Consider the following 85273-nt stretch of genomic DNA (forward strand, 5'->3'; position numbering starts at 1 on the left):
GCGGCGGTTTCTTCCAGGTTGGCGGCTTGTTGTTCGGTACGGCGAGACAGATCGGTATTGCCGGAGGCGATTTCGCCGGCGGCGGTGTTGATGGACACCGACGCACCCTGGATGCGTCCAACAATGTCGGTCAGCTGCGCCACGGTGGCGTTGGCGTCATCGCGCATACGGGCGAACACGCCGTGGAAATCGCCATCCATGCGCGCTGTCAGGTCACCGCGGGCGATGGCCTGCAACAGGCCGGAGGTTTCGCTCAGGTTCTCGTCGGTGGTTTCCATCAGGCGGTTCAGGCCTTCGACCATCACGTGGAAATCGTACTGGTAGCGTTCGGCGTCGCCGCGCACGGAGAAGTCGCCCGCCACCGCCGCTTCGGTCAGCCGCTTGATCTCGGCGTTGATCGCCGACAGATTGCTCTTGGTGGCGTCCATCGCTTCCGTCAGTGCGGCTTTTTCGCCCGGCAGACGATCCATATCGACCGACAAATCGCCAATGGCGTAGCGCTGCATGATCTCAACCAGGCGCATTTTCACTGCGATATGGGAGGCGACCAGTGCGTTGGTGTCGCGTACCATGCGGCCGTAGTCGCCGGGGAACGCGGTTTCGTCCATGCGGTAGCTGATCTCGCCGGCATCATGGCGCGTAGCCATTTCCATCTGCGCGGCGGAGACCGCCTGCAGGCGCGATTGCATCTGCTGCATGCTTTCCAGCAGCTGGCCGGTTTCGTCGCGGCCACTATTTACGATTGTGTTATCCAACTTGCCGGTAGCGATGGCGCCAGCGACCCGGGTTGCCTGCAACAGCGGGCGCGAGATAGCGCGGGCAATGAACCAGCCTGCCAGCACGGCGATGGAAGTCAGCAGCACCAGGCTGACGATCATCCCAGTGACCGCGCGTTTATAGCTGTCGTTGGAAAGCTTCAGCTCCTTGTTCAACTGGTCTGCGTTGTACTGGGTCAATTCGATCAGTTTGGCGAACAGTTCACGGCGCGTGGGGCGCGATTCGTCATCGGAAATTTTCTGGGCAGTGGCGACATCGCCAGCGCGGATGGCGTCACCCATGCGGGTGTTGGCGTCGTAATAGCGCGCCAGGTGCTTCTTGACCTCGGCGTAGAACGCGGCTTCCCGGCCTGCGGCCGTGGAGCGTTCATAGATGGCCTGCGCTTGGGTGACTGCATCGCGCGATTTCTGCATGCGCTTGAAATAGTCCTCCACCGCCTCCGGCTCATCCGCACGCGCGATCTGCGCCAGCTCGAAGGTGCGCAATTCGCCCAACTGTGCGCGTATCTCACCGAGTTGTTCCACCGCGGGGAACCAGACCGTCTGGATTTCCACCGCCAGCTTGTTGGAGGCGCTCATCTGTGCCAACGCATACGTTCCCAGGCCGATGGTCATCAGCGAGGTGATGGTGAAAGCCACGGCCAGCTTTCTGGCGATGGAGATGTTTTGGAACCATTTCATCGGGAGATCTCCGGTAATGCAGTGAATTGCCGTGCGGACGGTGCACGGCCATGGCGGACGCTGCGGGCGCCGGCAGGAAGGAGGCTTTCCGGCTGGGCGGTAATGCGTTGTCTGCCAACGAAGTAACGGCGGCGCGCTAGCAAACTTGATATCTGGCTGTCAAAAAGTAATTGCATTTACCTGATGAGCGGTCGAGGGCTGCGTGGCAAGCGTTTGCGGCTGGACAGTGGCCGCTGTTTTATAGCGGGAGAGGAAGCTCAAAGCTCGCTTACGAACTCATCATCTGCGATGTCGTCATCCCGGCGAACGTCGGGACCCAGCGACTTTTCGCTATCTGGAGCCAGGCACTGGGTCCCGGCCTACGCCGGGATGACGAATCTGTTGGTTTAGAGTTTCCGCGCATAGCCGCCGTCACGTGCGGTCGGCCGCGCTGGGCCGATCTACAGCCGCAATCGAATCAAAAACTCAACTGCGCCCGCAACTCAAAAACGCGCGGCGAGGCGGAGAACGCGCCGCGTTCGGCGTCGACCCACACATGATTGGCCTGGAACTTGAAGTAGCGGTTGAGGTACCAGTTGGCGCCCAACGTCCAGTCCTGCTGGCGGCCGGCGGCGATGCCGTCGCTGTCCAGGTCGATGCGGCTGTAGCGCGCCAGCAGTTCGACCGCGCCGTATTTGCCGGCCGGTTTCGGATTGGCCACGTTGCCACCGCTGTAGACGCGCGATTCGCCGGTGACCAACCAGCTTCCGAAGATATAGCCGCCATCGGCCGAGTACGAAGGCAGGCCCAGCTCGCGTTCGGTCTTCTGCCGCAGGTATTCGCCTTGCACTGACCACGGACCGTCGATCCAGAGCACTTCCAGGCCGGTGCGGCGGATGTTGTCCACGCGGCTCAGGTTGCCAGAGTCGACCAATCGAACGCCGGTGAGCGCGGCTTCCGGCTTAGCGCGCCAGCGGACGCTGGGGAACACTTCCACGCCGCGCCCATTGATTTCGCTGTCCGGATTTTCCTGCGACGCGGAAACGCCCAGGTGCAGAACGCGCGTGGCTTCTTTCATCGGCGTCCATGCAGCCCGCGCGGCCACGGTGTCGCCTTTGTTGTTGCCTTGCAGATCCGATTCGAAGAAATAACCCACGTTGGTGATATAGGCGGGACGTTCGAACGCCCAATCGACGCCACCGCGCCGGCCTTGGTAGAACGCCTGCGTCGGTAGCGAGTTCTCCATGAAGCTGGCGTTGCGGGTCGCGGTATTGCCTTCGAAGCCGAGCGGGAGTTTCATCTGGCCGACACGCATTTTGCCCAGATCGCGGCCGAACAGCGCCTTGGTTTCCAAGCGTAACGCCACGTCCAGCCACGTCTTGGCCTGGAAGTCGAAGGTCGCACCAAAGTCGTAGTAGCCCTTGCGCTTGAGCGTGACGCCGACTTCCTGGCGACGCCACGCATCGTCGTCGTGCAATGCGGTGGACGCGCCGTAGCCGGCACCGGAAAAATCATTGGAATCGTAGGCAAGGTTGCCGGTGAGGGCCAATTCCGTGCCGTTGGCGGAGGTCAGTTTCGGCGGCCACAACGTGGCTTGGCTGGCGGCAGGTTTGTCTTGTGCCTGGGCCGGTGCATGCACGGCCAGCAGAGCGAGAGCGAGAAGGGACAGCGACTTCATGGTGAATTCCTACGGTACGGACGAGCACTTTCTGCGGGCGGCCTCCATGGCTGTTTTTTTCCTTCTCCCTCCGGGAGAAGGTGGCGCGCAGCGACGGATGAGGGAATGGAGTTTCCGCTTGTAGGAAAGCTGGCTAGTGAATCATTGCCATTCCCTCATCCGCCCCCGTATCAAGTACGGGGCAGGCTCTTCGGGCACCTTCTCCCGGAGGGAGAAGGGAAAAGCTTCCCAACTCCAATCAAGCCGCTTGCGGAACGCGCAGCGAGCGCACCAGGCCGCCGATGTCGACGATCAGTGCCACGCGTCCATCGCCCAAAATGGTGGCGCCGGATATGCCGTCGATGCGGCGGTAGTTGTTTTCGATGTTCTTGACGACAACCTGCTGTTGGCCGATGAGTTCGTCCACTTCCAATGCAAGTTTCTGGCCATCGCCTTCCACCACGACCACCAGCGAATCGGCTGTGCGTCGCTCGCCATAGGTGTAGTACTCGCTCAGCGACACCATCGGCAGATATTCCCCGCGTACGCGCAAAACGCGGCCTTCGCCGGCGAGCGTGCGGACGTCTTCAGCCTGCGGCTGCAATGCTTCCAGTACGTAGGACAGCGGGAGGATCAGGGTTTCCTCGCCAACCGATACCGCCATGCCATCGAGAATAGCCAGCGTCAGCGGCAAGCGGATCACCACGCGGGTGCCGGCGCCGGCGGCGCTTTCCAACTGCACTTCGCCGCCCAACGCCTGGATGTTACGGCGGACCACATCCATGCCGACACCGCGGCCGGAAAGATCGGTCACCGCTTCGGCGGTGGAGAATCCGGGCTGGAAGATCAGGTCCCAGATCTGTGCGTCGGTCGGGTTTTCGGGCACGTGCAGGCCGCGCTCCAATGCCTTGGCGAGGATGCGCTCGCGGTTCAGGCCGCGGCCGTCGTCGCTGACTTCGATCACGATGTGGCCGCCCTGGTGCGAGGCAGCCAGCGTGATCGTGCCGGTCTCGTCCTTGCCGGCTTCGCGGCGCGCTTCGGGCAGTTCCAGACCGTGGTCGATGGAGTTGCGTACCAGGTGAACCAGCGGATCGGCGATGCGTTCGATCAGGCCTTTGTCCAACTCGGTGCCTTCGCCGATCGTTCGCAGGCGCACTTGCTTGCCCAGGCGCGCGGAGAGATCGCGCACAAGCCGCGGGAAGCGACGGAATACGGCGTCAACCGGCAGCATGCGCACGCCGATCACTGCTTCCTGCAGGTCGCGGGTGTTGCGCTCCAGCAGATCCAAGCCGGCGAACAAGCGTTCGCACTGTGCCGGATCCAGTACGCCGGACACCTGTTTCAGCATGGCCTGGGTGATCACCAGTTCGCCGACCAGATTGATCAGGCCATCGATCTTGTCGACGCTGACGCGGATCGAGCTTTCGGCGGCGTCGTTGGCGGCCGGTGGTGCGGCATTGCTGGTGGCAACCGCTGGTGCGGCCGTGGCAGTGACGGGCGCGGCCACCGCAGCGGCAGCCTGGCGCTCAATCGGTTGAATCTCGAGTTCGCAATCATCCACCACCCAGGCGAACGCATCGTCGACGGCACTGCGCGGCACCTTGCCGATCAGTCCCAGATCCCAGGCCAGATAGGCTTCCAATGGATCCATCTGCGCGAAGCCGGGCAGGCGGTCCAGCCGGCAGGCGACTTCCAGTGGCGCCAGATGTTCCAGCTCACGCAGGATGCGCAATGGATCGTTGCCGCTCATGAATAGCGAAGGTGCCGGCGTGAAGCCGATGCGCCAGCCCTCCGGAAGATCGTCAGCCGGATTTTTATCCGTCTGCGCAACGGCGGTGGTGATTTCCTGTCCGGATAGCACCGCATTCAAACGCGCGCGCACGGCTTCCACCGCACCCGGATCGGCGGGCTGCCCGTGTTCGGCTTCGGCCAACAGGCTGCGCAATACGTCCACTGATGCCAGCATGGCATCGATGGCCGGCGCGCTGACTTCACGCTGGCCGGCACGCAGTTCGTCCAGCAGCGTTTCCAGCACGTGGGTCAGGCCGGCGATGGCTTCAAAGCCGAATGTCGCCGAGCCACCCTTGATGGAATGCGCCGCGCGGAAGATCGAATTGATCAGGTCGCTTTCACGGCTGCCTTGCTCCAGCGACAACAAACCCGCTTCCATCGCTTCCAGCCCTTCGCGGCTTTCCTCGAAGAAGGTGGCATGAAAACGCTGCATGTCGATGTTCATCGCTGCGGAACTCGTGTCGTGGCTGTCGGAGCGGGCGGAGAGGTGGAGCTCAGCCCAGGACTTTCTGGATGGTGGCGACCAGCTGTTCGGGATTGAACGGCTTCACCAGCCAACCGGTCGCGCCGGCGGCTTTGCCTTCGGACTTCTTGTCCGCGGCCGACTCGGTGGTCAGCATCAGCATGGGGGTGAACTTGTAGTCGGGCAGGGCACGCAGCGCACGGATCAGCGAGATGCCGTCCATGTTGGGCATGTTGACGTCGGTGACCACGGCATTGAACCGCTGGCCTTGCGCGCGTCCCAGTGCGACTTGTCCGTCTTCTGCTTCGTCCACCGAAAAACCGGCCGAAGTCAGGGCAAAGGCGACCATTTGGCGCATCGACGCCGAATCGTCCACCACCAGAATACGTGCACTCATGCGGCGTTCTCCACTTTGTGTTCTTTGTTGTTGTTAGTCGCGTCGTTGGACTGGGGCAGCCCCAGTTGCACGGTCAGCCCCAGCAGGCGGGCGGCATCGCGGAAGGCGTGGCTGATGTCGGCAAAACCAGTACTGTGCCCGGCCCGCTGGCGGTCGCGCACGAAGGTGCACAACACCTGCAGGCTGGCGGTATGCACCCGCTGCACCTTGCCCGCATCCAGCAGCAACGGCTGCGGCTGCGCCAAGTGCGGTGCCAGGTTCTGTTTGAGATCGGCGGCGGCCTCGATACCAAGGTCATCGCCCAAAGGCACTGCGCTCATCATGTCTCCGGAGGGGCGGCTCATTTGAGGTATCGGCCGGGGTGGGGCGGACTTGAGGGTGGCTGTTGGTGGTTGTGCAGAAGCGGGAACGGGGATTAGGAGCCGGGAACGGGGAACAGGGAACAGGGAACAGGGAACAGGGAATGAGAGATCCCGTTGCGGAAAGGCAACCCAGTCCCGGAGACGAGAATCATTCGTTCATCAACGATGTAACAGCGGAGAGGAAATGGGAGGCGTCCGCAGGTCCATCAACTCCCGGCGACCGGAAAAATTCATTCCCCGTTCCCTGTTCCCCGTTCCCGGCTCTCCTTCCCATTCCCCGCTTCACCTCAGCAACTGCGAAGCATCCAGCAAGATCACAGCGCGTCCATGCAGCCGCGCCACGCCGCGAAACAGATGATTCGCAATGCGGCCGACGCGGGCGTTGTCGGGGGGTTCGATCTGTTGTTCGGTGAGGTTGGTGACGTCTTCCACGGCCGATACGCGCAGGCCCAGGATTTCGCCTTGTTCTTCCAGTACCACGATGCGGGTGGACGCATCCGGTTCAATGGCGCAGCGGCCCAGGTACAGCCCCAGGTCGAGTACCGGTACCACTTGGCCCCGCAGGTTCATCACGCCCAGCATGTGCCTGGCGGCGCCCCGCAGTGGCAGCAGTGCGCCGGGCAGCACCACTTCCTGCACCTTCAGCAGCTCGAGGGCGTAGTGCTGTTCGTCGCAGCGCATACGTAGCCAGCGTGTCGTCGGCTCGGCTGCACGGCGGCGCGCGCCGCTGTCGATGGGTGTTTGCAGGAAGGGTTTGGAAGGTAGCGGTGGTAGAGCTCTGGGCGTGGCAATAGGCGAAAGCAGGGTCATGGCGGGAGACCCGGAAGGAGGAAGACGGGGTGCGGAAGTCGGCTGCAGGACAGGCGCGGGCATTGGCGAGGGGGGCGCAATGGAAGCAGCGACATGGATATTGGCGACCGGTTCGGCTATCGGTTCCGGTTCCGGCACTTTCACTGGCACCGGCACTGTCATCGCTTCCGGAGGCAGAGCGAATTCTCTTTCCATTTCTTCAATGATTGAAGCCACGGTAGCTGCATCAACGACGCTAGCTTCGACGTTTCCAGCCACGGGAGCATCAAGGACGAGAACGGCCTCATCGGAATGCACTGGCAACGCGAGAACAGCCTCCGGTGCCGGACGCAGTGGCGTAGTAACGACGCCCACGTCGCCCAGCAACTCCATCAGATAGTCGTCCAGCGCCGGCCCGGAATTCATGCGGCCTGCTCCATCAGGCGGCTTTCGGTGTCCAGCAGCCAGTCCAGTGCGCGACGGTATGCCGACAACGCCCGGCCGGGATACTGGCCGACCGGTGCTGTTTCGGTCAGTGCTTCGACCGTGCAGATGCGGGTGTCGTTGGGAATGGCATCGTTCCACACTCGTGCGCCATGCTGGTTTTGCATGGTCTTCAACGTGTCGGTGCCGGTGCGGGTACGACGGTCATGCAAGGTTGGCAGGACGGATACGGGCAACGGGCGGCGGCGCGAACGCTCGATCATGTCGGCGGTGCGGCACATGCCGTTGAGCCCGTGCAACGCCAGCGGTTCGGTCTGGGTGGGAATGATGAGGTGGTCGGCCGCGGCCAGCGCATTGACCATCAACAGTCCCAGTGTGGGTGGACAGTCGAACAAGACGTAGTCGTACGCCGTACCGCTACGCGATATCGCATTGGAAAGCGCCAGGCCCAGTCCGGGCTGGGTGGCGCTGCGGCGTTCCAGCGTGGCCAGTGCGGTCTGCGCGGCCACGAAGCTCAGATGTTCTATTTCGCTGGGCCGGACAACGCGCGCAAGTTCGGTGGAAGGGTCGTCGAACAGATTCAGTACGCCGGACGGCGGGGGTTCGCTGGCAACACCGAACGCGCGGGTCAGCGATGCATGCGGATCCAGGTCGATCAGCAGCACGCGCGAGCCGCGCATGGCCAAGCCGCGCCCCAATGCCAGCGTGGTGGTGGTTTTGCCTACGCCGCCTTTTTGGTTGGCGATCGCCCAGACACGCATCAATTCACTCCTTCAGGGACGTCGGGGGCCGGCGCCGTGCCGGATGCAATGGCGGATGCAATCGTGGATATGGGCTGCGGCATCGCCGGTAAATTGATCACCGTGGGCTCCGGTGTTGGGGGTTCATCCTGAGCCTGCAATTCCTGCGCCATTGCGCTCTTGTCGTGGCTGGCGAGGATGATCAACAGCACGCGGCGGTTGGCGTTGCGGCCTTCCAGCGTGGCGTTGTCGGCGATGGGCCGGAACTCGCCGTAGCCGATCATCGCCAACCGCTCCGGCGGAATGCCGTCGCCCACGAACAGGTGCACAACGCTGGCGGCACGCGCCGCCGACAGCTCCCAGTTGGAAGGGAACTGATAGGTATTGATTGGCCGGTCGTCGGTATAGCCTTCCACGCGCACGGCGTTGGGAACTTCAGCCAGCACTTCGGCCAGTTTGGACACCGTGTCGCGCGCGTCGGGCTCCAGCGTGGCCGAGCCGGTGGGGTAAAGGATGTCGCTGTTGATCTGCACTTCCAGCCATAGCTCCGCACGCTTTATGGTCACCAGCTTTTTGTCGATCAGCGGTTCAAGCGCGCGCTCCAGATCGGCGGCAATGGTTTCCAGCTGCCTCTGCGCATTCTGCAGACCCTTGCTGTCCATGCTCATGTTCATCTGCGACGCCATGGCGGCCAGCAAGGTGACATTGGGTGCGGGCGAGGGCGCCGATGGCCCCGTCTTGGCGCCGGATTTGATGGGTGACGGGCGGTCGAAGTCCGCGCCTTGCAGCTGATTGTTGCCGATCTGCACTGGATTGATGGTGCGCGGCGCGCCGCCGAACGCGGCGGTCAGTGCATCGGCCATCACCCGGTACTTGCCTTCATTGACGGTGGAGATGGCATACATCACCACGAAGAACGCCAATAGCAGCGTCATCAGATCGGCGTAGGGAATGGCCCATGCCTCGTGATTGGCGTGCTCTTCATGGTGTTTCTTGCGTGCCATAGCCTAGACCACGCGCGCGTCAGTGCAGGAAACCAGCAAGCTTGGCTTCGATGTTGCGCGGGTTTTCGCCCTGCGCAATGGCGATCAGGCCCTCGATGATCATTTCGCGTTCGCGGGTGCGGCCGCCGATGACGCTCTTCAACTTGTTGGCCATGGGCAGGAAGAACAAGTTGGCCGAGGCGATGCCGTAGATGGTGGCGGTGAAAGCCGCGGCAATGCCGTGCCCCAGCTTGCTGGGGTCGGCCAGGTTCTTCATCACGGCGATCAGTCCGAAGACGGCGCCGATGATGCCCAGGGTGGGCGCGTAGATGCCCATCGCCTCGAAGACTTTTGCTGCCGCCAAGTCTTGATGTTCCTGGCCGCTCAGATCGATCTCCAGCATGTGGCGGATCGCTTCCGGTTCCAGGCCATCGACCAGCATCTGCAGGCCTTTCTTCAGGAAGGCGTCGTTCTGTTCGTTGACCAGAGGCTCCAGACCCAACAGCCCTTGCTTGCGCGCGATGTTGCTCCACTCGACGATCTGGCTGATCAACGATGCGCGATCGCTGTTTGGCGGGCGGAATACCCACATCGCGATGGACGCGGCGCGTTTGAACACCGCCGGCGGCGTGTGAACCATGATCGCGGCCACGGTGCCCAGGATCACGATGACGAAGGCCGCCGATGACCACAGCGACGAAACGCCGGCACCCTTCAAGATGCTGCCACCCACCAGCGCCAGCAGCGCCAGGATGATTCCGATGATGCTGAAGATATCCATGTACGTAGGTATCGGCGGTTGTGGTTCAGTCTTGAGCGATGGGATGGTCGGATCACACCGAACAGTGATGGATCGCCAACAACCGACGTAGGAGCGGCGGGACGCCGGTAGGAGCGGCGTCCCGCCGCGAGCTTTTTGCCGCTATCGCGATCTGACGGGAAGAGCTCGCGGCGGGACGCCGCTCCTACGTCGAACGTTGCGGCTAGGCGGCCGTTTCCCGCAAACCATCCACGTCCAGGATCAGCGCCATGCGGCCGTCGCCGATCAACGTGGCGCCGGCGTAGCCGCGCAGGCCGCGCACGGCGCGTGGCAGGGGCTTGATCACCACTTCTTCGCGGCCGCGCACTTGGTCGACGATCAGGCCGAACCGCTGGTCGCCCATTTGCAGCACCACGACCGTCAGCAGCGGCGTGATGGCCGGATCCACACCCATCCAGCGACGCAGATCGACCAAAGGCAGCGTCGTGTTGTGGCGGTCCAGCACGGCTTGTCCGTCGAACCAGCGCAAGCTGGCGGCCGGTGCGTGCAATACCTCCAGCACGCGCGCCAGCGGCAACGCGTAGACGGGATCGCCAGCCTGCACCAGCAGCGTGGGCAGGATGGCCAGGGTGAGCGGTACGCGGATGACGAAACGGCTGCCGCGGCCCAGCACCGAATGGATCTGGATCTGGCCACTGAGTTCGCGGATGCGCGACTGCACCACATCCATGCCGACACCGCGGCCAGAAATGTCGGTGACTTCTGCCTTGGTGGAGAAGCCGGCCAGGAAAACCAATTGCAGGCATTCGTCGTGCGACAGGCGCGCTGCTGCTTCGGGATCGATCAGGCCTTTTTCCAGCGCTTTGGCACGTAGGCGCTCGGGATCGATGCCGGCCCCGTCGTCGCGAATCTCGATGGTGACGAAATCGCCTTCCTGTTGCGCCGACAAACGCACGTGGCCCTGTCGCGGCTTGCCCGCGTTCTCGCGCAGGTCAGGGAGTTCAATGCCGTGGTCGATCGCGTTGCGCACCAGGTGCACCAGCGGATCGGCCAGCGCCTCCACCAGGTTGCGGTCGAGTTCGGTCTCGGCGCCCACCAATTCCAGATCGACTTCTTTATGCAGCGTACGCGCCACGTCGCGCGCCACCTTGGGAAAGCGCGAGAACACTTTGCCCACCGGCTGCATGCGGGTACGCATCACCGCCGATTGCAGGCGGGCGGTGGCGATATCCAAACTGCTGACGGCGCGGTCCAGTTCCTCATCGCGCAGACGCGCGCGCAGGGTTTTCAGACGGTTCCGCGACAGCACCAGTTCGCCGACCATATTGACGATGGCATCGAGGCGCTTGGTGTCGACGCGGATGGTTTGTTCGGCTTCGGCAGTGGGGCGGGCGGCCGGCTTGGCCGCGGTACTCGGCGTAGCCGGTGCCGCTGGCCTGGGCGGGGGCGGTGTGACCGCTGTCTGCGCACCGGGTGCGGCGCCGCCATGCAGTTGGTCCAACAGCGCTTCGAATTCGTCGTCGTCGATCAGATCGCCGGAGGGGGAGCGCGTCGCCGCGATCGGTGCCGCGGGCTTGCCGCTGTTGCCCTGCAGCTGGTCCAGCAGCGCTTCGAATTCATCGTCGTCGATCAGATCGCTTGCACCAGCGGCAGGTGCGGGCGTGATTGCGGCGGCTTTTGCCGCAGGCGCCACGTGCACGTCGAATTGCTCGATCAGCGAAGCAGGCGCGTGCGGCGGTTCTTCGCCCGCTGCCACGGCGTCCAACATGCGCTGCAGATAATCCAGCGATTGCTGCGCGGCGTCGAAGTGATGCGGTTCCAGCGTTGCCTTGCCCGCGCGCACGGTGCCAAGTGCCTCTTCGGCCGCGTGGCACAGATTGACCATGGCATGGATCGCCAGGAACCCGGCGCCGCCTTTCAGGGTGTGGAATCCGCGGAACACCGCGTTGAGTTGCTGGCTGTCGCGCGGATCGTGCTCCAGCGTGACCAGCTGTTCCCCCAGGCGATCGAGGATTTCCTGAGCTTCGATCAGGAAGTCGGCGGCGATTTCGGGGCTGACAGCGGACATGAGGGAGAGGGTGGAGATTCCGGTGGTGAAGAGTGGCTTGGTTGAATGCAGTGCGGCGTTATTGTTGTTGCTCGTCATCCCAGCGAACGCTGGGACCCATTTTGCTGTTGCTCTGCTCTTTGTCTCAGGACTGTTAGCAAGGCAACGGCAAGATCAAAATAGATCCCAGCGTTCGCTGGGATGACGTCGAGATTGATGGGAACGTTCGATCAGCCGCTCTTCACCATTCCCCATTCTCAATTCCCTATCCCCGCCCTTAAAGCCCCAATCCCGACAACAAATCATCCGCGTCGCCCTGTGAAAACGCGTTGCGGTCCAGACCAGCAACGGCCGGGCCGGCCAGATCTGAACCCTTGGGTTTTTCCGGTGGCGGCAGGCCAAGCGCATGGAAGCCTTCGTGGACACGGCGAACGATGCCGGCGACGCGGCGGATGATCTGGCCAGTGAGGTCCTGGTAGCTTTGGGCCAGCGCCATTTCCGACAGGCCGTTGCGTATCTGGTCGACCAGTTGCGTCTGGTCGGCGCTCAGCGGCGTGGCTTTCAATTGATCGGCCACTGCGCGGCATTGCTCGGCCAGGTCCAGCGTCTTGTGGCTGGCCTGTTCGGTCATGGCTACCACGTGATCCAGGCGCGCACAGGCATCGTCCAATTCGCTGCCGTGGGCCGGCGGCAGTTCGCCCAGCGTCTGCGCCAGTTCGCGGGCCAGCCGGCCCAATCCCTGCATCATCGGCTGTGTGCGCCACGCGGCGATGGCATCCAGTTCACGCCGCCAGCCGGCTTCGTCGCCTTGTTCAAGCGCATCCAGCGCATGCTGGAGTTTTTCCACCAACACACTGCGCGCGGCAGTGACTTCCGCAGGTGCGTTCATCAGGCTGCCGCTCCCAGCCGTTCGAAGATCTTGCCGAGCTTTTCTTCCAGCGTTTGCGCGGTGAATGGCTTGATGATGTAGCCGTTGACGCCCGCCTGCGCGGCTTCGATGATCTGCTCGCGCTTGGCTTCGGCGGTGACCATCAGTACCGGCAACGCCTTGAAGCGGTCATCGGCGCGGATCGCGCGCAACAACTCGATGCCGGTCATGCCCGGCATGTTCCAGTCGGTCACCACGAAATCGAATGGGGCCTGCGCCAGCACCGCCAGGGCGCTGTTGCCGTCTTCGGCTTCGGCAGTGTTGGTGTAGCCCAGATCGTTGAGCAGATTCTTGATGATGCGGCGCATCGTCGAAAAATCGTCCACGATCAGGATGCGCATGTTCTTGTTAGCGGTCACGAATTGCTCCGGTGAAGCGAGGGTGAGGCAGGTCTTGACGGTTTATCGGCCGATGGTTCGAAAAATTTAGGAGAGCGGAAACGGGGAACGGGGAACCGGGAATGAAAGATTCCTTCCATCCGAAGGTCCAAGAACTTTCGGCTAGCGTGAACAGGTCATTCCCTGTTCCCTGTTCCCTGTTTCCCGCTCCAACTCACTCATCCTCCAACCCCGCATCCGCACTCTCAAACACATGCAGCCGGCCGCGCAGGCGGACCATGGCCTGGCCGTGGATCTGGCAGACGCGGGATTCGCTGACGCCCAGTACGGCGCCGATTTCCTTCAGGTTCAATTCCTGTTCGTAGTACATCGACAGCACCAGTTGCTCGCGCTCGGGGAGTTGGCCGATGGCCTTGACCAGCGATTCACGGAACTCGCTGCGTTCCAGCAGATGCTGGGGCGAGGGGCCGCCGGTCTTGCTGGTGTTGGGTTCGCCGTGGTCGTCCACGTGCGACTCCAGGCTGAGGACCTGGCCGCGTGAGGCGTCTTCCAGCAGGCGCAGGTATTCGGGCAGCGGGATTTCCATGGCTGCGGCCACTTCCGTGGCTATGGCGGCGCGGCCGGTGCGCTGTTCGATTTCGCGGACGGTCGCGGCGGCCTGGCGGGCGCGGCGGTGTACCGAGCGCGGTACCCAATCGCCGCGGCGGATCTCGTCGATCATGGAACCGCGGATGCGGATCGACGCGTAGGTTTCGAACGAGGCGCCTTGTTCGGCGTCGTAGCTGCGCGAGGCTTCGATCAGGCCGATCATGCCGGCCTGAATCAAGTCGTCCACTTCGACGCTGGCGGGTAGCCGCGCCGCCAGGTGGTGCGCGATGCGGCGGACCAGATCCGCGTGGGTCGTCACCACATCGGTGGCGGCGCTGCGTTGCACGGCTTTGTATTGGGCGGTGGCGGTGTTCATGCGGCGATGCCCCGGCTGATCATGCGCTCGACAAAAAATTCCACGTTGCCGCGAGCGCCGGCCGGCGGTTGCCAGCGGGCGGTCATGCGGGCGATTTCATTGATGGCGCGTGCGGAGGGGCTGCCCGGGTAGGCTTTGACCACCGCCTGCTGGCGCTGCACGGCGCGGCGCAGCCAATCGTCCTGGGGTACCGCGCCCAGATAGTGCAGGGCGACGTCACCGAGGAAGCGTTCGCAGACGCGCGCCAGTTTTTCGTACAGCTTCCGGCCTTCGTTGGGGTCACGCACCATGTTGGCGATGACGTGCACGCGGTCCACGCCGCGTTCGCGCGACAGCACCTTGATCAACGCGTACGCGTCGGTGATGGAAGCCGGTTCGTCGCACACGACCACCACGGTGTCCTGCGCGGCCTGGCAAAAGGTCAGCACGCTGTCGGTGATGCCGGCGGCAGTGTCCACCACCATCACATCCAGTGCGCGCTGCAATTCAGAAAAGACATTGACCAAACCGACGTGTTCGGCCGGTTGCAGTTCCGCCATGTGCCGGAATCCCGACGACGCCGGGACGATCATCAGTCCGTCCGGTCCTTCGACTACCACGTCTTCCAGCGTGCAGCGGCCGGCGACCAGATCGGCCAGGGTGAATTTGGGCGACAACCCCAGCAGTACGTCGACGTTGGCAAGGCCGAGGTCGGCATCCATCAGCAGGGTGCGCTTGCCGAGTTCGGCCAGCGACACCGCCAGGTTCACCGATACGTTGGTCTTGCCTACGCCGCCCTTGCCGCCGGTGACGGCAATCACCCGGACCGGATGGAACGCGCCAGCGACAGGCGGCGTGCCGCGTGGATTGGTTTGCAGCAGATGGTCAGGCGACATGGCTGGCCTCGGTCACGACTTGCTCCGCTTCTCTTTTGAGTTGATCCAGTCGCAACACCAGGTGCGCGCTGTTGGCGCGATGCAGGTCCTGCGGCACGCGTTGGCCGTCGGTGACCCAGGTCATCGGCAATTGGTGGTCGACCACGACGGACAGCGCGCTGCCCAGACGGCCGGTTTCATCCAGCTTGGTCAGCACCACGCCTTGGGGATTGGCGCCACTGAAGCGGCGGACCACTTCGTCCAGATCGCCAAAATGGGAATTGGCCGGCAGCACCAGCAAGGTATGCACCTTGCCGGCCGATCGCAGCCAGTTGAGCTGGCCGACCAGGTTCTTGTCGCGCTGGCCCAGGCCGGCGGTGTCGATCAAAACCAGTTTGTAGTCGCGCAGGCGTTCCAGCGTTTGCGCCAGGCTGACATCGCTATCCGCCTCGTGCACGGCGATGCCCAGTTGCCGGCCGTAGCTGTGCAACTGTTCACGGCCGCCAACACGGATGGTGTCGGTGGTGACCAGCGCCACATCGCGCGCGTTGTGCTTGGCGGCGAACGCAGCGGCCAGCTTGGCGATGGTGGTGGTCTTGCCGGCACCGGTGGGGCCCACCAGCGCGACGACGCCGCCTTCCTCCAACGGATCGATGGATGTCATCGGCAGCTTCTTGGACAACAGGCCAAGCATCAGGCCGCGGCCGCGGTGAAGTTCGGTATCGGCGGGAATCTGCAAAGCGATGTCGCGGGTGATGCCGGCGTCGAAGCCGTAATCGTCCATCAGTTCCATCGCCTGCATGCGAACCGGCGAGCCGCGCAGGCGCTCGTCGGTGAGGCGATGCATCTCGCGTTCGATCATCTCGCGCATCGATGCCAGTTCGGCACGCATCTGCACCAGTTGGTCGTCGTTCTTGCGTGCGTCGGCGGAGTTGTCGGCCACGACGGTCAATGCTGGTTCGATGGCGCTGATGGGTGCGGCGGGCGATGCGTTGAGTTGCGCCTGTGCAGTTGCGGGTACCACCGCCGGTATCTCGGCGGGCACGCTGGCGATTTCTGCGGCGGGCACGGGATAGGGCAGCATCGGCTCGGGTGCATTCGAATGTGCTGGCAGCGCCGGTGCGGGCGGAATGGTGGCCGCCAACTTGGCAGCGAAGGAATGCGGTTCGAGCAGGGACGCCGCGGGTGCTGCGCTGATAGGTGCGGGCGCCGGTGCGGCGCTCCTGGGACGGAAATAGTCCGCTGCGGCCTCAGCTGGCGAAGGCGTGTGCGTCTGCACTGGCGCTGAGCGCGCCGGAGCGGCATTGGCGCGGATGGCGTCGTGCTGAATCGGTGCGGAGTTCGCGTTGGCTGCCAGCGCCGGAGCGGAAGCTGCCGCTGGACGCATCGCATCCAGCGTGCGCTGCACCAGCGCTTCGTCGTAGTTGGTGGCCGCCACGATCTCGACACCTTCGTCGATCACGCGGTTGGACAGGATGACCGCATCCGGACCTTGTTCCTGGCGCACCATCGCAAACGCGGTGCGCATGTCGGGAGCAACGAAGCGTTTGATTTTCATGGGTGGGAGCCAGAAGGAGCGGGGAACGGGGAACCGGGAACAGGGAATGAAGAACTGCGTGCAGCCCGTTTATCCCGTGTCTCTCGAAGAAATTGCTTGTAGTTGCTTGTCATCTCATGCTCCAACCGGCTGCGACCAACCCACATTCCCGGTTCCCCGTTCCCGGTTCCCCGTTCCCCGTTCCCCGCTTCTCAACTAATCGTTCCCACCAACTTCAACCGCTTGTCTTCCGGTACTTCGCTGTAGGCCAGCACCGAGAGCGATGGAACGCTGTGCCTTACCAAGCGGGCCAGTGCGGCGCGAACCGCGCCTGGCACCAGCACCACCGCCGGCTCGCTCTTGGCCTCCTGCTTGGTGACGCAGTCCGCCAGGCTCTGGTGCAGCCGTTCGGCCAGACCGGGTTCCAGCGCAGCGCCTGCTCCTTGTGTGCTGTCCTGCAAGACCCGTTCCAGAGCGGGCGCCAAGGTATAGACGGGCAGTTCCGGCGCCATGCCGGAGATTTCCTGCACGATGAAACGGCCCAGCGCGTTGCGTACCGCTGCGGTCAACGCGGCGGGGTCGGGTGTGTGCGGTGCGTGTTCGACCAATGATTCGACGATGCGGCGCAATTGGCGGATCGGCACGCGCTCGTTCAACAGGTTCTGCATCACGCGCACGACCGTGGACAGCGGCAACGCCTTGGGCGTCAGGTCTTCCACCAGCTTGGGCGCGCCGCGGGCCAGCGTGGCGAGCAACTGTTGCACTTCCTCATGGCCCAGCAGCTCCGGCGCGTGTTCGCGCACCAGGTGGGAAAGATGAGTGGCCACCACCGTCGCGGCGTCCACCACGGTGTAGCCCAGCGATTCGGCCGTCGCGTGTTGATGCGGCTGGATCCATACCGCGTCCAGTCCGAACGCGGGATCCTTGCCGGGAATGCCATCGATGGGCGCGAAGGCGCCGCCGGGATCCAGTGCCAATTCGCGATCCGGATGGATCTCCGCCGTGGCGACGGGTACGCCGTGCACCAGCAGGCGATAACCGTTGGAAGGCAATTCCAGGTTGTCGCGGATATGCACGGGTGGAATCAGGAACCCCAGGTCCTGGGTCAGCTTGCGACGCACGGCCTTGATCCGCGACATCAGTTCGCCACCCTGGCCTTTGTCCACCAGCGGGATCAGCCGGTAGCCGACTTCCAGGCCCAGCGGATCGACCGGGCGCAGTTCGTCCCAGGTCAGCTCGGCGGCGGAATTGCTGGTGTTGGGTCCAGGCAGTGCGGCTTCCGGTTTGACGCTCTGTTTTTCCTGGTCTTTCTTCCACAGTTTCCAGGCCACAAAGCCCAGCACCGCGGCCAGCGTCAAAAACACGACGTTCGGCATGCCAGGCACCAGGCCCACGATGCCGATCAGGCTGGCCGCCACCGCCAACGCTTTGTGTTGCCCGAACACCTGGGCGACCATCGCACCGCCCATGTCCTGCGCGCGCGAGGCACGGGTGACCAGCATCGCCACGGCCGAAGAAACCAATAGCGCCGGCAGCTGCGCCACCAGGCCATCGCCGATCGACAACAAGGTGTAGACCTTGGCCGCTTCGCCGGCAGGCATGCCGTGCTGCAGTACGCCGATCGCCATGCCGCCGATCAAATTGATGAACAGAATCAACAGACCGGCGATGGCATCGCCACGGATGAACTTGCTGGCACCGTCCATCGCGCCGTAAAAGTCGGCTTCCTCGCGGACTTCCTCGCGGCGGGCCTTGGCCTCGTCGCGGGTCAGCAGACCGGCGTTGAGATCGGCATCGATCGCCATCTGCTTGCCGGGCATGGCGTCCAGGATGAAGCGCGCCGACACTTCCGAGATGCGCCCGGCGCCCTTGGTGATCACCACGAAATTGATGATGGTCAGGATGGCGAACACCACCATGCCGACCGCGAAATTGCCACCGACCACGAACTCGCCGAACGCCGCGATGACCTGGCCGGCTGCATCGTGGCCGTCCTGTCCGTGCAGCAGCACCACGCGGGTGGACGCCACGTTCAGCGCCAGCCGCAGCATGGTGGTCATCAGCAGGACGATGGGGAAGATGGTGAAATCCAGCGGCCGGCGCACATAGACCACGGCCAGCAGCACCACCAGCGAAATGGCGATGTTGAAGCTGAAAAGCGCGTCCAGCACCGGTGGCGCCAGCGGCACCATCACCATCGCCAGCATCGCCAGCACCACCAGCGGTGCGCCCAGGCCTTGCCGCAGCAAGTCCATCACGCGCGCGGTGGGAGAGGTCGGCGCGTTCATGCCTTGCCTCCGGGCTTGCCGCCCAGTTGCTCATCCACATCCACGACCGGCTGGTCCGGGTATTCCACGGCGCCTTCGCGCCATGCGCGCAGCTGGTAGACGTAGGACAGGATTTGAGCAACGGCGGAATATAGTCTCACGGGGATTTCCCGGCCAATCTGTCCTTCGCGATACAAGGCGCGTGCCAGTGGCGGCGAGGAGACGATGGCGACCCGGTGTTGCTCGGCCACTTCGCGGATACGGTGGGCTATTTCGTCCACGCCTTTGGCGACCACCCTTGGCGCGCCCATCTGCCCGCCGTCGTATTTCAGCGCCACGGCGTAGTGGGTCGGATTGACCACGATCACGTCGGCGGTGGGGACGTCTTCCATCATCCGGCGCTGCGACAACTGGTGCTGCATCTGGCGGATGCGGCCCTTCACTTCCGGGCGGCCTTCGCTTTCCTTCATTTCGTCGCGCAGTTCCTGGCGCGTCATCTTCAACTTGCGGGTGTAGTTCCACTTCTGGTAAGGCGCGTCGATGGCCGCCAGCAGCCCCAGCGCGCCGGCAGTGGACAACAGCAGCACGCCAGTGAAGCCCAGTCCGCTGCTGGCCGCCGCTTCCAAGGGCATGTCCAGCAACGCACGCAATTTGTTCAAGCCCAGCTTCAGGGTCAGCGCGGCCGCGCCGCCCACGAAAACCACCCGCAGCAGCGATTTCAGCAACTCCGCCAGGCTTTCCGGGCCGTACAAGCGCTTGAGGCCAGCGGCGGGACTAAGCCGTTTGAAGTCAGGCATCAGCGATTTCTGCGAAAACTTCAGCCCGCCCATCAGCAGGGGCCCGGCGACGCCGGCCAGCACGCAGACGACGGCCAAAGGCACCATCACCAGCAGCAGCTTGAGCAGCAACTGGCCGGCATGGCCGAACAGCTGGTCAGGGTGCCCGCGCATGCTCATGTCCGGCGTCAGTGCGATCTTCATCCAGCCCAGGCTGTTGCGGGCCAGCGTGGGCGCCGTGGCGATCAGGGCGAGCACCCCGGCACCGAACACCGCCGCCGTCGCCAATTCGCGCGATCGCGGGACGTTGCCTTGGTCCCGCGCCTCGCGCAATCGTTTTTCGGTGGGCTGTTCTGTACGTTCGCCGCTTTCGTCTTGCTCGGCCATGGCGCTTTTCCGACGGGGTCGGGAGGGTCGATGCAAGAAGCGTTCCGGAAAGTGCCGGCGTATGTTTCCTTGTGGGAGTGGTGCCGGCATGCCGGCACGGGTGAGTCGCGACCGTAATCTAAAGCTCTAGACACGGATTAACGCGGATAAACAGGATAAAAGGCATTCAATGCCTTATCCGCTTCTTTCCGCGTTAATCCGCGTCAAAAGCTTTTGTTCTTCCGGTCGCGACTTACGTCGCTCCTACAAGGGAGCGCGAGCGCGGTATCGTAACGGTCCCCCGAAAACCCCGATGGACATGACGGACAGCTGCTGCGGTTGCGGGAAGGCCATCGACGTCCGTGCGTTGGAAGCGCGGCAACGCCGGGTGCTGGTCGCCGTGCTGGCGATCAACCTGCTGACATTCCTGCTGATGGTCGCCGGCGCCTGGTACAGCCGTTCGTCCTCGCTGCTGTCAGGCGCTTTGGACAACCTGGGCGATGCGTTGACCTACGCCATGAGCCTGGCGGTGGTCGGCGCCGGCCTGCAGGCCAAGGCGCGGGTGGCACTGCTGAAAGGCGTGCTGATTCTTGGCGCAGCGGCCGCGGTGGCGGTGCAGATCGTCTGGCGGCTATTTCATCCCGCCGTGCCGTTGTTCGAAGGCATGGGCGTGATCGCGCTGCTGAACCTGGGCGCCAACCTGGTGTGCTTGAAATTGCTGACGCCATACCGCGGTGGTGACATCAACCTGGCGTCGGCCTGGGAATGCTCCCGCAACGACGTTTATGAAGGTTTCGCCGTGTTGGCGGCAGCGTTGGGCGTATGGATGTTCGGAACGGGCTGGCCGGATCTGCTGATCGCCGGGGTCCTGCTATTGCTGTTCCTGCGTTCGGCCTGGCGCGTGTTGGGCTCCGCGTGGCGCGAGATGAAGGGTGATACAGCGACCGGTCAATGACCGTGAAAAATGTAGGAGCGGCGTCCCGCCGCGAGCTCTTTCCGTCGTATCGCGATAGAAGCGAAGAGCTCGCGGCGGGACGCCGCTCCTACAGACGCCGCTCCTACAAAGGATGCGGGCAGGCTGTCGTCATTTGAAGTAGGAACGCAAGATGCCCATCACTTGGGTGATCTCGGTATCCCGCGCCCTGGCGTCTTCTTCGCCGGACAGATGCTCGCGCAGGTGATCGTCCAGTACCTCGATCATCAGTCCCTGCACGGCGCCGCGCACGGCGGCGATCTGGGTCAGCACTGCGATGCATTCGGCGCCGTCGGATAGCGCTCTTTCCAACGCGTTGACCTGGCCCTGGATGCGCCGCGTGCGTGTCAGCAGGCGGGCTTTGTTCTTGATCACATGCGACATGGCGGCAGTCCGGTATACCATGGGGGGGTATATTCCACTTTACCTCATCATGAACCTGCAAACCGCCGCCGAATCGCTTCGGCACAGCCATGATTTCAACGAAGGCAACCCGCTGGCCGAACGCAATACGCGGCGCGCGGTGGTCCTGACCGCCACGATGATGGTGCTGGAGATCGCGGGTGGCTGGGTCTTCAATTCGATGGCGTTGCTGGCCGACGGCTGGCATATGGCCTCGCACGTGCTGGCCCTGGGATTGTCGGCGCTGGCCTATGCCTGCGCGCGCCGTTATGCGGGCGACGGCCGTTTTGCCTTCGGTACCTGGAAGATCGAGGTGCTGGGCGGCTATACCAGCGCCATTTTGCTGCTGGGCGTGGCGGCGCTGATGGCGTTCCAGTCGATCGAACGATTGTTCGCGCCGTTACCCATCCGCTATGAGCAGGCGATCGCGCTGGCCGCGCTGGGACTGGCCGTCAACTTGATTTGCGCTTGGCTGTTGCGCGATGGACATCACCATCACCACCATCATGGCCACGCGCACGCGGGCCATCACGGGCACGATCACGACCATCATCACGGGCATGGCGATCTCAATCTCCGCGCCGCTTACCTGCACGTGCTGGCGGACGCAGCCACTTCGGTGCTGGCGATCGTCGCGTTGATCGGCGGCAAGGTGTGGGGTGCCGATTGGTTGGATGCATTGATGGGTATTGCCGGCGCGGTACTGGTGACCGTGTGGGCATGGGGATTGCTGCGCGATTCCGGCCGCGTTCTGCTGGATGCGGAAATGGACGCACCGGTGGTGCGTGAGGTCCGCGAAGCGATCGAAGCCGCTTCTATTCCGGCGGCTATCACCGATCTGCATGTCTGGCGGGTGGGCCGCGGCAAGTACGCCTGCGTTCTTAGTGTGGTGGCTCAGGGTGACGCCCGGCCCGAAGACTTCCGCCAGGCTTTATCGGTGCATGAGGAACTGGTGCATGTGACGGTGGAAGTTCATCGGGCTTAGTAGCCCCTTGACCAGCCATTCGGCTGTTAAAAGCGCAAAAGGGGGCGGGCGCCCGCGTCAGCGGGCGACGGGGGATTTGCTCTTGATCTTGAATTGCTTTTCGAAGATCAAGAGCAAATCCCCCTCAAACGCTTTACAACCGCCGAATGGCGGGTCATCCCCCTTTTAAAAAGGGGGAGGCAGAAGCACCCCGCTTCGGTTCATCAAAACAAATCGTCAGCAATGACGTAGTTGTCGCGGCCGCCAGACTTGGCGCGGTACAGGGCGGCGTCGGCGCGAGAGAACCAGTCGTGCCAGGTCTTGTCGTGTTCCGTCAGCATCGCGGCGCCCAACGAGATGGTGATCTGGCCGCCGGGGCCGCGCAGGGAGCCGCGTACCGATTTACGCAAGCGTTCGGTGGCTGCTTCCAGATCGTTGCGCGTGTCCAGTTCCAGCAAGGCCACGAATTCCTCGCCCCCGAAGCGGAAAACCTGGTCTTGCTTACGCATCTCAAACCGCAGAATGGCTGCCAGATCGGCGATTGCGGTATCGCCGGCGCTATGTCCGTATAGGTCGTTCACTTCCTTGAACCTATCGACATCCAACACAACCAGTCCATAGCAGCATCGGCCTGCATGGAAGTCAGCCACGGCGCGTGTCAGCACGTTCTCCATCGCCCGACGATTGGGTACGCCGGTCAGTGCGTCCAGCGATGCCATCTGCTGCAGCTGCACGCGGTCGTCCTGGCTGTGACTGGCGAAGATGAAAGAAAAAACAGTGGCCAGCAGCGCTGTAACCTCCACCGAGACGGCATGGAACCTATCGGTGAAAAGATCGGGGACCAGCCACAGCGCACCCGTCAGGGCCAAGTTCGCCAGCAATGCCGGTCGCCGTTCGGTGATGAAGAAATTGGTCAGTAGTACCAGATAGACCCAGCCCACCGCGGACGGCCCGACGATCCAGCATACGGCCAGGCAGGCGAGTGAGTTGAGTGCACAGAGCACCAGGCCGGCACGCTGGCTGTCTCCTGTCCGCCAGGTGTAGATGGCGGGCGATGCCACTGCCAAAGCGATGGCGGCATCCAGCCATGCCATGAAGTGCTGCCCGTTGATCCAGCGGTACAGCGCAAAGGCAGCGATGACCAGCCCGGTCGTGGTCCCCAGCAGAACGATGATGTCACCGCGGAAATCCCGCGCCCGGGTTGAGTCGGGCTTCGTCGACGCTGGAGGAAGAGGCGGTTCGTTCAAGCGGGCGGATCGAAGGAGGGGCGGACAGGGCAATGCGCCAGTGTAGGCAGTCGTGGCGCTGGCGGAGTGATTGGTATCACGGAAAAGGTTTGGTAGCAGTCTTGCTTCTCCCCCTTTTCCAGCGTCGACATGTGCATGCGCCCCTGAGTTCACCGATCATCTGCCAGCGGGAATATCGGCCGGGTTTCCGGAAAATGAATGGTGACACACGGCTCTGACGCCATGGCAGCCAAACACATCGAATCGTCATGGGGAATTCAGCGCAAGCGCCGGACACTTGCGCCGCCCCAGCTCATTGAAGGAATAGGCATGAAAGTCTTGAAGATTGTGGTGTTGGGGATGGTGTTGGCGTGTGGTCTGGCCGCACCGTCGTTTGCGCAAACGGTGGGCTACAACATACGTACCGGGGATGTATGGGTGGACACCCGCCTGGGCGAGATCAACGACTACGGTCGCCAATATCGCGATCCTTTCATAGGCGAAATGACCGGCTACTACGGGGCACCCCGCTCGTTGGTAGTCGAGTTGCTGGATCAACGCCGCTGGGCGCCGGCCGATGTGTACTTTGCCTGTTCCATCGCGCACGTGCTGGGCATTCCATGCATCAACGTGGTCCGCGAATACGATCGCAACCCCGGGCAGGGCTGGGGCAACCTGGCCAAGCGCATGGGTATCAAGCCCGGCTCGGCGGCGTTCCATGATTTGAAGCGCGGCACGGTCTCCACGTACGACCGCTGGGGCTATCCGGTCCGAGTCGATCAACAGGTAAGGGTGGATTGGTCCAAGCACGGCCCGGGCAAAGGGCAGGGCGGCTCCAAAGGCAAGTCGCCGTCGGCGCAGTCTGCGGGCGGGAAGTCCAGCCAAGGCGGCAAACCCAGCCAGCAGAGCAAGCCCAGCCAGGGTGGCAAGAGTGAAAAGGGCGGTAAAGACGATCACTCGGGCCACGGTCAGGGCAAAGGCCAGAAGGACAAAGGTGGCGGCAAGGGCAACGGTCGCGACAAATAAGCGGTGCGGCGCGGGAGCGAAGCCTGTTGGTATCTGAGTTTCCTCGGAATCTATAAGCAATCATGACGGAATATCTTGAGTCGACGGACTCTGAAACAAAAAACGGCGGCCATTGGCCGCCGTTTTTTTATGTGGCTTGGCTACCCGTCTCAGGCAGCCAGGATTTCCAGCGTTCGGTGCACTTGCGGAACCGCGAGCGCCGGGGTGCCGCCGGTCACTGCCACCGAGCGCAGCCCGAACTGGTAGCTCTGCCACAGCAATTCATCAGCCTGATGAATATCGACCGGACGGAACTGGCCAGCCTCGATACCGCGCGCCAGCTCCTGCCGGACCGGTTCGCGCATGCCACGCAGAGCGGCGTTGACGTCCGCTTCCATTTCGGTTGACCAACGGGCGGAAACGGCCCACAAGGCCGGGAAGGCAATGAAAGTGGCGGCATCTTCGCGCGCCACCCACAGGTAATAGTCGAGGATGCGCTGGGCGTGACTGCGTCCCTTGGCGAGCACCGGCGGCCTGCGCGTACCGTAGTCGCGGATCAGCAAGGTGGCGATGATGTCGGCCTTGGTTTCGAAATGGAGGATGACGCCGCGTGCGCTGAGGCCGGTCGCATGCCCCAGGTCCATCAGTGTCGTTTCGTCGAAGCCCTTGGTAAAGAACAGTTTGCGAGCGGCCGCCAGAACCGCTTCGCGCGTTTCATGGCTAGTGCGTCGTTTTATATGTGAAGTGCGCAGCATGTTAAGCCCTCTCCCTGGTCACCGAACGGGAAGCGTTTGTGGCGCTAACCTGCGACGCTTTGCTCCGTTGTCCATGACGAACACCCCATTGCGCATTCTGCATTTGTAAATGCATTTATGTGAAATCACAATTCCGCCTGTTGCTCACCATACCTCAGCTTGTGATATTTCGCGCGGCATCGAAGGAAAGATTGAAGATGCGTTGTACCGGTGGGCCCAACTCTCCGGCCAGCAGCGCCAGCAGGAAAAGCCCCAGCAAAAGCGCGGTGGGCAGGCCTAATTGAATGGGATTCAGCGCCGGCGCCGCCCGTCCCAGCACACCGAATGCCAGATTGACCGCAAGCATCGCCACCATCACCGGCAGCGCCAAACTCACGGATGCTCTCAATATCTGCGTGAAGAACACGGGCGCGACTTCCAGCATTGCGGCCACGTCGGGCAACGAATGGCCGATGGGCAGCGATTTGTAGCTGTCCACCAGCAGCGACACCATGGCCAGATGGCCATTGAAAGTGAAGAACAGCAATCCGAACGCCAGATAGAACCATTGGCCGACCACGCCAGAGTTGACCCCGCGCAGGGGATCGGACATTTGTGCAAACGCCAGGCCTGTGCCCTGAGACACCAACTCACCGGCCATGGCGCCGGCTTCGAAGGCCAGCCGCAACATGAATCCCATGCTGGCGCCTACCGCCAGTTCGCGTGCGACGTTCAGCACGGTAGCCGCATCGAACACGATCTGCGCCGGCGGCGCGGGCAAGAGCGGCGTCAACGCCATCGACAACGCGCCCGCAATGATCACCCGCACCCGCACCGAAACAGCACGCGTCCCAATCAGCGGCGCCGCCATCAGCAGCGCGCCGGTGCGCAGCAACGTCCAGAGCAAGGCATTGATCATGCCGAACGCTTGCTGGCCGTCGATGACGATTTGGGTGGCGGAGTCCATGGGAGGGTGGTTGAGATGGGCGATTGTTTAGGAATGGCGAGGAGAAGCGGGAACGGGGAACAGGGAACGGGGAATGAAAGATTTCTGGTAGCCACTATTCGTCGCTACTTCAGCCATTGCGCAAACGCGCGCGAGTACCGTCATTCCCTGTTCCCCGTTCCCCGTTCCCCGTTCCCGCTTCCCGGCTCCTCACCCAATTAAGTGCGGCAACCGCTGAAACAACTGCGTGGTGTATTCCACCAAGGTGCCCAGCAGGAAACTTCCAGTGGCGAAGAGGGCTGCTGTCAACGCGACGGCTTTGGCGACGAAGGCAATGGTGGGTTCGTTCAACTGCGTCGCCGCCTGGATCACGCCGATCACCACGCCGACCACCAGCACAACCAACAGCAAAGGACCGCCTACCCATAAGGCAATTTCAAGGCCGCCGCGTAGTTCGGTAAGTGCTAGTTCGGGAGTCATGGGGCGTGGTCCGGATTGAGAGTTTGGAGCGCGTGGCAAAGCGGGAACGGGGAACAGGGAACGGGGAATGAAAGGTTCAGAACTCTTCTGGACGCGTGAGTGGCGGCGGAAACAATCAGCCGTCGGGATGCGTCATTCCCAATTCCCGCTCCACCATTCCCCGTTCCCCGCTCTTAATTGAAACTCGCCGCCAGTGAGCCGACGATCAGCACCCAGCCGTCGACCAGTACGAACAACAGGATCTTGAACGGGGCGGAGACCAGCATCGGGGACAGCATCATCATGCCCATCGACATCAGCACGCTGGCGACCACCAGGTCGATGATCACGAAAGGGATGAAGATCAGGAAACCAATCTCGAACGCGGTCTTCAGTTCGCTGGTGATGAACGACGCCACCACGATCGGGAACGGCACATCGGCCGGGCTGGCGTAGGCGCCATGTCCGGCGAGGCCCGCGAAAGTCATCAGGTCGGTCTCGCGCACCTGCGCCAGCATGAAATCACGCAGCGGCCCGGTGGTAAGTGTCCAGGCGCTGGAGAAATCGATTTGGCCGTTGAGATACGGCGCCATGCCTTGGGTCCAGGCTTTGTCGCCCACCGGCATCATCACCAGCATGGTCAGGAACAGCGCCAGCCCCACCAATACCTGGTTGGAAGGCGTCTGACCGGTGCCCAGCGCCTGCCGCAGCAGACCCAGCACGATGATGATGCGGGTGAAGGCGGTCATCGCCAGCAACGCCGAGGGAATCAGCGTGATGGCCGTCATCAGCAACAGCGTTTGCAACGGCAGGCTGACGGCGCGATCGCCGACTTGGCCCACGGTGACGTCAGGCAGCGAAGGCAGGGTAGGTTTGGCCGGAGCCGCAGGCGCAGCAGTGGTGGCGGCCGGTGCTGCTGCAGGTGCGTTGTCCGCCGGTGCGGCGGTCTGCGCGACAGCGAGCATTGGCGCACACAGGCACAGCAGAGTCAGTAACGAAAACAGAAGGCGACGCATGATTCAGGTCTCTTTGCGCAAACGCTTGGCGAGCAGTTCGGCGAAATTGGGCAAGGGTGCGGCAGCGGGAGGCAACGGTAACGGTTCGGACAACTGATGCAGCTTGGTGATGCCGCCGGCGCCTACCCCGATCAGCAATTGCTCGCCGTTGACGTCGATCACCATCACGCGATCCTTGGCGCCTACCGACAGCATCGACACCACTCGCAGACGATCGTTCTGGCGCAGGCCCAGGCCAGTGCCGGGCATGCGCTTCAACAACCACGCCATGCCCAGGATCAGGCCTAGTACCAGGATCAGGCCGACCAGCGCGCCGCCGATGCCCGGCGTACTGGGCGCGGCGTAGCCGATCTTCTGCGCAGGCGCGGCGGCGGCCGCACTGGCGATCAGTGTCAGCACTGCACTCATCGCAGCCGCCGGATGCGCTCGCTGGGGCTGACCACATCGGTCAGGCGAACACCGAAACGGTCGTTCACCACCACCACTTCGCCGTGCGCCACCAGCGTGCCGTTGACGAATACGTCCAGCGGTTCACCCGCGCCGCGTTCCAGTTCCACCACCGACCCCTGGTTGAGTTGCAGCAGGTTGCGGATGGCCATGCGTGTGCGGCCTACTTCCAGCGACAGCATCACCGGTACGTCCAGGATCACGTCCAGGCTGACGTCGTTGTCGTTGCCGGCGTGGTCGGACTGCAGGTCCTGGAACGTGGTCGCGACGGCTTCTTCGATTTCGGGATGACTCATGGCGTTGCTTCCTGGTATGCGGCAGGTTGAAGGGCGGTGACAGTGGGAGTTACCGGTGCAAGACGGCTGCCAGGCGGATGCTTGGCGATGATCTTGACGGCGTTGTTGCCGTTGGAAATGCCGAACTCGCCGGTGAAAACGGGAACCTGCTCGACGCAGACCGGCACCGTCTTGGGTAGATCGATGGGCAGGATGTCGCCGACTTTCAGACGGGTGAGCTCGCGCAGATTGATGCGCTTTTCCGCCAGCACGGTGGACAGCGTCACTTCGGCGGTGCGCAGTTGCTGATGCATGGCCTGGCGGAAGGTTTCGTCGTTGTCGACGCGATCGGATTGAATGCCGGCGTCTAGCAATTCGCGGATTGGTTCCAGCATGGAGTAGGGCAGGGTCACGTGCAGTTCGCCGCCGCCGCCATCCAGTTCCACATGGAAGCGGCTGACCACCACGTACTCGCGCGGGCTCACGATGTTGGCGAAATGCGGATTGACCTCGGAATTGACGTGTTCGAAATCCACGGTCATCACCGGCGCCCAGGCATCCACCAGATCGGCGAAGGTCTGTTTCAGCAACAGATGGATGACTCGCATCTCGGTGGGCGTGAATTCGCGGCCTTCGATCTTGGCCGGGTAGCGACCGTCGCCGCCGAAGAAGTTGTCCACCACGGTGAACACCAGCTTGGGTTCGAACACGATCAGCCCGGTGCCGCGTAGTGGTTTGAGTTTGATCAGGTTGAGGTTGGTGGGCACGTACAGCGAGTGCAGGTAGTCGCTGAACTTGATCACGTCGATGCCGCGCACCGACAGGTCTGCGGAGCGGCGCAGCAGGTTGAACAGACCGATGCGCCAGGTGCGGACGAAGCGTTCGTTGATCATCTCCAGCGTGGGCAGGCGCCCACGCACGATGCGGTCCTGGCTGGCGAAGTCGTAACTGCGCGCCACCGCCGGATCGACCGGCTCTTCGGTTTCGATGACGCCCGAATCGACGCCATTGAGAAGGGCATCGATTTCGTCTTGCGAGAGCAGGTCACTCATCATGGCGCGCGGATTCCTTACTGCATTACGAAACTGGTGAACAGCAACGCTTCCACCGACGGCTTGCCGGTTTCGGCGATCAGTAGCTTTTTCACATCGGTCAGCGCGTCGTTCTGCAATTTTTCCTTGCCGGCGCGGGTGATCAGTCCCTCCGCGTTCTGCTGGGCGAACAGCATCAGCAACTTGGCGCGGATGGCCGGGGCGTGTAGTTGGATGTTCTTCAGCGCTTCCGGATCGCGCGTCATCAGCTGCACTTCCACCTGCAGATAGCGCGCACCGCCGGCCGAGCCGATCAGGTTGACCACGAAGGGCGGTTCCAACGCGAAGTACTGAGCCGGCGCCGGAACGTTGCCGGTCTTGGCGTCGTTCTTGGCTTCAGCCTGTCCGGCCTTGGCGTCGCCCGAATGGCTGGCGAAGAACCAGGCGCCGCCACCTGCGGCACCGGCCACTATCACGGTGATGGCGACGATAAGCAGCCACGGCTTGCCGGCTTTCTTGGCGTCGGCCTTGGCGGTCTTGGGGTTGGTCTTGTCGGCGGGGGCCACGCGGGTCGATCTCCTGATGTGTCGGGAGAGACGGATGCAAGGGGCGTGCCGTTGGTGGGGCGGAGGGTTGCCGGAGTTTTGACGCGGGGTGGTGAGGCTGCGTAGCCAAGCATTGTAGGAGCGCCGTCCCGGCGCGAGCTCTTCCTGTCAGATCGCGATAGATGCGAAAGCTCGCGCCGAGACGGCGCTCCTACAAGGAGAATCCCCAACGTGTGGGAGCGACGTGAGTCGCGACGCTTTCCGTGCCGTCTACCTTCACGGTCGCGACTGACCGGTGCCGGCATGCCGGCACCACTCCCGCAAGGAAGCATCGCTCCCCACAAGGAAGGATTGTCGCGACCCGCTGCTAAGCGTACGCGTCCAGCAGTCCGTGGGCGGTTACGCGAACCGGGCGGGGCAGCAGGGCCTCGCTGGCCAGGCCGGCGTCTTCGCTGCCGTTATGGTCCCCGGCACCGAGCGTGTTCGGTGCCGGGTGGGAATTCTGGTGATGCCCCACATCGGCCTGCGCCAACTGGAAGCCGTGCTGCCCCAGCATGTCGCGCAGCTTGGGCAGGCTGTTTTCCAGCGCCTGCCGGACTTCCGGCTGGGCGCTGCTGAAGTCGGCGTGCACGCGATCTCCGTCCAGGCGCAGGCGTACTTCCACGGTGCCCAGATCGTTCGGCGATATCTTGATGTGGGCGTGGCCGATTTTCTGCTCGGCCATCCAGGTCAAACGTGTGCCGACCGCTTCGTCGAACTGTTCGTTGTGCAGATCCGGCATCGGAGCTTCCAGCGGGTTGACGGTCGCGGTGCGTGCCAGTCCGTTGGATGAGGTTGTGGTGGAGCCCGCCATCAGATTGGTCGACGGCGAGGCGGGTTCCGCTTCGCCTTCGGAGCTCAGCGCATCCACAACGTCCTTGACCAGCGCGATCGCCTCCGGCGCCGCAGCAATGGGGTTGCCGTTGGCCAGATGGCTGGCGAAGGACAGCAGGTTCTGCAGCGCCGGTTTGGCCGGGTTGCTGCTTTCGGCATGCGCAGGCAGCGTGACCTGGACATCGGCACCAGCGAGATCGGTCATCAGCACATCAGGCATTGGCGCATCGGCCGCCAAACCTGAGGTGGTCGCCGGCGCCACATCAGTCACTGTCCCGGCGGTCGTCGCGTTGCCAACAACGGGAGCGAACGATGCGGCGTCACCGCTCGCGGTCGGCGCTACTGAAGCCGCCATGAGCGGCGCTTCGGTCATGCCTGCCTCGGACAGCTGCAACGCTTGCGCATTGGCCGCGAGTTCCAACGGTGACGCAGGCACGGTAAGTGGGGCGGTCTCCGGAAACGCCGGCAACTGCGTTGCCAGCCCGAATGGCGGCCAATCTTCAGCAGCTTTCGGTTTGCGAGTGGCGCGTTCCGTTTTGCTGGATTCCTGCTCGGGTTTTTCTTCAACTTCGGCTACCGAGGCCTTGCCATCCTTGCCGGCCGATGATGCCGACTTCGCGTGCGCGGCTTTCTTTTCCATCAGCCGGTCGAACTGCGGTTTTTCCTGTGCGTTGGACTCATCGGCTTTTGCCGATGCATGGGTGGCAGCTGCCTGGCTGGCGGAACTGGCGGCGCCAGGATTGAGGCCGGCAAGCGCGGTCTTCATCCGTTTTCCTCGCTTTCCTGCACTGCCGTCGCGGCCTGGCGTACACGGCGTGCGCCCAGGTCGTCCATCTCACGTTGATCGCGGCGTTCCACCACTTGCCGTTCCTGCACGCGGTAGCTGGCGGCCAGTTGTTCCAGTACTTGTTTGTCGCGGCTCGCCAGCAGCAGGCGGTCGCGTTCGATATCGACGCTGGCGCGGCTGCGGTCGATCGTCTGCAGCTGCTGTTTGAGCGCGCTATCGATACGGTCCAGAAAAGCGCGGCGGTTGGCCAACTGCGCCGGACTGGTGGCCGCCATCTGGCTGTTGGCGTATTCCTCGGCATAGCCGCGCAGTTCTTCCAGGCGCGATTCGTGCATCGTCAAGGCGCGCTGGCGCTCGGCCAGGTCGCGGGCGACGGCATCCTCATGCTCCTGCGCGCGGCGCAGCAAGGGATCGATTCGGCGGGACTGCATCATGGGTTAGAGCTCCTTACGTTCGAGCGGACCGCGCTGTTTCATGCCGCTGCTTTGGATCAAAGTTTCCAGCGCCGAGCGACTGCTAGGCAGATCGGCGGAATGCGCCACGTCCTGTCCCAGGAATTCAACGATTTCGGGCCAGCGTTCCAGGGCTTCGTCCACGGCCGGATCGTTGCCGCGCTGGTAGGCGCCGATGGCGATCAGGTCGCGGTTGCTGTTGTAGGCCGACAGCAGCCGCTTGAGTTTGCGGATACGGTCGCGCCAGGTTTCGTCGGCAATTTCCGTCACCACGCGGCTGACCGAGGATTCCACGTCGATGGCCGGATACAAACCGCTGTCGGCAACGCGCCGCGACAGCAGGATGTGGCCGTCGAGAATCGCGCGCGCGGCGTCGGCGATCGGGTCCTGCGGATCGTCGCCTTCAGTCAGTACGGTGTAGAACGCGGTGATGGAGCCACGTCCGGCGGAGCCATTGCCGGCACGTTCCACCAATGCGGGCAGACGCGCGAATACCGACGGCGGATAGCCGCGGGTGGTGGGCGGCTCACCGACCGACAGACCGATTTCGCGCTGCGCCTGGGCGAAGCGGGTCAGCGAATCCATCAGCAGCAGAACATTCAATCCCTGATCGCGGAACCATTCGGCGATGGCGGTGGCGCGATACGCGCCTTGCAGCCGGGCCAGCGGCGGCCGGTCCGCCGGGCTTGCCACCACGACGGCACGCGCCATGCCGGAAGGGCCCAATGTGCTTTCGACGAAATCGCGCACTTCGCGACCACGTTCGCCAATCAGTCCCACCACGATCACGTCCGCGGCGGTGTAGCGGGTCATCATGCCCAGCAGTGTCGATTTGCCCACGCCCGAACCAGCAAACAGCCCCACGCGTTGGCCACGGCCAATCGGCAGCAGTGCGTTGATGGCGCGCACGCCGACGTCCAACGGCTGGGTGATCGGTTCACGCGAGAGCGGATTGATGGCGGCGCCGGACAAGCTGACCGTGGTTTCGGCGCGAATGGGACCGCGTCCGTCCAACGGCACGCCGTCGCTGTCGATCACGCGGCCCAGCAAACCTTCGCCAACCTGCACGCCACCGCGGCGGCGCATCGGCACCACGCGGGCGTTGGGCAGCAGGCCGTGCAGTTCGGCGCTGGGCATCAGATAAGTACGTTCGCCGGCAAAGCCGACGACTTCAGCGTCGACCCAGCCGCCATCGACGACTTCGACCTTGCAGGTCGCGCCCAGCGGCGCTTCGCAGCCAATGGCTTCCAGTGTCAGTCCCACCGCGCGGCGCAGGATGCCTTCGCGGATCAAACCGCGACCACCCAGGTCCGGGCGAATCTGCGACAGGCGCGCGGCCAGGCGAAGATCGCGTGCGGTCAGCCATTCCAGTGGTTGCGCGCTCATACCGCGGCTCCACGCGCCAGCACGCGTTCCAGTGCGCCACGCAGGCGCGCTTCCAGTGTGCCGTCGATGCGCACGCTTTCGGCATGCACGCGCAGGTCGCCGCGGCTGAGCGAATGATCGGCGGTCAGGCGTGTGGCCGGCATCAGCGACAGCACCGGCGTCAGTGCCGCGATATCGTCCGGGTGCATGCGTACTTCCACTTCGCGGTTGGTGCCGCCGACAGCATCCAACGCCTCGCTGGCCAGCTCTTGCAGCAACATGGGGTCGGTCTGATAGGCACGGCCGACCAATGCGCCGGCGATACGGACGGCCAACTCGGATAAAGCGGCGACGACTTCGTTCTCAAGCCGATCCAGCGGACGTGAGAAATTGTCCAGAATGCCTTCGATCTGCGCGGCCAGCCGCCGCACTTCGGTTTGGCCTTGCGCCAATCCTTCGGCGTGGCCTTCCGCACGGCCGCGTTCCAAACCCTCTTGATAGGCGGCTTCTTCGATGGCCTGAATTTCTTCCAGGCTGGGCGGACGCGGCAACGGCGCATTTTCCGAGGTCGCGCCTCTGGCCACGAAGTCCAGCGGCGGCGCCAGCCAGCGGATCGCATCGTTGCTGTCGGCGCCTGCTCCGATGGTGGTCATACCATCTCCTCACTGCCGGCCACCAGCGAGATCACGCCTTGCTCGGAGAGGCGACGAACAATCGCCAGGATTTCCTTCTGTGCCATTTCGACGTCGGACAAGCGCACGGGGCCGCGCGCTTCCATGTCTTCCAGCAGTATTTCCGCGGCACGCTGCGACATGTTGCGGGTGATCTTTTCGCGCACCTTGCCGTCGGCGCCGCGCAAGGCCAAGCCCAGGCGGTCGTTGGGTACTTCGCGCAGCAGCGCCTGCAGTTCGCGGTCGCTCAGGTCGTTCAAGTTGTCGAACACGAACATCAAGTCCTGGATGCGCGCGCCCAGCTCGGCATCGACCTGGCTGATGGTGGTCAGGATGACCTGGTCCTGGCCTGAATCCATGAAGTTGAGGATGTTGGCCGCGACTTTGACGCCGCCGATATTGGATGACTTGAGATTCTGGTTGCCGGAGAACTGGCGTTCCATGATCTCGTTGAGTTCGTTCAGTGCGTTCGGCGGAATGCCGTCCAGCGTGGCAATGCGAAGCAACACATCCGAACGCGTACGCTCGGGCAGGATTTTCAGGACTTCAGCGGCCTGGTCGCCATCCAGGTGCGACAGCACGATGGCGATGATCTGCGGATGTTCGTTGCGCACCAGGTCGGCGATGGCGCGCGGGTCCATCCATTTCAAGGTATCCAGGCCGGTGGTGTTGCGGCCCAGCAGGATGCGGTCGATCAGGCTGCCCGCCTTGTCTTCGCCCAACGCCTGCACCAGCACCTTGCGCACGTAGTCGTCGGCGCCCATGCCGAGCGATGTCTGCTTGTCCAACGCGGAGTTGAAGACTTCCATCACCTGCGACACCTGTTCGCGGCTGATGCCGGAAATGGTGGCCATGGCGATGCCCAGCTTCTGCACCTCTTTGGCGTTCATGTGCTTGAGCACTTCGGCCGCGTCTTCCTCGCCCAGCGACAGCAGCAGCACGGCGGCGCGTTGGACCCCGGAAAGGGCAAGTTCCTGTTGCTTATTCATCGCTGTCCACCCAATCCTTCACGACCTGAGCGACCTGCCGGGAGTCGGTCTTCACCGCTTCACGTGCTTGCCGCAGCCGGTCTTCGTAGGCATCGGAAGCCAATGCGCGCTGCTTGGGCGTCGCGTCGACCTCTTCCTGCAGCGCCGCGACGATGCGTTCGTCTTCATCTTCGTCATCCATGAGAGTGACGTCGACCCTGGACGCTTTCAGTCGCTTGGGCGCGGGATTGACGATCTGGCGGATAGCCGGGCGAAGTACGCCGAACAGCAGCGCCAGTACGACGATGGCACCCAGGCCGTAGCGCGCGATGTCGCGCACAAGCGGATTTTGCAGTACCGGGTTTTCCCATAGCGGAATGTCTTCGGCCACGACGGGATCCTCGCGTACGAACGGCGCGTTCATCACCGACACCGAATCGCCGCGTGCGCCGTCGAAACCTACCGCCTCCTTCACCAGCGCTTCGACGCGGGCAAGGGTGGCGGCGTCCAGGGGCGTCATCACCGTCTTGCCGTTGGCGCCGGCACGCGGCACGTGGTCCACCAACACGGCGGCGGTGATGCGACGGACCCGGCCGGCCGGTTGGCGGGTGTGTTGCAACGTGCGGTCGAGTTCGAAATTGCGGGTCGCGCTGCTGGCGGTTTCCACCGGCGCATCGGGATTGGGAGCTGCGGCCGCGGCGGGGCCGGGCGGGGTGTTGCTGGTGGCGCCGGGCACGCCTTCTGGACCGCCAGTCTTGCTGACGGTGTTCTGGCTGACTTGCTCGCTGCGGATCTTGGTCGGATCGTTGGCGAAAGTCTCGCGTGCTTCTTCGACCACCGAGAAATCCATGTCCACCGCGACTTCGGCGTTGACGCGGCCAGGGCCGGTCAGCGGCTCCAATAGTTCGCGGATGCGCTGGTTGAACGACGTCTCCAGCTTGCGCACGCGTTCGAACTGCGCGGCATTCAAGGCAGCCTCGCTGTTGGGATCGCTGATGGTCAGCATGCGGCCGCTCTGGTCCACCACGGTGACGCGCTCAGGAGCGAGGTCAGGAATGCTGGAGGCGACCAGGTGCACGATGGCGTCGACTTGATTGCGTTCCAGCATGGCGCCGGAGCGCAGGTCCAATACCACCGAGGCGCTGGCGACTTCGCGCTGGCGAGTGAACGCGCTGGGCTTGGGAATGGCCAGATGCACGCGTGCATCGCGCACCGGTCGCAGTGTGGCGATGGTGCGGACCAGTTCGGTTTCCAAAGAATGCTGATAGCGTGCGCTTTCTACGAACTGGCTGACGCCGAAGCCCGGATCGCGCTCCATCAGTTCGAAGCCCAGGCGGCCGCTCTCGGCCAGTCCGGAGCCGGCCAGCTTCAGGCGTGCGTCGTGCAGGTTCTTTTCCGGTACCGAAATTGCGCCGGTGGCTTCATCCAACTTGAACGGAATCTGCGCGGTGCGCAGCATGTCGGTGGCTTCCGCCGTGGCCTTGGCATCCAACCCGGTATACAGCGGCGCGTACGCGGGTTTTTGCGACCAGAAGAACACCATCAGGCCGACCGCCATCGCACCGGCGATCATCAACAACGTGCCCATCTGGCGGAACACCGGAATGTCCTGAATCCTGGAAAGCGCCGCGCCCGCCTTTTCGGCGTTCAGCGATTCCTTCAGTGCGTCCTTGGAAAGGGTGAGGGCCATGGGGTTGCGGGTTCCTGGTTCAAACGGCTTGTTTTGTCACGGTTTTGTTTTTTGTAGAGCCGAGCTTGCTCGGCTGCTTTTTTGTATCCGAAGCTAGAAGCAGCCGAGCAAGCTCGGCTCTACAAAATCAAAGCGGCATGTTCATGACGTCCTGGTAGGCCTGGACCAGCCGGTTGCGTACTTCGACGGTGGCGCGGAACGCCACCTGCGATTGCTGCGCGGCCACCATCACCCGCGCCAGGTCGGCGCGCGGGTCGCCAAGCTCGAAGGCTTGGGCCAATGCGCCGGCTTCCTTTTGCGTGGTGTTGACGCCTTGGATCGCGTTCTGCAGCGTCTCGCCGAAACTAGGCGCCTTGACCACGGCGGACTGGCCGAAGTCGATGGCGCCAGGGTTCTGCACCGGTTCCAGTGCACGCGTGCCCAGCTGGTTCTGGTAACTGCGGATCTGCGACAGGATGGAAGAAACGGAGTCGGACATGGGCGGCTGCGGTAAGCGTCGGAGTGTCTTGGTGAATTAGGGTCTATTAGCGCTATCGGGACAGGTCCCGTTGTCGTGTCCGGTGGTCAGGTGGTCGTGCGTGGCGCCGTGACAGGCCGGCCGCCTGTTCCAGCCACGCGCGGCCGCTTGGCCACCGGACACGGCAACCCGAAGGGCCGCACTTGAGCGCGCATGCGGCGGCGTCATCACTCGGTCATTTATCGACATAAATTCTTTCGTTCTTCCTTGCCGCATACGCGCTCAAGTGCGGCGGGGCCTATCCCGATAGCGCTAATAGACCCTGTTGCAAGACGTGTGCCGAAATCGCTTTGCGCCGCTCGTCAGTTTTCCGTCGCCAGAGAAACTTCGTCGCGCTCCACGCCGTACTTGCGCAGTTTTTCCACCAGCGTGGTGCGGCGCAGGCCCAGCAATTGCGCGGCATGGGCGACCACGCCACCGGCGCGGTCCAACGCATCGCGGATCAGGTTCATCTCGATCCGGGCGATGTGTTCGCGCAGGTCCAGGCCTTCTTCCGGCAGGCGGTCGTCGGCTTGGGCGGGCGTGGTCGTTGCTGCGTTTTCCGCGGTGCTGGCCAGGGTGACCGTGTTGGCGGCCACCGGCGTGGCGACGGCGACCAGTTCCGCGGGCAGCGGCGGCAGATCTTCCGGCTGGTAGCGCTTGGGCAGATCATGCGCGCGCACCAGACCGCCGGGATGCAGCACGGCCAGGCGCTCGACCAGATTGGTCAGTTCGCGCACATTGCCCGGCCACGGATAACCGCGCAGTGCCTGCAGGGTTTCTTCGGCGAAGCGCACTTCGCCGCGGCCGGTACGCGCCAACTGCGCGGCGATGGTGTCCACCAGCGCCGGCAGATCTTCCGTGCGCTCGCGCAGGGCGGGCATCTCGATGGGGAAGACGTTGATGCGGTAGAACAGGTCCTCGCGGAACTGGTTGCTGGCGATGCGGTCTTCCAGATCGCGGTGAGTGGCGGCGATCACGCGCACATTGCAGCGGATCGTCTGGCTGCCGCCGACACGTTCGAAACTGCGCTCCTGCAGCACGCGCAACAGCTTGACCTGCATCGGCAGGCTCATGTCGCCGATTTCGTCCAGCAGCAGAGTGCCGCCTTCGGCCATTTCGAAACGGCCCTTGCGGGCGCTCAGCGCGCCGGTAAACGCGCCTTTCTCGTGGCCGAACAGTTCGCTTTCCAGCAAGTCCGGCGGAATGGCACCGCAGTTGATCGCCACGAACGGTCCATCGCGGCGGGGTGATTGGTCGTGGATGGCGCGGGCCACTACTTCCTTGCCGGTGCCCGATTCGCCCAGCACCAGCACGGTGGTGTCGAACGCGGCGACCTGGTCGATCAACCGGCGCAGACGGACGACTGCTGGGCTGTTGCCGGTGGGGCCGCTGGAAACCGCGGTCTGCGCGTGATGTTCGGTGTCCAGCCGCTTCAGACTGGCGCGGCGCAGGCAGCCTTCCAGCTGGGCGTGACGGATAGGCGACTCCAGCGGCCACACGCCGGCCTCGTGCAGGCCATGCGCGGCGGCGAACGCGGCGGTGTCGCCTTCCAGCAGCAGGACCGGCGGAGGCAGCGGCGTGCGTGCCAGCCACGCGAAGAATTCCGTGGCCTGTGCGGCATCGTCCAGTTCTCCGACCACCAGCGCCATCCAATCGTGCGGACGGTGGCGGCCCAGATCCACGTCACCGAGGCTGGCGACCCAGCGCGGTGTCAGGTCCATGAATTCCAGCAGTCCGGCCAAGCGTTCGGCGCGGGCGGCATCGGCATCGATGACGAGGATTCGGGATTCACTCATGGCTGCGGTCGTCTCTGAACTTTTCTAGGATGGGCAAGACTTCCTGGATGTAGGAAAGCTTGCTGACAAAATTGTCGGCGCCGGCGCGCATGGCGTGCTCGCGGTGCTCGGCGTCGTCGAAATGGCTGGCAATGACCACGAACGGCGGCGCGTCCTGGGTCTTGATCAGCCGGGTGGCTTGCAGTCCGCCCATTTCGGGCATGGCCAGGTCCATCAGGACCACGTCCGGGCGGAGCGTTTCGGAACGTTCGATCGCTTCCAGCCCGTTGCTGGCGCGGCCAACCACTTCCAGCCAATCCAGCTTGCGCAAATGGCGCATCGCCGCATTGATGAAGCCTTCGTGGTCGTCCACCAACAGAACAGTGATCTTGCTCATTCTTTTATCGCTCCGCTAACCGGCCTTGGCCAAAGCCGACACGTTACCGTGTCGACGCTGGCGTGCGGGAGCGATATCCAGCTGTTCCCGGTACTTCGCCACAGTTCTGCGGGCAATGTGGATCCCCTGGCGGGCCAGCAGCCCGGCGATGGCCTCGTCGGCCAGCGGCTTGCCGGCCGGCTCGGACTCGATCAGCCGGCGCACCATGGCCCGCACCGCCGGACCGGAGACGCTGGCGCCTTCCAGGCGCACGGCGAAGAAGTGCTTCAGTTCGAACGTGCCGCGCGGCGTCTGCATGTACTTGCCGGTGGTGATGCGCGAGATGGTGGACTCGTGCATGCCGATCTCGTCGGCGATCTCTTTCAACGTCAGCGGCGCCATGGCTTCATCGCCTTGCGACAGGAAGCCGGCCTGGCGCTCGACAATGGCGCGCGCGGTGCGCAGCAGGGTGTCGTAGCGCATCGACAGGCCGCGGGTCAGCCAGCGGGCTTCCTGAAGCAGTTCGCGCAGCTTCTGTGCTCCGGCGCTCTGGTCTGCATTCTGTTGATCAGCACGCTCCAGGGCGCGTTCGTGCATCGGCATGACCGACAGGCGCGGCGTGGTGGCCGGGTTCAAGGCCACGCGCCAGGCGCAGTCGGCGTGCCAGGCCACCACGTCCGGAATCACATACGCAGCGGCAGCCTCGGGCACCAGCGCTTCACCCGGACGGGGTTGTAGGGACAGGATCAGGCGGACGGCATCGCGCACCTGGTCGGCATCCAGGTCCAAGCGGGTGGCGATGGCGTCGTAGTCATGACTGCCCAGCAGGTCCAGGCAGGACTCGATGATGCGCTGGGCGATAGGACGGCCCGGTACGTGGCCGGCCAAACCGGCCAGTTGCGCCAGCAGGCACTCGCGCAGGTCGCGCGCGGCCAGCCCGGTGTATTCACCATGCAGGATGCGCTGGCGCAGGATTTCGGCATGTTCGGCGGAAACGCCGTGCTGGGCGGCGGCGATCATCGCCAGCGAGGCGGGTTCCTGTACCAGGTAACCGGCGTCGTCGGTGTGCTCCAGCCAGAAGGCAGCAACCTGCAGGTCAGCATCGCTCAGTTCCAGCGACAGCTTGGCCAGCACGCGCACCTGCGGGTCGCTGGATTCGCCGGCCTCGATACGCTGCATGCGGTCGTCGTCGCCCTCGTTCCAGCTGGCGCCGGGGATGTCCCACAGGTTGGATTCGGGTAGTTCGTCGAAAGCGGCGGTTTCGACCGCGGCGGTGTCGGTGCTGTCGGCGGCCAGGGTGGGGGATTCGGCGCTCTGCTCTTCTTCCAGCTCCAGCAGCGGGTTGAGCTCCAATGCGCGGCGAATTTCCATCTCCAGCTGCAGGCCATCGAGCTGCAGCAGCCGGATCGACTGCAGCAGCTGCGGCGTCAGGTGGAGCTGCTGTCCGAGTTGAGTGGCAAGACCGGTCTTCATTTTGTTCCCCTTCGGTGCCGTCGCTGGACTTTGGCGCCGTGGGAACACTTTGAGCCGATCGCGCCAGAAAAATAATCGGGGCGTTTCTGGTTGTGATGAGGACGTACCCGACGGCCTGTAGGGGTTTGCCCTACAGGGTCGGGTTTATGGGGGTTGGCGAGGGGTAGGAGGTGTTTGCCGCAACGGGATTCCGGCGCGGCGGGTGGGGGGATGCACGGTGTTGTGCAAGGTGTGGGCCAGTTTTTTTGTGTAGCTGCGCTGTGCGCACGGCTGAGCTCTGAGTCCGTCGCTGCTGTTAGATATGGGCGCTAGCGCGGGTAACTCATTGGGACTGATTGGCTACGCGCTTGCAGCGGGCGTCACTTTTCTTGTGTGGCCAAGAAAAGTAACCAAAAGAAGGCCACCCCTGGCAGCGCGCCCCTTCGGGGTACGTGTCGCCGGTGGGAATTTTCGGAAGGCACATCCATGTGCCTGCCGAAAACGCCGCGCGTCCTGCGCGGCGCCCTGAAGGGTTGTACCCACCGGCGCCACCGCGCCTTAAAGGGGGCCCCAAGAAGCCAAGAGCGACAGCAAGAGCGTAGGAGCAACAGCAACAGCAACAGCAACGCCACAGGATTTTGCCATTACTGTTACCGCCCGCTATTGCGGTTACTTGGCTCTAGTTGCCGTCTTAGCTCTTGCTCTCGCATTGCTCTTGCTTTGCTCCTGCCCTGCTCTTGCTCTTGATCTCAGGGGCCCCCGTTAAGGCGCGGCAAGCGGGACGGGTTAAACCCCGCAGGGGCGGCGCACAGGATGTGCGTCGTTTTCGGCAGGCACATGGATGTGCCTTCCGAAAATTCCCGGCCCGATTGCGAACCCGAAGGGCGCGCTGCCCGGGGCGTGTTTCTTTTGGTTACTTTTCTTTGCACGAGCAAAGAACAAGTGACGCCCGCTGCAAGCGCGTAGATCATCTGTCCCGATTAGCCATCCGCGCCAGTGTAACGCGACACATGGTTTGTAAAGCCACGACATTTGACTTGCACAGCGTCTAATCCAGTCCCCTGTCAGTGCATTCTCGTGGCCTTGGCCCCTCAAGCGGTCTTTGAACCACCCCATCGCGCTTGCCTGCCCCTGACCGGAACTATCGGACCTTCCTACAACAACCGACCGCCTCCAGCAGGTTAATCCTGCTGGGTCGGGCCGAAATCCATGCGCAACTGCACCTTCGGCGAAGCGCCCCGATGCTCTAGGACTTCCAAAACTTCGTAGTCGGCCTTTAGGCCATCTTTGGTGAGGCGCTGGATGCGTCGCACGCGCGCCTTGATGATGTCGTCCTTGGCGAACTGTTCCTGGTTGAGCTGGACACGTTTCAGGAACTCATAGTCCGACACCGTGGCGTAGTAGGTGTTGCCGCCGCCTTCGGTGAAGCGCCACTTATTACCATCCTGAAATGCCAAGTTGAGCACCTGCAAACTAGTGGCATACTCGTCTTCCTGCAGTGCCTCTTCCTCCGGCTCGGGCGCCTTGAAGTAACCAGCCTGCACACGATCAATCGATACGATGACCTTCTTCGCGTCCTTGTCGACCACGGCCACGGTCTCGATTCCTTCCTTCTGCAACGGCTCGCCGATTACGCCCTCAAGTCCGCGTCGAATCTTGTAGTCCTGCAGCAGCTGCAGGACCCGTTCCTCGATATCCATGTGATCGTTATCCACATATAGCCGCACAAGCCCATTGCTGAGCGGCTCAATCCGCTTAACCCCTCGGCCACGTAGCCACATGACGACCTGAACCACGCCCTTGACCGTGTCCTTGCCGAGTCCCAGCAATCCCACGATTGCCAATATTCCCGTGACCGGGTGGCTGTTGGCGAAGTCCAGCACCTTCTGCCATAGGCTCTGTGCCAGCTCAAGGTCTACGCCGAACGATCCCGACTTAAAAGAGGCGTTAACATTCACGGAAACCTTGGCTTGGTTGCCGTTGAGAATCTCGTTGGCGCGCTCAACCAAATCTCCCATGGCCAGCAAGGCCGGGGCCAAGGCGCGGACGTTCATCTTGTGCTCTGTGAGCGCCGGGCCGTCATAGACAAGGTGGAAGCGTGAATGCTGTGCCATATCCATCTTTATATAGGATTCCTCGTCTACGGGATGCTCGCCGCAGCGAGATGAGCCCGGGCTGGCTTGGGCATAGTACGGGGAGCGCTGACAGCATTAAACCCCTATTGAACTCGGGCCTCTCTGTTCCATGGGGGAACCGTAGCGCTGGGGTTAAGCGGGGGCAGCTTCGATTGCAGTCTGGATTGCAGCCGTGTCCAAGTTATAGACGCCGCCGTCTGACCGTATTACCTCGTAACGGAGAGCTAACCGTGCTGCTACTTGGTCGAGTAGATCCGCTCTCTTCGGGCGGCACCTCTTCCGCCCCCGATGCTATAGCGGATGGGCACCGTCTTACCCTCGAAGCGATCAAATAGCCGGCGCATGTCGCGGTGGTCGTTGATGGTGAGGATGGCTCGGCCCTTGAGCCCGGCCATGATGCTGGCCAGCGCTTCGTACTGATCCAGATCGAAGGCGGTGCCATAGCCCTCGGTCTGCCAATAGGGCGGGTCCAGGAAGAAAAGGGTATGCGGCGCATCGTATTTGGCTATGCAGGCTTGCCAGGGGAGCTGCTCTACCACGACCCGGTGCAACCGCAGGTGGGCGGCGCTTAGGTCCTCTTCCAGTCGCAGCAGATTGAGGCTCTTGGGCGAGGTGGTTGCTGTGCCAAAGCCTTGGCCGCTGACCTTGGCGCCCCATGCCAGCCGTTGCAGGTAGTAGAACCGCGCTGCGCGCTGGATATCGGTAAGCGTGTCGGGGTGTTGAAGCTGTGCCCACTTGAACATTTCGCGCGAAGTCAGCGCCCAGCGGAACTGTCGGACGAATTCCTCTAAATGATGGGTCACCACGCGATACAGCCGCACAAGTTCGCCATTGCAATCGTTCAGTACTTCAACCTTGGCCGGCTCCCGTGCGAATAGCAACGCGGCTCCACCGGCGAAGGCTTCGACATAGCAGGTATGTGGGTTGGCCGTGAGCAGCGGCAAAAGGTGTGGTAGCAGGCGGGTCTTGCCGCCGGGCCATGGAACTAACGTATTGGACTTCATTGCGATCTCAGCCTGTGCGAGGGGGAAGGTCTACCTTGGCCGGGCTCTCGCGAGAGCGCAGGGTCCTCGGCCAATGCCACGCGGCTGATCGCGTGTGTTGCGGCGATGGACCGATGCTTGCTGGCACCGGTCCATCGCCCTGTTCTGATTCAAATCGAAGCGGGCACCGGTTGTGGCGCTGCGGCGCCAGTCAACATCCACAGATGCTCAGGGGTCACGCGATGGACACGATCGGCGCGAAACAGTGCAGCCCCGGCGTGCTCAAACGCCCAGGCGATTAGCTCGGAGCAAAACCAAGCATCGCGGCCCTGCCAATTGCGCCGCCCGAGAAATCCGAAGATCGCGCCGATGTCGTAGGGCTTGCCGAGCTGGCTACGCGCCGCCGCGATGACGGCCGCCGGATTGGCGCAGGGCAGATGCTCGAACCGATAGTCTTGTCCACGAATCGCGCTCGCTAGCGGTACCTCGCGTACGCCGTGGCCAGCGATGGATTCGATGACCCGATCGCCGGCGACTAAGCCGACATGGCTCCAGCGCGACCAGGTGAAGTAACGGATAAGCATCGAGCCGAGCGAGCGGCGCTTACTAAAAATCAAGGTGATCGTAGATTGCGTCATGGGTAATAGCTTCTTTAATGGGCGTTTAAGGGGTGATCTACTTGGGTGGTGTCGGCCACGTCACTTCATTCGGGAAGGTGGGCTGCTCGGGCACGCGCCGCAGCGCCTCGCGGTACTGCAACCACGCGTTTAGTTCGGCCTGTGTCTGCGGGTAGTCGGAGAGCAGACGTATATCCGATGCCTCCAACAGCCGATCACGCCGATGACGGTGTTGCGCGGCCTGTTGCTCGGCGGTGGGTGGTGCGGGTGCCTGTGCGACAGGATGGCCGGCGGCATTGGGCTGGATGCGCTTACCCGCCGTCTGCGCATCCAGCAGCGCGGCATGTTCGTCCGCGCTGATCGCAACAGCGTCGTGGGGAATGTGTTCGTGGATATCACTGCGATAGAAGCCACCGCTAGCGGCGCTGTAATAGATTGTGCTCATCAGAACCCCACCGCTTGCCAGAAAAAACCTTCCCAATAATTGCTGCTGCCACCGGGGTGCTGCACGTAGGTTGAGAACGACGATGATGTCGGATGACCCATCACCTGCACGTAGCAATCCACGGCCTTGCGGTTGATGCCGCTCAGATTCCAGTCCACCACGCTTACGCCGAGTGCCGCGTTCGGGAAGGTGATCGGAAACAGAATGCTCGGACCTATGCCTTCGCCGCCGCCGCCGGCGTGGCGCCCCCACTGATGAATCAAGCCATTGGGCAAGCGGCACCACCCGTTTTGACCGAACGACTGACTAAACCCGCCCGTAAGTCCAGCGCCTTGCAGCGCTGCGAGAATGGCTGCCTGAGTGAAGGCGGTCGTGGCCAGGCTGGTGTCGTTGTCGTTGGCCGGTGGTGTCGGCGCACGCGGGTTTCCCGTGAAGTTCGGGCCATCCAGCGGCGCACCGCCGAGCTGAGCCAGCGTGACGTCGTGCGGATTATTTCGATCATTGATGTGCGCTAAAAGCGCATTCAATGGTGCGAAATAGCTGCTGTCCAAGCCATCGAGCGTATCGGCGTTGAACGACGTGTTGTTCACAATGTTCTGCACGACCAAGCCAATGGCTTGCAGCAGCTGCGTGTGGTCGCTGGGATCAAGCACGAGTCCCGCCGCCTCGATCACGCGTGCGACTTCTTCCTGCAACGCATTGAACCAGGCGGCGATCAAGCGCGTGGTGGGAACGGCGGCGTAGACGTCGCCATCGGTGAAGCCGTGCTTGCCTGGGCCGAACAGATTCTGCGCGGCGGTGGGGGTATTAATACGTTGCATGCGGAAGCTCCGGATACTGCGGCTGCCAATGCGTCAATGCATCGACGTCGATACACGCCTCGATCCAGTCGCTGCAAGCTCGACGCCAGGCAAAGACCGCGCCGCTGACGTGGCTAAAGGCGTTTCCTTTGGCGATGATCGACTGACACAACGGCACCTTGCCGGTACCGCCGCCGCACAGGCTATCGATCAGCGGGGTTGGCACCGTCGGATCGGCCAGCCATGTTGTGGCTTCAGCCAGCTGCACGGGCCAGCTTGATACTTCAGACGTCGCGTACTGCGACAGGATCGGCTGCAAGGCGCTGTCTACCGCGAGATACAGCCGATTCGTCGTTTGTGCTTTGGCCTGCTCCAATGTGGGCATGGCCTCGCCCGTGATCGGCGGCGCTACGTTGCCGGCCGCGCACCAGGCAAGGTACGCCGCCCATTGGCTCGTCTCGCTGGCGCGGATGATCGCGCTGCTGCCGTCATCGCCGATCCAGACGACGGCATGGGGTTCGGCGGGAATGGTTTGATAGTGCATATCAGCCTCGAATCGTAATGATGATAGCGATGCCGTAAGCACCGTTGCCGCCGCTGCCAGAGCGGCTTCCGGTGCGGGTTGCACCGCCAGCGCCGCCACCTGCGCCGTAATTCAGTCCGGCAGTACCGTCGGTGCCATTGGCGTCGATCGCCGCATACCCTCCCAAACCACCACGGCCACCCAGGCGAAACAGGCTGCTCGGGTACGGACCACTGGGACCACTGTCGCCGAATGCACCGATGACGAAGCCAGCACCACCGCCTTCTTGATTCACCGGCGGATTGAGCAATGCGTCGGCGGCGGTAATACCTCCGCCTGGATTACCGCAGATGCAACCGGGAGGTCCGTTGCGTTGGCGCTGGGCATACGGCGTGCCCCAGGCGAAGGTGCCCGCGCCGGCCTGGGCGCTGAAGCCCATATGCGTGCCGATCCCGTTATCGCCGTTGCTATCCGTAATTCCCGTGTGGCCGCCACGCGCGCGCAGTCGAAGGCCGCCGGTGAATACGACATCGCCGCCTCTCGTACCCAATACTGGCGGGCCCTCGTCCGTGCGACCAGGCGCGCCAACTCCGGGCGTGCCGATCACGATCGATGCGGTGGCGGTGAGCCAGTCAGCAGGCACCCACAGCAGCGTCATGCCACCGCCACCGCCGCTGTCACCGCCCTTGGATACGCCAGTAGCGCGTTTTTCGCCGCACGCACCTCCCGCGCCGGGGGCAATCAGCAGGATGAACACCGCCTTGGCATCGGCGGGCTTGGTCCACGTGCCACTGAACGTGAACTCCTGCACGTCGTTGCCCAGCGCCAGCAGCTTGGCGTACTCGGCATCGTTGGGGTGATGCAGCTGACCCGGGGTGCCGAGCAGGCCGGTCAACGAGTCGTGTGAGGTCGTGCCCTGGCTCGAACCGCCGCCCGAAAGGCCTGCACCGAAACGGATGACGCAATCCGCCGTATTGGTCAGATCGGTGCAGGCGCGCGTCACCGCGATGCGCGCAATCTCGATGCCTTCGGCGCCAGGAAACACCGACGTGAAGGGCGCAACGGCCATCGCGTTGTTGGCGTCGCTCAACGTGGCATAGAACGCCTCACCGTACTGAATGGCGAAGCCCGCACCCGGCGACCAGATGAGCCGTTGCACCGTCGAGCGCGCGGCGCTGCCGCCGACCGGAGCCAAGGCGACACCATTCCAGAACTGGGTCGGGTCAAGCAGGGTCGTGGTGGCAGGGACGCCAAGCTGTGACGACACGCCGGCGTGGATGCGGCGCATCGGCAACGGGTTCTGTGCCGCGATCGGGCGCACGTGGATCGCGCTGCGGTCGATCCAGTTCACCGACTCACCGGTGGCCTGGCCGCTGCTGCACGCCAGCGACAAATTAGCGTTAGGTGCGAGTGTGACCGACAGCGACAGGCCGAGCTTGGCCAGCTCAAAACTAGAATTGGCGGCCATCGCCGGCCTGGCTAATGGCGGCAGTTCGGCCGGCATGTTGATCACGCCGCCAACCACTTGCAGATAGACGATGCCCAGCGCCAGCAGATTGGGCGAGTCGGCGTCGCGTTGATCCAGGAAGAAAGCCGTGCCGGTCTTGTCCAGGTGCAGATGTTGGATGTGCAGGCCGTCGGCCAGGCTCAACACCGCGTTGAGATCGACGGTCTGCTCGGGAAATGCATAGGTGCCGCTGAGATCATCGTCGAAGAACGCGCCGGTGACGGCGTGAATCTTCAGCAGGCTAGCGCTGAGGCGTTCGAGTTCAAAGGTTTCAGTGGCTTCCTGCACCAGGCCGGTACTGATGACCGCCTGGATCACTTTCTCCAGCGCGGTGCGTGTGGCATCCATTTCCGACTGCGGCGGCGCTCCCACATCATGAGCGCTGAGCTGGACGATCCCGGTCTGGCCATTGACGCTGTGCACCGCGCCTTTGGCGCCGGAGTCGGTCCAGGCGCCGTCATCCCACAGCCACACCGAGGCGGTGGTATCGACGATCGCATGATCGCCATCGTTGCCTATCGGATAGGCGGCGGTGAGTGCGGCGGGCGACGCGAAAAACCCTTTGTCGTGCGACAGCACGTCGGGCAAGTTCGCCAGCGGCACGCGTGCATCGGAGCCGAGCGGCGCGTAGCCGTCGGCGGCGCCACGGTTAGCACGCGATTCCTTGTCCGCGTCCAGTTCGACCAGCGCCGCTTGCACCGATACGCTGCTGCCTGCCGCTACCGGAATTTCGTCGGCGGTGTGTTCGTGGTCAGCCGTCGCGGTGTTAGCGAGTCCCGCTTCTGTGGCCGATACGCGCGCGGCCAGCGCCGCGTGGTCCACGTTCTCCACCTTGTCGGTGTTGAGATTGATCAGGTTCTGATCCATCTCGTCGTGTTCCAGCTCCTGGCCCTTTGCGGCGCGAGTGATGATGGTGCTCAAGATCAACCTCCTTTGAAATAGCCCGGCTTGATGTAGCCGGAACGGATATAGCGATTGGCGTAGCGCACGACCACGTGCGTGTGTGCCGGTCGGTAGCGTGCGATGAGGCATTCCAGGGCACGGTCCGTCGCCTCGTTGCCCGGCGGTAGTTGCGGCACATGCAGTACCCACACGAAGCACCAGGGATCGGTGTTGAGGGGATCAGTGCACAGGCTCGTGGCGGTGAACGGGTGGAATTCCTCGACCCAGGCGCCGGCGTAGCCCAACTCGTCGGCCAGTGCGATGTAATACGCCGCGTGCTGGCCGCCGACGGCGTTGAGCTTGGCCAGCACCGCCTCACGCCGTGCTTGCATCGTGTCCTCGCGCGGAAGGCAACCGTCAGGCAAGCCAAGCACGCGTTCCCAATCCGGCAGTAGTTCCACTGTGGTATCGGGCAGCGCCTCATCGATCAGATCGACTCCGCGCCCATCGACGCGGGCCAGCTCCTGCGCCAGCCCCGACAGCAGTCCGCTCCACACCGTGCTCAGTCGACGCGGCCACGCCGCGCCCTGGGGCAGCAGGGCCTGCAACTGTTCGCGATAGCGATCAGCGGTTACACGGTCCACGTGATCGCTCTCAACACAGGCATGTAGCCTGGCGGTGCCACGACGTTGCCTACCGGTGCATCGATGCGATGGTCCCGCTCGCCAGCGGCCAACGAGATGGCTTCGCCCAGATGGCTGGCCAGGATCGTGCCGCCCGGTTCGGCCTCGCGGCGGAACAGGTCGCGCAGCTCGGCTTCGACTTCGCCGCGCACGCTGGGCAGGTCCGGGGTCACCGCGATCGTCATGTCGATCGGGAACGCGATGGGGGCCAACACATAGACGCGCGCCGTGACCGGGCGCTTGGCCTGGATGTGGGCGGTGACGGCCTGCATCAGCACCGCATCGGGAATAGGATTGGCTTGGGCATCATTGACCACGAACACCCCGACCGTGCCCAGGCCATTGATAGCCGGCACCACCCAGGCACGGGTGACGCCCGACACTTCCAGCGCCCACTGCACATAGTCGTGGGCCGCGCCGCCTTGCGGCGGTGTGCTCAAGCGAAGCAGTAGTCGCTCGCGCAGCGATTCGTCGCTTTCAATCTCGGCGCCGCCGGCCAACCCCTCGGCGGCAACGAATGCTTCGGCCTGCACGCCGAGAATCTGCGCGGCGATCAGCAACCGCGTGCCAGGCGAACTGTTGCCCGCCGCGCCGGCCAGCTGCGCGACCACGGATAGCGTCACCGTGCCACCCGCCACGACACCTTCGGCGTCGGTGATAAAGGTGGCACCGTCGGAGCGCTGCAGCACCGTGCCGGCGGGAATGATCACACCGTTGTTGCCGTAGAAAGAAACCGGACCACTCGCCGCTACGGCCGGTTTTCGGGCCAGCTTCCACAAGGCCGCCCAGCGTTCCAGCACTTCCGCCTCGGCGGTGTCAGGAATCACCTGGCGCGAGATCCAATTCAAGAAGCCGTACAGGCCATGCGTGGCAGCGGCCAGCACGCGCGCCAGCACGCCCAGGACGGAGCGGCGCAAATGGGCGTCGGTACCCGTGAGATTCGCCTCCAGATCGGTGGCGATGCGCTCGTTCAGTACGGGCAACGTGGGACGGTCAAACGGCATGGGCACCGCTCCAAAAGGCATCGAATCGGAACTGCGCCGGTGGATGCCGCTCGCGGGCAATCTCGATCAACAGTTGGAGTTGCTCGTTGCCGACGTACTGCGCCTGTACGTCGATCGCGCGCGCCACGCCGTCGGTGACCAGCCAGGCCAGTGCCTCATAGGTGTAGTCGCGGGCACGTTGCAACGTCTGCGCGGTGCGCTTCTCGCGCGAGAGCAGCCACAGATGTGAGCCGATCTGATCGACCGTGTCGGCGTTGTAGGCATCGCCGAACCAGCCACGGCGCTGACCATCGGGAACCGTCGTCTCTTCTGGCGCGCGTCGATCGGTAAACAGACTGATGATGACCGCGGTCTCCAGGCCCGTATCGATGGCCAGATCGGCGCCGCTGAGCACCAGATCGCCCTGGCCGACGTGGTTGTCATAGACCAGACGTAGGTCCATCAGGACATCTCCTGCGTCGGTGGCGGCGTCTTGCCGCTGCCCGGCTGCACATTGATGTGGTCGTGATGGTTGTAGGTGTCGCGCATCTCCTGCATCGAGCCGGCCGCATCGCTAACGTGCTGGTCGCAGGTGATCGAACCGGCGACGTGCAGGTTGCCGGTGAACTCGGCTTCAGGGGCATCCACGCGCACCTTGGCGCCCGCTTTCACCTCGACGATGCGGCCACGTTTGAGCAGCAGGTAGTCGCCTTCGTCGGTGTACAGCGCGACCTCACCGGGTTGCAGGTCGCGCTTGCGGAAGCGGCGATCATCCACCGCAAGCACGACCAAGTTGGAGCGGGAGCCGCCGACCGCGACCGCAATCGCTTCGGCGCCGGCCAGCGGTACCGAAGTCAGGCCGTACTGCTGAAACCGCTGCACGGCCGCGCGGGCTTCATCGGCGAGCAGACTGACCTGCACCGTTTGCACTCCGGCACGGTCATCGACCAGGCGCACGATGGCGCGACTGATGAGCAGGCGCAGTTTGGCCATCATAGAGAATCGTCCTGTTCGCTTTTGCGCGGCTTCTTTTTGCCTGGCATCGCCATCAGGCTGTACGCCTCGATCGGGGTGAGCGTCAGCTCACTGCGCAGGCCTTGTTCGTCACAGATCAGCTCAACATCGCGAATCAACAGGTCGCGGTCGAGGCCGAGCGTCGGGGTGCGCAGCTGCACCGTGCGGTTGGGCGCCCACAGCCCGTGCGCGTGCCGCCAGCCTTGGACGGTGACAGTGGCGGTCAAGGCGCGGGCGGCGCGCACGTTAGCCTCCCATTGCGCGCGGCGTTGCAAGGCGGCTTGATCCCCTTCGTCTTCGGAAACCAGCAGCAGCACGCGTGGGCGGGTGACGCCGGCATCGGTGGCGGTGGCCTTCAGCGCGCTGGCCGCTTCGCCGAAAACCTCGTCATCACCGGTCTGCTGTCCCTTGAGGATGTAGCTCGCATAGCGCTGACTGGCATCGTTGCGAACCTCACCGCGCAGCAGGTTCTCACCTTCCACCAATGCCGTGCCAATGGCACCCTCGCCGGCCCGGCCAAGCACGAGACCGCCGATACCGTCGGACAGCAACAACACGCCACGCTGGCGGGCCGCCCGTTCCAGGCATTCAAACGCGCTTTCGCCTTCTTGGATCGCCCACGACGGAAAAGCAGCGCCCACCTCGGTCCGCGTGTGAACTGGGATGGCATAGGGCGCGGCCAAGTCGCGGGCAATCTGCGCCAGGTTCGCGCCACGCCATTCGCCCAGCTTGTGGCGAGCGGCGCAATCGACCAGGTCGCCGGTCGCATCGCGCCCGGCGATGGTGATGCTGTGGGCCCGCGCATCCAGTGACGGCGTGGTGCTGTCGACGTAGCCGGTGATCACGGTCTGGCCATCGATGACCACCGCCGCGCGATCACCGGTAAGAATCGTGCGCGGCATGTTCTGTTCGGGCCAGCGGTCGGTAACACGCAGCTCAAATTGTCCGGCGATCTCCTCCAGACTGCGGCGCACACGCATGCGCTGCCAACCGCCGTAGGCCGTGCCACGCACCACCAGTTGCAAGTCAGACGCCACCGGGCACCGCCACCGGCTGGCCACCGGGCACGAAGCCCGGCCGCGTCAGCGCGTTGTTATCGACGATGGCCTGCTCGCCGGAGGGGTCTAGATACAGGTCGTAGGCCAGCACCAGTGCCGGCAAGGTTTGCGCGGGCGTGTAGGTGCGCAGACGTACCAATGACATCGTACGTTGCTGCTGATCGCGCAAGGTGGCGGCGCGCAAGTTGCTCAGTGCTTGGAATAGTTCGTCATGCGGAGTCAGGTTGGCCACTGCATCCAGTTGCGCGATCACATCATCGCGTAGCGACTGCGCACTGTCGTGGTCGACGAATGCGACATCGTTCAGGCCATGCGCACGCTCAATCGCGGCCGCGCCGTGCACCTGCGCGATCAACGCATCTTGATTGGCGCGCTCGCGCTGTCGCGTAACGGTAGTGGTGGGCAATGACGGTAGACGGCGCACGAAGTCGGCCATCTGCGCCAGCGCACGGCTCGCGGTGCGGGCATCGTCGCCACCGCGTAAGCTCGCGTAGAGTTTCTGCAGGCGTCGTGCCAGCTCCAACGGTTGGCGCAGCAGCGCCGGTAGTTGTGGGCGCAACGCCGCCAGATCCGACCAGGTCAGATCGCGACCGCGACCCAATGCAGGCAGGACTTGGATCACCGCTTCGACCTGATCGAGGGCGGCATTGGCGGACGCCAGTGCCGACTCAAACGAGAACGCCGGTACCTGACGCACATCGAAGTCAGTGGCAAAAGCGTTTGCGGCGGCGACCTCGGCCTCGGTCGCGGCGCTGGCGACCGCATCGGCGGTGGCGATCTGCGCCAGCGGAAACACCAGATCGCCAGACTCGACCATGCCGAAGCTGATGCGCGCCATGCCCCCGTGGTCGGTGGACTCGGTGACTTGGGCGCCGCTTTCGTCGAGGCTGACCTGCAGCTCGCCGAAATACGGATGAACCAACCGACCCGACCCCGGCGCTTCGAGCGCGGCGATCAGCGCGTCGCGCCGTGCCATGTAGTCCGACCCAATCAGCACCGCTTCCAGGCGTAACGCGCGGGCTTTGCGACCTAAGTCTTCGACAAAGGGACGATCGCGCATCGGATATTCGTGCAGCACCACGCGACGGCCGAAGGTGCCGTTCGACGTGGTGACCTGAAAGGCGACGCCACGAAAGCTCGCCGGACGTAGTTGGTCCTGCCAAGCCATCAGTTCACCACCGAGGGCGGACCCATCATCCTGCCCAGGTTCGGAACCGAGCGCCGGGTGGTGACGTTGTGCAGCAGATCACCGCTCGCTGCACTGACCGTCACCTGGCCGCCTTCGACCTTTAGGTTGACATCGATAGCGAGTTTCTGCTGCTGGTCGGTAGCGCTGTCCTTCTTGAAACCATCGATCAAGTCGCTGATGAAGTTAAAGCTGGGCAACCCGCCACGGGTCATCCAATGGCCGCCTTTCGCTTCATTTTCTGCTTTCCACTTTGCGCTGAGCTCCGGAATGCCTTTGCCGAGTTCCTGGTTGCGTGGGTCTAGCAACATGCTGCTAGCCAGAGCGGTGGGCAGGGAGAAGCCGAGCGCACCTTTCCAGCCTCCTTTGCCGCCATCGGCAACGGGTATCGCCGCCGGAAGGCCCACGCCACTGAACACGCCCGGTGCGGCACCCACCACGAATACGGGCGCGGCCAGGCCGGCTTTTTCCAGTGCTTGGCCTGCCATGACGCCGCCGCCCAGGCTGGCGGCGCCGCCGGACAATTTGCCGAGCAGGCCTTTACCCATCTTTCCGCCTGCGTATAGCGCCGCGAGCGAAACGGCACCAGCTGTGGCGACTTCGCCGCCAGACAATTCCAGGCCGCCTTGGTCCTTCTTGTCCATGGCGAACTTCGACAGGCGGGTGAAAGCGCTATTGACCGGCTGGGCGAAGGCATCTCCCACTGCACCCATGCGTTCGCGCAGCTTGTTGGCCTGAGCGACGCCATTATCCATGGATTCGTCGAAATCGCGCTTGAAGGTACCGCCGGCTTTCATCGTTTCTTCGGCAATCGCCAAGATGTTCTGCAGGTTGCCGCCTTCCAGCGCCTGAGTAATACCGATGATCGTATCTTTGTCCGCCTGGCCGAAGGCCTTGGTGACGAACTGGAAGCGATCGCGGTCGGTCGTGAGCGTGTCGTACTTTTTCTTGATGTCAGCAATCACTTCCAGCGCACCGCGCCGTTCGCCCTTGGCATCGAAGAACGTCACGCCGGTGGCCTTCTCGGCATTGCGCATGTAGTTGGCGTCGGTGAACACCGCCAACGTACTATTGACCAAGGTGCCCAGGCGATCCTTGGTCGTGGCAGTACCGAAGCCTTCGTACACCGCCAAGGTTTCTTCGAAGCTCAATCCCGCCTTCTTAGCGTTGGCCGCTGACGCGGCAAACACAGCCGACAGATCTCCCACTTCCACCACGCCCAAACGACCGGCCACGGTCATCTTTTCCAGCAGGGTCAGCGCTACTTCCGGCTTGGACAGGTCGAAGTCGAAATGGGTCTGCGCCATCTGCAATGCGCTAACCAACGTGTCTGCTTCCTCGCCAGTCACGCGCATCGCGGTGTTGATGGCCCCAATGGTGGGCAGCGCTTCGTCATAGTTCAGACCACCGGCGGCCAGGCCTCCGAAGCCCTTCATCAGGCTGTCGAACGCGATGCCAGTCTCGCCTGAGAGTCCTTTCAGCTCCTTGCGCAATTGCTGGGTCTGTTCGACGGTTAACCCAGCGGTCTGCTTGATCAGGGTCAGCTGTTGGTCGATCTTGGCCGACTTCATGACTTGTGCTGCCACCCCGACACTCACCCCGAGCGACGCCAAACGTCCAGCGGTGGTATCAGCGAACTTGCGCAAATCGGCAAACTCGCGCTTGACCCCGGCGGTGAATCCTTTGGTCTTGGCGCCTGCTTGCGTGAGGCCACGTTCCCATCGCTGGGAATCCAGTTGCAGTCGCGCGGCGAGGATGAGATCAGACATGGAGGGATTCGATCAGGGCTTTTAGGTAGGCGTTGAATTCGTGTTCCGGTAGTTGCCGCTGCACCTGCGGCGTCCAACCGGTTTTGCTCGCCAACAGCAGCTCGGCCTGGAGCCGGTTTAGTCGCCGAGCTGCTCGTCTTCCCCCTCGCGGTCGAGTTCCTGCTGGACGGTCAGCAAACGCGACAGATCGGCGCCTTTCAGCTTGCTGATCATTTCCAGCGTGAACGGCCCCTGGAACGTTCCCATGCGCACCAGTTGGCGCGCCACGAGTGCGGCGCGGTAGGTCATGGGACGTGCGCCGGTCGCGTCGCCTTCGGCGGCGAAGTAGTCGCCCGCCAGTGCTTCGCGCAACTCGAATTCCTTATGCACCTGTTCGCCCACCTTCAGGCCGTGTACGAGCGTTCCGGTTTTGGTCAAACGTTCCATCAGATGATCTCCTCGGCGGGCGGGCCTTCGTAAACGAGTTTCGCGGTGCCGGCACCGGAATCCACGACCGGCGTATCCACGGACCAGGCGCCAGCGATCGACCAGATCTGGCCGGTGTCGCCTTCAAAGGTGATCGGCACGTCGCTGGCATGCAGGTCGGCGACCGAGATGCCGCTGCGGATACTGACGCTGACCTCGACCCGCGATTGTTTCGGCGTCTGGGTGTACCCCAACACTTCGTTGGCGCCGATCTGCGTGGTGCGAGCATCCCCGCCGATGTCGATGGTGGCGCCGGGCATCGACTCCAATCGGGAACCGTTGACGATGAGAATGGCCTTGCCTAAACGTTGACTCATGACGTTGTCCTTGAGTTACAGCAAAAATTGCACCTGCGCGGCAATGACGCGCAGCTGGTTGATCAGATCCGGTGGGAACAGCACGTCGACGCGGTTGGGATCGTTGGCGTTGCGCTCGACGATCAGATCGGATTTGAACTGATCGAAGTTCTCGACCAGACCGGCGCGCTCCATCTCACGGAACAGCTGCTGCAGTTCGGCGCGGATCAACTTGGGCGTGGCGACGGCCTGGCCGGGGCCGAACCAGGTGCCGTCGTTGGCCAGCTTGTGCCGTGGAAACCGATCGGCGATGCGCTGGCGCACCGCCGTGCGCACATAGGCCAGCGTGCGCATCGTTTCGATGTCGAGGTAACTGGTGTCCGCATCACCTTGCGGATTGACTTGATAGGTGGTGATCAGACGTTCGATGCGCACCACGCCACCGTCGTCGACCCGCAGCGTGCTGATGCCTTCGTGCAGCAGCACATCGCGCTCTTCGCGCGTGGGCCGCGCCGATTCGATTGGGGCCAGGCACCCGGGCAACGCCAGTGTCTGGCGCGGGCGGGCCGGATCGGGCTCGGCGGCATCGATCGCGGCCGTCACCGCCGCTACCACCCAGGCCGGGGTCGGCGACATGCCGGCGCCCACCAAGGTGAGATGTTTGCTGTTGCGGCTGTTGCCCAGCGTGGTCATCGTGGCCAGGGTGCCGGCGGCGCCCGCGAACGCCTGGCCTTCGCGCTGCACCATCGGTCCCCAGCGACGCTCCAGTTCGGACTCGATTGCGGTGAGATTGGGCGCATCCAAGTAGGGAACCACCCAGGTGTCATACAGATCATCGCCCAGTGCGGCGATAGCCGCGCCAACACCAGGATTCTCGGTGCCGCCGGTCACGGGCGTGATCGCGACCGCCACACCGGGCGGCAGCGATTCGCCGAAGCCGTAGTTGACGCGCAAGTCGAAGTCATTACCCACCGCGCCCTTGTGACGAAACGCGACAGCACAGCGGTCGGCATTGGCGATGGCACTAACCGGCAGAGCGGTGTAGCCATTGATGGCGGTCGCCGCCGCCGCCGCGATCTGCGCAGCGGTCATGCCGACGCTCACGCTAACCGGAAGGCGCGCGCCCCCCACGTACAACACCAGCGTGCCAGCGCCTGTAGCCGAACCGGTAAAGTCGAACGCGCCGGCCGCTGCGACGCCGGTGGCGTCATCGTCCAGCGCGATCGCGAAGGTGTCGGTGGTGCGATTGGCCGCCTTCAATGCGGCAATCATCACCGCCAGCATCGAGCCGCGACCGAACGCATCCTCGGCCTGCGCGACCGAGAGCATGCGGGTCGGTGTGTTCACCGCGACCGTGCCGGTTGGCAACTTCTGTCCTATCACCAGGATTTTGTGCGACGCCGGTGGCAGACCCTGGGTGGCGCGGGTGGCATCGATTTCGATGAAAGCACCCGGTGTGCGGATGCCGACGGGAATGCCGTTGAAACTGATCATGACGCCTCCGGTGCGGTGGCCGGTGAGACCGGCGCGGGCTTGGTTTTGAGGTTGGATTTACGAGCCAGGACGGCAGGGCGCCGGACGACGTCGCCTTCCTGCAAGCGGCGCAGCCAGTAGCTGCTCAAGGGCATCTCGGCGCCCTCGACCGGCAAGAAACGCAACGTGGTCGGATCGGCGACCAACAGGCCGGGCTTGGGAATGAGGTGGGCAGTGGCGGACACGAACGGTTCCTGGGCGGCTATTGCGGCAGCACGACCACGTCTTCGGCCTCGGGGCGACCATCGGCCGGCGCGGCATCAAGCGTGCTGTTGAAGGTAAGAAAGGCATCGAGCGGATCTGTGCCGCCGGGCGGCGGCGCGGTGATGGTCATCGGCAACGAGAAACGTGCGCCGTAGATCGCCGCGCCTTGTTCCTCGATCGCGGCGGTAAACAGGTTCTCAATGGCTTCAAAGCGAATCAGGCCAACTCCAGGCACCTGGCGATCGTGAAATAGCGGCACCGCGGTCTCGATGATTTCGTAGGCGCCAATCTCGCGACTATCGCCATGACGTCGGGCGCGCTCGCCGCTGGCGTGCGCGGTGACGGCCAGCAGGACCCACTGCGAACGGATGTCGGTGCTCTGGTCCATCGCCGCGCCGCCACCGAAAACCACGAACAACCCCGGTGCCAGGCGCAGGATGCGTTTGAAGGTCTCGCTGTCCCAATCGGCCGGCAAGCTTTCAACGGTCCTTAGATGCGTCCCAAAACGTGCTTTTGCGATATCGATAAACGCCTGCTCAATCTGCGCGATGCTCATCCGACGTAGTCCTTGAGCGTGCACCGATTGAATACCGGGGCCGGCGAAACAAAGGCCGGGCTATCGGCGGATGGCGGCACCTGGCCACTGCTGTCCGTGCCCAACTGCACGGTGCCCTTGGCGACCATCTCCAAGAACCGGATCGCCGCCTCGTAGCGCTTGACCACGTACTCGATGGGTCGATCGTCGTAGAGGTGATAGCGTGCGATGTCGCACGCCAGGCGCTGCAAGGTGAGCGGTACCGGCGACAACGGCAGCGTGTAACGACCGGCCAAGTAGCTGTCGATCTCCGCATCGGCATCGGTCAGCTTGTCCGCGATCACCGCTGCATCGATCGCGCCGGTGTTGGCGCGATCGCTGAGCTGGATGATTTCGGTTTCGCCGAAGCGGCTCACCAGGTCATCTTGCGTAGCGTAGGTCACGATGTCCCAGCCTTAGCGCGTCTTGGACTTCGGCGACTTGCCGGCCGCTTTCGCAAGCTCGACCACCTTCGCTGCCGCTTGATCGGCCACGGTTTGCGCGGCCGCCGCTTGCTCGGCTGCGATCCGATCCGCTTCGACGCGTTGCGCGTGCTCTTGGGCAATGCGATCGGCTTCTGCGGCATCGGTCGCGATCCGATCGGTCGCCGCTTGCTCGGCTGCCATGCGATCTGCTTCGGCGCGTTGTGCCTGTTCCTCGGCGATGCGTGCGGCTTCCACCTCCTCGGCGCGCAATCGTGCGGCTTCGCCTTCATCGAGCGGCGCCTCGATCGAATTCAGACCAATCACACCGGCGGCGAAGTATTCACCCACCTGATCGTCGTCCAGCGGGACGAACGCTCCGGGCTTGACGACGACACCGGCGAACTTGAACGGCATCAGGATGGGATAGCAACGCTGCATGGTGTGCCTTGGGGAGTCGAGCGAATGAAGAGAAGAGAAGTGGCACGTCAGGCAGGACTTGAACCTGCAACCTGCGGTTTTGGAGACCGCCGCTCTGCCATTGAGCTACTGACGTGTTGCGTTATGCCGGCGCGCCGGCGTTCTGAATCAAGTAGCCCGCCGTCATGCCGCTCAATACGGGTGTGGCGTCGTTCGACACCGGATACACCCACGATTTGATGTTGTTCTCGTAGTACGGCTGATTCACCGACGGCATCCCGGTGATGGCATAGGTGTAGCCGTAGCTGGGTTTGGCGGTGCTGCGGCGGCCGTTGGATTGCTCGGGCGATACGTAGGCCACGATCACGTCGTCGCCCCAGACATCACCAAAGTCATCGTTCTGCCCTGACGCGGAGACGGCTTCAGCCACCACCACTTCTTTGATGTTCCACAGCTTGGCCAGGATCTCGGTCGTGACGCTGTCACGGCCGGTGTATTTGATCCGCTCCAGAATCTTGGGGTTGAATTCGCATGCAGCGAATGCGGTCGCCGACAGCACGACGATATTGGGGCGGACGCCGATCGATTTGCGGACCGCTTCCTTAGCAGCGGCGATATCAGCCGTCGGATCGCCATTGGCACCGGTCCAACGATTCGGACCTACCAATACGTTCAGATGGTTAACGTCGTAGTTGGCCGGATTGCGCGCAATATCCGCGCACTCGCACTCGTGCTCCAGTTCCTGCACATCGAGCACAACATCAACGCTGTCAGCCGCTAAATCAACACCGGGCACTTGCAACGCGTCGTTCTGATTTTCCTCGGGCACGAGGGCTTCGAGCGACTTGGGGACGATCGCGTAAGGCTTGCCGGCATAGCCGAAGGTGATGCGCTTGGTGGCCGAGCCGGGCGCACGTTTGGAGTTGTAACGGCGGAATGCCTCTTTGCCGAATTCCAGCACCTGGCCGCCATAGGCTTTGACGAAGGCCACGGGGAACAACTTCTTGGCGACATTGCCGGGGCGGACATAGCCACGCGCGTGTTCGGACAGGATCGGATCGAGAACGCGGGATTGGGCGGTGGTTTGCTGGGTCATAAATAGGCCTTGGAATGAAGAGTGAAGGCAGCGCGCCGCGCAGGGCGCGCGCGTCAGTTCGGCAGCAGGAGCACTTCGATGCGATCGCCATCGGCGGTCGCGGCTTGTTTGGCGCGGGCCACCGCGATGCCAGCGGCCAGCGGCACTGCCTTGCCGTCCGCACCGACTTCAAGCAGCGCCTCAGCGGCGATCGGGGCACCGGCCGTGACCACCGTGGTGCCGAGCACGTCGTACGGGATCAGCTCACCGGCGATCGTGACTTGCGAGACGGTCACGCCAATCGCATGGCTGGCGGCAGCGGCGAGCTGGGCGTTGGGGCCCAGGAACCGTTCGGCCGGCAATGCGGCGGCGGCGGCGATCGACAAGGTCAACAACGAAATTTTCTGGGTCACGGCACACGCTCCTGCGCCAAGCGCAATGAGAGAAATTGAGAGAAATGAAGGAGTGAGAGGAAAGTGAGAGAAACTGAAATAAATCGAGAGCAATCAGCCGCCGACGGCCTTGACCGCCGCGAGGAAAGAGGTGCCCGGGTGCTGGGCCCGGTAGGCGGTCGCCTTGGCGTGCAGTGCCATCTGGGCCGCATCCACCAGCGCGCCGGGCGGCGCGGCAAAATCGACCGTCACCGCCACGTCAACCGCGCCGGACTTTTCGGAGAAGTCGATGCGCGGGGGCATCGCATCGAGCAGGCCGCGCAGCAGCGCGGCAGCGGGCGACTCGACCGTGGCATCGCCATCGGAAAACGACAGCGGTGCATCGTCGGCCGGCAAGGCCAGCAACAGCTCGACCACCGGCGTCTTGTCCTTAGGTAGCAGCTTGCCGGCCTGGATCAGACCCTCGGCAAACGACACCGCATCGGTGCGCAGCGCGGCTTGGGCTCGCGCGGTGACTGCGGCCTGATCGGCAGCGAGTCTGGTCTGCCCCTCGATCAGGGCTTGCTCGCGTGCGGCAAGTTCAGCGGTTCTCTCGGTCACATCGGTATCCTCGGGGGTGATGGGGTCGTCGGTGACGGCGGGCGCGGCATACGCCGTGGTGGTCGGCGACGGCTCGCGCGCGGCCTCACGGATGGAATCGATCTGGTGGACCGGGATCAGCGCGTTGGCCTTATCCAAGCCGTCCGTTTCGATCAGGCGGTCACGCAGGCCGCGAAACAGATCGGCGATCGAACCCAGCGCCCACCAGCGCACGCTCTCGCCGAGCGCGAACTCAAAGCAGTCGTCATCGGCGGCAAAGTTGAAGTCGCGCAATCCCGTCACGGCCGGCACGGCGGCGCCGAGAAACCCGACGTGGCGCAGATACGTTTTGCCTGGCGTCGGGTTGTTCTTGGCATTCTTCGGGTAGAAGGACGCCGAACGCTTCTTGTAGCGCCCGGCATTGACGGCTTCGGCGAACTTGGCTTCGACCTGGTCGGGCACCGCCACCAGCCGGTCGCCTTCGACGCGCAGCGATTGCACCCAACCGTGGGCCGGGCCGTTGGTTTCGGGGTGACCGATGACCAGCGGCGCCTGGCCAACGGCGGGGTCATAGGCCTGGGCGATGTCGGCCAGGTCAGCCGCAGTAAACGCGTGTTCCCGGCCGTGCATGTCGACGAACCGGCCGACGCGCAGGATCTCGATCGGCGGGGCGGCGGCGGGGGAAGCGAGCGTCGCTAGCGGGGAGGCATGCTGTGTCATGCCGCCAGCTTCGGGCTCGGGCGACTGGCATTGGGTTTAGCGTGCGCTAAAGGCTTCGGCCATGGCGACATCAGGCGCGGAGGCGTTGATGCCGAGGGCTGCCGGCACCCTGCCGGGGCAGGACCTACCCTACCGATTCCAGGGCCGGTTCGGCAAATCGGCGCCCGAGGCGGCGAGTCACCGGGCGGGGACCCGCTTTAAAACCGCTTTTAATCGACGCCAGCGCGCCGACCCGGGGGGCAGCGCCCCCGTCGGTCGTCCCAGCGGGCCGCAGAGCCCTCCTGGGGCGACTGCGGCGGTGCCCTCTGGGGCACGATCTTTGCCCTTATGGCGAATTGTGGCCACCGGCAGGATGGGGGTAGTGTCGCTTTGGGGTTTGGGACACCCCGTCCACCTCCCAACCGTCCCCAGCCGGGCGCCGCACCCCTCTTCCCCGTATCCCCCGGGGACCGTGCGGACCCGCTACCCCGGCGTGTACTTACCGCCCGGCTGCCTTTCCCCGATCACGGCTGCGCCCGTGCTGCGATGCCGTTGCGCAGAGGACGGCGATCCCGCGCGGCTGCGGCGATTGCCCATTGGGGCAACGATCTTTGCCCTCCTGGCCAATTACGTCACCGATAGGCAGAAGGTAGCGTTGCCGGGCGGCGTTGGGGACACCGCGCTAACACGTCACTTTCCCCCGGCCGGGCGTCGCATTCCTATCCCCGTGGGCCTTCGGGGCGGTGTGGATGGACCCGCTACCTTGGTGTGAACGACCACCCGGCCGCCTTTTCCTCCGTCACGGCCGCGCCAGTGCCGCGATGCCCTCGCGCAGGATGGCGAGAATCTCGATGCGATCAGCCTGGCTGAAGCCCACGAAGGGGCGCGCGGGCAGGAACATCGCGCGCGCATACGAGCGCACCGTCCAGGATGACACCGACAGCCGCCCGGTCCGGCTGGTCTTGCGGCGCGTGCGCCGATGGGACGGAATGTTGACCATCTCGCGGATGCCGAAATGATGCGCAGGACCATAGACCACGTTGGTGCCGGCCTCGGCGTATTGACTGGTGGCGTGCCAACTCAGCGAGCGGAAGAGTCGATTGCTGTCGCGCAGGGTTTGCCCACCTTCGGCTTGCGCGCGCGCACTCGGGGTCCAGGGCGTGCCATCGGGTCCGGCTTGAGTGCGAAAGCGCATCTGCGTGCTGGTTTTCATATAGCGGCCGATGCTCTGCATGATGGAGAGCGCGCCGCCGCCGCGACCGCCGACGAGCTGACGCAGCCGTGTCATGGCCGCGTGCACCTTGGCATCGTCCAGGGTGATCGACGGTTGCATCAGCTGCCTTCCGCAAAAGCGGCGCGCTTTTCGGCCAACCGCAGGTCCAACTGTGCTTGGCGTTGGCGACCAGGGTTGTAGTCGAAGCCCGCGTCGATTCCCAGCGGCACCTGCATCACCTCACCGCTACGGGTGTTGATGACTTCGCGGCGCTTCACGAGCGGTGCGGTGTCGGGACCGTCCCGATCCATGGCGCGCAGATCACGTGGGCCGAGCTGGATCACGCTGCACCGGCAGTTCCAGCCATTGGGGGGCCGGTGCGTGTTCCACCAGGGATCGTCCCAGCGCAAGACCAGCCCGTCCCAAGCGCGATGCTGTTCGCGGGTGCGGGTGTCATCGACCGCGTCGTACATCAAATAAGGCGCGCTATCGGCAGTGGCCTCGATTTGCGTCCACTCGCCGGCCGAATAGGCCGTCATCATGTTGGTGCGGAAGATCGTTTCCAGCCGGCGGGCACTGCCCAATTGCACCAGGCGCTTTTCGCCGGATGACGGATCGGCCTGCTCGCGCTGACCCCACCAACCGGCCTTGATCAGGATCGGCTCCAACTGCTTTTTGAATTGCGCCAGTGTCTGCCCTTCGGCAATGGCAACATCGACGGCGTCGCGCACATCCGCCAGCAGGTCCAGGTCGGCCATCTTGGCCACCGTGAAGGCGAGTTCGTGCTCGGCGGCCCACTGGTCCTGCCACGCGAAGGTAGTGCGCAGACCCTTGGCGCGGAAGAAGCGCAGGGCATCTTCCGGAGATACATCAAAGCCCGATTGAATCGTCATCTGCAAAACATCGGCTTCGGACGGCGTGGGTTGTTCATGTCACGCATCCTTGGGAAGTTGTCCGAAAAGGTTCGAGGCGAAACCCGCTCGCGTGAGCGCATCGACAAACGAGTCGGTGGGGTCGCTGTCGGCCAGCTCGATCACGCGTTCGCGGAACGATGCCAAGTCGGTACTCTGATCGAGCAGCACTTGCAGTTCCTTGACGCGCGGTCCGATGAGTCGAGGCCATCGCGTGCCATAGCGATCAGCGCTGGTGATGATCGTGTCCAGCCGTCCTTGCGCCTCGGCTTTGGCGGCGGTGATCGAATCCGGTTCGGCAAAGGCCGACGCGGTCGATTCGTCGCCGGCGCCGGTTGGCTGGCCGGAACGCGATGCCGGTGTATCGAGTTCCCAATGGTTGCCGTAGGTTTCCTGGATATAGGCCAATCCTGGCTTGAAGCCCATCGCCCTCACCTTGGTATCGCGCTCGGCCATCTGGTTGGCGTCTTCGGGTTCTTCGATCACCCGATACACGCGCGGGGGCTGGGCCCCGGCGAAGTTGAACTGGGTCAGCCAGGTGGCAGGACCGAGGTTGAAACTCTCGCAGATCAAATCGGCATCGGCCTTGACGATGTCCTGGCGCACGTCCATATGCACCTCCGCCTGTGACCGGCTGCTGCCATCCTGGCTGGTCATGGTCTGCCCGAGGATGGCCTTGGCGATGGTCTCGTCCATCGTGTCGTGCAGGGTCTTGTAGTCGGCGGTGCCGCTGCGCGCGGTTTCGAGCAAGTCGATGGCCATGCCCTCCGGACAGATCACGCCCGCATCGGTGCGGATCGCCATCAGCGCCTGCAGCAACTTGGCTTTTTGGTCCTCGGTGGCCGCGTTCGGATACTTGCCGATAGCCGTGGGCGCGGCGAACTTCTCCAGGAACGTCAGCCAGAACGCGATGTCGTTACGCTTGAACAGCGCGGGCCAATAGCACCAGTGACCCAGGCCAACGCCATAGGGTTCATCGTCGTGGTCGGCGCCCGTGGCCAGATGCCAAAAGTATGGTGCAGGCGCCGGTTCGCCGTCGTACGGCTTATGCGGCGTGATCAAGCGCAAGGCACCGGCCGCGTCGAAGCGGAAGCGGCGGCGATTGCGGACTTTGATCTGTTCCCAGCCGAGCAGACCACCTTGCACATTCCAGATCAACTCGGCCGCGCTATAGCCGTAGAGCACGCCGTACAACATGCGGTCGGTCACCCGGTCCCAGCCAATGCGGGTGAGTTGCAGCCGCAGATGCTCGGCGGCCTTTTGATCGATGCGCCGGTCGCTGGCGGCATCGACCTGCCACTCGCAGCTGGTGACCGCATTGCGGCGTTGCTCGAAACACGCTTTGACCTGCGGTTCGGAGAGCACCTGTTCGTAGATCAGCAGATCGTTGCCGCCACGCTGCTGCAGCACGCGATCGGTCGGCATCAGCATGCCGGCGGTGTAGGGCCGGGTGATATCGCGTCCATCGCCCGTGGTCGCTATCTCCAAGCCCGGCATCGGGCGGGCGATCGTCTCAGTCACAAGAAGCCTCCAAAATCATTGCGGCCGGCGACCGTGCCAAAGCCCACCTGTGTGGTGGCGACCCGGGTGCCGGTGAAGTCGTTACTCAGACGCTGAGAGGCCTGTGTGCCCGCCGACTGAAAGTCGATGGACGCACTCAAGTTGAGAGAGGCGTACCAGCCCATGGCCAGAGCGATGGCGAAGTCGCCATGGCGCAACAGGTCCGGGTCCTTGGTGTCCTTGGTTTCAGCCTTGACTACCATCGCGATGCCGTCGATCTCTTCGATGGCACGAATGTCGTCGGCCAGCACGGCATCACGCGGCAGGTCGATGGTGTGATCCTCAAAGGCCTGGGTTAGCTTGGGCATCCACATGCCGTACCAACCGCGATTCAAGTTGATCTGGTGAATCGCGGTCCCGAATTGATCGGCGGTGTACTCCGCCAATGTCTGGCCGGGTCCGGTGGCATCCATCGCGCCGCCGCTGAAGCGCGGCAGCCCGGTGATGACCGCCCACAGAATTTGTTGCTGCTGGCGCGTGGGCACCCGGTGCATTTCGATACCAAACGGCATCGTGCGTCGAAGTGTCGGGCCAATCTCGAACGGGGCGATCGTGGAAAAATGGCGGTGACGTGCGAAGTCCTGGCCAAACACGTGCCGCAGATCGCGATCCAGGCCGCGCAGCAACGGCGACAGGTGGCGGTGCATCCACTCCTCGCACCAGGCATCGCGCTCATGTACCGGCTTAGCCGCGAAGTCATCGCCCAGCGCCAGGCGCAAGATCGGGCGCTCCTCACGCATCGCCTCATCGATCCATATCCCGGGAATGCACACCCCGCTTCCATCGCGCGGAATCACGTCCAGTTCCTCGCGCATGGCCGCCTTGCGCACGCCATAGCCGTTGCGGATCTTCGCGTACCACTTGCGCTTGTCCTCGGCCGTGGCCGGCTTGCCTTGCATCAGCTGCGCGCGTTCGTACAGGCCGTTGGCCACCGCGTCATCGAAGGTCACCCGCAACACCGCCACGTCCTCGCCGTAGCGACCGGCTTCCATATCCAGCACCATCTGGTTGAAGGGATTTCGCTTGCCGTTGTGACTGGAGATGATCACGATCGAGCCGCCCCAGATGAGCAACGCGGTGGCGGCATCGAGCACGCCCTGCACGTCGGGATGGAACGCAGCTTCGTCGATGACGACCTTGCCCTGCAAGCCTCGAATATTCGCCGGGCGCGAGGACAGGGCGACCACTTGGAACCCGGAGGAAAACCGAATGCGGTAGGAGGTGATCTGGCGACTATTGCCACGTTCGTCTTGATCCTCGAACAGGAACTCCTCAATGTTCGACACGCCCTGGTTCTGCGCCTGCGCGATCACGCGCGCGAATTTGGCGCAATAGCCGATGAACTCCAGGCCTTTTTCCTTGGTGTCGCCGATGTAGAACACATTGCTTCCACCGGCCGACTTGCGGGAGGCCGCAATAAGAGTGTCGTCGAGGGCTTCGCAAAAGGTAATTCCCGTCCGGCGCCCTTTGGGACAGATCTTGATCGAGGTCCGTATCGACAGCCACTGAACCTGGTGCGCCATCAAGATGCCGGCCGCCAGCGGATCAAAACCCGCTGGCACCTCGCGCACGCTGGCAGGCAGCTCATCCCATTCGACGATTCGCACGGTGCTGGTCAGCGATTTGACGGCGCTGGCCATTAGCCGACGCCCAGGAATTGCTTGCGCCAGAAGTTCACCTGCGCGCTGTCCATGCCTTGCTCCGTCGCGATTCTTTCCAGGTTCTCCGATTGCTCACGCTGTAGGCGCTCGCGCGCCATGCGTTCGATCTGCTGGCGCTCTTTCAAGTTGGCCTGGCGCGCGCCAATCACATCTTTCGCGGCCCGGGCCAGCTTGCGCACATCGTCAATGCTCGGTTCCTCGCCATCGACCTGGGCCCGCAGCGCGGCGTCGGTGGCCAGGGTGGTGATCGATTGCACCAGCAACGCCCCGGCGCGGTCATCCGGGGATTCGCCCAACTCTTCCACCACCACGCGCGCGGCCGCATCGATCGCGCGCATCTTCTCCAGCATCGTCTCCTGCTGCACGCTGTAACGGTGCAGGCTGGAGCGGCTCGGTACGACTTGGGGACCGTGCTTCTCCGCCACGTAATGGCGCATTTCATCGAGCGTAAAACGTCCTTTTCGGATCAGCGTATCGATGGTGGTGCGTACCGCTTCGGGCCCGCGCTCGATGTTGCTCTTGCGGGCCATGGCTCACGCGCCCGGACGGGCGACGCCCGGCACAACCACGCGGCCTTGGGCCACGTCGTGGCCGCGCTCGCTCAGCGTGGCCAACAACACCGGCCCCAGATCGTCCAGGCGCACCAAGTCCTGCTCGGCCAGCCAGGCCAACTGCGTGCGCACATGATCGCGGCTCACGCTATGGCCGAAGCTGTCCATCGCCACCGCCAGCACGCTGCTGTTGGCCTTGTAGCCCAGCTGCTCGGACAGGATGCGCAGCAATACCAGGCGCCGATCTTCGAGCAAGCGTTCGGCAAAGGTTTTCATCGGTTACGCTCCAACAAGTGATTCTCGATTCGTCGCATGGAATCCATCGTGACGCGCGACCGCTCGCTGACCGTGGCCACATTGGCGCCGATCGTCGCCAGCTCCCCGCGGATCTGTTCCAGGTCGTCGTGGGTGGGCAGACCTTTGACCTTTTCCTCCATCACGCTGATGCGCTTGTCCAGCTCGCCGTCATGCGCTTTGCGCGAGGACGCCTCCGATAGCTGCTTATCCGTCAACGTCTGTAGACAGGCATTGACCCGGGCAAAGCGCGTGTCTCGCTTGGAGCTGAAGAACAGAAAGACGTTCGTGGCCACACTACCCACGAGCACCACCGCGTTGAGCCATTTGAACCACAAGTCGACGTTCATCAGCGGCCTGCGCGAAAGTGGCCGGATTCGAGTCCGGCCGCGCACTCGGTGCAGTGCTGCGTGCGCGGACACGCCAGCAGACGTTCGGGGTCGATCGCCAATCGGCACTCACGGCAACGCGCCACGCGCGTCGGATCGCGGTCACACAGGTGATCGAGGACGCGCTGCTCTTGCAGCTGCATTTCAAATCGCGCCATCGCACGTTCATCCTCCGCATTGGCGCGGTCAGCCTCGTCGGCCACTGGGGTGCTCCTTGGCGGTGATCACATCGTCGAGGTCCTGCGAACAGGCGCCTAGCACGCGCGCGTGCATCTCGATCAAGCGGCGGTCGGCCGCCGGTGCGTTTCGACTTTTGGCAGTCAGCTGCGTGATCTGCCGGCGCCACTCATCGCGCAGTCGGATCGCGTCTTTGAACAGGTCGCGCGGCTTCATGCGCGCGGCATGCCGATGCATCCAGTCCGGCCGCCTCGACCGCTTGGCAGTACCAGTGCCACGCGGTCCTCTGCCATTCGTCGAACGCCGCTAGCAGACTGCCGTTGCGAGCGCGGCACGCGTGGTACAGCGCCGTCACCGCGTCGTGGTTGCCGATCAGGGTGCCGGGCCGGCTGTCGGGCGCCAGCGGAAGCTCCGGACACGGCGTGCGTTGATTGGCTTGCAGGCTCGGGGGTGGCGGCGTCGGCGCTGGGGCCTTGATTGCTGCGGTTCCAGTGCTGCAGGACGTCGTCGCCCAAAGGCTGATCGCGCAGATCAGGACGGCGCCCGAGCAAGTCGGCCAGCGCGTCCCGTTGTTGCGTGGCGAAGTGGCGGTTCTGTGCAAAATGAGTCTCCAAGGTGGTGGCGATCGCATTCATGCGTTCGGTGGCTTGGTCGTAGGCCAGCACACTGTCCACGCCGTGCTGCTGCAACTGGCGTGCGGTGTGGGTCAGCTCGTCGATCGTCTGGCGATCCGCCTTACGCTCGGCGCGCAACTCGGCATTGGTGCGCAACGCGTGAGCGCCCTGCTCCCAACGCAAGCCGGCCCAACCGCCGCCGCCGGCAGCCAGCAACGCGACAGCGAGCATGGCCCAGCCGAAAGCGGGCAATACACCGGCGCTTTGTGCCGCTTTAAAAAGGGCTTTCAACATGCCGCGCTCCCTGGCCAACCGGCGGCGCGGTAGGCGGGTTCCAGACGTAGCAAGATGCGGCGCGGGTAATCGGTGTTCTCGGTGTGCGCCCAACCGGCGCGTACCCGGTATGGCTCCACGGCACGCCAGGCGTTGCCGTCGACGCCGGCGGCGGCGGCTTTGCGTCGCTCTTTCATGAGCCAGCCTTCACCGCCGTTGTAGGCGCGCAACGTGTAGGCCCAACGCGAACACGCGCTTAGGGTAGAGCCGGGCAACTGCGTCACGCGTGCATGCAGCCAAGCGTCGTAGCAGGCGATCGCGCGCAGGCTCCAGTCCGGGTCCCAGGGATCGGCGACGCCGACCGCCGGGCACACGCTCGGCAACCACTTCGCGGTCGCGGGCGTGAACTGCGCCATGCCGTTGGCATAGGGACTGGCGGCGTCGCTGCGCCAACCACTCTCCTGGTGAATCTGCGCGGCCAGACGCGCCACCGGCGCATCCAGGCCAAAGTTGCGTGCGGCTTCGCGTTCCAGTCGCAACCGGTAGAGCGTCGACACCGTCGGGATACGCACCGGCTGCAGGCCTCGTTCTGCGGCGTGTACCGGCTGCGGCGTGCAGGTGCTGAGCAGGGCCAGCACGGCCAACATTATGCCGACGGCATAGCCAGCGAATCGCTGCGACCGCCGCGTCACGGGATCATTCCCCCGGCCAGGATCGCGGCGGCTACGATCAGCGCCCGGCGTTTCCATGCGGCGCCCCTGCTGATACCCACAAGCGCGTGCGGACGATCTTCCGGTCGGAAGCACAGGCGATCGGCCCAATAGCCCAGGTAGCCGCACAAGGCGATCTTGCTGACGCCCCAGAATGCCAATCCCGCCTTGGCCGGATTCAGCCACAACACCACCGCGAAGGTGGTGAGAAAGATCAGCAGCAGTGGCCAGCCGCGCAGTAGGTCACCGCACTTTGTCCAGGCCACTCGGGCCTTCGATGGCCAGCGCGCTACCGCCCACACCAATACAAGCAGGGCGAAAGCCGCTGCGTAGAGCAACATCGATACGTCAAACCACTTCCACATGCCCGGCTCCTTTAAGGAAGAAGCCGGCGACAGCACAAGGGGGAACTGCCGCCGGCTAACGTGCCGACGGCATACGCTGGGCCGTCGACACGGCGGGATGATTTCGGTCAGCCCGCATGAGCACAATGCGCGCGGGCGCGAGGTCGATGTGATTAGCGCACGCTAAAGAAGAAGCCCCACACTAGGCGGGGCTTGAACTTACTGAATATCGAACCAGGTAGATGTCTCGGATTGAGCGCTTTCGTCCAGGCAGGCACTTACACACGGCCGCTTGACCACGGCCACACGATCCGGCCGATCACCACCGAGTTGGAACTGACAATGATGGCCGGTCGCGTAGTAAGCGTACGGCATGTCCTGCAGCGGGTTCGCTATCACAATATGGACGTTAGTCAATCCCGCACGCTCAACCACCTCGTCAACCATCCAATCCGCAGGGTACCGTCGCAGACCAGGACAGGCTGCGATTACCCTCTCAACGGCGGCACGGTCTTCGTTGCTGTAGAACTCAAAACGATCCCACTGCGCCTTAGCAGGTGCCTTGTCGTCCGAAGAAGACCACACAAAAAACGCCAGGGCTACCCCACTGATGAGGATGATCTGCCATATCCACTCTGGCGTTTTGCTTTTCGCTTCCTCTTCGCTTTCCATCATCAGGTACCGGTCATTCAAACAAACGGCCTTGCATCTTACGCAAGTGCAGCGCCTGCTGTTGCCGCAGTATCCGATAGATCTGATGTACTCCCAGGCCGTATTCCAACGACAGCGGCTCAATGCTGCCGGCCTTTGCGCGCCGAAAAATCTCGGCATCGCGTAGCGCCAGCAGCAGGCGGTCGCCTCGGGGAATGTACAGCGGACGGCCGCCGAAGTACTCGGCGACGGCCGTAACGGTCGTGACTGCCATGGTAAAGGCTGCCTCGTTGCTGGCGCCGCGACGCGTCTGGGCGGCTTCGATCACGCGCAAGAGATCAACGAGCATCGGTGCCCAGCGCCGCTGCGGGAGGGGAAGGTCGCCATCGGCTTCCAGAAGCGCCTGCAGGGCTTCGTGCGAAACTTCGCCAAACAGATCGGGGGATTCAGGCATCGGGAGGTCCGTACTTCTTGCGGGCTTCGGCGCGCAGGCGCGCGGCTTCTGCCGGCTCCATGCCGAAGCCGACCTGCTGTTCGATCCAAGTGAGCTGATTTTGTAGCTTCGATTCGTTTGATGGGGCAGCCTTTTGGACACGGGGTGTAAGATGCTTTCCCTCGCGTGCATCCGCTTCGCGCTGACGCTCGGCGACGGCGTCGGCCTTGTCCGCCAGCCCATACGCAACAGCGCGCAGGTAGTTATGGTTCTCCAGCGGAAGCGATAGCGACGCCCGCTGCGTAAGCATGGTTTCAATACCCGCTGTCCACGTCAGCGCCGTTGCCGGGCGGTGAACGCCACTGCGCTCGTCCTTACAAACGGTGCCGACAGCCACTAATGCAACCAGGTCTTGCGTGATCTTGACTGCCCGCGCCATGCGCAGCGCAGTTTTGGCCGGTTTGAACAGGCCTAGATAGCTGATTACAGCGCGACCTAATTCTGGCGGCATATCGGCGAGCAGTGCGGCCAGGCGTTTCCCATCGTCCTCCACGAAGAAGGCGGACAGGTGCGCTTGCGCGCCGCAGTCGGGACAAGTGGCGCGCATTAGATGGCTCCCGTACTCTGTCGATCTGAGCGAAAGACGGAAACAGCGTGATGAACGATTGGATAAGAAGGAGACCAATAATCGCGATCTCCATGGCTTGCGTGGTTGTAGCCATTGGACTGGGTATCGCGTTTGTTTTTCACCGTTACGAGATTATCGACTTCACCAGGAAGATCAGCTCCGACGATGCTCAGATTGCGAGCACGCAGGCGGCATGGTTTCAGGCGGTGTTCTCGGTCATCGGCATTTTCGCTGCCGTAGGCGTAGGACTGTGGCAGTCCAAGGAAGGCCGAAAGCTTGTTCAGGAAGAAAGGGGCCGACGCGAGATCATCGAAGAAAACGCGGCTTACCGGCGCCGGATGGTGTATGGCTCGATAATGATGCGTACTCTCATCGCAATTCATGAGGAAGCCAAGCGCCGTCGCCCAGATGCAGAGCGGCAGCTGGAGAGGTATACCAAGATGGCGGCTGGACCGATCAGGCCCGAGGCACTTGAGCCGTATCTTCGCCCGTTCCTGCTCACTTCTGTTGAGCTTGCGCCCGCTGCTGACGATGTCGCTGAGCGCTTTGATCTTACGGTTGCCATTGAGGTGACCAGCGCTCTCGATTCGGCCTTTCATTTCAACCGCGCCTTGCGGAACCTGATAAATGGCAACCAAGCCAAAAGAAGCGTGCCTTCGGAAGATGTGGTTGACGCGTTCAGCGAACTTCAAGATCGGCTTACGGACGTTTTTCGCAAAACCGAAAGCGCTATCCATCGCTTGGGCAATACGTATGGCGTCACAGGAAACGAGTAGCATCAGCGTCCCTTCCGAGAAGCGTCCGTCTGCAACGCTGCAACTAGGCGGTGCAACTGATCGTGGTTGAGCCACTGCACCCGCGCAACCTTGAACATGTGATCGGCCATTGCGTGCGCATAGGACCAAGGGCGCTTAGCACCAGTCAGCAACGCTTCCACCTTGCCAAGCATCGGCACCTGATCCGTGCTGGCTGGTCGGCCGGGGTAGCGCTTACGGCGCTCCTGGCGGTCGACGTCCTTGAAGCCTAGACGCACGAATTCCGCGATGACCGCATTGCGCTGCGCCATCGTCATTTTGGCCGACGACGCTTCGCCGCCTGTCCGCAGCAGCAGCGAACGATAGGTTTCTTCATCCAGGCCCAATTGCTTCTTCGCCACATGGATGCGGACGATCTGCTGTTGGCGTAGGTCGCTTTCGGCTGCCATCACAGAAGTTCCAGCTGAGCCGCGTGACTTCCGCTTACGGCGATGCTGAGCCGGTCTCCTCTGCCCATCAACGCACGCGCCTGGCGCAGCGCTGTGGCCGACTCCGTCGGATTGGAGGAACCCGCCATGCGAAGGCATGCCGGGATTTTTCGGAGGGCTTGATCGCGGTTCAATGCTCAGTCCTTGTCGATGAATCGAACAATCTGCGGGTTTTCGGCGAGCCGATCCAAGCGCCAAGGGAATACGTCGCCACGCAAAGCGATGTATTCGAGCGCGCGCGTGACGATGACCAGGTCTTCCATCTGCCCGCCTTCGGCCGGGCGGCCGGTGTCGCAGGCGGGACTGCCGCCGTCCACATAGGTCGTCCGGCAATACATCTCCACGTCGCTGCGCACCGCGCTGTCGGCAATGGTCAGCGCCAGGTTGAGGGTCCGCATGCTGTGTCCGCTCTGATCGGTCATATCACGCTCCCGCTACGTCGAGTGGGATCGCGTGATACTGGCCGCTTTCCTCGTCGCGTTCGTAGATACGCACATATGACTTGGAACCCACTACTTGCACCGCGTCGCCGATCGCCTGCATCGCCCGGAGCCAGCGCTCGTCGGTGATGTCGAGCCGACGCAAACCCAGCACCTGAGCGGTGCGGATGTTGCCGGCCTTGTCCACGCGGAACGCGTCCTGGACCAGCGTGCGCACTTCGGTGCGCGCGCCCTCGGTCCATTCGCGCAAGCATTCATCGATCAGGCTTTTCGCTGCCTGCAATCGTTCATCGAAGACGATGGCCTCGGCGATGGCACGCTGCACCTTGTAGCGTCCATCGAAGGACAGCAGCGAGATGTTGCCTTTGGTGCCGCCCAGCTTGACCCCGTAGGCCTCGGCGCTGAGGGAGACGAACGCGGCGATATCGTTGAACGACTCCGTCTTGAACTTGCCGATCTGGGTGCTCAGGTCACGGGCCTTGGCGACCAGTTCTTGCACCAGTTCGTCGCGTTGCAGGTCGATCGGTCGGATTTGGCTCGCTGCGACCAGGCGGCCTTGGTTGTCCTGGCGATAACCAGCGGGAATGTCGGGGTGCGGCTGTGGCATGGAAGTCTCCAGGGTTACTCCGCCAGACGGCGGAACGGATCGATAAGGTCGCGCAGACGCTCAGCCACCACGGGCGGTGGCTCGTCGTCATCGAATGGCGCGGGTTCGGATTCAGTCATGCGCGTCGCATCTGGCATAACCGGTGCTCGCTGACCTGCCATTCGACCTGGCAGCCGTGGAACGGCGCGGCGATGACGGTGCGGGTCACGCGTCCGATGGTGATGCGCCGCTTCATGGAACCGCTCAGGAACCCATCGCTTGGCGGAGGATCAATCGTGATCACCGGGCGGCGCTGCTGGATATCGATGGCGCGCACCTCACAACCATGCTCATCCAGGCGGTCCAGCGCGATCAGCGCGGTGTGCAGTCCTTCATTAAAAGGACTGTTAAACGCGTTCAACAGGGTCTTCATAGAGCGGTCCTCAAAAGTGGAAGGGCAAGCGGGTTTCATTCCGCCCCTCGCCGGTGCTTACAGGTGGGGCACGTCCGCGAGAACTGCACGCGCATGTGATTGGTGCTGGCGAATGGTTGGCGTTGGTATTCCAGGCAGCGGTTGCGTGGCAGGTCGCCGATGACGGGGCACTCGACCGTCAGGCCCATCAACGCCCCTTCCACCTTCTGTTGGACCGCACGCGAGTCGCCCTTGTAGGTGCCACTCAATACCTGGCTGACGACGGTGGCGCTGTAGCCGATCTCGGCGGCAACCACAGATTGCTTGCGGGCCTGGCAGGCGGCACGTAGCACGTCGAGCCAGTCGGGCTCATGGATTTGCATTGAGGGAGTACTCCGTGTCGGTGTTGTGGTCGTACAGGACGGTGCGACGCTTCATGATCGAGGGGGCAATGGGACCGCTGTCGCGGACCAACTGATAGCTCGCGGGCATGCGTCCGCCGGTACCGCGCCAAACGCGCAGGAAGCCCGTGCGGGTCAGCAAGCTGGCGTAGGTGCCCACGGTGCTGCTGGTAGTGGTTTCGACCACCGCGACCAGATCGGCGACGCTGAAGCGGCGCAGGATGCGCATGGCCTTCCAGATCTTGTCGGACTGATGACGCCCGCCCGCTGCCCGCGTCATGCAGATGCGACGTGCGAATTTGCGCGTCTTGCGTGACATCGGTCAGCCCCGCGTTCCGCGAGTGCTGGCGCCAAGGAAGAAGTCCGCGGTCTTGGGCCAGTCGGCCAAGGCGATCTCGCTGCCGCCGCGATTGCGCGCGTGCTGCTCGATCTTGCCCAGGCCGACGACGATGTTGCGGATGCTGCCGGCAGCGCGGGTGTGCAATTCGGCAATCAGATCATCGGCCACAGCGACCTCGCATAGCTCTCTGGCCAGCTGACGGGCGTCTTCGATGGAGGCAGGTTTGAACTCGATCCATTGCGCCATGCGGCCCGCCAACTGCGGACTGAGCGAGATCCGGCGGTCGATGCCGGCCATGCCTACCAGGATCACCGGCACGCTGGACAGGTCATGCACATCGCGCAAGGTGTCGATCAGCCGCTCCTGATTGACGACGTAGTCGGCCTCATCGACAAAGAGCGGCCGGCCGGTTTCAGCCAGCTTGTTGACGATGGCGTCTACCGTGCGGGCGATGCGGTTGTGGCTGGCGATGTGCAACTCCCGGCAGATCGCTTCCAGCAAGCTGGTGGGCGTGCTGGTCCGCAGCGCACGGACGAATACGCCGTACTGCCGAGTGGCGAGCCAGGCGATGCCGGTGGTCTTGCCCAAACCGCTGGCGCCATAGCACAGGCCCATCCCGGGCATGCCTGGCGCACGATTAAGGAGGGCCTCGCCCGCTTCGGCCAGATGCTTGATGTTGCTGATCGGTACTATCTTGGAGCGCATGCTCAGTTCCCTTGTTGTGCTTGCAGAAGGCGGTCGCGCTCGGTGCCGTTGGGCAGTAGCGCGGCGGTTTCGGGCGCAAGGCCCTGGGCTTCGGGTCCGAAATACTCGAAGACCATCCAGCGGCCCTTGAACTCATCGCTGTTGACGTAGTTCTTCAGGCGGTGACGCTGTATGTCGTCGCGCTCTTCGGGCGCTTTCATCAGCACCTCGATGGCCCAGGCGAAGCGCTGCTCGGCGGTGTCGTCCTGCGCCTGCTCGCGGCGCAGTAGATGGGTCACGTCGTCCACGTCGGCGATCGTGGTGGGCGCTATGTCGGGGCGGCCGGCGGGCTGAGCATCCAGCGCGTCAGCGGCGATGCTGGCCGCTTCGAGCGCCGGTGTCAGGTGGATGACGTTGGGCGCCGGCAGGGCGGATAGTGCGGCGTGCTGCTCGGCCTTATGAATCAGGATTTCCCGTGCAATGTCGCCCGTATTGGCCTTGCGCTTGGCCGCACGCATCTCGGCCTTGGCCTGCTGGACCTGCTTGGTCTGGCGGGCCTTGCTCTCAATCGCAATCTCGCGCTTGGACACGCCCGTGACTTCCGGGCACTCGGCTACGCACAAGAATTGCTCGTGGTGATAGACCACGGCCCGCCCAACATCCGCGTCGTCGACGCGCACCAATACCGGTTGGCCGATCACGCTGGCCAGCTCCGGCGCGATGTAGACAAGCTTGTCCACTCGCAGACCTTTCTTGGTCACCGTGCGCTGCTCGCCCTCGCCGAGCAACAGATCAAGTGCGCGCACGTCTCCGACGCGACGGACGACGTCGCGCAACTCGGCATAGCGTTGGAACGGCGTGATGCCGTTGAGGCCTTCATGTTCCTCGTGCGCGTAGTAGGCCTCGCACCATTGGTCGCAGAACTGCTGCAGCTCGGCGGCGGTTAGCTTCAGCTCGATGACTTCATTCTTCTTGAACAGCCGGTCGGCGAAAGCCGTGCGGGCGCGGATGGCTTGCGCCTCGGCAACGTTGTGGCCGCTGTAACCGGGAAGCAGCTCCAGAAGGTTGTGACTGAAAGAGCGGAATGCGCGTTCGATGTTGCCCTTTTCCCAGGGGCTGAACGGTGCGCTGAAACGTGGCTCGATATGCAGGCCAGCGAGCAACGATGCGACGCGGTCGCTGGCGTAATCGCGACCGTTGTCCATCTTGACCGCTTCCGGCACGCCCCATTCCAGGATGGCCCGCCGCATGACTTGGCATACCGCTTCGGCCGTGCTGGTCTTAGTGACGTGCAAGCGCAAACCGCGCCAAGCCAGATCGATGACGCCGACCAGGCTGTAGCGACCATCGACCAGTTGCAAATCGGCCGGGCTGCTATCGAGTTGCCATAGCTGGTTGGCGCGGGTGATGCCATCGGTCAGGCTGCCAAAGCCCGCCATGTAGCGGTTCTTCCACTGATCCGGATTGGTCTGGGCGAGGAAGTGCTCCGCGTTGTCGGTTTTCCACTTCTTTAGCCAGCGCTGCACGCTGCGCAGATCGAGCGATGGCACGTCGGAATGCGCGAAGCGGGTCTGGATAGCTACGTGCACCAGCTTGCCGCTGATGTGCGGTTTGTCGGCGAGCAAGCCGATCACGAAGTCGCGTAGCTCTGGATGCGTATCCAATGCGCCGGTGCCCGCGCGATTGCCGTAGGCACCCGCCAGCGCCGCCGGCCCCTGTGATTGGATCGTGTTGCGCCAGCGACGCAGGGTGCGTGGGCACAGGTCCGCGCCGGTGTGTTGGCGCACGGTTAGCGGCACCGTCAACTCACCGCTGTTATAAGCCGCACAGAAGTCGACCATTGCCGCGCACTTGCCGAGCGCCCGAGCTTGGGCGAAGGCGCCAAGGCGTGCGACCAGTTCCAACTTGGCGTCCATGCGCGCTTTACGCTTGCCATCCAGGCCTGCAGCCTCGATGGCGCCACGCTCGCGCTGGCGTTGCTCAACCGCGCTGTCGATGGTTTTGGTGATGGCCAAGCGGCGTGCCGTGGCGACACCGGCCTGATAGTGGGCGCTCGCGGAGATGGTTTCGGCAGCACGTAAGGCAGCGGTGCGATGCAGGGCGTCGCGCACGTCAGGTGGCAATGTGGTCTTAGGGTAAAACCGCTTCTGGCCCCCACGGCCGGCGCGACTTTCGAAGAACCATTCTTCCCTGGTTGCACGTTTCTCGACGACCGTCTTATGGCGACCGAGCGCCGCTGCTATGGCTGCTAAGTCGAACGCCTCCTGCGCGCGAACATCACCGTCAGCCACTACGGCACCCGGCGGCGCAGATCGCGCAGTTGCTTAAGCTGCGCGGCGGCGCTGTCCATCTCGCGGCTGACCCGACCGATCTCAGCGTCCAGTGTTTCGGCGCCGACTAGGAAGCGCCCGCCGCGTACGCCCGCGTTCCACTGCGTCAGCAGCGTGCTGCTACAGACAGTCTCCAGCACCGGCGCCACCCACAGCGGCACGTTGAATTCCTCACGGCTCTCGGCGGTGTACCCATCGAGCATGGCTTTGCTCACATCCTTGCCGGTGAGCCGACTCGCGCGGCTGGCCACCTCGTAGCGATCGATGCCCGAGGCCGTAGCGTCCGCCAGCATCTGGCTGACCAATGCGCTGACGGGACGTCGATAATCCATCGAACCTTCAATCAGCGCGGCGGCACGCGGGATCGAGAACAGATCGCCCGTGAAGCTATCCGGGCTAATGGCGCGGGCACGGCGGCTCATGGTCGTCCGTCCGCTGGAGTCGGCGACCGATAGATATGAGGGCTAGTCATGCTGTCCCGCCTTTTGCGGATTGCGGCCCGTCAAGGGGGTGGTAACCTTGTCAATAGGTCGTTGGCCGCGCATGGGCGCACAGCCAAATCGCCGGTTTGGTTGGCCGTTAGTGTCGTAGCGGGTGGGCCAGATCAGCATCGGATGACTGACGCCGAGATAGCGCGCCAGGATGGCTTCCGCCTTGGGATAGGGCCGGCGGGAGACTTCCCCCAGCGCATTACCGTCCGAGTAGTCCTCCGCCTTCCCAATTTGTCGCAGGCTCCAACCACGCTTACGTAGCGCCGCCAGTACATCCGCCCAGTGCCAGTCCTGCAGTTCGCGCTGCGCGGCTGGTTTTTTCAGGTTTGCCGAAGTGGTCATTCGATGTCTTAAACATGAGGTATGTATGTGGGACAAATATAGCTACAAACGTAGCGACAGTCAATACGTTCGTGGTGATTGCGTGGCTGCGGCACTTCGGGATTCCAGTACGAACGTAGTTATCGTGGCGTTTCTGTTGACGTATCAAAGACTTACCGAAAGTGCCGCAATATGCCCTGGTGCGGCGCTTTATGCGGTGCTTTCGCCATGAAAAGTGCCGCGCGACCAATGGAGTCGCTGGGCGCGCGTCTTCGCTACGTTCGTGGTGATCGCTCGCAGGCGGTATTCGCTCAAGAATTAGGAGTGGCGGTCGCCACGTACCGGAATTACGAGTCCGATGTGCGCGTGCCCGATACCGCTCTAGCTGCTGCTTTAGTTGGACAAGGCTGGAACGCCAACTGGCTGCTGACGGGCGACGGGCCGGAGCGGCTGGAAGCCCTTCAGGACAGATCCCAGGCAGATGCAGACGATTCGCTCGCTACGTCTCACGAGGTGAGCGAGGACAACCTGATCATCGCGCTTGAATTGGCGGACGAAGCGGTGGCGGCGACGATAGGAGCGGATCGGCCGCCCCGTCTGCTTTACGGCCGCTTGCTGCGGCTGCTCTATGAAGGCATAACCCACGGATTGCCCGTTGCCGAGGTGCGATCAATCGGCGGGCAATTTGCCCGAGCTTTATCTACGGGAAGGGTCTCTAGCGATGACAGTGAAAAGGAACTGGGTCGGACAGGTAAGCAACGTTCTGGCTGACATTCTGAAAAAAAGCGAGCAGGACGCCGGTTGCCCAGCGCAAACGACGCAGATGATGACTGGCGAGCCTTGGGTAGCTACGGCTGACAACCTAACCGTGCGACAAAGCGCTCGTGACAGGGCGTTGCGAGAGATCAGGCGGATCGCGGTCCGTTATGTATGGGGAACGCCAGAAGTCGTGCTCTGGCTGGACGTGGCCAAAGTCGAATCAACGAATAGCCTCTCTGATTCGCAGGTCGAACAACTGCTTGCCCGCATGCGGCTACTCGATGAGTGCTCTAAGAATGACTGGGAGCCGCCAGACTCGCCCGCTGCTCCCTAATGTCAAACCATGCGTCGCTCTATGGGCTCAGCCCCGGGCGCCGACAAAATCATCTGTCGCGCCAAACGTCATCAGACGTTATCTCAATTCCCCTTAAAACCCTTATTTCACAAGCTTTTTGTGCCGTTTTTTCCCGGCTTATCCCATGTAGTCCCGGATAGGCAATCCAACAGTCGCGGAACAGCCAGCGCCAAGAACTAAAAGCAGAGAGGAAACACGGACCTTTAAGTCGTGCGCGCAGCGCACGCTACGTTCGGCATGCACACCAGGCCGAGACAGAAGAAATCAAAACAACAGAAAAAAAGATGCGGACTACGTCAGCTCATGCTGGTGACGCGCCGCCAACAACAGCAGATCATTGGCGCGGCGGCAGCCCAGTGACTCCATCATTCGCGCGCGGTGGGTTTCCACCGTCTTGACGCTGATGCCCAGCACCGCGGCGATTTCCTTGCTGCTCATGCCGCCACCCAGCTTGCCCAGAATCTCGCGCTGGCGCGGCGATAGGGCTTGGATACCGGTGGGGCGAGCGTTCGCCAGCATGGGCGCCAGCATCTTGGAGGAAACCTGCGGGCTCAGAAAAACCTGGCCGGCAGCCGCGGCGCGTAGGGCAAGCTCCAGTTCCATCGGTGCCGCTTCCTTGACCACGAACCCGGCGCAGCCGCGATCGAGCGCACTGCGGACCTGGGTCGGGTCGTTGTGCATGGACATGATGACCACTTTGGTCTGCGGCAATGCTTCCTGGAGCGGTCGCAGGATTTCCAGACCGCTGCGGTCGGGCAGCGACAGATCCAGCAGGATCACATCGGGGCGGTGGATGATGCCCAGGTCGATGGCTTGTTGGGCGTTGCAGGCTTCCGCTACGACCTCGACATCAGGCAGCGATTGCAGCAGACGGCAAATGCCGGCCCGCACAAGGGTATGGTCATCGACGATCAGGACACGCACGGGGGAAAGTTGTAACCGGTATTGTGATTCGGTAGTCACAATAGCCGGCTCACGCTCCTACGCCAAGCGTCCGAGGCGAAGGGATGCCGATTCCAGACTCGAATCACAGTTCGGCGGTTGCGCGGCATGGTGGCCGTGATGTAGGGGTGACGATGCGCCGCGAGCTTGCGGCGATCTGCGCGCAGCAACGAAGCGTCAGTCGCGATCGCTGTCGAGCGCGGCCTGTCGGGCTTCGGCGATTTGACGACGATGCTGACGGAACAAATGACGTTCCAGTGCATCCTTCAAGCCCGCGTTGAGCGCACCAAAGCGCAGCCACAAATGATGTTGCTTCTCACTTCCGATTGCCTGCGCCAATACATGCACCGGCAATTCAATGTGGTCGCTGAGCCAGGCGACAGGTTGCAACAGCACGACACCGCCTGTTCCCGCAACGCTGTCCACGGCTTGTGGCAGATCGAGGCGCAGGCCTCGGTGCGACCAGCGCAGCGGGCAGACGGGCAGGGCATCTTCTCGTTGGCGCGCCAGTTTGCCTAGAAGCCCAAGGATGAGGTCCAGCTTGGCTTCCATGCGTTGCATGGATTGGGGCAGTTCACCGCGGTCTTCCGGATCTTCGTTGCGAAGGTCTTCGGCGACGGCCAAGCCGTGCAGCAGCGCCTCGGATTGCTGTTGCAGCAACGGCCGGTCGCCGGCGACGAAGCGCACCGGCAGCCAGGCTTCGCAGGTCAGCGCGGCACTGAAGAGTTCGGTCTCCGCCGGATGCTCAAGCATGGGCACTTTGTTCGGCATGATCAGGTCTCGGCAGTGACCAGATAGGCGCGCGTGGCGCGGTCGGCTTTGGTGGAAGCCTGCATCAGCCCGGCAATTTCATCCCGGGATTTGCGCAAGTTTCGCTCCAATCCGTATTGAGCGTGCAGTAATGCCGCCAGCTGCTCGTGAGTGGCAGCCCGGCCGGCGGGACTATGAATGAATTCGCGGACTTTGCGATCGTGCTGCACCAGCGAATGCTCCACCACCTGCAACTCTCCCTTCTGCAAATTGGTTTGCATGGTCTGCAGATCGGCGAGCAGCTCGTCCAATGTCATCGCCGTTTCCATCAGGGCCGCTTCCATCAGGCACTCGCGGCCACGGCCGGATGCTGGCGCTGTTCGGATGGAATGGCATTCCAGGCCGACTCGATTTCTCCCAGCAGCTCCAGCGCTTCACGCAACGCGGATTCGTCGTTGTTGAGGTTGGCTTCGATAAGCCGGCCTTGCAGGTAGTCGTAAAGCGAAGAGAGACTGCTGGCGATTTCGCCGCCGGCTTCGTGGTCCAGCGATCCGTGCAGATGGCCGATGATGGCGCAGACTTCGCCAATCGCCTTGCCCTTGCGTGCCAGATCGCCACGAATGACGCAGGCTTCGGCCAAGCGGATGCGATCGCAGGCGCCGGCCAGCAGCAGTGCCACCAAGCGGTGCGGATCAGCTTCCATGACCGCGCTGCTGAGTCCGGTCTGGCGGTACTGGGCAGCGTATGAATTTGGCGACATCCTATTTCTCCTGAGGCATCGGTTGGCGTTGACGCCGGTCGGATTGCTAGCTGGTTTGCGCCGCCAGGGCGGCGAGTTGTTGGGCGAGATAAGAGCTGGTGCTGTTCAATTGCGCCACCATCGAGTCCATGGCGATGAACTGCGCCTTGTAGCGATTGCCTACCGCTTCCATGCGTGCGTCCAGGGCGGTGCGGCGTGCGGCGACATCCTTGAGCTGCGCGTTGAGCCCATTGGTGCGTTGAGTGAAGGCGCCTTCGCTGCCCACATAGCCACCCACCGTACCCAGCAACTTGTCGGCGAAGCCGCCATCGCCGGTGAGCGCGGCGCGGACTTTCTCCGGGCTGGACGCCATCAATGCGTCGAACTTGGCGGTATCCAACACCAAACTGCCATCCGAGGTCGGATAGCCCTTGGTCTGCAAGCCCAGTGTCTTGGCGTCCAGTCCCTGCTTGGCCAGATCGCCAAGCAGATTGCCCAACGCGCCGCGGAGCTGGCTGGCAGCGCTGCGTATCTGTGCGTCGCCGGTCAATGCGGAAGGCGCATCGTTGGCGGCGTCGTATTTGGTAGTGGCGCCAATCGCCGCGATAGCGGCGTTGTATGCGGTGACGAAGTCCTGCACCACTTTGCGGTTGGCGGCGGCGTCGCCGGACACCGTGACGGTGCTGGTACCCAGGGTTTTCAGGTCCAGGGTCAGGCCCGGTACGGCATCGGTGATCTTGTTGGCGCTGGCGGTAATTTCCAGCCCGTCGATATTCACGCGCGCGTCTGCGGCCGGGGTGCGTTCCACCAGGCCGGTGACCAATGCCTGCAAGTCGGCGCCGCCTTCGGCGACGCTGATCGACAACGTGTTGGCGGCACCGGTTTTACCCGAGGACACCGATAGGTACTGGCCGTCGTTGGAGGTCAGCACGCTGGCCTGAATACCTTTGCTGGCAGCCGCGGTGTTGATGGCGCTGCGCACGTCCGCCAACGTACTGTCCTGGGCAATATCGACGCTGAGCGTTTCCGTGCCCACCTGCAGCGTCAACTTACCGGCGCCGAATTTCTGGTCGGCCGCGGTCGGCGCGTTGCCGACCCACTTGCTGGCGCTCGCCAGGGCGAGCACTTCTACGGCATAACTGCCGTTGGGCGTACTGGTGCCAGCGGCAGCGGTCAGGACGGTTTCGGTACCGGATTTCACGGTACGGGTGTCGAAGGCCGTATTGGCTTTCAACGCTTTGAGCGCGGTTTCCAGCCCGCTGAAAGCGGAACTGACGGTGCCCAAGGCGGACAATTTGAACTTGGTGCCGGTTTCCAGGCGGTTGAGGCTGGACTCGACAGGCGCGCGATCCGCGGCCACGAGCTGGGACACCATGCCATTGATGTCCAGGCCGGTGCCAATGCCGCCATAGCCCATTGAATAATCTGCCACTGCCGAGCCTCCTGTCGTTTCCCTTCCGGTCGTTCTGTTTTGGAACGGGACATAGGGACGATCCCTGCACCGTCAACGATGCGGTCCCGCCCGTATATCCAGTAACGGCCCCACAAGGCCGATCTTTAGGCCCGCATTTCTCCGTCTCCCACTGCCGCCATGACATCGGCCGGTCAGTGAGAAATGCGGGCTGGTTTGGGGAGATGCAGGGTTTGTGCCACTGGGAGCAGAAGCGGGAACGGGGAACAGGGAACAGGGAATGAAAGATGGCCGGAACTGAATTTTCATCGCTACTTCAGTCGTTACCTAAACGCACTCCAACTCGATCATTCCCCGTTCCCTGTTCCCCACTCCAAACAAAAAAGCCCTCCTCCGTTGCCGGAAGAGGGCTGAGTACTGCCAAGACGGAGGGAGACGAATCCGTCCGTTGACGACAGAGAACTTCTTACAAGGTGTAGCGTTGTGGAGCGTTAGCGGAGCAGGCTGAGCACGTTCTGGGGCACCTGATTGGCCTGGGCCAGCATGGCCGTACCGGCCTGCTGCAGGATCTGGGTGCGGGTCAGTT

Annotated in this window: 95 protein-coding genes, 1 tRNA gene and 3 pseudogenes; 5 read left to right on the plus strand and 94 right to left on the minus strand. The window is 63.3% G+C overall.

Annotation, left to right across the window (positions count from 1 at the left end; translation table 11 throughout):
* The 17 genes and pseudogenes from AB6O04_RS17150 to flhB all read right to left on the minus strand — a co-directional run.
* Positions 1 to 1457: MCP four helix bundle domain-containing protein (locus tag AB6O04_RS17150; RefSeq protein ID WP_368565430.1), on the minus strand; the 1457-nt coding region annotated here is incomplete at its 3' end.
* A gap of 457 nt (positions 1458 to 1914) precedes the next feature.
* Positions 1915 to 3114 (minus strand): OprO/OprP family phosphate-selective porin, encoded by a 1200-nt coding sequence (locus AB6O04_RS17155; RefSeq protein WP_368565431.1) that lies wholly within the window; start codon positions 3112 to 3114, stop codon positions 1915 to 1917.
* Positions 3115 to 3352: 238 nt separating this feature from the next.
* Entirely contained in the window at positions 3353 to 5329 is a 1977-nt protein-coding gene (locus AB6O04_RS17160; protein ID WP_368565432.1) for a chemotaxis protein CheA, read from the minus strand.
* A 49-nt stretch (positions 5330 to 5378) separates the two neighbouring features.
* Entirely contained in the window at positions 5379 to 5744 is a 366-nt protein-coding gene (locus AB6O04_RS17165) for a response regulator (protein WP_337345004.1), read from the minus strand.
* Positions 5741 to 6064 (minus strand): STAS domain-containing protein, encoded by a 324-nt coding sequence (locus tag AB6O04_RS17170; RefSeq protein WP_368565433.1) that lies wholly within the window; start codon positions 6062 to 6064, stop codon positions 5741 to 5743. Before AB6O04_RS17170 ends, AB6O04_RS17165 begins: the two co-directional genes overlap by 4 nt.
* A 324-nt stretch (positions 6065 to 6388) precedes the next feature.
* Positions 6389 to 6994 (minus strand): annotated as a pseudogene (locus AB6O04_RS17175) (chemotaxis protein CheW); the annotation flags it as partial.
* A 323-nt stretch (positions 6995 to 7317) separates the two neighbouring features.
* Entirely contained in the window at positions 7318 to 8100 is a 783-nt protein-coding gene (locus tag AB6O04_RS17180; RefSeq protein ID WP_368565434.1) for a ParA family protein, read from the minus strand.
* 170 nt (positions 8101 to 8270) lie between these two features.
* A pseudogene (gene motD, locus AB6O04_RS17185) lies at positions 8271 to 9083 on the minus strand (flagellar motor protein MotD); the annotation flags it as partial.
* Positions 9084 to 9102: 19 nt separating this feature from the next.
* Positions 9103 to 9843 (minus strand): flagellar motor protein, encoded by a 741-nt coding sequence (locus AB6O04_RS17190; protein WP_368565435.1) that lies wholly within the window; start codon positions 9841 to 9843, stop codon positions 9103 to 9105.
* Positions 9844 to 10045: 202 nt separating this feature from the next.
* On the minus strand, positions 10046 to 11890 hold the full coding sequence (locus AB6O04_RS17195; protein ID WP_368565437.1) for a chemotaxis protein CheA: 1845 nt from the start codon (positions 11888 to 11890) through the stop codon (positions 10046 to 10048).
* Positions 11891 to 12146: 256 nt separating this feature from the next.
* A complete protein-coding gene (locus tag AB6O04_RS17200) occupies positions 12147 to 12758 on the minus strand; it encodes a protein phosphatase CheZ (protein ID WP_368565438.1) in 612 nt (203 codons plus the stop codon).
* Positions 12758 to 13138, minus strand: coding sequence for a chemotaxis response regulator CheY (locus AB6O04_RS17205; protein ID WP_368565551.1), 381 nt, complete (start codon positions 13136 to 13138; stop codon positions 12758 to 12760). Before AB6O04_RS17205 ends, AB6O04_RS17200 begins: the two co-directional genes overlap by 1 nt.
* A 211-nt stretch (positions 13139 to 13349) precedes the next feature.
* Positions 13350 to 14099 carry an RNA polymerase sigma factor FliA gene (locus tag AB6O04_RS17210; RefSeq protein WP_368565439.1) on the minus strand — a complete coding sequence of 250 codons (750 nt, stop codon included), beginning with the start codon at positions 14097 to 14099 and terminating at the stop codon, positions 13350 to 13352.
* Positions 14096 to 14908, minus strand: a pseudogene (locus tag AB6O04_RS17215) (MinD/ParA family protein); the annotation flags it as partial. The pseudogene AB6O04_RS17215 and the gene AB6O04_RS17210, both read right to left, overlap by 4 nt.
* A gap of 55 nt (positions 14909 to 14963) precedes the next feature.
* Positions 14964 to 16511, minus strand: a complete 1548-nt coding sequence (gene flhF, locus AB6O04_RS17220) for a flagellar biosynthesis protein FlhF (RefSeq protein WP_368565441.1) — start codon at positions 16509 to 16511, stop codon at positions 14964 to 14966.
* A 191-nt stretch (positions 16512 to 16702) separates the two neighbouring features.
* Positions 16703 to 18778: a flagellar biosynthesis protein FlhA gene (gene flhA, locus AB6O04_RS17225; RefSeq protein ID WP_368565442.1), complete on the minus strand. Its 2076-nt coding sequence runs from the start codon at positions 18776 to 18778 to the stop codon at positions 16703 to 16705.
* Positions 18775 to 19920, minus strand: coding sequence for a flagellar biosynthesis protein FlhB (gene flhB / locus AB6O04_RS17230; RefSeq protein ID WP_368565444.1), 1146 nt, complete (start codon positions 19918 to 19920; stop codon positions 18775 to 18777). The genes flhA and flhB overlap by 4 nt, the downstream gene beginning before the upstream one ends.
* A 298-nt stretch (positions 19921 to 20218) precedes the next feature.
* On the opposite strand from flhB, the gene AB6O04_RS17235 reads away from it, so the two are divergent.
* Entirely contained in the window at positions 20219 to 20854 is a 636-nt protein-coding gene (locus AB6O04_RS17235) for a cation transporter (RefSeq protein ID WP_368565553.1), read from the plus strand.
* A 129-nt stretch (positions 20855 to 20983) separates the two neighbouring features.
* Here AB6O04_RS17235 and AB6O04_RS17240 read toward each other — a convergent pair whose 3' ends face one another.
* A complete protein-coding gene (locus AB6O04_RS17240) occupies positions 20984 to 21256 on the minus strand; it encodes a metal/formaldehyde-sensitive transcriptional repressor (RefSeq protein ID WP_368565445.1) in 273 nt (90 codons plus the stop codon).
* Between the two features lie 49 nt (positions 21257 to 21305).
* Here AB6O04_RS17240 and dmeF point away from each other — a divergent pair, with 49 nt between their 5' ends.
* On the plus strand, positions 21306 to 22259 hold the full coding sequence (gene dmeF / locus AB6O04_RS17245) for a CDF family Co(II)/Ni(II) efflux transporter DmeF (protein WP_368565446.1): 954 nt from the start codon (positions 21306 to 21308) through the stop codon (positions 22257 to 22259).
* Between the two features lie 203 nt (positions 22260 to 22462).
* Here the strand turns inward: dmeF and AB6O04_RS17250 are convergent, their stop codons facing one another.
* Positions 22463 to 23485 (minus strand): diguanylate cyclase, encoded by a 1023-nt coding sequence (locus AB6O04_RS17250; RefSeq protein ID WP_368565447.1) that lies wholly within the window; start codon positions 23483 to 23485, stop codon positions 22463 to 22465.
* A gap of 309 nt (positions 23486 to 23794) precedes the next feature.
* Here AB6O04_RS17250 and AB6O04_RS17255 point away from each other — a divergent pair, with 309 nt between their 5' ends.
* Positions 23795 to 24490, plus strand: coding sequence for a hypothetical protein (locus AB6O04_RS17255; RefSeq protein ID WP_368565448.1), 696 nt, complete (start codon positions 23795 to 23797; stop codon positions 24488 to 24490).
* Between the two features lie 149 nt (positions 24491 to 24639).
* On the opposite strand, the gene AB6O04_RS17260 is transcribed toward AB6O04_RS17255, so the two are convergent.
* The 58 genes from AB6O04_RS17260 to AB6O04_RS17545 form a co-directional block, all read right to left on the minus strand.
* Positions 24640 to 25224: a TetR/AcrR family transcriptional regulator gene (locus AB6O04_RS17260; RefSeq protein WP_368565449.1), complete on the minus strand. Its 585-nt coding sequence runs from the start codon at positions 25222 to 25224 to the stop codon at positions 24640 to 24642.
* Positions 25225 to 25378: 154 nt separating this feature from the next.
* Positions 25379 to 26170 carry a flagellar biosynthetic protein FliR gene (gene fliR / locus AB6O04_RS17265; protein ID WP_368565450.1) on the minus strand — a complete coding sequence of 264 codons (792 nt, stop codon included), beginning with the start codon at positions 26168 to 26170 and terminating at the stop codon, positions 25379 to 25381.
* A 189-nt stretch (positions 26171 to 26359) separates the two neighbouring features.
* Entirely contained in the window at positions 26360 to 26629 is a 270-nt protein-coding gene (locus tag AB6O04_RS17270; RefSeq protein WP_337345019.1) for a flagellar biosynthetic protein FliQ, read from the minus strand.
* A gap of 173 nt (positions 26630 to 26802) precedes the next feature.
* On the minus strand, positions 26803 to 27624 hold the full coding sequence (fliP, locus tag AB6O04_RS17275) for a flagellar type III secretion system pore protein FliP (protein ID WP_368565451.1): 822 nt from the start codon (positions 27622 to 27624) through the stop codon (positions 26803 to 26805).
* 3 nt (positions 27625 to 27627) lie between these two features.
* Positions 27628 to 28032, minus strand: coding sequence for a flagellar biosynthetic protein FliO (fliO, locus tag AB6O04_RS17280; RefSeq protein ID WP_368565452.1), 405 nt, complete (start codon positions 28030 to 28032; stop codon positions 27628 to 27630).
* Positions 28029 to 28367: a flagellar motor switch protein FliN gene (fliN, locus tag AB6O04_RS17285; protein ID WP_368565453.1), complete on the minus strand. Its 339-nt coding sequence runs from the start codon at positions 28365 to 28367 to the stop codon at positions 28029 to 28031. The genes fliO and fliN overlap by 4 nt, the downstream gene beginning before the upstream one ends.
* Positions 28364 to 29398, minus strand: coding sequence for a flagellar motor switch protein FliM (gene fliM / locus AB6O04_RS17290; protein ID WP_368565555.1), 1035 nt, complete (start codon positions 29396 to 29398; stop codon positions 28364 to 28366). Before fliM ends, fliN begins: the two co-directional genes overlap by 4 nt.
* Positions 29399 to 29415: 17 nt before the next feature.
* Complete coding sequence (locus AB6O04_RS17295; protein ID WP_368565454.1) at positions 29416 to 29943, minus strand: flagellar basal body-associated FliL family protein; 528 nt, start codon at positions 29941 to 29943, stop codon at positions 29416 to 29418.
* Between the two features lie 346 nt (positions 29944 to 30289).
* Positions 30290 to 31561 carry a flagellar hook-length control protein FliK gene (locus tag AB6O04_RS17300; RefSeq protein ID WP_368565457.1) on the minus strand — a complete coding sequence of 424 codons (1272 nt, stop codon included), beginning with the start codon at positions 31559 to 31561 and terminating at the stop codon, positions 30290 to 30292.
* Positions 31558 to 32016, minus strand: a complete 459-nt coding sequence (fliJ, locus tag AB6O04_RS17305; protein ID WP_368565459.1) for a flagellar export protein FliJ — start codon at positions 32014 to 32016, stop codon at positions 31558 to 31560. Before fliJ ends, AB6O04_RS17300 begins: the two co-directional genes overlap by 4 nt.
* Before the next feature lie 3 nt (positions 32017 to 32019).
* Positions 32020 to 33420: a flagellar protein export ATPase FliI gene (gene fliI / locus AB6O04_RS17310; protein WP_368565462.1), complete on the minus strand. Its 1401-nt coding sequence runs from the start codon at positions 33418 to 33420 to the stop codon at positions 32020 to 32022.
* Positions 33417 to 34052: a FliH/SctL family protein gene (locus AB6O04_RS17315; RefSeq protein ID WP_368565463.1), complete on the minus strand. Its 636-nt coding sequence runs from the start codon at positions 34050 to 34052 to the stop codon at positions 33417 to 33419. Before AB6O04_RS17315 ends, fliI begins: the two co-directional genes overlap by 4 nt.
* On the minus strand, positions 34049 to 35059 hold the full coding sequence (gene fliG / locus AB6O04_RS17320) for a flagellar motor switch protein FliG (protein WP_368565464.1): 1011 nt from the start codon (positions 35057 to 35059) through the stop codon (positions 34049 to 34051). Before fliG ends, AB6O04_RS17315 begins: the two co-directional genes overlap by 4 nt.
* Positions 35052 to 36728, minus strand: a complete 1677-nt coding sequence (fliF, locus tag AB6O04_RS17325; RefSeq protein WP_368565465.1) for a flagellar basal-body MS-ring/collar protein FliF — start codon at positions 36726 to 36728, stop codon at positions 35052 to 35054. Before fliF ends, fliG begins: the two co-directional genes overlap by 8 nt.
* Before the next feature lie 127 nt (positions 36729 to 36855).
* Positions 36856 to 37206, minus strand: a complete 351-nt coding sequence (fliE, locus tag AB6O04_RS17330; RefSeq protein WP_368565466.1) for a flagellar hook-basal body complex protein FliE — start codon at positions 37204 to 37206, stop codon at positions 36856 to 36858.
* A gap of 341 nt (positions 37207 to 37547) precedes the next feature.
* Positions 37548 to 39023, minus strand: a complete 1476-nt coding sequence (locus AB6O04_RS17335; protein WP_368565467.1) for a sigma-54 dependent transcriptional regulator — start codon at positions 39021 to 39023, stop codon at positions 37548 to 37550.
* Complete coding sequence (locus tag AB6O04_RS17340) at positions 39016 to 39399, minus strand: response regulator transcription factor (RefSeq protein WP_368565469.1); 384 nt, start codon at positions 39397 to 39399, stop codon at positions 39016 to 39018. The genes AB6O04_RS17335 and AB6O04_RS17340 overlap by 8 nt, the downstream gene beginning before the upstream one ends.
* 15 nt (positions 39400 to 39414) lie before the next feature.
* A complete protein-coding gene (rpoN, locus tag AB6O04_RS17345; RefSeq protein ID WP_368565470.1) occupies positions 39415 to 40851 on the minus strand; it encodes an RNA polymerase factor sigma-54 in 1437 nt (478 codons plus the stop codon).
* A gap of 1160 nt (positions 40852 to 42011) precedes the next feature.
* Positions 42012 to 42950 (minus strand): hypothetical protein, encoded by a 939-nt coding sequence (locus AB6O04_RS17350; protein WP_368565471.1) that lies wholly within the window; start codon positions 42948 to 42950, stop codon positions 42012 to 42014.
* Positions 42951 to 43201: 251 nt separating this feature from the next.
* Entirely contained in the window at positions 43202 to 43969 is a 768-nt protein-coding gene (locus AB6O04_RS17355; protein WP_368565473.1) for a DNA adenine methylase, read from the minus strand.
* A gap of 149 nt (positions 43970 to 44118) precedes the next feature.
* Entirely contained in the window at positions 44119 to 44586 is a 468-nt protein-coding gene (locus tag AB6O04_RS17360; protein WP_368565474.1) for a YiiX/YebB-like N1pC/P60 family cysteine hydrolase, read from the minus strand.
* Between the two features lie 37 nt (positions 44587 to 44623).
* Positions 44624 to 45010, minus strand: coding sequence for a tail fiber assembly protein (locus AB6O04_RS17365; RefSeq protein WP_368565476.1), 387 nt, complete (start codon positions 45008 to 45010; stop codon positions 44624 to 44626).
* Complete coding sequence (locus tag AB6O04_RS17370; RefSeq protein WP_368565477.1) at positions 45010 to 45831, minus strand: hypothetical protein; 822 nt, start codon at positions 45829 to 45831, stop codon at positions 45010 to 45012. Before AB6O04_RS17370 ends, AB6O04_RS17365 begins: the two co-directional genes overlap by 1 nt.
* Complete coding sequence (locus tag AB6O04_RS17375) at positions 45818 to 46354, minus strand: hypothetical protein (protein ID WP_368565478.1); 537 nt, start codon at positions 46352 to 46354, stop codon at positions 45818 to 45820. Before AB6O04_RS17375 ends, AB6O04_RS17370 begins: the two co-directional genes overlap by 14 nt.
* A 1-nt stretch (position 46355) precedes the next feature.
* Complete coding sequence (locus tag AB6O04_RS17380) at positions 46356 to 48761, minus strand: hypothetical protein (RefSeq protein WP_368565480.1); 2406 nt, start codon at positions 48759 to 48761, stop codon at positions 46356 to 46358.
* 2 nt (positions 48762 to 48763) lie between these two features.
* A complete protein-coding gene (locus AB6O04_RS17385; RefSeq protein WP_368565481.1) occupies positions 48764 to 49366 on the minus strand; it encodes a YmfQ family protein in 603 nt (200 codons plus the stop codon).
* The gene (locus tag AB6O04_RS17390; RefSeq protein ID WP_368565482.1) at positions 49354 to 50409 is read right to left on the minus strand and encodes a baseplate J/gp47 family protein; all 1056 of its coding nucleotides are present in this window, start codon (positions 50407 to 50409) and stop codon (positions 49354 to 49356) included. The genes AB6O04_RS17385 and AB6O04_RS17390 overlap by 13 nt, the downstream gene beginning before the upstream one ends.
* Positions 50399 to 50851, minus strand: a complete 453-nt coding sequence (locus tag AB6O04_RS17395) for a phage GP46 family protein (RefSeq protein ID WP_368565484.1) — start codon at positions 50849 to 50851, stop codon at positions 50399 to 50401. The genes AB6O04_RS17390 and AB6O04_RS17395 overlap by 11 nt, the downstream gene beginning before the upstream one ends.
* Positions 50851 to 51384: a phage baseplate assembly protein V gene (locus AB6O04_RS17400; protein ID WP_368565485.1), complete on the minus strand. Its 534-nt coding sequence runs from the start codon at positions 51382 to 51384 to the stop codon at positions 50851 to 50853. Before AB6O04_RS17400 ends, AB6O04_RS17395 begins: the two co-directional genes overlap by 1 nt.
* Positions 51381 to 52439, minus strand: a complete 1059-nt coding sequence (locus AB6O04_RS17405) for a phage baseplate assembly protein (protein WP_368565487.1) — start codon at positions 52437 to 52439, stop codon at positions 51381 to 51383. The genes AB6O04_RS17400 and AB6O04_RS17405 overlap by 4 nt, the downstream gene beginning before the upstream one ends.
* On the minus strand, positions 52429 to 53628 hold the full coding sequence (locus tag AB6O04_RS17410; protein WP_368565488.1) for a DNA circularization protein: 1200 nt from the start codon (positions 53626 to 53628) through the stop codon (positions 52429 to 52431). Before AB6O04_RS17410 ends, AB6O04_RS17405 begins: the two co-directional genes overlap by 11 nt.
* Positions 53628 to 55415, minus strand: a complete 1788-nt coding sequence (locus tag AB6O04_RS17415; protein WP_368565489.1) for a phage tail tape measure protein — start codon at positions 55413 to 55415, stop codon at positions 53628 to 53630. The genes AB6O04_RS17410 and AB6O04_RS17415 overlap by 1 nt, the downstream gene beginning before the upstream one ends.
* A gap of 117 nt (positions 55416 to 55532) precedes the next feature.
* Entirely contained in the window at positions 55533 to 55841 is a 309-nt protein-coding gene (locus tag AB6O04_RS17420; protein ID WP_368565490.1) for a phage tail assembly protein, read from the minus strand.
* Positions 55841 to 56197: a phage tail tube protein gene (locus AB6O04_RS17425; protein ID WP_368565491.1), complete on the minus strand. Its 357-nt coding sequence runs from the start codon at positions 56195 to 56197 to the stop codon at positions 55841 to 55843. The genes AB6O04_RS17420 and AB6O04_RS17425 overlap by 1 nt, the downstream gene beginning before the upstream one ends.
* Positions 56198 to 56212: 15 nt before the next feature.
* Positions 56213 to 57670 carry a phage tail sheath C-terminal domain-containing protein gene (locus AB6O04_RS17430; RefSeq protein ID WP_368565492.1) on the minus strand — a complete coding sequence of 486 codons (1458 nt, stop codon included), beginning with the start codon at positions 57668 to 57670 and terminating at the stop codon, positions 56213 to 56215.
* Positions 57667 to 57894 carry a DUF2635 domain-containing protein gene (locus tag AB6O04_RS17435; protein WP_368565493.1) on the minus strand — a complete coding sequence of 76 codons (228 nt, stop codon included), beginning with the start codon at positions 57892 to 57894 and terminating at the stop codon, positions 57667 to 57669. Before AB6O04_RS17435 ends, AB6O04_RS17430 begins: the two co-directional genes overlap by 4 nt.
* 17 nt (positions 57895 to 57911) lie before the next feature.
* The gene (locus tag AB6O04_RS17440) at positions 57912 to 58469 is read right to left on the minus strand and encodes a phage protein Gp37 (protein ID WP_368565494.1); all 558 of its coding nucleotides are present in this window, start codon (positions 58467 to 58469) and stop codon (positions 57912 to 57914) included.
* Complete coding sequence (locus AB6O04_RS17445) at positions 58466 to 58891, minus strand: gp436 family protein (RefSeq protein ID WP_368565495.1); 426 nt, start codon at positions 58889 to 58891, stop codon at positions 58466 to 58468. Before AB6O04_RS17445 ends, AB6O04_RS17440 begins: the two co-directional genes overlap by 4 nt.
* Positions 58892 to 58903: 12 nt before the next feature.
* A complete protein-coding gene (locus tag AB6O04_RS17450; protein ID WP_368565496.1) occupies positions 58904 to 59350 on the minus strand; it encodes a hypothetical protein in 447 nt (148 codons plus the stop codon).
* A gap of 40 nt (positions 59351 to 59390) precedes the next feature.
* Positions 59391 to 59465, minus strand: a tRNA-Trp gene (locus tag AB6O04_RS17455).
* A gap of 6 nt (positions 59466 to 59471) precedes the next feature.
* On the minus strand, positions 59472 to 60425 hold the full coding sequence (locus AB6O04_RS17460; RefSeq protein ID WP_368565498.1) for a hypothetical protein: 954 nt from the start codon (positions 60423 to 60425) through the stop codon (positions 59472 to 59474).
* Positions 60426 to 60478: 53 nt separating this feature from the next.
* Entirely contained in the window at positions 60479 to 60817 is a 339-nt protein-coding gene (locus tag AB6O04_RS17465; protein ID WP_368565499.1) for a DUF2190 domain-containing protein, read from the minus strand.
* A 93-nt stretch (positions 60818 to 60910) separates the two neighbouring features.
* Positions 60911 to 62095, minus strand: a complete 1185-nt coding sequence (locus tag AB6O04_RS17470; RefSeq protein WP_368565500.1) for a hypothetical protein — start codon at positions 62093 to 62095, stop codon at positions 60911 to 60913.
* A 778-nt stretch (positions 62096 to 62873) separates the two neighbouring features.
* The gene (locus AB6O04_RS17475; protein ID WP_368565501.1) at positions 62874 to 63407 is read right to left on the minus strand and encodes a phage virion morphogenesis protein; all 534 of its coding nucleotides are present in this window, start codon (positions 63405 to 63407) and stop codon (positions 62874 to 62876) included.
* The gene (locus tag AB6O04_RS17480) at positions 63407 to 64180 is read right to left on the minus strand and encodes a phage minor head protein (protein ID WP_368565502.1); all 774 of its coding nucleotides are present in this window, start codon (positions 64178 to 64180) and stop codon (positions 63407 to 63409) included. The genes AB6O04_RS17475 and AB6O04_RS17480 overlap by 1 nt, the downstream gene beginning before the upstream one ends.
* Positions 64181 to 64219: 39 nt before the next feature.
* Entirely contained in the window at positions 64220 to 65719 is a 1500-nt protein-coding gene (locus AB6O04_RS17485; protein ID WP_368565503.1) for a DUF935 domain-containing protein, read from the minus strand.
* Positions 65716 to 67398, minus strand: coding sequence for a hypothetical protein (locus AB6O04_RS17490; protein WP_368565506.1), 1683 nt, complete (start codon positions 67396 to 67398; stop codon positions 65716 to 65718). Before AB6O04_RS17490 ends, AB6O04_RS17485 begins: the two co-directional genes overlap by 4 nt.
* The gene (locus tag AB6O04_RS17495; protein ID WP_368565507.1) at positions 67398 to 67949 is read right to left on the minus strand and encodes a phage protein Gp27 family protein; all 552 of its coding nucleotides are present in this window, start codon (positions 67947 to 67949) and stop codon (positions 67398 to 67400) included. The genes AB6O04_RS17490 and AB6O04_RS17495 overlap by 1 nt, the downstream gene beginning before the upstream one ends.
* 3 nt (positions 67950 to 67952) lie before the next feature.
* On the minus strand, positions 67953 to 68246 hold the full coding sequence (locus tag AB6O04_RS17500; RefSeq protein WP_368565508.1) for an ArsR family transcriptional regulator: 294 nt from the start codon (positions 68244 to 68246) through the stop codon (positions 67953 to 67955).
* Positions 68243 to 68614, minus strand: a complete 372-nt coding sequence (locus tag AB6O04_RS17505) for a DUF2730 family protein (RefSeq protein ID WP_368565509.1) — start codon at positions 68612 to 68614, stop codon at positions 68243 to 68245. Before AB6O04_RS17505 ends, AB6O04_RS17500 begins: the two co-directional genes overlap by 4 nt.
* Positions 68614 to 68856, minus strand: a complete 243-nt coding sequence (locus tag AB6O04_RS17510; protein WP_368565511.1) for a hypothetical protein — start codon at positions 68854 to 68856, stop codon at positions 68614 to 68616. The genes AB6O04_RS17505 and AB6O04_RS17510 overlap by 1 nt, the downstream gene beginning before the upstream one ends.
* Positions 68840 to 69046, minus strand: coding sequence for a hypothetical protein (locus AB6O04_RS17515; RefSeq protein WP_368565513.1), 207 nt, complete (start codon positions 69044 to 69046; stop codon positions 68840 to 68842). The genes AB6O04_RS17510 and AB6O04_RS17515 overlap by 17 nt, the downstream gene beginning before the upstream one ends.
* Positions 69043 to 69738, minus strand: coding sequence for a hypothetical protein (locus AB6O04_RS17520; protein ID WP_368565514.1), 696 nt, complete (start codon positions 69736 to 69738; stop codon positions 69043 to 69045). The genes AB6O04_RS17515 and AB6O04_RS17520 overlap by 4 nt, the downstream gene beginning before the upstream one ends.
* Positions 69732 to 70409, minus strand: a complete 678-nt coding sequence (locus AB6O04_RS17525; protein ID WP_368565516.1) for a transglycosylase SLT domain-containing protein — start codon at positions 70407 to 70409, stop codon at positions 69732 to 69734. The genes AB6O04_RS17520 and AB6O04_RS17525 overlap by 7 nt, the downstream gene beginning before the upstream one ends.
* A complete protein-coding gene (locus AB6O04_RS17530; protein WP_368565517.1) occupies positions 70406 to 70792 on the minus strand; it encodes a putative holin in 387 nt (128 codons plus the stop codon). Before AB6O04_RS17530 ends, AB6O04_RS17525 begins: the two co-directional genes overlap by 4 nt.
* 198 nt (positions 70793 to 70990) lie before the next feature.
* Complete coding sequence (locus tag AB6O04_RS17535) at positions 70991 to 71464, minus strand: hypothetical protein (RefSeq protein ID WP_368565518.1); 474 nt, start codon at positions 71462 to 71464, stop codon at positions 70991 to 70993.
* Positions 71457 to 71876, minus strand: a complete 420-nt coding sequence (locus tag AB6O04_RS17540) for a Mor transcription activator family protein (protein WP_368565520.1) — start codon at positions 71874 to 71876, stop codon at positions 71457 to 71459. Before AB6O04_RS17540 ends, AB6O04_RS17535 begins: the two co-directional genes overlap by 8 nt.
* The gene (locus AB6O04_RS17545; protein WP_368565521.1) at positions 71869 to 72462 is read right to left on the minus strand and encodes a hypothetical protein; all 594 of its coding nucleotides are present in this window, start codon (positions 72460 to 72462) and stop codon (positions 71869 to 71871) included. The genes AB6O04_RS17540 and AB6O04_RS17545 overlap by 8 nt, the downstream gene beginning before the upstream one ends.
* A gap of 50 nt (positions 72463 to 72512) precedes the next feature.
* On the opposite strand from AB6O04_RS17545, the gene AB6O04_RS17550 reads away from it, so the two are divergent.
* Positions 72513 to 73259, plus strand: a complete 747-nt coding sequence (locus AB6O04_RS17550) for a hypothetical protein (RefSeq protein ID WP_368565522.1) — start codon at positions 72513 to 72515, stop codon at positions 73257 to 73259.
* Between the two features lie 2 nt (positions 73260 to 73261).
* Here AB6O04_RS17550 and AB6O04_RS17555 read toward each other — a convergent pair whose 3' ends face one another.
* The 11 genes from AB6O04_RS17555 to AB6O04_RS17605 all read right to left on the minus strand — a co-directional run bounded on the left by AB6O04_RS17555 (position 73262) and on the right by AB6O04_RS17605 (position 79752).
* Positions 73262 to 73687, minus strand: a complete 426-nt coding sequence (locus tag AB6O04_RS17555; RefSeq protein ID WP_368565523.1) for a gp16 family protein — start codon at positions 73685 to 73687, stop codon at positions 73262 to 73264.
* Positions 73687 to 73860 carry a DUF2786 domain-containing protein gene (locus AB6O04_RS17560; RefSeq protein ID WP_368565524.1) on the minus strand — a complete coding sequence of 58 codons (174 nt, stop codon included), beginning with the start codon at positions 73858 to 73860 and terminating at the stop codon, positions 73687 to 73689. Before AB6O04_RS17560 ends, AB6O04_RS17555 begins: the two co-directional genes overlap by 1 nt.
* 3 nt (positions 73861 to 73863) lie before the next feature.
* Complete coding sequence (locus AB6O04_RS17565; protein ID WP_368565526.1) at positions 73864 to 74148, minus strand: hypothetical protein; 285 nt, start codon at positions 74146 to 74148, stop codon at positions 73864 to 73866.
* A 1-nt stretch (position 74149) separates the two neighbouring features.
* Positions 74150 to 74773: a DUF3164 family protein gene (locus AB6O04_RS17570; protein ID WP_368565528.1), complete on the minus strand. Its 624-nt coding sequence runs from the start codon at positions 74771 to 74773 to the stop codon at positions 74150 to 74152.
* 115 nt (positions 74774 to 74888) lie between these two features.
* Complete coding sequence (locus tag AB6O04_RS17575) at positions 74889 to 75185, minus strand: hypothetical protein (RefSeq protein WP_368565530.1); 297 nt, start codon at positions 75183 to 75185, stop codon at positions 74889 to 74891.
* A 35-nt stretch (positions 75186 to 75220) separates the two neighbouring features.
* Positions 75221 to 75547: a hypothetical protein gene (locus tag AB6O04_RS17580; protein ID WP_368565532.1), complete on the minus strand. Its 327-nt coding sequence runs from the start codon at positions 75545 to 75547 to the stop codon at positions 75221 to 75223.
* On the minus strand, positions 75534 to 75884 hold the full coding sequence (locus AB6O04_RS17585) for a hypothetical protein (protein ID WP_368565533.1): 351 nt from the start codon (positions 75882 to 75884) through the stop codon (positions 75534 to 75536). The genes AB6O04_RS17580 and AB6O04_RS17585 overlap by 14 nt, the downstream gene beginning before the upstream one ends.
* 3 nt (positions 75885 to 75887) lie before the next feature.
* Positions 75888 to 76610: an AAA family ATPase gene (locus tag AB6O04_RS17590; RefSeq protein WP_368565535.1), complete on the minus strand. Its 723-nt coding sequence runs from the start codon at positions 76608 to 76610 to the stop codon at positions 75888 to 75890.
* Between the two features lie 2 nt (positions 76611 to 76612).
* Positions 76613 to 78880 carry a Mu transposase C-terminal domain-containing protein gene (locus AB6O04_RS17595; protein ID WP_368565537.1) on the minus strand — a complete coding sequence of 756 codons (2268 nt, stop codon included), beginning with the start codon at positions 78878 to 78880 and terminating at the stop codon, positions 76613 to 76615.
* On the minus strand, positions 78880 to 79341 hold the full coding sequence (locus AB6O04_RS17600) for a hypothetical protein (RefSeq protein ID WP_368565539.1): 462 nt from the start codon (positions 79339 to 79341) through the stop codon (positions 78880 to 78882). The genes AB6O04_RS17595 and AB6O04_RS17600 overlap by 1 nt, the downstream gene beginning before the upstream one ends.
* Positions 79342 to 79383: 42 nt before the next feature.
* Complete coding sequence (locus tag AB6O04_RS17605; RefSeq protein WP_368565540.1) at positions 79384 to 79752, minus strand: transcriptional regulator; 369 nt, start codon at positions 79750 to 79752, stop codon at positions 79384 to 79386.
* A 207-nt stretch (positions 79753 to 79959) separates the two neighbouring features.
* Between AB6O04_RS17605 and AB6O04_RS17610 the strand changes: the two genes are divergently transcribed.
* On the plus strand, positions 79960 to 80502 hold the full coding sequence (locus AB6O04_RS17610) for a helix-turn-helix domain-containing protein (protein WP_368565543.1): 543 nt from the start codon (positions 79960 to 79962) through the stop codon (positions 80500 to 80502).
* A gap of 634 nt (positions 80503 to 81136) precedes the next feature.
* On the opposite strand, the gene AB6O04_RS17615 is transcribed toward AB6O04_RS17610, so the two are convergent.
* The 6 genes from AB6O04_RS17615 to AB6O04_RS17640 form a co-directional block, all read right to left on the minus strand.
* The gene (locus AB6O04_RS17615; protein ID WP_368565557.1) at positions 81137 to 81769 is read right to left on the minus strand and encodes a response regulator; all 633 of its coding nucleotides are present in this window, start codon (positions 81767 to 81769) and stop codon (positions 81137 to 81139) included.
* Between the two features lie 195 nt (positions 81770 to 81964).
* A complete protein-coding gene (locus tag AB6O04_RS17620) occupies positions 81965 to 82558 on the minus strand; it encodes a PilZ domain-containing protein (protein WP_368565545.1) in 594 nt (197 codons plus the stop codon).
* A 2-nt stretch (positions 82559 to 82560) separates the two neighbouring features.
* On the minus strand, positions 82561 to 82881 hold the full coding sequence (locus AB6O04_RS17625; RefSeq protein WP_368565546.1) for a hypothetical protein: 321 nt from the start codon (positions 82879 to 82881) through the stop codon (positions 82561 to 82563).
* Positions 82881 to 83297, minus strand: coding sequence for a flagellar export chaperone FliS (fliS, locus tag AB6O04_RS17630; RefSeq protein WP_368565549.1), 417 nt, complete (start codon positions 83295 to 83297; stop codon positions 82881 to 82883). The genes AB6O04_RS17625 and fliS overlap by 1 nt, the downstream gene beginning before the upstream one ends.
* 46 nt (positions 83298 to 83343) lie before the next feature.
* Positions 83344 to 84708, minus strand: a complete 1365-nt coding sequence (fliD, locus tag AB6O04_RS17635) for a flagellar filament capping protein FliD (protein ID WP_368565550.1) — start codon at positions 84706 to 84708, stop codon at positions 83344 to 83346.
* A gap of 470 nt (positions 84709 to 85178) precedes the next feature.
* The coding region (locus AB6O04_RS17640) for a flagellin (RefSeq protein WP_368565558.1) at positions 85179 to 85273 on the minus strand (95 nt) is incomplete at its 5' end.

It is taken from the genome of Pseudoxanthomonas sp. UTMC 1351 (assembly GCF_040948865.1).
Taxonomy (GTDB): Bacteria; Pseudomonadota; Gammaproteobacteria; order Xanthomonadales; family Xanthomonadaceae; genus Pseudoxanthomonas_A.

Excerpts from the sequence above, each read along its gene's own strand:
- AB6O04_RS17155 (WP_368565431.1), bottom strand. The coding sequence starts at position 3,114 with ATGAAGTCGCTGTCCCTTCTCGCTCTCGCTCTGCTGGCCGTGCATGCA.
- AB6O04_RS17160 (WP_368565432.1), bottom strand. The coding sequence starts at position 5,329 with ATGAACATCGACATGCAGCGTTTTCATGCCACCTTCTTCGAGGAAAGC.
- AB6O04_RS17165 (WP_337345004.1), bottom strand. The coding sequence starts at position 5,744 with ATGAGTGCACGTATTCTGGTGGTGGACGATTCGGCGTCGATGCGCCAA.
- AB6O04_RS17170 (WP_368565433.1), bottom strand. The coding sequence starts at position 6,064 with ATGAGCGCAGTGCCTTTGGGCGATGACCTTGGTATCGAGGCCGCCGCC.
- AB6O04_RS17180 (WP_368565434.1), bottom strand. The coding sequence starts at position 8,100 with ATGCGTGTCTGGGCGATCGCCAACCAAAAAGGCGGCGTAGGCAAAACC.
- AB6O04_RS17190 (WP_368565435.1), bottom strand. The coding sequence starts at position 9,843 with ATGGATATCTTCAGCATCATCGGAATCATCCTGGCGCTGCTGGCGCTG.
- AB6O04_RS17195 (WP_368565437.1), bottom strand. The coding sequence starts at position 11,890 with ATGTCCGCTGTCAGCCCCGAAATCGCCGCCGACTTCCTGATCGAAGCT.
- AB6O04_RS17200 (WP_368565438.1), bottom strand. The coding sequence starts at position 12,758 with ATGAACGCACCTGCGGAAGTCACTGCCGCGCGCAGTGTGTTGGTGGAA.
- AB6O04_RS17205 (WP_368565551.1), bottom strand. The coding sequence starts at position 13,138 with ATGCGCATCCTGATCGTGGACGATTTTTCGACGATGCGCCGCATCATC.
- AB6O04_RS17210 (WP_368565439.1), bottom strand. The coding sequence starts at position 14,099 with ATGAACACCGCCACCGCCCAATACAAAGCCGTGCAACGCAGCGCCGCC.
- flhF (WP_368565441.1), bottom strand. The coding sequence starts at position 16,511 with ATGAAAATCAAACGCTTCGTTGCTCCCGACATGCGCACCGCGTTTGCG.
- flhA (WP_368565442.1), bottom strand. The coding sequence starts at position 18,778 with ATGAACGCGCCGACCTCTCCCACCGCGCGCGTGATGGACTTGCTGCGG.
- flhB (WP_368565444.1), bottom strand. The coding sequence starts at position 19,920 with ATGGCCGAGCAAGACGAAAGCGGCGAACGTACAGAACAGCCCACCGAA.
- AB6O04_RS17235 (WP_368565553.1), top strand. The coding sequence starts at position 20,219 with ATGACGGACAGCTGCTGCGGTTGCGGGAAGGCCATCGACGTCCGTGCG.
- AB6O04_RS17240 (WP_368565445.1), bottom strand. The coding sequence starts at position 21,256 with ATGTCGCATGTGATCAAGAACAAAGCCCGCCTGCTGACACGCACGCGG.
- dmeF (WP_368565446.1), top strand. The coding sequence starts at position 21,306 with ATGAACCTGCAAACCGCCGCCGAATCGCTTCGGCACAGCCATGATTTC.
- AB6O04_RS17255 (WP_368565448.1), top strand. The coding sequence starts at position 23,795 with ATGAAAGTCTTGAAGATTGTGGTGTTGGGGATGGTGTTGGCGTGTGGT.
- AB6O04_RS17260 (WP_368565449.1), bottom strand. The coding sequence starts at position 25,224 with ATGCTGCGCACTTCACATATAAAACGACGCACTAGCCATGAAACGCGC.
- fliR (WP_368565450.1), bottom strand. The coding sequence starts at position 26,170 with ATGGACTCCGCCACCCAAATCGTCATCGACGGCCAGCAAGCGTTCGGC.
- AB6O04_RS17270 (WP_337345019.1), bottom strand. The coding sequence starts at position 26,629 with ATGACTCCCGAACTAGCACTTACCGAACTACGCGGCGGCCTTGAAATT.
- fliP (WP_368565451.1), bottom strand. The coding sequence starts at position 27,624 with ATGCGTCGCCTTCTGTTTTCGTTACTGACTCTGCTGTGCCTGTGTGCG.
- fliO (WP_368565452.1), bottom strand. The coding sequence starts at position 28,032 with ATGAGTGCAGTGCTGACACTGATCGCCAGTGCGGCCGCCGCCGCGCCT.
- fliN (WP_368565453.1), bottom strand. The coding sequence starts at position 28,367 with ATGAGTCATCCCGAAATCGAAGAAGCCGTCGCGACCACGTTCCAGGAC.
- fliM (WP_368565555.1), bottom strand. The coding sequence starts at position 29,398 with ATGAGTGACCTGCTCTCGCAAGACGAAATCGATGCCCTTCTCAATGGC.
- AB6O04_RS17300 (WP_368565457.1), bottom strand. The coding sequence starts at position 31,561 with ATGAAGACCGCGCTTGCCGGCCTCAATCCTGGCGCCGCCAGTTCCGCC.
- fliJ (WP_368565459.1), bottom strand. The coding sequence starts at position 32,016 with ATGATGCAGTCCCGCCGAATCGATCCCTTGCTGCGCCGCGCGCAGGAG.
- fliI (WP_368565462.1), bottom strand. The coding sequence starts at position 33,420 with ATGAGCGCGCAACCACTGGAATGGCTGACCGCACGCGATCTTCGCCTG.
- AB6O04_RS17315 (WP_368565463.1), bottom strand. The coding sequence starts at position 34,052 with ATGACCACCATCGGAGCAGGCGCCGACAGCAACGATGCGATCCGCTGG.
- fliG (WP_368565464.1), bottom strand. The coding sequence starts at position 35,059 with ATGAATAAGCAACAGGAACTTGCCCTTTCCGGGGTCCAACGCGCCGCC.
- fliF (WP_368565465.1), bottom strand. The coding sequence starts at position 36,728 with ATGGCCCTCACCCTTTCCAAGGACGCACTGAAGGAATCGCTGAACGCC.
- fliE (WP_368565466.1), bottom strand. The coding sequence starts at position 37,206 with ATGTCCGACTCCGTTTCTTCCATCCTGTCGCAGATCCGCAGTTACCAG.
- AB6O04_RS17335 (WP_368565467.1), bottom strand. The coding sequence starts at position 39,023 with ATGAGTGAATCCCGAATCCTCGTCATCGATGCCGATGCCGCCCGCGCC.
- AB6O04_RS17340 (WP_368565469.1), bottom strand. The coding sequence starts at position 39,399 with ATGAGCAAGATCACTGTTCTGTTGGTGGACGACCACGAAGGCTTCATC.
- rpoN (WP_368565470.1), bottom strand. The coding sequence starts at position 40,851 with ATGAAGACCGGTCTTGCCACTCAACTCGGACAGCAGCTCCACCTGACG.
- AB6O04_RS17350 (WP_368565471.1), bottom strand. The coding sequence starts at position 42,950 with ATGGATATGGCACAGCATTCACGCTTCCACCTTGTCTATGACGGCCCG.
- AB6O04_RS17355 (WP_368565473.1), bottom strand. The coding sequence starts at position 43,969 with ATGAAGTCCAATACGTTAGTTCCATGGCCCGGCGGCAAGACCCGCCTG.
- AB6O04_RS17360 (WP_368565474.1), bottom strand. The coding sequence starts at position 44,586 with ATGACGCAATCTACGATCACCTTGATTTTTAGTAAGCGCCGCTCGCTC.
- AB6O04_RS17365 (WP_368565476.1), bottom strand. The coding sequence starts at position 45,010 with ATGAGCACAATCTATTACAGCGCCGCTAGCGGTGGCTTCTATCGCAGT.
- AB6O04_RS17370 (WP_368565477.1), bottom strand. The coding sequence starts at position 45,831 with ATGCAACGTATTAATACCCCCACCGCCGCGCAGAATCTGTTCGGCCCA.
- AB6O04_RS17375 (WP_368565478.1), bottom strand. The coding sequence starts at position 46,354 with ATGCACTATCAAACCATTCCCGCCGAACCCCATGCCGTCGTCTGGATC.
- AB6O04_RS17390 (WP_368565482.1), bottom strand. The coding sequence starts at position 50,409 with ATGCCGTTTGACCGTCCCACGTTGCCCGTACTGAACGAGCGCATCGCC.
- AB6O04_RS17395 (WP_368565484.1), bottom strand. The coding sequence starts at position 50,851 with ATGGACCTACGTCTGGTCTATGACAACCACGTCGGCCAGGGCGATCTG.
- AB6O04_RS17400 (WP_368565485.1), bottom strand. The coding sequence starts at position 51,384 with ATGATGGCCAAACTGCGCCTGCTCATCAGTCGCGCCATCGTGCGCCTG.
- AB6O04_RS17410 (WP_368565488.1), bottom strand. The coding sequence starts at position 53,628 with ATGGCTTGGCAGGACCAACTACGTCCGGCGAGCTTTCGTGGCGTCGCC.
- AB6O04_RS17415 (WP_368565489.1), bottom strand. The coding sequence starts at position 55,415 with ATGTCTGATCTCATCCTCGCCGCGCGACTGCAACTGGATTCCCAGCGA.
- AB6O04_RS17420 (WP_368565490.1), bottom strand. The coding sequence starts at position 55,841 with ATGGAACGTTTGACCAAAACCGGAACGCTCGTACACGGCCTGAAGGTG.
- AB6O04_RS17425 (WP_368565491.1), bottom strand. The coding sequence starts at position 56,197 with ATGAGTCAACGTTTAGGCAAGGCCATTCTCATCGTCAACGGTTCCCGA.
- AB6O04_RS17430 (WP_368565492.1), bottom strand. The coding sequence starts at position 57,670 with ATGATCAGTTTCAACGGCATTCCCGTCGGCATCCGCACACCGGGTGCT.
- AB6O04_RS17440 (WP_368565494.1), bottom strand. The coding sequence starts at position 58,469 with ATGAGCATCGCGCAGATTGAGCAGGCGTTTATCGATATCGCAAAAGCA.
- AB6O04_RS17450 (WP_368565496.1), bottom strand. The coding sequence starts at position 59,350 with ATGCAGCGTTGCTATCCCATCCTGATGCCGTTCAAGTTCGCCGGTGTC.
- AB6O04_RS17460 (WP_368565498.1), bottom strand. The coding sequence starts at position 60,425 with ATGACCCAGCAAACCACCGCCCAATCCCGCGTTCTCGATCCGATCCTG.
- AB6O04_RS17470 (WP_368565500.1), bottom strand. The coding sequence starts at position 62,095 with ATGACACAGCATGCCTCCCCGCTAGCGACGCTCGCTTCCCCCGCCGCC.
- AB6O04_RS17475 (WP_368565501.1), bottom strand. The coding sequence starts at position 63,407 with ATGCAACCGTCGATCACCCTGGACGATGCCAAGGTGCACGCGGCCATG.
- AB6O04_RS17480 (WP_368565502.1), bottom strand. The coding sequence starts at position 64,180 with ATGACGATTCAATCGGGCTTTGATGTATCTCCGGAAGATGCCCTGCGC.
- AB6O04_RS17490 (WP_368565506.1), bottom strand. The coding sequence starts at position 67,398 with ATGGCCAGCGCCGTCAAATCGCTGACCAGCACCGTGCGAATCGTCGAA.
- AB6O04_RS17495 (WP_368565507.1), bottom strand. The coding sequence starts at position 67,949 with ATGGCCCGCAAGAGCAACATCGAGCGCGGGCCCGAAGCGGTACGCACC.
- AB6O04_RS17500 (WP_368565508.1), bottom strand. The coding sequence starts at position 68,246 with ATGAAAACCTTTGCCGAACGCTTGCTCGAAGATCGGCGCCTGGTATTG.
- AB6O04_RS17505 (WP_368565509.1), bottom strand. The coding sequence starts at position 68,614 with ATGAACGTCGACTTGTGGTTCAAATGGCTCAACGCGGTGGTGCTCGTG.
- AB6O04_RS17515 (WP_368565513.1), bottom strand. The coding sequence starts at position 69,046 with ATGAAGCCGCGCGACCTGTTCAAAGACGCGATCCGACTGCGCGATGAG.
- AB6O04_RS17520 (WP_368565514.1), bottom strand. The coding sequence starts at position 69,738 with ATGTTGAAAGCCCTTTTTAAAGCGGCACAAAGCGCCGGTGTATTGCCC.
- AB6O04_RS17530 (WP_368565517.1), bottom strand. The coding sequence starts at position 70,792 with ATGTGGAAGTGGTTTGACGTATCGATGTTGCTCTACGCAGCGGCTTTC.
- AB6O04_RS17540 (WP_368565520.1), bottom strand. The coding sequence starts at position 71,876 with ATGCCTGAATCCCCCGATCTGTTTGGCGAAGTTTCGCACGAAGCCCTG.
- AB6O04_RS17545 (WP_368565521.1), bottom strand. The coding sequence starts at position 72,462 with ATGCGCGCCACTTGTCCCGACTGCGGCGCGCAAGCGCACCTGTCCGCC.
- AB6O04_RS17550 (WP_368565522.1), top strand. The coding sequence starts at position 72,513 with ATGAACGATTGGATAAGAAGGAGACCAATAATCGCGATCTCCATGGCT.
- AB6O04_RS17555 (WP_368565523.1), bottom strand. The coding sequence starts at position 73,687 with ATGGCAGCCGAAAGCGACCTACGCCAACAGCAGATCGTCCGCATCCAT.
- AB6O04_RS17565 (WP_368565526.1), bottom strand. The coding sequence starts at position 74,148 with ATGACCGATCAGAGCGGACACAGCATGCGGACCCTCAACCTGGCGCTG.
- AB6O04_RS17570 (WP_368565528.1), bottom strand. The coding sequence starts at position 74,773 with ATGCCACAGCCGCACCCCGACATTCCCGCTGGTTATCGCCAGGACAAC.
- AB6O04_RS17575 (WP_368565530.1), bottom strand. The coding sequence starts at position 75,185 with ATGAAGACCCTGTTGAACGCGTTTAACAGTCCTTTTAATGAAGGACTG.
- AB6O04_RS17580 (WP_368565532.1), bottom strand. The coding sequence starts at position 75,547 with ATGCAAATCCATGAGCCCGACTGGCTCGACGTGCTACGTGCCGCCTGC.
- AB6O04_RS17585 (WP_368565533.1), bottom strand. The coding sequence starts at position 75,884 with ATGTCACGCAAGACGCGCAAATTCGCACGTCGCATCTGCATGACGCGG.
- AB6O04_RS17590 (WP_368565535.1), bottom strand. The coding sequence starts at position 76,610 with ATGCGCTCCAAGATAGTACCGATCAGCAACATCAAGCATCTGGCCGAA.
- AB6O04_RS17600 (WP_368565539.1), bottom strand. The coding sequence starts at position 79,341 with ATGAGCCGCCGTGCCCGCGCCATTAGCCCGGATAGCTTCACGGGCGAT.
- AB6O04_RS17605 (WP_368565540.1), bottom strand. The coding sequence starts at position 79,752 with ATGACCACTTCGGCAAACCTGAAAAAACCAGCCGCGCAGCGCGAACTG.
- AB6O04_RS17610 (WP_368565543.1), top strand. The coding sequence starts at position 79,960 with ATGAAAAGTGCCGCGCGACCAATGGAGTCGCTGGGCGCGCGTCTTCGC.
- AB6O04_RS17620 (WP_368565545.1), bottom strand. The coding sequence starts at position 82,558 with ATGCCGAACAAAGTGCCCATGCTTGAGCATCCGGCGGAGACCGAACTC.
- AB6O04_RS17625 (WP_368565546.1), bottom strand. The coding sequence starts at position 82,881 with ATGGAAGCGGCCCTGATGGAAACGGCGATGACATTGGACGAGCTGCTC.
- fliS (WP_368565549.1), bottom strand. The coding sequence starts at position 83,297 with ATGTCGCCAAATTCATACGCTGCCCAGTACCGCCAGACCGGACTCAGC.